At 69.9% G+C, this 113,816-nt stretch carries 108 protein-coding genes (2 of these 108 cut by a window edge); 73 read left to right on the forward strand and 35 right to left on the reverse strand.

The genetic code is table 11. From position 1 onward, the window contains the following. Positions 1-388: the 5' portion of a lysophospholipid acyltransferase family protein gene (locus EHF32_RS01555; RefSeq protein ID WP_238343862.1), read on the reverse strand. It extends 338 nt beyond the left edge of the window; only the first 388 of its 726 coding nucleotides appear in the window; its start codon is at positions 386-388; its stop codon lies beyond the left edge, outside the window. A gap of 187 nt (positions 389-575) precedes the next feature. On the opposite strand from EHF32_RS01555, the gene EHF32_RS01560 reads away from it, so the two are divergent. Both EHF32_RS01560 and dxr read left to right on the forward strand, forming a co-directional pair. Next, on the forward strand, positions 576-1,520 hold the full coding sequence (locus EHF32_RS01560) for an FKBP-type peptidyl-prolyl cis-trans isomerase (protein WP_137416490.1): 945 nt from the start codon (positions 576-578) through the stop codon (positions 1,518-1,520). Positions 1,521-1,524: 4 nt separating this feature from the next. Beyond that, positions 1,525-2,613, forward strand: a complete 1,089-nt coding sequence (gene dxr, locus EHF32_RS01565) for a 1-deoxy-D-xylulose-5-phosphate reductoisomerase (RefSeq protein WP_137416491.1) — start codon at positions 1,525-1,527, stop codon at positions 2,611-2,613. Here the strand turns inward: dxr and pflA are convergent. The 3 genes from pflA to EHF32_RS01580 form a co-directional block, all read right to left on the reverse strand. After that, positions 2,607-3,509, reverse strand: coding sequence for a pyruvate formate-lyase-activating protein (gene pflA, locus EHF32_RS01570; RefSeq protein ID WP_137416492.1), 903 nt, complete (start codon positions 3,507-3,509; stop codon positions 2,607-2,609). The genes dxr and pflA overlap by 7 nt on opposite strands. 7 nt (positions 3,510-3,516) lie before the next feature. Further along, entirely contained in the window at positions 3,517-5,793 is a 2,277-nt protein-coding gene (gene pflB / locus EHF32_RS01575) for a formate C-acetyltransferase (RefSeq protein WP_137416493.1), read from the reverse strand. 245 nt (positions 5,794-6,038) lie between these two features. Next, positions 6,039-7,649 carry a Mur ligase family protein gene (locus EHF32_RS01580; RefSeq protein WP_137416494.1) on the reverse strand — a complete coding sequence of 537 codons (1,611 nt, stop codon included), beginning with the start codon at positions 7,647-7,649 and terminating at the stop codon, positions 6,039-6,041. Between the two features lie 90 nt (positions 7,650-7,739). Here EHF32_RS01580 and EHF32_RS01585 point away from each other — a divergent pair, with 90 nt between their 5' ends. Further along, complete coding sequence (locus EHF32_RS01585) at positions 7,740-9,035, forward strand: M50 family metallopeptidase (protein WP_137416495.1); 1,296 nt, start codon at positions 7,740-7,742, stop codon at positions 9,033-9,035. 3 nt (positions 9,036-9,038) lie between these two features. Here EHF32_RS01585 and EHF32_RS01590 read toward each other — a convergent pair whose 3' ends face one another. After that, positions 9,039-10,934: a chorismate-binding protein gene (locus EHF32_RS01590; RefSeq protein ID WP_137416496.1), complete on the reverse strand. Its 1,896-nt coding sequence runs from the start codon at positions 10,932-10,934 to the stop codon at positions 9,039-9,041. Between the two features lie 242 nt (positions 10,935-11,176). On the opposite strand from EHF32_RS01590, the gene ispG reads away from it, so the two are divergent. Further along, positions 11,177-12,307 (forward strand): flavodoxin-dependent (E)-4-hydroxy-3-methylbut-2-enyl-diphosphate synthase, encoded by a 1,131-nt coding sequence (gene ispG / locus EHF32_RS01595; RefSeq protein ID WP_137419071.1) that lies wholly within the window; start codon positions 11,177-11,179, stop codon positions 12,305-12,307. A 208-nt stretch (positions 12,308-12,515) separates the two neighbouring features. On the opposite strand, the gene EHF32_RS01600 is transcribed toward ispG, so the two are convergent. Both EHF32_RS01600 and EHF32_RS01605 read right to left on the reverse strand, forming a co-directional pair. After that, complete coding sequence (locus tag EHF32_RS01600; RefSeq protein ID WP_137416497.1) at positions 12,516-13,535, reverse strand: 1-aminocyclopropane-1-carboxylate deaminase; 1,020 nt, start codon at positions 13,533-13,535, stop codon at positions 12,516-12,518. Continuing rightward, complete coding sequence (locus tag EHF32_RS01605; RefSeq protein WP_137416498.1) at positions 13,532-14,221, reverse strand: GntR family transcriptional regulator; 690 nt, start codon at positions 14,219-14,221, stop codon at positions 13,532-13,534. The genes EHF32_RS01600 and EHF32_RS01605 overlap by 4 nt, the downstream gene beginning before the upstream one ends. A 198-nt stretch (positions 14,222-14,419) precedes the next feature. Here EHF32_RS01605 and EHF32_RS01610 point away from each other — a divergent pair, with 198 nt between their 5' ends. From EHF32_RS01610 to EHF32_RS01630, 5 genes are all read left to right on the forward strand, one after another. After that, on the forward strand, positions 14,420-14,956 hold the full coding sequence (locus tag EHF32_RS01610) for an RNA polymerase sigma factor (protein ID WP_137416499.1): 537 nt from the start codon (positions 14,420-14,422) through the stop codon (positions 14,954-14,956). Beyond that, a complete protein-coding gene (locus EHF32_RS01615) occupies positions 14,947-16,107 on the forward strand; it encodes a hypothetical protein (RefSeq protein ID WP_137416500.1) in 1,161 nt (386 codons plus the stop codon). The genes EHF32_RS01610 and EHF32_RS01615 overlap by 10 nt, the downstream gene beginning before the upstream one ends. 5 nt (positions 16,108-16,112) lie before the next feature. Beyond that, positions 16,113-16,676, forward strand: coding sequence for an RNA polymerase sigma factor (locus tag EHF32_RS01620; RefSeq protein WP_238343763.1), 564 nt, complete (start codon positions 16,113-16,115; stop codon positions 16,674-16,676). Beyond that, positions 16,667-17,815 carry a hypothetical protein gene (locus EHF32_RS01625; RefSeq protein ID WP_137416501.1) on the forward strand — a complete coding sequence of 383 codons (1,149 nt, stop codon included), beginning with the start codon at positions 16,667-16,669 and terminating at the stop codon, positions 17,813-17,815. The genes EHF32_RS01620 and EHF32_RS01625 overlap by 10 nt, the downstream gene beginning before the upstream one ends. A 61-nt stretch (positions 17,816-17,876) precedes the next feature. Beyond that, positions 17,877-19,634, forward strand: coding sequence for a proline--tRNA ligase (locus tag EHF32_RS01630; RefSeq protein WP_137416502.1), 1,758 nt, complete (start codon positions 17,877-17,879; stop codon positions 19,632-19,634). 3 nt (positions 19,635-19,637) lie between these two features. On the opposite strand, the gene EHF32_RS01635 is transcribed toward EHF32_RS01630, so the two are convergent. Both EHF32_RS01635 and EHF32_RS01640 read right to left on the reverse strand, forming a co-directional pair. Then, on the reverse strand, positions 19,638-20,249 hold the full coding sequence (locus EHF32_RS01635; protein ID WP_137416503.1) for an acetate uptake transporter family protein: 612 nt from the start codon (positions 20,247-20,249) through the stop codon (positions 19,638-19,640). An 83-nt stretch (positions 20,250-20,332) separates the two neighbouring features. Next, complete coding sequence (locus EHF32_RS01640; protein WP_137416504.1) at positions 20,333-21,127, reverse strand: DUF1206 domain-containing protein; 795 nt, start codon at positions 21,125-21,127, stop codon at positions 20,333-20,335. An 86-nt stretch (positions 21,128-21,213) separates the two neighbouring features. Here EHF32_RS01640 and EHF32_RS01645 point away from each other — a divergent pair, with 86 nt between their 5' ends. The 5 genes from EHF32_RS01645 (at position 21,214) to rbfA (ending at position 27,808) form a co-directional block, all read left to right on the forward strand. Next, entirely contained in the window at positions 21,214-23,049 is a 1,836-nt protein-coding gene (locus EHF32_RS01645) for a lipase family protein (RefSeq protein ID WP_137416505.1), read from the forward strand. A 72-nt stretch (positions 23,050-23,121) separates the two neighbouring features. Then, positions 23,122-24,108 (forward strand): transcription termination factor NusA, encoded by a 987-nt coding sequence (nusA, locus tag EHF32_RS01650; RefSeq protein ID WP_137416506.1) that lies wholly within the window; start codon positions 23,122-23,124, stop codon positions 24,106-24,108. Between the two features lie 106 nt (positions 24,109-24,214). After that, the gene (locus EHF32_RS01655) at positions 24,215-24,415 is read left to right on the forward strand and encodes a YlxR family protein (protein ID WP_234073280.1); all 201 of its coding nucleotides are present in this window, start codon (positions 24,215-24,217) and stop codon (positions 24,413-24,415) included. Positions 24,416-24,474: 59 nt separating this feature from the next. Next, entirely contained in the window at positions 24,475-27,243 is a 2,769-nt protein-coding gene (infB, locus tag EHF32_RS01660; protein WP_192900674.1) for a translation initiation factor IF-2, read from the forward strand. A 136-nt stretch (positions 27,244-27,379) separates the two neighbouring features. Then, on the forward strand, positions 27,380-27,808 hold the full coding sequence (gene rbfA / locus EHF32_RS01665; RefSeq protein WP_137416508.1) for a 30S ribosome-binding factor RbfA: 429 nt from the start codon (positions 27,380-27,382) through the stop codon (positions 27,806-27,808). Between the two features lie 4 nt (positions 27,809-27,812). Here the strand turns inward: rbfA and EHF32_RS01670 are convergent, their stop codons facing one another. Further along, complete coding sequence (locus EHF32_RS01670) at positions 27,813-28,310, reverse strand: flavodoxin family protein (RefSeq protein ID WP_137416509.1); 498 nt, start codon at positions 28,308-28,310, stop codon at positions 27,813-27,815. An 86-nt stretch (positions 28,311-28,396) separates the two neighbouring features. Here EHF32_RS01670 and EHF32_RS01675 point away from each other — a divergent pair, with 86 nt between their 5' ends. Then, complete coding sequence (locus EHF32_RS01675) at positions 28,397-29,017, forward strand: CPBP family glutamic-type intramembrane protease (protein WP_137416510.1); 621 nt, start codon at positions 28,397-28,399, stop codon at positions 29,015-29,017. A gap of 13 nt (positions 29,018-29,030) precedes the next feature. On the opposite strand, the gene EHF32_RS01680 is transcribed toward EHF32_RS01675, so the two are convergent. Continuing rightward, positions 29,031-29,897, reverse strand: a complete 867-nt coding sequence (locus EHF32_RS01680) for an A/G-specific adenine glycosylase (protein ID WP_137416511.1) — start codon at positions 29,895-29,897, stop codon at positions 29,031-29,033. A 22-nt stretch (positions 29,898-29,919) separates the two neighbouring features. Here EHF32_RS01680 and EHF32_RS01685 point away from each other — a divergent pair, with 22 nt between their 5' ends. Genes EHF32_RS01685 through EHF32_RS01705 form a run of 5 tightly spaced genes read left to right on the forward strand, consistent with a single transcriptional unit; the run spans position 29,920 to position 33,308 of the window. Beyond that, entirely contained in the window at positions 29,920-30,591 is a 672-nt protein-coding gene (locus EHF32_RS01685; RefSeq protein ID WP_137416512.1) for a uridine kinase, read from the forward strand. Further along, a complete protein-coding gene (gene truB / locus EHF32_RS01690) occupies positions 30,591-31,499 on the forward strand; it encodes a tRNA pseudouridine(55) synthase TruB (RefSeq protein WP_137416513.1) in 909 nt (302 codons plus the stop codon). The genes EHF32_RS01685 and truB overlap by 1 nt, the downstream gene beginning before the upstream one ends. Beyond that, a complete protein-coding gene (locus tag EHF32_RS01695) occupies positions 31,496-31,864 on the forward strand; it encodes a hypothetical protein (protein WP_137416514.1) in 369 nt (122 codons plus the stop codon). The genes truB and EHF32_RS01695 overlap by 4 nt, the downstream gene beginning before the upstream one ends. A gap of 38 nt (positions 31,865-31,902) precedes the next feature. Beyond that, on the forward strand, positions 31,903-32,355 hold the full coding sequence (locus EHF32_RS01700) for a hypothetical protein (protein WP_137416515.1): 453 nt from the start codon (positions 31,903-31,905) through the stop codon (positions 32,353-32,355). Further along, positions 32,352-33,308 (forward strand): bifunctional riboflavin kinase/FAD synthetase, encoded by a 957-nt coding sequence (locus EHF32_RS01705; RefSeq protein ID WP_137416516.1) that lies wholly within the window; start codon positions 32,352-32,354, stop codon positions 33,306-33,308. Before EHF32_RS01700 ends, EHF32_RS01705 begins: the two co-directional genes overlap by 4 nt. Here EHF32_RS01705 and EHF32_RS01710 read toward each other — a convergent pair. Continuing rightward, the gene (locus EHF32_RS01710) at positions 33,277-34,668 is read right to left on the reverse strand and encodes an MFS transporter (protein WP_137416517.1); all 1,392 of its coding nucleotides are present in this window, start codon (positions 34,666-34,668) and stop codon (positions 33,277-33,279) included. The genes EHF32_RS01705 and EHF32_RS01710 overlap by 32 nt on opposite strands. Before the next feature lie 94 nt (positions 34,669-34,762). Here EHF32_RS01710 and EHF32_RS01715 point away from each other — a divergent pair, with 94 nt between their 5' ends. From EHF32_RS01715 to EHF32_RS01735, 5 genes are all read left to right on the forward strand, one after another. Beyond that, positions 34,763-36,991 carry a heavy metal translocating P-type ATPase gene (locus EHF32_RS01715; protein WP_137416518.1) on the forward strand — a complete coding sequence of 743 codons (2,229 nt, stop codon included), beginning with the start codon at positions 34,763-34,765 and terminating at the stop codon, positions 36,989-36,991. Positions 36,992-37,063: 72 nt separating this feature from the next. Beyond that, positions 37,064-37,681, forward strand: coding sequence for a hypothetical protein (locus EHF32_RS01720; protein WP_137416519.1), 618 nt, complete (start codon positions 37,064-37,066; stop codon positions 37,679-37,681). A 165-nt stretch (positions 37,682-37,846) separates the two neighbouring features. After that, complete coding sequence (locus EHF32_RS01725; RefSeq protein ID WP_137416520.1) at positions 37,847-39,994, forward strand: DEAD/DEAH box helicase; 2,148 nt, start codon at positions 37,847-37,849, stop codon at positions 39,992-39,994. 118 nt (positions 39,995-40,112) lie between these two features. Continuing rightward, positions 40,113-41,141, forward strand: coding sequence for a 6-phosphofructokinase (locus tag EHF32_RS01730; protein ID WP_137416521.1), 1,029 nt, complete (start codon positions 40,113-40,115; stop codon positions 41,139-41,141). A 184-nt stretch (positions 41,142-41,325) separates the two neighbouring features. Continuing rightward, positions 41,326-42,162 (forward strand): endonuclease domain-containing protein, encoded by an 837-nt coding sequence (locus tag EHF32_RS01735; protein WP_137416522.1) that lies wholly within the window; start codon positions 41,326-41,328, stop codon positions 42,160-42,162. A 117-nt stretch (positions 42,163-42,279) separates the two neighbouring features. On the opposite strand, the gene EHF32_RS01740 is transcribed toward EHF32_RS01735, so the two are convergent. Next, positions 42,280-44,382: a S9 family peptidase gene (locus EHF32_RS01740; protein WP_238343764.1), complete on the reverse strand. Its 2,103-nt coding sequence runs from the start codon at positions 44,380-44,382 to the stop codon at positions 42,280-42,282. Positions 44,383-44,429: 47 nt separating this feature from the next. Next, entirely contained in the window at positions 44,430-45,920 is a 1,491-nt protein-coding gene (locus EHF32_RS01745; RefSeq protein WP_137416523.1) for a GMC oxidoreductase, read from the reverse strand. A gap of 246 nt (positions 45,921-46,166) precedes the next feature. Here EHF32_RS01745 and EHF32_RS01750 point away from each other — a divergent pair, with 246 nt between their 5' ends. From EHF32_RS01750 to EHF32_RS01795, 10 genes are all read left to right on the forward strand, one after another. Next, a complete protein-coding gene (locus EHF32_RS01750; RefSeq protein ID WP_161594047.1) occupies positions 46,167-47,471 on the forward strand; it encodes an extracellular solute-binding protein in 1,305 nt (434 codons plus the stop codon). 13 nt (positions 47,472-47,484) lie between these two features. Then, positions 47,485-48,441 carry a carbohydrate ABC transporter permease gene (locus tag EHF32_RS01755; RefSeq protein WP_137416525.1) on the forward strand — a complete coding sequence of 319 codons (957 nt, stop codon included), beginning with the start codon at positions 47,485-47,487 and terminating at the stop codon, positions 48,439-48,441. Further along, positions 48,441-49,265, forward strand: a complete 825-nt coding sequence (locus EHF32_RS01760; RefSeq protein WP_137416526.1) for a carbohydrate ABC transporter permease — start codon at positions 48,441-48,443, stop codon at positions 49,263-49,265. The genes EHF32_RS01755 and EHF32_RS01760 overlap by 1 nt, the downstream gene beginning before the upstream one ends. Before the next feature lie 31 nt (positions 49,266-49,296). Next, positions 49,297-50,247 (forward strand): sugar phosphate isomerase/epimerase family protein, encoded by a 951-nt coding sequence (locus EHF32_RS01765; protein ID WP_137416527.1) that lies wholly within the window; start codon positions 49,297-49,299, stop codon positions 50,245-50,247. Then, positions 50,244-51,371, forward strand: a complete 1,128-nt coding sequence (locus tag EHF32_RS01770; RefSeq protein ID WP_137416528.1) for a Gfo/Idh/MocA family protein — start codon at positions 50,244-50,246, stop codon at positions 51,369-51,371. Before EHF32_RS01765 ends, EHF32_RS01770 begins: the two co-directional genes overlap by 4 nt. Positions 51,372-51,570: 199 nt before the next feature. Further along, entirely contained in the window at positions 51,571-52,797 is a 1,227-nt protein-coding gene (locus tag EHF32_RS01775; RefSeq protein ID WP_137416529.1) for an inorganic phosphate transporter, read from the forward strand. Beyond that, positions 52,797-53,132, forward strand: a complete 336-nt coding sequence (locus EHF32_RS01780) for a peptidase (protein ID WP_137416530.1) — start codon at positions 52,797-52,799, stop codon at positions 53,130-53,132. Before EHF32_RS01775 ends, EHF32_RS01780 begins: the two co-directional genes overlap by 1 nt. Positions 53,133-53,166: 34 nt before the next feature. Further along, positions 53,167-54,084 (forward strand): phosphodiesterase, encoded by a 918-nt coding sequence (locus EHF32_RS01785; protein WP_137416531.1) that lies wholly within the window; start codon positions 53,167-53,169, stop codon positions 54,082-54,084. Between the two features lie 115 nt (positions 54,085-54,199). Further along, positions 54,200-55,663 carry an aspartate ammonia-lyase gene (locus EHF32_RS01790; protein WP_137416532.1) on the forward strand — a complete coding sequence of 488 codons (1,464 nt, stop codon included), beginning with the start codon at positions 54,200-54,202 and terminating at the stop codon, positions 55,661-55,663. 77 nt (positions 55,664-55,740) lie between these two features. Continuing rightward, positions 55,741-56,193 (forward strand): DUF4190 domain-containing protein, encoded by a 453-nt coding sequence (locus tag EHF32_RS01795; RefSeq protein WP_137416533.1) that lies wholly within the window; start codon positions 55,741-55,743, stop codon positions 56,191-56,193. 49 nt (positions 56,194-56,242) lie between these two features. Here EHF32_RS01795 and EHF32_RS01800 read toward each other — a convergent pair whose 3' ends face one another. Beyond that, entirely contained in the window at positions 56,243-57,112 is an 870-nt protein-coding gene (locus EHF32_RS01800; RefSeq protein ID WP_137416534.1) for a fumarylacetoacetate hydrolase family protein, read from the reverse strand. A 38-nt stretch (positions 57,113-57,150) separates the two neighbouring features. Here EHF32_RS01800 and EHF32_RS01805 point away from each other — a divergent pair, with 38 nt between their 5' ends. The 5 genes from EHF32_RS01805 (at position 57,151) to EHF32_RS01825 (ending at position 62,024) form a co-directional block, all read left to right on the forward strand. Continuing rightward, positions 57,151-58,356 (forward strand): PrsW family intramembrane metalloprotease, encoded by a 1,206-nt coding sequence (locus EHF32_RS01805; RefSeq protein ID WP_137416535.1) that lies wholly within the window; start codon positions 57,151-57,153, stop codon positions 58,354-58,356. A gap of 74 nt (positions 58,357-58,430) precedes the next feature. Continuing rightward, positions 58,431-59,429 (forward strand): adenosine deaminase, encoded by a 999-nt coding sequence (gene add / locus EHF32_RS01810; protein WP_137416536.1) that lies wholly within the window; start codon positions 58,431-58,433, stop codon positions 59,427-59,429. Next, complete coding sequence (locus EHF32_RS01815; protein WP_161594048.1) at positions 59,426-60,778, forward strand: NtaA/DmoA family FMN-dependent monooxygenase; 1,353 nt, start codon at positions 59,426-59,428, stop codon at positions 60,776-60,778. The genes add and EHF32_RS01815 overlap by 4 nt, the downstream gene beginning before the upstream one ends. A gap of 150 nt (positions 60,779-60,928) precedes the next feature. Beyond that, complete coding sequence (locus EHF32_RS01820; RefSeq protein ID WP_137416538.1) at positions 60,929-61,297, forward strand: FKBP-type peptidyl-prolyl cis-trans isomerase; 369 nt, start codon at positions 60,929-60,931, stop codon at positions 61,295-61,297. 166 nt (positions 61,298-61,463) lie between these two features. Continuing rightward, complete coding sequence (locus tag EHF32_RS01825; RefSeq protein ID WP_137416539.1) at positions 61,464-62,024, forward strand: YceI family protein; 561 nt, start codon at positions 61,464-61,466, stop codon at positions 62,022-62,024. Between the two features lie 43 nt (positions 62,025-62,067). Here EHF32_RS01825 and EHF32_RS01830 read toward each other — a convergent pair whose 3' ends face one another. The 3 genes from EHF32_RS01830 to EHF32_RS15960 all read right to left on the reverse strand — a co-directional run bounded on the left by EHF32_RS01830 (position 62,068) and on the right by EHF32_RS15960 (position 64,597). After that, positions 62,068-62,991, reverse strand: a complete 924-nt coding sequence (locus EHF32_RS01830; RefSeq protein WP_272949057.1) for a DMT family transporter — start codon at positions 62,989-62,991, stop codon at positions 62,068-62,070. Between the two features lie 89 nt (positions 62,992-63,080). Beyond that, positions 63,081-64,367 (reverse strand): MFS transporter, encoded by a 1,287-nt coding sequence (locus tag EHF32_RS01835; protein ID WP_137416540.1) that lies wholly within the window; start codon positions 64,365-64,367, stop codon positions 63,081-63,083. 5 nt (positions 64,368-64,372) lie between these two features. Next, complete coding sequence (locus EHF32_RS15960) at positions 64,373-64,597, reverse strand: DUF167 domain-containing protein (protein ID WP_137416541.1); 225 nt, start codon at positions 64,595-64,597, stop codon at positions 64,373-64,375. Between the two features lie 148 nt (positions 64,598-64,745). Here EHF32_RS15960 and rpsO point away from each other — a divergent pair, with 148 nt between their 5' ends. After that, a complete protein-coding gene (rpsO, locus tag EHF32_RS01845; protein WP_137416542.1) occupies positions 64,746-65,015 on the forward strand; it encodes a 30S ribosomal protein S15 in 270 nt (89 codons plus the stop codon). A gap of 137 nt (positions 65,016-65,152) precedes the next feature. Here rpsO and EHF32_RS01850 read toward each other — a convergent pair whose 3' ends face one another. After that, complete coding sequence (locus tag EHF32_RS01850; RefSeq protein WP_137416543.1) at positions 65,153-66,160, reverse strand: isopenicillin N synthase family dioxygenase; 1,008 nt, start codon at positions 66,158-66,160, stop codon at positions 65,153-65,155. A gap of 141 nt (positions 66,161-66,301) precedes the next feature. On the opposite strand from EHF32_RS01850, the gene efeU reads away from it, so the two are divergent. From efeU to efeB, 3 genes are read left to right on the forward strand one after another with little or no spacing between them, the layout of a single operon-like run. Then, on the forward strand, positions 66,302-67,228 hold the full coding sequence (gene efeU / locus EHF32_RS01855; protein ID WP_137416544.1) for an iron uptake transporter permease EfeU: 927 nt from the start codon (positions 66,302-66,304) through the stop codon (positions 67,226-67,228). Further along, positions 67,225-68,454 (forward strand): iron uptake system protein EfeO, encoded by a 1,230-nt coding sequence (gene efeO / locus EHF32_RS01860; protein ID WP_137416545.1) that lies wholly within the window; start codon positions 67,225-67,227, stop codon positions 68,452-68,454. The genes efeU and efeO overlap by 4 nt, the downstream gene beginning before the upstream one ends. Further along, positions 68,451-69,755 (forward strand): iron uptake transporter deferrochelatase/peroxidase subunit, encoded by a 1,305-nt coding sequence (efeB, locus tag EHF32_RS01865; RefSeq protein WP_137416546.1) that lies wholly within the window; start codon positions 68,451-68,453, stop codon positions 69,753-69,755. The genes efeO and efeB overlap by 4 nt, the downstream gene beginning before the upstream one ends. Positions 69,756-69,762: 7 nt before the next feature. Here efeB and EHF32_RS01870 read toward each other — a convergent pair whose 3' ends face one another. Further along, positions 69,763-70,881, reverse strand: a complete 1,119-nt coding sequence (locus EHF32_RS01870) for an acyltransferase family protein (protein WP_137416547.1) — start codon at positions 70,879-70,881, stop codon at positions 69,763-69,765. An 85-nt stretch (positions 70,882-70,966) separates the two neighbouring features. Here EHF32_RS01870 and EHF32_RS01875 point away from each other — a divergent pair, with 85 nt between their 5' ends. The 3 genes from EHF32_RS01875 (at position 70,967) to EHF32_RS01885 (ending at position 73,824) form a co-directional block, all read left to right on the forward strand. Continuing rightward, positions 70,967-71,866 carry an alpha/beta fold hydrolase gene (locus tag EHF32_RS01875; protein ID WP_137419076.1) on the forward strand — a complete coding sequence of 300 codons (900 nt, stop codon included), beginning with the start codon at positions 70,967-70,969 and terminating at the stop codon, positions 71,864-71,866. 111 nt (positions 71,867-71,977) lie between these two features. Next, positions 71,978-73,180 (forward strand): LLM class flavin-dependent oxidoreductase, encoded by a 1,203-nt coding sequence (locus tag EHF32_RS01880; protein ID WP_137419077.1) that lies wholly within the window; start codon positions 71,978-71,980, stop codon positions 73,178-73,180. Further along, the gene (locus tag EHF32_RS01885) at positions 73,180-73,824 is read left to right on the forward strand and encodes an FMN reductase (RefSeq protein ID WP_137416548.1); all 645 of its coding nucleotides are present in this window, start codon (positions 73,180-73,182) and stop codon (positions 73,822-73,824) included. The genes EHF32_RS01880 and EHF32_RS01885 overlap by 1 nt, the downstream gene beginning before the upstream one ends. A 28-nt stretch (positions 73,825-73,852) precedes the next feature. Here the strand turns inward: EHF32_RS01885 and EHF32_RS01890 are convergent, their stop codons facing one another. Further along, a complete protein-coding gene (locus EHF32_RS01890) occupies positions 73,853-74,446 on the reverse strand; it encodes a DedA family protein (protein WP_238343765.1) in 594 nt (197 codons plus the stop codon). A 139-nt stretch (positions 74,447-74,585) separates the two neighbouring features. Here EHF32_RS01890 and EHF32_RS01895 point away from each other — a divergent pair, with 139 nt between their 5' ends. Further along, positions 74,586-76,550 (forward strand): GDSL-type esterase/lipase family protein, encoded by a 1,965-nt coding sequence (locus tag EHF32_RS01895; protein WP_137416549.1) that lies wholly within the window; start codon positions 74,586-74,588, stop codon positions 76,548-76,550. A gap of 19 nt (positions 76,551-76,569) precedes the next feature. Here EHF32_RS01895 and EHF32_RS15865 read toward each other — a convergent pair whose 3' ends face one another. The 3 genes from EHF32_RS15865 to EHF32_RS01910 are packed head-to-tail and all read right to left on the reverse strand — an operon-like array spanning position 76,570 to position 79,715. Further along, the gene (locus EHF32_RS15865) at positions 76,570-77,736 is read right to left on the reverse strand and encodes a hypothetical protein (RefSeq protein WP_192900676.1); all 1,167 of its coding nucleotides are present in this window, start codon (positions 77,734-77,736) and stop codon (positions 76,570-76,572) included. A 45-nt stretch (positions 77,737-77,781) separates the two neighbouring features. Beyond that, the gene (locus EHF32_RS01905; RefSeq protein WP_137416550.1) at positions 77,782-78,462 is read right to left on the reverse strand and encodes a response regulator; all 681 of its coding nucleotides are present in this window, start codon (positions 78,460-78,462) and stop codon (positions 77,782-77,784) included. Beyond that, entirely contained in the window at positions 78,459-79,715 is a 1,257-nt protein-coding gene (locus EHF32_RS01910) for a sensor histidine kinase (protein WP_238343766.1), read from the reverse strand. The genes EHF32_RS01905 and EHF32_RS01910 overlap by 4 nt, the downstream gene beginning before the upstream one ends. A 106-nt stretch (positions 79,716-79,821) precedes the next feature. Between EHF32_RS01910 and EHF32_RS01915 the strand changes: the two genes are divergently transcribed. Further along, positions 79,822-81,234 (forward strand): cation:dicarboxylate symporter family transporter, encoded by a 1,413-nt coding sequence (locus EHF32_RS01915; protein ID WP_137416552.1) that lies wholly within the window; start codon positions 79,822-79,824, stop codon positions 81,232-81,234. A 56-nt stretch (positions 81,235-81,290) separates the two neighbouring features. On the opposite strand, the gene EHF32_RS01920 is transcribed toward EHF32_RS01915, so the two are convergent. Beyond that, positions 81,291-81,494, reverse strand: a complete 204-nt coding sequence (locus EHF32_RS01920; protein ID WP_137416553.1) for a hypothetical protein — start codon at positions 81,492-81,494, stop codon at positions 81,291-81,293. A gap of 331 nt (positions 81,495-81,825) precedes the next feature. Between EHF32_RS01920 and EHF32_RS01925 the strand changes: the two genes are divergently transcribed. The 3 genes from EHF32_RS01925 (at position 81,826) to EHF32_RS01935 (ending at position 86,010) form a co-directional block, all read left to right on the forward strand. After that, positions 81,826-84,105, forward strand: a complete 2,280-nt coding sequence (locus EHF32_RS01925; protein ID WP_137416554.1) for a polyribonucleotide nucleotidyltransferase — start codon at positions 81,826-81,828, stop codon at positions 84,103-84,105. A gap of 217 nt (positions 84,106-84,322) precedes the next feature. Continuing rightward, complete coding sequence (locus tag EHF32_RS01930) at positions 84,323-85,348, forward strand: aldo/keto reductase (protein ID WP_137416555.1); 1,026 nt, start codon at positions 84,323-84,325, stop codon at positions 85,346-85,348. 59 nt (positions 85,349-85,407) lie between these two features. Then, positions 85,408-86,010, forward strand: coding sequence for a histidine phosphatase family protein (locus EHF32_RS01935; protein WP_137416556.1), 603 nt, complete (start codon positions 85,408-85,410; stop codon positions 86,008-86,010). 88 nt (positions 86,011-86,098) lie between these two features. On the opposite strand, the gene EHF32_RS01940 is transcribed toward EHF32_RS01935, so the two are convergent. The 3 genes from EHF32_RS01940 to EHF32_RS01950 are packed head-to-tail and all read right to left on the reverse strand — an operon-like array spanning position 86,099 to position 87,417. After that, complete coding sequence (locus EHF32_RS01940; RefSeq protein WP_137416557.1) at positions 86,099-86,491, reverse strand: hypothetical protein; 393 nt, start codon at positions 86,489-86,491, stop codon at positions 86,099-86,101. A 10-nt stretch (positions 86,492-86,501) separates the two neighbouring features. Beyond that, complete coding sequence (locus tag EHF32_RS01945) at positions 86,502-86,948, reverse strand: hypothetical protein (protein ID WP_137416558.1); 447 nt, start codon at positions 86,946-86,948, stop codon at positions 86,502-86,504. Position 86,949: 1 nt separating this feature from the next. Continuing rightward, entirely contained in the window at positions 86,950-87,417 is a 468-nt protein-coding gene (locus EHF32_RS01950; RefSeq protein ID WP_137416559.1) for a GNAT family N-acetyltransferase, read from the reverse strand. A 37-nt stretch (positions 87,418-87,454) separates the two neighbouring features. On the opposite strand from EHF32_RS01950, the gene dapB reads away from it, so the two are divergent. Next, a complete protein-coding gene (gene dapB / locus EHF32_RS01955; protein ID WP_137416560.1) occupies positions 87,455-88,267 on the forward strand; it encodes a 4-hydroxy-tetrahydrodipicolinate reductase in 813 nt (270 codons plus the stop codon). Next, positions 88,264-88,710 (forward strand): hypothetical protein, encoded by a 447-nt coding sequence (locus tag EHF32_RS01960; RefSeq protein ID WP_137416561.1) that lies wholly within the window; start codon positions 88,264-88,266, stop codon positions 88,708-88,710. The genes dapB and EHF32_RS01960 overlap by 4 nt, the downstream gene beginning before the upstream one ends. Positions 88,711-88,713: 3 nt before the next feature. Here the strand turns inward: EHF32_RS01960 and EHF32_RS01965 are convergent, their stop codons facing one another. From EHF32_RS01965 to EHF32_RS01980, 4 genes are all read right to left on the reverse strand, one after another. Further along, positions 88,714-89,619 (reverse strand): TIGR01777 family oxidoreductase, encoded by a 906-nt coding sequence (locus EHF32_RS01965; protein ID WP_137416562.1) that lies wholly within the window; start codon positions 89,617-89,619, stop codon positions 88,714-88,716. Next, entirely contained in the window at positions 89,612-90,037 is a 426-nt protein-coding gene (locus EHF32_RS01970) for an OsmC family peroxiredoxin (RefSeq protein ID WP_137416563.1), read from the reverse strand. The genes EHF32_RS01965 and EHF32_RS01970 overlap by 8 nt, the downstream gene beginning before the upstream one ends. A 91-nt stretch (positions 90,038-90,128) precedes the next feature. Continuing rightward, positions 90,129-90,698 carry a DUF4395 domain-containing protein gene (locus EHF32_RS01975; protein WP_137416564.1) on the reverse strand — a complete coding sequence of 190 codons (570 nt, stop codon included), beginning with the start codon at positions 90,696-90,698 and terminating at the stop codon, positions 90,129-90,131. Continuing rightward, a complete protein-coding gene (locus EHF32_RS01980; protein ID WP_137416565.1) occupies positions 90,691-91,128 on the reverse strand; it encodes a TlpA family protein disulfide reductase in 438 nt (145 codons plus the stop codon). The genes EHF32_RS01975 and EHF32_RS01980 overlap by 8 nt, the downstream gene beginning before the upstream one ends. 93 nt (positions 91,129-91,221) lie before the next feature. Between EHF32_RS01980 and thyX the strand changes: the two genes are divergently transcribed. Then, positions 91,222-91,962 carry an FAD-dependent thymidylate synthase gene (thyX, locus tag EHF32_RS01985; protein WP_137416566.1) on the forward strand — a complete coding sequence of 247 codons (741 nt, stop codon included), beginning with the start codon at positions 91,222-91,224 and terminating at the stop codon, positions 91,960-91,962. Here the strand turns inward: thyX and EHF32_RS01990 are convergent, their stop codons facing one another. Beyond that, entirely contained in the window at positions 91,963-92,460 is a 498-nt protein-coding gene (locus EHF32_RS01990) for a DUF6578 domain-containing protein (protein ID WP_137416567.1), read from the reverse strand. Positions 92,461-92,496: 36 nt separating this feature from the next. On the opposite strand from EHF32_RS01990, the gene EHF32_RS01995 reads away from it, so the two are divergent. Continuing rightward, entirely contained in the window at positions 92,497-93,261 is a 765-nt protein-coding gene (locus EHF32_RS01995; RefSeq protein ID WP_137416568.1) for an SDR family NAD(P)-dependent oxidoreductase, read from the forward strand. A gap of 1 nt (position 93,262) precedes the next feature. Here the strand turns inward: EHF32_RS01995 and EHF32_RS02000 are convergent, their stop codons facing one another. Next, entirely contained in the window at positions 93,263-93,802 is a 540-nt protein-coding gene (locus tag EHF32_RS02000; RefSeq protein ID WP_137416569.1) for an NUDIX domain-containing protein, read from the reverse strand. Between the two features lie 197 nt (positions 93,803-93,999). Between EHF32_RS02000 and dapA the strand changes: the two genes are divergently transcribed. The 10 genes from dapA to EHF32_RS02050 all read left to right on the forward strand — a co-directional run bounded on the left by dapA (position 94,000) and on the right by EHF32_RS02050 (position 103,800). Continuing rightward, positions 94,000-94,977 carry a 4-hydroxy-tetrahydrodipicolinate synthase gene (gene dapA / locus EHF32_RS02005; RefSeq protein ID WP_137416570.1) on the forward strand — a complete coding sequence of 326 codons (978 nt, stop codon included), beginning with the start codon at positions 94,000-94,002 and terminating at the stop codon, positions 94,975-94,977. 94 nt (positions 94,978-95,071) lie between these two features. Continuing rightward, positions 95,072-96,748, forward strand: coding sequence for a ribonuclease J (locus tag EHF32_RS02010; RefSeq protein ID WP_137419079.1), 1,677 nt, complete (start codon positions 95,072-95,074; stop codon positions 96,746-96,748). 24 nt (positions 96,749-96,772) lie between these two features. Beyond that, entirely contained in the window at positions 96,773-97,267 is a 495-nt protein-coding gene (locus EHF32_RS02015) for a GNAT family N-acetyltransferase (protein WP_137416571.1), read from the forward strand. Positions 97,268-97,323: 56 nt separating this feature from the next. After that, a complete protein-coding gene (locus EHF32_RS02020; protein WP_137416572.1) occupies positions 97,324-100,023 on the forward strand; it encodes an FtsK/SpoIIIE family DNA translocase in 2,700 nt (899 codons plus the stop codon). Between the two features lie 27 nt (positions 100,024-100,050). Beyond that, positions 100,051-100,635: a CDP-diacylglycerol--glycerol-3-phosphate 3-phosphatidyltransferase gene (pgsA, locus tag EHF32_RS02025; protein ID WP_137416573.1), complete on the forward strand. Its 585-nt coding sequence runs from the start codon at positions 100,051-100,053 to the stop codon at positions 100,633-100,635. A gap of 7 nt (positions 100,636-100,642) precedes the next feature. After that, entirely contained in the window at positions 100,643-101,167 is a 525-nt protein-coding gene (locus EHF32_RS02030; protein ID WP_238343767.1) for a CinA family protein, read from the forward strand. Positions 101,168-101,307: 140 nt separating this feature from the next. After that, complete coding sequence (locus EHF32_RS02035) at positions 101,308-101,616, forward strand: helix-turn-helix domain-containing protein (protein WP_137416575.1); 309 nt, start codon at positions 101,308-101,310, stop codon at positions 101,614-101,616. Beyond that, entirely contained in the window at positions 101,617-101,838 is a 222-nt protein-coding gene (locus EHF32_RS02040; protein WP_137416576.1) for a DUF3046 domain-containing protein, read from the forward strand. A gap of 226 nt (positions 101,839-102,064) precedes the next feature. Further along, a complete protein-coding gene (gene recA / locus EHF32_RS02045; RefSeq protein ID WP_137416577.1) occupies positions 102,065-103,111 on the forward strand; it encodes a recombinase RecA in 1,047 nt (348 codons plus the stop codon). Then, positions 103,108-103,800 carry a regulatory protein RecX gene (locus EHF32_RS02050; RefSeq protein ID WP_137416578.1) on the forward strand — a complete coding sequence of 231 codons (693 nt, stop codon included), beginning with the start codon at positions 103,108-103,110 and terminating at the stop codon, positions 103,798-103,800. The genes recA and EHF32_RS02050 overlap by 4 nt, the downstream gene beginning before the upstream one ends. Positions 103,801-103,808: 8 nt before the next feature. Here the strand turns inward: EHF32_RS02050 and EHF32_RS02055 are convergent, their stop codons facing one another. Beyond that, positions 103,809-106,400, reverse strand: a complete 2,592-nt coding sequence (locus EHF32_RS02055) for a helix-turn-helix transcriptional regulator (protein ID WP_137416579.1) — start codon at positions 106,398-106,400, stop codon at positions 103,809-103,811. Positions 106,401-106,726: 326 nt separating this feature from the next. Between EHF32_RS02055 and EHF32_RS02060 the strand changes: the two genes are divergently transcribed. The 7 genes from EHF32_RS02060 to dapF form a co-directional block, all read left to right on the forward strand. Beyond that, positions 106,727-107,425 (forward strand): SipW-dependent-type signal peptide-containing protein, encoded by a 699-nt coding sequence (locus tag EHF32_RS02060; protein ID WP_238343768.1) that lies wholly within the window; start codon positions 106,727-106,729, stop codon positions 107,423-107,425. A 20-nt stretch (positions 107,426-107,445) separates the two neighbouring features. Further along, positions 107,446-108,066: a signal peptidase I gene (locus EHF32_RS02065; protein WP_137416581.1), complete on the forward strand. Its 621-nt coding sequence runs from the start codon at positions 107,446-107,448 to the stop codon at positions 108,064-108,066. A gap of 10 nt (positions 108,067-108,076) precedes the next feature. Beyond that, positions 108,077-108,808: a hypothetical protein gene (locus tag EHF32_RS02070; RefSeq protein WP_137416582.1), complete on the forward strand. Its 732-nt coding sequence runs from the start codon at positions 108,077-108,079 to the stop codon at positions 108,806-108,808. Next, the gene (locus EHF32_RS02075; RefSeq protein ID WP_137416583.1) at positions 108,805-110,583 is read left to right on the forward strand and encodes a choice-of-anchor G family protein; all 1,779 of its coding nucleotides are present in this window, start codon (positions 108,805-108,807) and stop codon (positions 110,581-110,583) included. The genes EHF32_RS02070 and EHF32_RS02075 overlap by 4 nt, the downstream gene beginning before the upstream one ends. Positions 110,584-110,660: 77 nt before the next feature. Then, entirely contained in the window at positions 110,661-112,205 is a 1,545-nt protein-coding gene (miaB, locus tag EHF32_RS02080) for a tRNA (N6-isopentenyl adenosine(37)-C2)-methylthiotransferase MiaB (protein ID WP_137416584.1), read from the forward strand. Next, complete coding sequence (gene miaA / locus EHF32_RS02085; RefSeq protein ID WP_137416585.1) at positions 112,205-113,116, forward strand: tRNA (adenosine(37)-N6)-dimethylallyltransferase MiaA; 912 nt, start codon at positions 112,205-112,207, stop codon at positions 113,114-113,116. Before miaB ends, miaA begins: the two co-directional genes overlap by 1 nt. 53 nt (positions 113,117-113,169) lie before the next feature. Then, a protein-coding gene (gene dapF / locus EHF32_RS02090; RefSeq protein ID WP_137416586.1) for a diaminopimelate epimerase crosses the window boundary here: on the forward strand, positions 113,170-113,816 show its 5' portion. The gene runs 211 nt beyond the window's last position; only the first 647 of its 858 coding nucleotides appear in the window; its start codon is at positions 113,170-113,172; its stop codon lies off the right edge, out of view.

Raw genomic sequence — 113,816 nt, forward strand, 5'->3', positions numbered from 1 at the left:
CGTCGAGTGAGCGCGTGCCCTCGGGATACAGCGCGATGGCCTTTCCGGCCTCCAGCATCCGCTTCTGCTGGTCGAGCGCGTCGAGCGCCGCCTGGCCGGCGCCGCGCTCGACCGGGTTCGCCCCGAGTCCGAGGAAGATCTGCCGCGAGAGCCAGCCCTTGAGTCCCGGTCCGTCGAAGTAGCTCGACTTCGCGAGGAACTGGACCGGGCGAGGAGCCGCCATGGGAATGGCGAAGGAGTCGATGAACGAGAGATGGTTCGCGGCGAAGATCACCGGTCCCGTGCGCGGGACATTCTGGCGCCCCTCGATGCGCGGGCGGTAGGCCACGCGTGCCAGAGGGGCCAGCACGCGGCGCCCGAGGAAGTACGCGAAGCCGACATCCGTCACCGGCTTGGATTCGGATGCGCGCGGATCGGGAACGTTCTCCGCGTCGCGGCTCTGCGCATCTGTCACCGTAAGAGGCTACTGCGGATTCCATTCCGTCCGGCGCATGAGGCCTCGCCGGGCCCTCTCAGCGAGGGCATGGGCGGATGCGGGATGATGGGTCAGCCCCGCACCGATTCTGGAGGTTCCCGTGCGCCGTCCGCTCCTCATCCTGTCCGCACTCGCGGTCAGCGCCCTCGCGCTCGCCGGATGCTCCGCCGCATCCTCGCCCGACGCGACCTCCGCCCCGACGGCGAGCGCCGCAGCGGACCTCTGCGCCGACGTCGCCTCCTCGGGCGCCGCCTCCGATGCGGTCAGCGTGTCGGGCGAGGCCGGCCAGCAGCCGACCGCGACCTTCACCGCTCCGTTGGACATCTCCGACGTCGAGCGGACCGTGGTCACCGAGGGCACCGGCACCCCCATCGCCGCGGGCGACTACGTCACCTACGCGCTCGCCGCCTTCGACGCGACCACGGGCCAACTTCAGGGATCCGTGGGATACGACGGCACGCCGGTGCAGCCGCAGCCTGTCGCGGCCGAGAGCGTGCTCGGCAAGGTCCTCGGCTGCGCCACCCCGGGGACCCGCGTCGTGGCGACCCTGCCCGCGAGCAGCGACAGCGCCGCACAGGTGTTCGTCGTGGATCTCATCTCCTCCACGCCCGAGGCGCAGTGGTGCCAGGCGGAGCCGTTCGCGGGCGAGGCGCCCGCGGTGACCTTCACCGACGACAAGCCCACGATCACCATTCCCGCATCGGCCCCTGAGGATGGCGTCCGAGTCGAGGTGCTCAAGGAGGGCGACGGCGACACCGTCGGCGCCGGCGATACGGTCGAGGTCAACTACGCGGGTGTGAAGTGGTCGGACGGCTCGACGTTCGATTCGAGCTACGACCGCGGACAGACGGCGAGCTTCTCCACCGACGGCGTCGTGGTGGGCTTCAAGCGAGCGCTGGAAGGGCAGAAGGCCGGCTCGCAGGTGCTGGTGTCGATGTCGCCGTCGTGCGGCTACGGCGAGGCCGGATCGTCACAGCAGCAGCTGGCGGGGGAGACGCTCGTCTTCGTCATCGACATCGTCTCCACGAAGCCGACCGAGGGCTGATCCCGTGCGGCGCGTCGTCGTCCTCGGCTCGACCGGGTCGATCGGCACCCAGGCGCTGGAGGTGATCCGGAACAATCCGGATCGCTTCCGCGTCGTCGGTCTGGCCGCGGGCACCGACCGCGCGGGTCTCGAGGCGCAGGCGGCGGAGTTCGGCGTCGCCGACACGGCGCTCGGGGCCGCCGAGGCGGAGGCGCTCGTTCGGGCCGTCGACGCGGATGTCGTCCTCAACGGCATCACGGGCTCCGTCGGGCTCGGTCCGACGCTGGCCGCGCTCGAGGAGGGGCGCACGCTGGCGCTCGCGAACAAGGAGTCGCTCATCGTCGGCGGCGAGCTGGTGACGGCGCTGGCTGCGCCGGGGCAGATCGTCCCCGTGGACTCCGAGCATTCGGCGATCGCGCAGGCTCTGCGCTCCGGCAGGCCCTCCGAGGTGCGTCGGCTCGTGCTCACCGCGTCCGGCGGACCGTTCCGAGGACGCACCCGTGAGCAACTCGCTGCGGCCACGCCGGCCGAGGCTCTCGCCCACCCGACGTGGGACATGGGGCGCGTGGTGACCACGAACTCTGCGAGCCTCGTGAACAAGGGGCTCGAGGTCATCGAGGCGCATCTGCTGTTCGGGGTGCCCTACGCGCAGATCGACGTCGTGGTGCATCCGCAGTCGATCGTCCACTCCATGGTCGAGTTCGTGGACGGATCGACGATCGCCCAGGCGTCGCCGCCGGACATGCGCCTGCCGATCTCGCTGGGGCTCGACTGGCCGCAGCGGGTGAGCGGCGTCGGAGCGCCCCTCGACTTCACCCGTGCGTCGACCTGGACGTTCGAGCCGCTCGACGAGGAGGCGTTCCCGGCGGTCGCGCTCGCCAAGAGCGTGGGAGAGGCGGGTCGCACGTACCCCGCGGTGTTCAACGCGGCCAACGAGCAGGCGGTCGACGCGTTCCACGAGGGGCGCATCGGTTTCCTCGACATCGTCGACATCGTCCGTCGCGTCGTCGACACGCACGAGGCCCCCGCGACGCTGAGTCGCGAGGGCCTGGCCGACGCCGAGAGCTGGGCGCGCCGTGCGGCGGATGCGGCGGTGGCAGCGTCCGGTCAGTAGACCGTCAGCCCTTCCGCCGCGAATTGTGCGCGCACCCGTTCGATGAGCTCCTTCTCGGGTGCGGGCGTGTCTTCGAGGGGGTAGGCGCGTCCCAGCTCGTGCCACTTGTCACGACCCATCTGATGGAAGGGCAGGACCTCCACACGGGTGACGGTGCCGGGCCGGATCTCGTTCAGGGATGCGGCGTAGCGGGCGACCGCGGCGACGTTGTCGACGTCGTCGGTGAGACCGGGGACGAGGACGAACCGGACCCACACCTCGACGTCGCCGCGACGCGCCAGGCGCTCGCCGAACTCGAGCGTCGGCTCGAGCTCCCGGCCCGTGACACGGCGGTACGTGTCGGGGTCGCCGGACTTCACGTCCAGCAGGACGAGGTCGGTGTCGGCGAGAAGCTCATCGGTGGCGTGAGCTCCCAGGTAACCGGACGTGTCGAGCGCCGCGTGGATTCCCATCGCCTTGGCGCCGCGGACCAGTCGGGCAGCGAACGCGGGCTGCATGAGCACCTCGCCTCCCGAGATGGTGAGACCCCCGCCGGTGGCACGGAAGACGCCGAGATACCGGCGGAGGCGTTCCAGGACCGCATCCGCCGTCACCGGGACGCCGTCCTTCATGGCGAACGTGTCCGGGTTCTGGCAGTACAGGCACCGCAGCGGACAGCCGTTGAGGAACAGGGTCAGGCGCGTTCCGGGGCCGTCGACCGCCGTGACCAGCTCCCATGAGTGCACGGAGCCGAGCTTGCCGGTGCGCATCGCGGCGAGACGCCCGGCGCGGTCGATGTCGGCGACGTCGAGGCCGTGGAGGCCGGCACCACCGCGACGGGTGGTGCCGGCCTCCAGGACCGGAGCGTCGAGCTGCACCGCGTCCCGGGGGAGCGGCGTGCCCAGCAGCACGGTCATGGCGCTCTCACATTCCCCCGTGGAACGTGCGGGACAGCACGTCGAGCTGCTGCTCGCGCGTCAGTCGCACGAAATTCACGGCGTAGCCGGACACCCGGATCGTCAGCTGCGGATAGGCCTCGGGGTTCTCCATGGCGTCGAGCAGCGTCTCGCGGTTCAGGACGTTGACGTTCATGTGGTACCCGTTGGAGCTGAAGTACGCGTCCAGCAGGCCTGCCAGGTTGCGCGAACGCTCGTCCGCCGTGCGGCCGAGGCCCGCCGGTACGATCGTGTTGGTCAGCGAGATCCCGTCCTGGGCCTCCGTGTACGGCACCTTCGCGACCGAGAGGGCCGAGGCCAGCATCCCGTGGGTGTCGCGTCCGTTCATCGGGTTGGCGCCCGGGGCGAACGGTTCGCCGGCCCGGCGCCCGTCGGGGGTGTTGCCCGTGGCCTTGCCGTAGACGACGTTCGAGGTGATCGTCAGCACGGACTGGGTCGGAAGCGCGTTGCGGTACATCGGGTGACGGCGGAGCTTCGCCATGAACCGTTCGACGAGCTCGACGGCGATCGCGTCCGCTCGGTCGTCGTCGTTGCCGTAGGCGGGGAAGACGCCCTCGGTGCGGTAGTCGACGACGATGCCGCGCTCATCGCGGATCGGGGTGACGGTCGCGTACTTGATGGCGGAGAGGGAGTCCGCGGCGACCGAGAGGCCGGCGATGCCGAAGGCCATCGTGCGCAGCACGTCCTTGTCGTGGAGAGCCATCTCGAGACGCTCGTACGCGTACTTGTCGTGTGACCAGTGGATGCAGTTCAGCGCCTCCACGTAGGTCGCGGCGAGCCAGTCCATCATCCGGTCGAAGCGTGCGTCCACGTCGGCGTAGTCGAGGGGGCCGTCTCCGACGGGCGTCTCCTCGGGGGCGATCTGCTCGCCCGTGACCTCGTCGCGTCCGCCGTTGATGGCGTACAGGAGGGTCTTGGCGAGGTTCACGCGGGCGCCGAAGAACTGCATCTGCTTGCCCACCCGCATCGGGGAGACGCAGCAGGCGATGGCCGCGTCGTCGCCCCACTGGGCGCGGATGAGGTCATCCGACTCGTACTGGACGGCAGAGGTGTCGATCGAGACCTGCGCGCAGAAGTTCTTGAAGCCCTCGGGCAGCTGCTCGCTCCAGAACACGGTCATGTTCGGCTCGGGTGCGGGACCCAGGTTGTAGAGCGTCTGCAGGTAGCGGAACGAGGTGCGCGTCACCAGTGGACGACCGTCCTCGCCGACGCCGCCGATGGTCTCGGTCACCCAGGTCGGGTCGCCGGAGAACAGCTGGTCGTACTCGGGAGTGCGCAGGAATCGCACGATCCGCAGCTTGATCACGAAGTCGTCGACGATCTCCTGCGCTTCGCTCTCGGTGAGCAGCCCCCGTTCGAGGTCGCGCTGGACGAACACGTCGAGGAACGTCGAGGTGCGACCGAGCGACATCGCGGCGCCGTTCTGCTCCTTCACCGAACCGAGGTAGGCGAAGTAGAGCCACTGGACCGCCTCGCGAGCGGTCGTGGCGGGCCCGGAGATGTCGTAGCCGTAGGAGGCGGCCATCTGCTTCAACTCGCCGAGGGCGCGGATCTGCTCGGCGTGCTCCTCGCGGGCGCGCACGATGTCCTCCGTGAACGGCGTCGTGTCCAGGCCGAGCTTGTCCATCTTCTTCGCGGCGATGAGCGCGTCGACACCGTAGAGCGCCACGCGGCGGTAGTCGCCGATGATCCGGCCGCGGCCGTAGGCGTCGGGCAGACCCGTGATGATGTGCGACCGGCGAGCGGCGCGCACCGAGGGGGAGTACACGTCGAAGACGCCCTCGTTGTGGGTCTTGCGGTACTGCGTGTAGATCGCCTTGAGCGTCTCGTCGACCTCGTAGCCGTAGGTCTTGAGAGCGCCCTCGACCATCCGCCATCCGCCGTTCGGCATGATCGCGCGCTTGAGCGGCGCATCGGTCTGCAGACCGACGATCAGCTCGTCGTCCTTCGCGATGTAACCGGGCTGGTGAGCGGTGATGGCGGCGGGCGTGTAGGGGTCGATGTCGTAGACGCCGCGCTCGCGCTCCTCGGGGAACATGGCGGCCAGCGTGTCCCACACCCGCGTCGTCCGCTCGGTGGGGCCGGCGAGGAACGAGCCGTCGCCGGTGTACGGGGTGTAGTTGCGCTGGATGAAGTCGCGCACGTCCACGCCGTCCTGCCACGGGCCGGCCGTGAAGCCGTCCCAGGCCTGGGGCTGGGCGTCCTGTGCGTCGCGGGAAACTCCTGCGGGGGTGACGATGCTCATGATGTCGCTTCCTTGTCCTCGTGGGGCCGGTCGCGTCGGGGTGGTGCTCGTCGTCGGGCGCCCGCCCGGCGGGCCTGTTGTCACGCTAGACCCGGGCTGCGGCGGCGTTCGGAGCATGCACGCCGTGAATAATCAGAGAGGTCAGACCACTGACTTCCTTGTGTGGGAACAACAAGGATTCCGGCACGCCAGGGACCAAGGTCCTGCGCACGGCAGGAGCCGCCGCAGAGCGGACGGATGCGGGGTCAGTCCTCGTAGGGAACGGGCCAGCGCGGCTCGGGAACGGGCCACCCGGCATCGCGCAGCGCGCGGCGAGCGAGCTCGCGGGCGGAGTACGGCGTGCGCTGCCCGCGGATGTCGCGGTAGTCCTGGTGACCGGGTCCGGCCCAGAGGATCGCGTCGCCCTCGCCGACCAGCGCGACGGCCTCGACGATCGCCCGCTCGGGCGGCGAGAACTCGTGGATCTCGGCATCCGGACGTGCGCGGCGAGCCCCCTCGATGAGGGTCGCCCGGATGGAGGTCGGTTCCTCGAAGCGCGGATGATGGTCGGTGATGACGAGGATGTCGCTGCCCTCGACGCCGGTGCGCCCCATGTCATGGCGCTTCGTCGCGTCGCGGTCGCCGTCGGCGCCGAACAGCATCAGCACGCGGCCGGGGGTGACGCGACGGACCGCCGCCAGGGTCTTCTCGAAGGCATCGGGCGAATGCCCGAAGTCCACGTAGACCGCGGGTCCCGCATCGCCCGACACCCGCTCGGTGCGACCCGGCAGATAGGCGTCGATGCGTGAGCCGTCCAGCGCGTCCACGAGGCGCTGCCACGGATAGCCGCCTTCGTACATCATGACGATCGCGAGCGCCGCGTTGGCCGCCATGTGGCGACCGATGACGGGCACCACCGTCTCGAGGCGCTCGCCGGCAGGACCGTGCAGCGCGAACCGTGTGCCCTCCTGGCGCTCGTCGATGATCTCGACGCGCCACTGGGCGGTCTCGGCGAGCACGGCGTCGGCCGCGATGTCGGGCGTCGCGATGGTCGTGAAGGGGATCTCGCACCGGGCCACGACCTCGGCCGCCGCGGCGGAGTCGAGCGAGATGACGGCGCGACGGGCGCGGTCGGGGCGGAACAACGGGAGCTTCGCTTCGAGGTACTCCTGCATGTCGGCGTAGTCGTCGAGGTGGTCATGGGTGAGGTTCGTGAAGGCGGCGACGTCGAAGACGATCCCGTCCACGCGGTGGCGGCTGAGCGCCTGCGCGCTCACCTCGACGGCGACGGCCTCGACGCCCCGCTCGCGCATGAGCGCGAGGAGGGCATGGAACTCGGATGCCTCGGGTGTCGTCAGGCGCGAAACGATCACCTGGCCCGCGATGTGGCGCTCAGCGGTGGAGGAGAGCCCGGTGACGACTCCGAGCTGCGACAGCATGCCTTCGAGGAGGTGGGAGACGCTCGTCTTGCCGTTGGTGCCCGTGGTGGCGAACAGGAGCGGGAGGTCGTCGTCGACGCCCGTGCCGTAGACCCATGCGGACAGCTCGCCCATCCGCGCCCGCGGGTTCTCGAGGACGAGCACCGGGACGGCGGGCGTGCCGACGAGATCGGCGCCCGCCGCATCCGTGATGATCGCGACCGCGCCGCGTTCGATCGCCTGGGTGGCGAACTCCGCCCCGTGGCGGTTCACCCCGCGGAGGGCGACGAACGCCTCGCCCGGGCGGAGATCGGCGGTCGCGAGGGTGATCCCGTGCAGCGAGACGCCTCGCGCATCGCCGCGGACCTCTGCTCCGAAGCGGTTCGCGAGGTCGTCCAGCGCCCGCGTCGGAGGGTTCTCTGGGCGCAGGACCGGGGGCAGATTCGCGGGCGATGACATGGCCCTCCATTCAATCAGACGCGGTCCGTGCTCGTGGCTCGCCGTGCCCGTGCACGGCTCGCTCAAAGCCGTCGCCGCTACGGTGGTGCGGTGACGATCCTCGCCTTCGTGATCGGTGTCGTGGTGCTCATCGTCGGCCTCGCCGTCTCGATCGCCCTCCACGAGATCGGTCATCTCGTGCCCGCCAAGGCCTTCGGTGTGCGCGTCGGTCAATACATGATTGGCTTCGGCCCGACGCTCTTCTCGCGCCGCCGTGGTGAGACGGAGTACGGCATCAAGCTGCTGCCGCTGGGCGGTTACATCTCGATGGCCGGCATGTACCCGCCCGCGCCTGCGCTCGAAGAGGACGCGTCGACGCCCGGTCGCGCGGCTCGCAGGCGCGTGTCGTCCCGCTTCTTCGGCACGCTCGTGCAGGATGCACGCGACGCCAACGCCGAGACGCTGATCGGCGCCGAGGATCGCACCTTCTACCGGCTCCCCGTCTACAAGCGGGTCATCATCATGCTGGGCGGCCCCTTCATGAACCTGCTCCTGGCGATCGTGCTCTTCACGATCCTCTTCAGCGGATTCGGCGTGCAGACGGCGACGACGACCGTCTCCTCGCTCAGCGAGTGCGTGCCGACGTCGTCCACATCCCAGGAGTGCGCATCCTCCCCGGCACCTGCCGCGCAGGTCGGCCTCGAGCCGGGTGACACCATCGTCTCGATCGACGGCCAGGCCGTCGCCGACTTCACCGCGGCGACCGCCCTCATCCAGGCCTCGCCGGGCCGGGCGATGAGCTTCGTCATCGACCGCGACGGTACGCAGCGCACCGTGACGATCACGCCGGCAGCCGTCCCCAAGACGGACGACCCGAACACGGAGATCGGCTTCATCGGGGTGCGACCCACCGGCGCGCTGGTCGCTCAGCCGCTGTGGGCGGGTCCCCAGGCGGCGATCGAGAACGTGGGCGCCGTCGCCGGCATCATCGTCAAGCTGCCGGTGATGGTGGCCGAGACGGCATCGACCCTCGTCACGGGCGCCGAGCGCGATCCGAACGGACCGCTGAGCGTCGTGGGCGCGGGCGTGATCGCCGGCGAGATGGCGTCGTCGTCCTCGCCGATCGTCAATCGCGTCGCGGGAATCGTCGGGCTGCTGGGCTCGCTCAACATCGCGCTGTTCGTCTTCAACCTCGTGCCTCTGCTGCCGCTCGACGGCGGTCACGTCGTCGTCGCCCTCTGGGACGGCATCAAGAGGTGGTGGGCGCGCATCGGGCACCGCCCTGCACCCCGCCCGGTCGACGCCACGAAACTCGTCCCGTTGACATTCGTCGTGGTGGCTGCCCTCGCGGTCATGGGCGGCGTGCTGATCCTGGCGGACCTGATCAACCCGCTGTCGCTGATCTGAGCCTCAGACGACCGCCGCGCCCAGCGCGGCGGAGATGAGACGCTCGAGGGTCCGCATCCCATCGCGGGACAGGATGGATTCGAGGTGCCCCTGCACCGAGGCGAATCCCTCTCCGCGGAGCGCATAGACGTCGCCGGACACCGGATCGGCCGACACCTCGACGTCGTCGATGACCGAGGTGCCCGGCGCGACGCGAGCGGTGAAGGTGTTGTAGAAGCCGATGGATGCGGGCTCCCCGAACACGTCCACCTCGAGTTGCAGACCCTGGTGCGGGCGCGCGAGCGGTGCGAGCGCGATGCCGAGGCGATCCGCGAGGATCTGATGGCTCAGGCACACGGCGAGCAGCGGACGGCCGGCATCCAATCGGGAGCCGACGACCTCGCGCATCCGACGGATGCGGTCGCTCTCGTCGTCGCGCGGATCGCCGGGGCCGGGGCCCGCGATCACGAGGTCGGCCGCATCGAGCGCGGCGGCGTCCGCGACGCTCCAGTCGACGATCGTCGTCTCGAGACCGAGGTGTCGCAGCTGGTGCGCGAGCATCGTCGTGAATCGGTCTTCCGCATCCACGACCACCGCCGTGCGGCCCGCGAACGGGCCGTCGGCGGAGCCGCCCTGCGGGTTCAACCAGAACGCCGCGAGGCGGGCGTTCCGCGAGGCGAGAAGGGCGGCGATGTCCGGGTCGTCCGCGAGCGGGCGGGCAGCGGCGGGTGCGTCCGGGTCGGCGACGCGCGTGCGGGGGACGGCACCGATGGCGCCCAGCACGCCCGCGGCCTTGCCGTGCGTCTCGCCGACTTCGCCGTCCGGGTCCGAGTGGCGCACGAGCGTCGCGCCGACCGGCACCCGCAGGCGACCGTCGACGAGGTAAGCGGTGCGGATGAGGATGGGGGCGTCGAGGTCGTGGCCGGTGCCGGCCGCATCCGTCGTCGGGGTGAACAGCGCCGCGACGCCCGAGTAGTAGCCGCGCGGTTCGGTCTCGTGTCGCGCGATCACGGTGCAGGCGTTCTGCATGGGCGAGCCGGTGACCGTCGGCGCGAACATCGTCTCGCGCAGGATCGTGCGAGGGTCGAGCCGCGACGAGCCGCGCAGCATGTACTCCGTGTGCGTGAGGCGCGACATCTCCTTGAGGTGCGGGCCCGTGATGCGTCCGCCGTCGGAGCACACGGCGCTCATCATCTTGAGTTCCTCGTCGACGACCATGAAGAGCTCTTCGGTCTCTTTGGTGGACTCCAGGAACTCGGCCAGCGTCTCGACCGTCGCGCCGGTGTCGGGGTGGCGGAAGGTGCCGGAGATGGGGTTCATCGTGACGATGCCGCCCTGCGCGCTCACGTGGGCCTCGGGGCTCGCGCCGACTGCGACGTGTCCGTCGGTGACCACCGCGAAGGTCCAGTACGCACCGCGCTCGTGCTCGAGCAGGGCTCGGAACCAGGTGAGCGCGGTGACACGCGGATCGGCCGCCACCGACGCGGTGAAGTCCCGACGGATGACGAAGTTGGCGCCCTCGCCGCGACCGATCTCGTCGGCGATGACGGTGCGGACGATGCCCGCGTACGTCTCGTCCGACATGTCGAAGCCCGCATCCTCCAGGGGGATCGGGGCCGTGGGAAGGGCCGCGAGCACCTCGTCGCGAGGGAGCGCGCGGTGGTGCGTGACGACGAGACACCGCAGCGGCGCGCCGTCGTCGTGGCAGACGAAGCCGCGCTCGCGCACCTGCCGGTACGGCACCAGTGCCAGCACCTCGCGAGGGGTGCCGTCGGCGTCGTGCAGCGGGATGTCGGCGAGCAGCTCGACGTCCACCACATCGCCGGTGAGCACCTCGACGGTGTGCGTGTCACGCGCGATGAGCGCGAAGGGCGCTGCGGATGCGGTCAGCTCGCTGAGCAGGGAGGCGGCGTTGTCCATCTTGGTCGTTCCTTCGTCCAGAAAGCGGCCGCCTCATGAAGAAGGACCGCCCGGGGGCGGTCCGTGTCGCACACGCACACCGCCTACGCGGTGTGCCACCAGATGCGGTTCGTGTGCATGGCGAGAAAGTACCACATCCGCCCAAGGGAGCTCCGCGACCTCGGGCTGACGCGGGCGCGAGCCTCGGTCCCTACACAGCAGCGGGCGCGTAGGCTGATCGCGTGCCAGCCGTGAACCTCGGGATGCCGCGCATCCCGGAAATCCTCGCCCCGCGCCGCAAGAGCCGTCAGATCCGGGTCGGCAAGGTGCTCGTCGGCGGAGACGCGCCCATCAGCGTGCAGTCGATGACGACCACCAAGACGACCGACATCAACGCGACGCTGCAGCAGATTGCGGAGCTGACCGCATCCGGGTGCGAGATCGTGCGCGTGGCGGTTCCCAGCCAGGACGACGCCGACGTGCTGCACATCATCGCCAAGAAGAGCCAGATCCCCGTCATCGCCGACATCCACTTCCAGCCGAAGTACGTGTTCCAGGCCATCGACGCCGGGTGCGCTGCGGTCCGGGTGAACCCGGGCAACATCCGCCAGTTCGACGACAAGGTGGGCGAGATCGCCAAGGCCGCATCGGCGGCGGGCGTCTCGCTCCGCATCGGCGTCAACGCGGGTTCGCTCGACAAGCGTCTGTTGGAGAAGTACGGCAAGGCCACTCCCGAGGCGCTCATGGAGAGCGCCGTCTGGGAGGCGTCGCTGTTCGAGGAGCACGACTTCCACGATTTCAAGATCTCGGTCAAGCACAACGACCCCGTCGTGATGGTGAAGGCGTACCGCCTGCTCGCCGAGCGGGGGGACTGGCCGCTGCACCTGGGCGTCACCGAGGCCGGTCCTGCCTTCCAGGGGACGATCAAGTCGGCGACCGCGTTCGGCATCCTGCTCTCGGAGGGCATCGGCGACACCATCCGTGTCTCGCTCTCCGCGCCGCCGGCCGAGGAGGTCAAGGTCGGCCACCAGATCCTGCAATCGCTGAACCTGCGCGAGCGCAAGCTCGAGATCGTGTCGTGCCCCTCGTGCGGCCGCGCCCAGGTCGACGTCTACACCCTCGCCGACGACGTCACCGAGGGTCTGAAGGACATGACCGTGCCGCTGCGCGTGGCGGTCATGGGCTGCGTCGTCAACGGACCCGGTGAGGCGCGAGACGCCGACCTCGGTGTCGCCAGCGGCAACGGCAAGGGCCAGATCTTCGTCAAGGGCGAGGTCGTGAAGACCGTGCCCGAGAGCGAGATCGTCGCGACCTTGATCGCGGAGGCCAATCGCATCGCCGCCGAGATGGGCCCCGATGCCCCGCTGGGCACCGCGCAGGTCGTCACCGCCTGACCCTCCCGCATCCGCTCGGGTTGTCTCTTGCCGGCTGCCGAGTTGCGTCGCATGTGCGCAGATGCCACAGGTTTGCGCACATGCACCTGTCAATGACTGGCGCGTTTGCGCAACGGCGACGCAACTCGGGTATGGAGGGCGGTGGCCGGTCCTCGGGAGAGAGCGCCCCGCGTCCCGGTGACGGATGCGGGGCGCTCGCCGTCGTGGGTCAGCTCCAGAGGGAGTGGTAGGCGTTGATCGCCGGCTGGCCGCCGAGGTGCGCGTAGAGCACCGTGGAGTCCTTGGGGATGTCACCGGATCCGACGAGGTCGATGAGGCCCGCAAGCGACTTGCCCTCGTAGACGGGGTCGGTGATCATCGCCTCGAGCTGGGCGCCGAGGGCGATCGCCTCCATGGTCGAGTCGACGGGGATGCCGTAGAGCTCACCCGCCCAGCCCTCGAGCACCTGGATCTCGTCGTCGCGTAGGTCGCGCCCGAGTTCGATGAGCTCGGCCGTCGCACGTGCGATGCGGCCGACCTGGTCGCGCGTCTTGGTGAGCGTGGCGGATGCGTCGATGCCGAGCACCCGGCGCTTGACACCCGTGAGGTCCTCGAGCGCCGCGAAGCCCGCGATCATCCCCGCGTGCGTGGAGCCGGTCACCGCGCACACGACGATCGTGTCGAAGAACACGCCGAGCTGCTTCTCCTGCTCTGCGACCTCGAACGCCCAGTTGGCGAAGCCGAGACCGCCCAACGGGTGCTCAGATGCGCCCGCGGGGATCGGATACGGCGTGCCGCCGGCATCCTCCACCTCCGAGAGAGCCTGCCGCCACGAGTCGCGGATGCCGATGTCGAAGCCCGCGTCGTCGAGCCGCGAGTCGGCTCCCATCATGCGCGAGAGCAGGATGTTGCCCACCTTGTCGTTGGTGGGGTCGTCCCAGGGGACCCACTTCTCCTGCACCAAGCGCGCCTTCAGCCCGAGGTGGGCGGCGACGGCGGCGACCGCGCGGGTGTGGTTCGACTGGTACCCGCCGATCGACACGAGGGTGTCCGCTCCCGAAGCGAGCACGTCGGGAACGATGTACTCGAGCTTGCGGACCTTGTTGCCGCCGAAGGCGAGCCCGCTGGAGACGTCTTCGCGCTTCGCCCACACCTGGGCACCGCCGAGGTGCTGGGTGAGACGCTTCAGGTGCTGCAACGGGCTGGGTCCGAAGGTGAGCGGGTGTCGGGGGAACTGGTCGAGCTTCATGCGGAGTGCTCCTCGGAGGTCGGGGTGGCGGGGGTCGGGTGCGGTTCCTCGACGGTGAGGCTCTGCCAGGTCTGCTCGGCGAGGGCCGCGGCGCCGGCGACGTCGCCGGCCGCGCACAGCTCGATGAGTCTCGCGTGGCGTGCTGCGGAGGCGTGCCCCTCGGTCGAGCCGAAGCGCAGGCGCTCTGCCCGCTGGAGGACCGGCTCGTACTGCGCCAGAACGGTCCGCACCGCGGCGTTTCCGGATGCGGTGAGCGCGACGTCGTGGAATGCGTGGTCGGCGGCGAGGGCCGCCTCGACGTCGCCGGCCGCGTGCGCGGCGGCGAAGGCGGCGTTCGCTGCGCGCATCCGCTCGATGTCGTCCGCCGTCAGGCGGGGGATCGCCGTCTCGATCGCCAGCCGGTGCATGGCCGCGACGACCGCTTGCGCGTCACGGACACTCTGCGGGTCGATCGGCGCGACGACGGTGGAGCGACCCGGGAGCGCACGAACGAGCCCGGATCGGCCGAGCTCCAGCAGGGCTTCGCGGACCGGCGTGCGGCTCACGCCGAGCCAGGCGGCGATCTCCGTGTCGCGCAGCTGTTCGTCGGGCGCGAGGGTGCCGTCGACGATCGCGTCACGCAGACGGAGGTAGACCTCGTCGCGCAGCAAGGACCGGGGCGGGAGCGTCTGCGAGGGAATCGGCATGCAATATATTGCGCACGGTAGGCGCCGTTCGGTCAAATCGGCGCGCCGTCCCGCGACACCCGCACGACGCGTGGTGCAGATGTGAACACAACTGGTCTCCGAGGCCTGGAACATGCGCCCCGCCGTGCACGGGCCATCGGGTTCGGATGAATCTTCGCAGTTCGGGAACCAGCTTCGTGATGCCGGACACTTCAGAGTGTGAGAGATGCTGAAGCCGCGTTGTGGCAACGGGTGCGTGCCGGTGATGAATCGGCTCTGGGGGATGTGTTCGATCTGCATCAGGAACGTGTGTTCCGACATGCGTTCCGGCTGCTCCGCGATCATGCGGATGCGAAGGATGCGGTGGCGGTGGGCTTCTTCGAGCTGTGGCGCAGACGCGCCGCCGTGCGGGTCGTGGACGGATCGGTGCTGCCCTGGCTGCTGGTGGCGGTGGCGAATGCGGCGCGGAACCTCGAACGTTCGACGCGCCGATACCGCCCGTTGTTGGCGCCCGTGCCGGCGAGCCACGGCGACGCCGAGCCGTCAGGTTCGAATGCCGGTGCGGCCCTGGAGGCTCTGGGGAAGCTGCCGGCGAGCGAGAGGGCTGTCGTGGTTCTGGCGGTACTCGAGGGGTTCTCGGAGCGCGATGTCGCTTACGCGCTCGACGTGCCGCCGGGAACGGTGAGGTCGAGGTTGGCGCGGGCGAGAGCAAGGCTGCGCGACGAGATGGTCGAGATGGAGGCGTCATGGGCGTGAACGACGACCGGCTCTCCGCCGGTGAACAGAACGAGCTGCGCGCGTTGGTGACCGCAGGAGCGGGCCGGATGCGTGCCGCGAAGCGGCGTCGGATGCAGGCGATCACCGGCGGTGCCGCGGTGCTGCTGGTCGCAGCGGTGGTGGGCGCGGTCGCACTGACGGCGCTCGGCAGCCCGGACCGCGTTGCGACACCGGTCGAGACCACCGTGATGACAAACACCCCCACGCCGCAACCCACCGAACAGACCGAGGATCCGGCTGCGGCCGTGCGAGGTGTCGCCCCCTTCGGCGGAGAATGCGCGAATGCGCTCACTGCTGGAGTGGTCGGCGACTTCTACGGCGTCCAGATGACGCTGATGGCGGATGCCTGGTCAGACGGCTCCGTCGCCTTGCAGGGGGGATTGAGCTGCACGTGGAGCAATGTCCCCGGATACGGTGAGCAGAAGCTCACCCTGTGGGCATACCCCCTGAGTGTCGTCGAGCCCTACCTCGCCGGGCTCGAGGAAGCGCCGGGCTGCGGTGCGGAGGCCTCCTACTGCGCTCGGAGCGAAGCCCGCGACGGGCTGTGGGTGTACGTCCGCGCGTCGGCGGTGGGGAGCTCGCCGGACCCGACTGAGGTGATGAACGCGGCTTTCGAGAACGCGGCGCAGTGGCCGAGTGCTGCACCCGCCGCCCCCACGGCTCAGTGGTGGCCGCCGGTCACCTGTGATGAGCTCACCGCGTCAGTCGATATCGCGGGTGCTCTCGGGATGCCGGTGAGTGTGGCTGAGGCGTCGCCGCCTCAGGGGCAGTCGTCGACGGAGATCTCTCCCGGCCAGATCCCGGGCAAGCGTGGAGCTGCGGGTGGTTGTGCCTTCGTCGCGAGTCCGATCCACGACGTGTCTGTGAAGACGGTCTCCGGCGGGGCGGCCTACGCGACGGGGTTTGCTGCCGTCGACGGCGCATCGCCGTTCACCGTGCGCGGCGGCTACGCGGCGTGGACGCTGCCCGACTACGACCCATGGGAAGGACACAACAGGTACGTCGTCGTGTCCGACGGAGTCAATCTCGTTCGCGTGGGTACGAGCCTCGTCGACGGCTCGCCGAGCGATGATGCGCTGGGGGAGCTGGGTGTGCGGGTCATCGAGGCGCTGAACGGAACGGTGGGTTGAGAGAGATGGGTGAGGCCGACGTGACGGACGCGATGCGGGGTAGAGAGAGCGCTGCCTGGCAGCGGGTGCGTGCCGGCGACGAGTCGGCGTTGGGGGAGATGTTCGACCTGCACCAGGGACGGGTGTTCCGGCACGCGTTCCGACTGTTGGGGGATCACGAGGACGCGAAGGACGCCGTGGCGGTGGCGTTCTTCGAGTTGTGGCGCAAGCGGAGCTCGGTCCACGTGGTGGACGGGTCCGCGTTGCCGTGGCTGCTGGTGACGGTGGCGAATGCGGCGCGGAATCTGGAGCGGTCGGCCAGGCGCTATCGGGCGTTGCTGGCGAAGACTCCCGCGGAGCGCCATGTCGATGCGCCGTCGGCGTCGGATGAGAGCGGGGTGCTCGCCGCGCTGAGGAAGCTGCCGGAGCGCGAGCGCGCCGTCGTGGTGCTGGCGGTGCTCGAGGGGTTCTCCGAGCGGGAGGTCGCCGAGGCGCTCGGCGTCGCACCGGGCACGGTGAAGTCGAGGTTGTCGCGGGCGAAGGCGAAGCTGCGCGACGAGATGGTCGAGGTGGAGGCGTCATGGGCGTGAACGACGACCGGCTCTCGGCCGGTGAACAGAACGAACTCCGCGCTCTGGTGACGGCGGGTGCGGGGCGGATGCGTGCCGCGAGGCGGCGTCGGATGCAGGCCATCACGGGTGGGGCGGCCGTGCTGCTGGTCGCGGCGGTCGTCGGAGCGGTCGCGCTGACCGCGATGGGGAGCCCAGACCGGGTCGCCACCCCCATCGAGACCGACACGACCGCGACGCCGACACCGGAACCCACACCGGACCCGACACAGGTCGCGCCGACCGCCCCGGTAGCCGCGTTCGGCGGAGATTGCGCCAACCTGGTCGACACCGATTGGCTGACGCAGCGCGTAGGGCTCAGCATGAGAGAGGAGCCGCTAGCGTGGCCGTACCCCGCCCTCGAACTCAACGGAGCGTTGAGCTGCTGGTGGATTGCGCCCGAGTCGTATGCGAGTCCGCGGCTCGAGATCACCGTTCTGCCCTCCACCGCACAGGACGGTGAAGCTCTGGCGACAAGTGAGCTCTCCTGTGCGGACGAGGCGGGCACCTGTGTCGCTGCCGTCGCCGCGAACGGAACGTGGATGTTCATCCGTGCGTATGCCGCGCGACCGGCGGACTGGGTACCTCAGCTCATTGAGGACCTCGTGGCGCGAGCCGAGCAGCATCCGACGCCGCAGCGAGCGGAGCGCGCCGCCGGATGGTGGTCTCTTCCGGACTGTGAGTGGATAGCCTCGGTGGCCACGCCGAAGGATGCGAAGGAAATGGCGGCCGGTGAGAGCGACTCGCTTCTCGACAGCCTCTCCCGGGAGTCAGCGAGCGGGCTTGCGGGCTACGAGACCTCGTGCAACTGGCTCGTCCCCATCCCGGAGGAGTTCGGAGGCAACGGCGACGCGTCCGCGGGGGTGACGGTCGTACCCGGGGGCGCGCAGTTCTTCGACGCGATCGCCGCGAGCGAGCGCGCGGAACCTGTCACGGTGGCCGGCGCGGACCGCGCCACGACCGCGAGCGGGCTGGATCGGCTGGAGGCGTACGACGCTCGGCTGGTCGTGACGTCGGGCGAGAACATGCTCATCATCACCGGCGACAACGGTCTTCCACCCGAATCCCTGGCGTACCTCGTGGAGCCATACCTCACGGCCCTCAACGCCACGCTGGGCTGAGCCCGGGCCGCCGTGGGTGATCGCGCTCACGGCGGCCCGCCGCATCCGTAGACTGGGAATCGTGGTCACACGTCTGTCAACGTTCTTTCTCCGCACGCTCCGCGAGGACCCCTCCGACGCCGAGGTCGCCAGCCACAAGCTGCTGATCCGCGCCGGCTACATCCGACCGCAGGCGGCCGGCATCTTCGCGTGGCTCCCGCTGGGGCTGCGGGTGAAGGCGAAGATCGAGACGGTCGTGCGTGAGGAGATGGCCGCCGCGGGTGCGCAGGAGGTGCACTTCCCGGCGCTCATGCCCCGGGGTGCGTACGAGGCCACGGGCCGCTGGGACGAGTACGGCGACCTCCTGTTCCGTCTCCAGGACCGCAAGGGCGGCGACTACCTGCTCGCCCCGACGCACGAAGAGGCCTTCACGCTGCTCGTGAAGGACCTCTACTCGTCCTACAAAGACCTCCCGCTGACGATCTACCAGATCCAGGACAAGTACCGCGACGAGGCTCGCCCCCGCGCCGGTCTCCTGCGCGGGCGCGAGTTCACGATGAAGGACGCCTACTCCTTCGACGCGACGGATGCCGGACTCGACGCCTCCTACCAGGCTCAGCGCGACGCCTACGAGCGCATCTTCCAGCGCCTCGGTCTCGAGTACGTCATCGTGCAGGCGGATGCGGGGGCCATGGGCGGATCGCGCTCTGAGGAGTTCCTGCACCCGACCCCGGTCGGCGAGGACACCTTCGTGCGCTCAGCGGGAGGGTACGCGGCCAACGTCGAGGCCTACACGACAGCGGTGCCCGAGGCGCGTCCGATCGACGGTCTGCCGGAGCCGGTCGTCTTCGACTCGCCGAACACTCCGACGATCGCGACCCTCGTCGACCACATGAATGCGGTGCTCGAGGGCGGGTACACCGCCGCCGACACCCTCAAGAACGTCGTGCTCGCGCTCACGCACCTCGACGGCTCGCGCGAGCTCGTCGTGATCGGACTGCCCGGCGATCGCGAGGTCGACGACAAGCGCGTGGAGGTCGCCTTCGCGCCGGCCGAGGTCGCGCCCGCCACCGAGGCGGACTTCGCCGCCCACCCGCTGCTGGTCAAGGGCTACATCGGCCCCTGGTCGCCCGAGGGCGCCGTGCTGGGCGAAGAGTCCGCCACCGGCATCCGTTACCTGCTCGATCCCCGTGTCGTCGACGGCACGAGCTGGGTCACCGGTGCCAACGTCGACCAGAAGCACGTGCACTCGCTCGTCGCGGGACGCGACTTCTTCGCCGACGGTACGGTCGATGTCGCGAATGTGCGCGAGGGCGACCCCGCTCCCGACGGGTCCGGTCCCGTCTCGCTCGCGCGCGGCATGGAGATCGGGCATGTCTTCCAGCTCGGCCGCAAGTACGCCGAGGCGCTCGGCCTCAAAGTGCTCGACGAGAACGGCAAGCTCGTCACCGTCACGATGGGCTCCTACGGGATCGGCGTCACCCGCATCCTCGCGATCATCGCCGAGCTGAACAACGACGAGAAGGGTCTCATCTGGCCCGCCTCGGTCGCGCCCTTCGACGTGCACGTCGTGGCCGCGGGTCGCGATGCCGCGGTCTTCGAGCTCGCGGAACAGGTCAGTGCAGAGCTCGAGTCCCGCGGTTTCGACGTGCTGTACGACGACCGACCCAAGGTCTCGCCCGGAGTGAAGTTCGGCGACGCCGAGCTGGTCGGCATCCCGCGGGTCGTCGTCGTCGGCCGTGATGCGGCCGAGGGTGTCGTCGAGGTGTGGGACCGTCGCACGGGCTCACGCGAGAAGGTCACGCTCGAGACGGCCTACCGGCTGTTGCAGGAGGGCTGAGCCTCAGCTCTCGGATACCGGCGCGCTCCGAAGCCAGGGGCGGCCGAGGGGCAGCAGGCGGCGGTGCATCGTGCGCCACAGGAACTTCTCGACGAGCATGTAGAGCGCCAGGGCGGATGCGGCCAGCAGCAGCACCGAGCCGGCGGAGCCCAGAGTAGGCTCGCCGATGAAGGCTCCGGCGGACTGCAGCCCGAGTCCGCCGGCGACACAGATCAGGGTGGTCGGCAGGACCCGGTTGTGCAGTGCCCCCGGCACGGCGAACAGGAGCGCCAGCACGGCGAAGATCAGCGAGAAGAGTCCGCGCGCCTGCGCGGTCACCTCGAAGAAGCCCAGCTCCTCACCCAGGAGGAAGCCGGGCACGACGATCCAGTACCAGCCGAAGGCGTTGTAGACGATGAAGTGGAAGTCGTCGCCGATGAAGTAGGACAGCATTCCCGCCGTCACCTGCACGACGCCGCCGAACGCGGCACCGACCCAGAACACCGGGTTCTCGTCCTGGAGCCCGAGATGCGCGAGCTGCGCGGTCAGTGTCGCGATCACGAAACCGAGCAGCCCGATGAGACCGGGATCTGCCGGTTGGAACGGGTAGCCGCGGAGGGCGGGGGAGGACGTCATCTCGCTCCTTGGTCGACGGGTATCGTGCCAGCTTGCCGTCCCCGCGCGGGCGTCGGCAACACGGCGGTCGGACCGGGCACGCCTCAGAGGCGGGCGTATCGCGCGCGGAACAGGCAGAACAGCCCGTACGCGATCAGTCCGCCACCGACCGCGATCGCGATGAGCGGGCCCGCGGGCAGCTCGAGGAGGGATCGCACCGCGCCGTCCAGGCCACCCGCCTCCTGCGGATCCACGCGGATCGCCGCCACCCCGAGCAGCACGCCGACCGTTGCGAGCGAGATGCCCTTCGCCACATAGCCGACGACGCCCAGCGTCACCACCAGCGCGCCCGTCGCCCCCGCCGGTACCGACAGCTTCTTGCGGAAGCTTCGCCTGGCACCGATCACGCCGAACGCGATGCCGGCCACGAGGACCCCGACCCCCACGGCACCGAGGATGAACGGTCCGCCCGGGATCGAGAGGACCCCGCTGCTGGTCTCCTTGACGCTCTCGTCTCCGTCCGATCGGCCGCCGACGGCCACGACGATCGCGATGACGCCGAGCGCGGCGAATGCGAGGGCCTGACCTGCCTCCGACAGCGTCCGTGACCACGCGCGCTTCCCGCCCGCCCCGGCCATCGCCGCGACGGCGTGCCACAGGGCCAACGCCAGCAGCGCGAGTGCCACCACCCAGAGCGCGACGAGGCCGGCGGGCGTCGTCGCCAGGGCCCGGAACGCCCCGGACTGGTCGGCGTCGCCGTCCCCTCCGAAAGCGACGGTGAGCACGAGAGAACCCAGCATGACGTGGACGATCCCGGTCGCCGCATAACCCGCCTTCGCGAGTGTGCGCAGACGCGGGTCGCTCTCGAGACGACGGGCGGTCTTCTTCGGAGTGCTCATCGACGCAGGTTACGACCTCGCGCGCCCGGAGCCGAGGGGTTGCGGGGCGTGCGGGGCCGGGGGATCTGCGCGCCTACAATGTCCCGATGCCCGAACACGTTCCGCTGCGCCGTCGACTGCGGGTCAGCGCCCTGCCGGGTCTGCTGGATGCGGCCCCGGCTCGTGTCGTGCTGCTCATCGGTGTCGTCGTCGTCGTGCTCGGCCTGCTCATCGTCATCCGCCCGCTCGCCTCGCTCGTGCTGCTCGGACTGTACGTCGGGCTGAGCGTCATCGTCTCCGGCGTGCTCGAGCTGGTGTCGCGCCGCGCGGGACCCGCCTGGTGGACGCGTCTGATCGCGCTGCTGTGGATCGCGGGCGGGGTCGTCATCCTCGTCTGGCTCGGACGCAGCATCGAGCTGCTGCCTCCGACTCTCGCCGTGCTGCTCGTCGTCGGCGGTCTGGCATCCATCGGCGACGCGCTCGCCCGGGGCGTGGCCAGCGTCCGCGTACTCTCGGCCGTCTGGGGTGGCGCACAGGTCTCGTTCGGCGTCCTGTCGCTGACCTGGCCCGATGTCACGCTGCTCGTCGTCGCGGTCGTCTTCGGTGTGCGCACCATCGTCTTCGGTATCGGACTCATCGCCCGCGGCGTACGCGCCCGGAATGGACGCGCGGAGACCGAAGACCGAGTGCGAGCGGCTCCCTCTCGCCGCCGTAGGGTCCTCCGCGCGGCGGGACGCTACGCGTTGTCATTCGTGCTCGTGGTCAGCACGGTGGGTGGCTTCGGTCTGAACGACTGGCTCCGCGAGGGCGCGCCCGTCGTCGACGCCTTCTACGATCCTCCCGCGCACGTTCCCGAGGGACACGGACAGCTGATCCGCGTGGGTGAGTACGGCGGGCGTGAGCCCGATCGCGGCGAGGTGCAGCGCATCCTCTACACGACGCGCTCATCGACCGGCGCCCCCGCCGTCGGCAGCGGGATGGTGATCATCCCCGACGACCCGCCGCCCGGTCCCCGGCCGGTGCTGCTGTGGAACCACGGCACGACGGGCGTGGCACGCGGCTGCGCCCCGAGCCTCGCCGACGGCACGGCGACGAAGTGGGCGATCCCCGCCCTCGAGCGCATGCTGGCACGCGGCTGGGTCGTCGTCGCCCCCGACTACAGCGGTCAGGGCGCGCCCGGAGACTTCCCCTACCTGATCGGCACGGGCGAGGCGCGCTCGGCGCTGGACGCGGTGCTGGCGGCGGGCGAGATCGAGGACCTCGTGCTGTCGCCCGAGACCGTCGTGTGGGGGCACTCGCAAGGCGGACATGCTGCGCTGTGGACGACCATGCTCGCACCGGAATACACGCCGGGCATCGACGTCCTCGGCACGGCCGCGTTCGCTCCCGCCGCTGATCCCGTCGCCCTCGCGAGCGAGCTGACCGGAGGCGACGCGGGCGCGATGCTGACGGTGCTCGTGTCCTGGGTGATTGTGCCGTACGCCGACACGTACTCGGATGTGCGGCTCGAGGACTACGTGACGACGGGGGCGCGCTCCTTCATCAGGGAGATGACGCAGCGGTGCCTGAGCGAGCCGGGCGTGATGGTCTCGGCATTGACGGCGCTGGGGCTCAGCGAAGACACCCCGTTCGACACCGCCGAGCTCACGCGCGGCGCGCTCGGCCGACGTCTCGCGGAGAACGTTCCGACGGGACCCTGGGACACTCCGCTGTTCATCGCGTGGGGCACGAACGACGAAGTCCTGCCCACGAAGACGCAACGCGACCTGGTGTCGAGGTTGTGCGACGCGGGGGAGCGCGTGCGGGCCGTGCCGGTGGCGGGGCGCGGGCATCAGGACATCCTGCAGCCGCGTTCGGGAATGCTCACCTCGCTCGTGCGCTGGACGAACTCGCTGCGCGCCGACGTGGTGCCCGAGACCGTCTTCGACGACTGCGGCGGATGAGGCCGGATCGGGTAACGTAGGGGGGATGCGGCGGCGTCGCCCGCCGCGAAGAGCTGAATATAGGAGGTCACCGTGGATATCGATCTCGGACTGCTGCGTACCGTCGAGCGCGAGAGGGAGATCCCCTTCGACGAACTCGTCGCCATCATCGAGCAGGCGATCCTGACCGCCTACGCGAAGCACACCTCGCCGACCGGCGAGCTGCCCGAGGGCGCACGCTCTCACCTCGACCGCAAGACCGGGCACGTCGGAGTGTTCATCCCCGTGCGCGACGAAGAGGGCGTCATCGTCGGCGAGGAGGAGAGCACGCCGGAGGACTTCGGTCGCATCGCCGCGTTCGCCGCCAAGCAGGTCATCAACCAGCGGCTGCGCGACATCGCAGACGACGCCGTGCTGGGAGAGTTCCGCGGCAAGGAGGGCGACATCGTCGCCGGCGTGATCCAGCAGGGTCCGAACCCGCGCATGGTCCACGTCGACCTCGGCACCGTCGAGGCGATCCTGCCGCCCGAGGAGCAGGTGCCCGGCGAGGACTACCGCCACGGCTCCCGCATCCGCGTCTACGTGACCTCCGTCGCCAAGGGCACGAAGGGGCCGGCGATCACGGTGTCGCGCACGCACCCCGGGCTCGTCCGCAAGCTCTTCGCGCTCGAGGTACCCGAGATCGCCTCCGGCGTGGTCGAGATCGTCGCGCTCGCGCGCGAGGCGGGCCACCGCACCAAGATGGCCGTGCGCACCGACGATCCGTCGATCAACGCAAAGGGTGCCTGCATCGGCGAGCTCGGCCGTCGTGTGCGCGCCGTCACAGAGGAGCTGAACGGCGAGAAGATCGACATCGTCGACTACCACGCCGACCTCGCGACCTTCGTGGCCAACGCCCTCTCGCCCGCCAAGGTGACGTCTGCATTCGTGCTGGACCAGAGCACCAAGGCCGTTCGTGCGCTGGTTCCGGACTATCAACTCTCCCTGGCGATCGGCAAAGAGGGACAGAACGCCCGGCTTGCCGCGAAGCTCACCGGGGCGAAGATCGACATCCAGCCCGACAGCATCCTGGAGAGCTGACGCGTCCCTGACCCCCTCGGTCGACAGGTGTAAGATGGAACCCGTACGAACGTGCGTCGGATGTCGCACGCGTGCTCCCCGGAAAGACCTCCTGCGGGTTGTCTGCGTGGATTCCGCGCTCGTCATCGACGAGCGCGGGGCGCTGCCGGGCAGAGGCGCGTGGGTCCACGAGACGCCCGAATGCATGGATGCCGCCCTGAGGCGCCGTGCGTTCGTGCGGGCATTGCGTGTGTCAGGCCCGCTTGACACGCAGACCATCGAGAAACGGCTGAACGGCTATGGACACAAAGTGAACGGCTCGAAATGAGACCCGTCCGCGACTAACGGTCTGCCCTGTCCTGGGTAGGCCCCCAAGACAGGAGAATTGTGGCAAAACCACGCGTGCACGAGATCGCTTCCGAGCTCGGCGTCGACAGCAAGGTCGCGCTTGCGAAGCTGAAGGAGCTCGGCGAGTTCGTCAAGAGCCCCTCATCCACCATCGAGCCCCCGGTGGCTCGTAAGCTCCGTGCTGCCCTCGAGGCAGACGGGGTCGCGGCGCCCGCCGCCGCGCCCAAGCCCACGAGCGGCGCCCGTCCGGGCCCGGCTCGTCCCGCGGCACCGCGCCCGCAGGCTCCGATCCCGGCGGCTCCGGCTGCCCCGGCCGCCGAGACGCCTGCCCCGACGCCGGTCGAGTCTGCGGCACCCGCCGCATCCGCACCCGCTGCTCCGGCGGCTCCCGCCGCGCCCGCTTCGGGTTCGACCTCCGCCGCCGCGACCCCGGGCGCCCCCAAGCCCGGTGGCGCTCCCAAGCCCGGCGGTGCAACCCCGCCGCGTCCGGGCGGCGCACCGCGCCCCGGCAACAACCCGTTCGCGAGCGCGCAGGGCATGGGCCAGCGCCCCGCAGGCCCCCGTCCCGGCAACAACCCGTTCGCGAGCGCGCAGGGCATGGGCCAGCGCCCCTCGCCCGGCAACATCCCGCGTCCGCAGGCACCGCGCCCCGGTGCCCCTCGTCCCGGCGCTCCGCGACCGGGCGGTGCCGGTCGCCCCGGCGGCGGCGGTCGTCCCGGCGCTCCGTTCCAGCAGCGTCCCGGCGGTCCCGGTCGTCCCGGCGGTGCCGGTGGCTTCCAGCGGCCCGGTGCTCCCGCGGGCGGCGGCTTCGCCGGTCGTCCCGGTGGCGGCGGTGGCCGCGGCCGTGGTCCCGGCGGTGGCACCGCGGGTGCCTTCGGTAAGGGCGGCGGCAAGTCGCGTCAGCGCAAGTCGCGTCGGGCGAAGCGGCAAGAATTCGAGATGCGGTCGGCGCCGGTCGTCGGCGGCGTCAACGTCCAGAAGGGCAACGGCGAGATCATCCGCCTGCGTCGCGGTGCCTCCATCGCCGACTTCGCGGACAAGCTCGAGGCGCTGCGCGGGTACACCGTGCAGCCCGGAACGCTGGTGACCATCCTGTTCAACCTGGGTGAGATGGCGACGGCGACCGAGTCGCTCGACGAGGCCACCTTCGAGGTGCTCGGCGAGGAGCTCGGCTACAAGATCCAGATGGTCTCGCCCGAGGACGAGGACAAGGAGCTCCTCGAGGGCTTCGGTCTCGACCTCGAGGCCGAGTTGGAGGCGGAGAGCGAGGACGACCTCGAGATCCGTCCTCCGGTGGTGACCGTCATGGGTCACGTCGATCACGGTAAGACCCGACTGCTCGACGCGATCCGCCAGACCAACGTCGTGGCGGGCGAGGCCGGTGGCATCACCCAGCACATCGGTGCGTACCAGGTGTGGACCGAGCACGAGGGCATCGAGCGCGCGATCACCTTCATCGACACCCCGGGTCACGAGGCGTTCACCGCCATGCGTGCCCGTGGTGCGCAGGTGACCGACATCGCGATCCTCGTGGTCGCCGCCGACGACGGCATCATGCCGCAGACGGTGGAGGCCCTCAACCACGCGCAGGCCGCTCAGGTGCCGATCGTCGTGGCCGTCAACAAGGTCGACAAGCCCGATGCCAACCCGGCCAAGGTGCGTCAGCAGCTCACCGAGTACGGCCTCGTCGCCGAGGAGTACGGCGGCGACGTCATGTTCGTCGACGTCTCGGCCCGTCAGGGGACGAACATCCAGGAGCTGCTGGACGCCGTCCTGCTGACCGCGGATGCCGGCCTCGACCTCACGGCGAACCCGAACAAGGCTGCGCGCGGTGTCGCAATCGAAGCGAAGCTCGACAAGGGCCGTGGATCGGTGGCCACCGTGCTCATCCAGTCCGGAACGCTGCGCGTCGGTGACGCGATCGTCGCGGGAACGGCCTACGGGCGCGTGCGCGCCATGATCGACGAGAACGGCGACCCGGTGGAGGAGGCCTGGCCTTCTCGTCCGGTGCAGGTGCAGGGTCTGAACTCCGTGCCGCGCGCAGGCGACGTCTTCATCGTCACCGAGGAAGACCGCCTGGCCCGTCAGATCGCCGAGAAGCGCGAGGCCGCCGAGCGCAACGCGCAGCTGGCCAAGGCCCGCAAGCGCATCTCGCTCGAGGACTTCACCCGCGCGCTCGAAGAGGGCAAGGTCGAGTCGCTCAACCTCATCATCAAGGGCGACGTGTCCGGTGCCGTCGAGGCGCTGGAGGAGTCGCTGCTCAAGATCGAGGTCGACGACTCCGTGCAGCTGCGCATCATCCACCGCGGTGTGGGTGCGATCACCGAGTCCGACATCAACCTGGCGACGATCGACAACGCGATCGTCATCGGCTTCAACGTCCGTCCCGACACGAAGGCCCGCGAGCGCGCCGCTCGCGAGGGCGTCGACGTCCGCTTCTACTCCGTCATCTACAACGCGATCGATGACGTCGAACAGTCCCTCAAGGGTCTGCTCAAGCCGGAGTACGAAGAGGTCCAGTCGGGTGTCGCCGAGATCCGCGAGGTGTTCCGCTCCTCGAAGTTCGGCAACATCGCCGGTGTCATCGTGCGCTCGGGAACCATCACCCGCAACGCGAAGGCCCGCGTCATCCGCGACGGCGTCGTCATCGCCGACGGGCTGGCGATCGAGTCGCTGCGCCGCTTCAAGGACGACGTCACCGAGGTGCGTACGGACTACGAAGCCGGTATCGGCCTCGGCAAGTACAACGACATCCAGATCGGCGACGAGATCGAGACGACCGAAATGGTGGAGAAGCCGCGCGGCTGATCCTCCGGTTGCCACGGACTCGGATGTCCGTCCTCGGCAAGAACGGGGCCCCTGCCCCGATCGCCTCGGACGGACATCCGAGTCCTCCGCAGTTCCCGAGTCCACGCCGGTGTTTTGAGAGAGGGAGAAGAAGGACATGGCCAGTGAACGGCAGGCGAGGCTCGCCGACCGCATCCGCGTGCTCATCGCCGAGCGGCTCGAGAAGGGGCTGCGCGATCCGCGTCTCGGCTTCGTGACCATCACAGACGTGCGCGTGACAGGAGACCTGCAGCACGCGTCGGTGTTCTACACGGTGCTGGGTACCGAGCAGGAGCGTCTCGACTCCGCGGCGGCTCTGACCGCGGCGACGGGCATGCTGCGCAGCGAGGTGGGGCGCAAGCTCGGCGTGCGTCTGACGCCCACGCTCGAGTTCATCCCCGACGGCGTTCCCGAGAACGCCGGTCACATCGAAGACCTGCTGCGCGAGGCGCGCGAGCGTGACAGCGCCGTGGCGGGACTTGCCGCATCGGCCCAGTACGCCGGTGACGCCGACCCCTATGTCTCCCGCGAGGACGACGAGGACTGATTGCTCATCGGGGCGCGGTCAACGCGCGTCCCCAGGCGTAGGCCCGTTCGAGCTCTCCCTGCTCGAGCGGGCCTTCGCGCGATGTCACCACGAAATCGGCGGTGTCGGACACGAAGAGCGCACGGTGCTTGGCCGCGCGCGCGATCGACTTCGCGGCCGAGCCGACGATGAATGATCGACCCTGACGGGTGTCGAAGGCCGCGACCCGAGCCGGCGGGCTCTCCACGACGAGCGTGGCGAGCCACTCGCGGACTCCCGGCGCGTGAGGGACAGCTGCACCGTGGGTGCGCGCTTCGGCACGGCTCGACGGTGTCGGCAGTGTGAAAGCGTGGGTCGGGGCGCCGACGATGAGCAGGTCGAGCGACGGGGCGAGGGAGGACGGTGCGTCCGCCACCGCACACAGTGTGAGCACGTCGGAAAGCTCTCCGGCGCCGCGGGCGATCTCCTCGGCCACCTGGCGGGTGTTGCCCCAGAGCGATTCGTAGACGATCAGCGTCTCCACGCCCCGCACCGTACGCCCGCGAGAAGCGAAGCGCCGGCTCGCCGGGCCGGGATTAACAGAGCGGGAGGCGCCGCTAACGTGGCGATATGTCGTCTGCTCCTCAACCGCGCCCACGTACGGCGCCGTCCCCCGTCGACGTCGGGAGCGCAGCGGCGGCCGTTCCGATGTGGTTCGCGCTCTTCGCGCTGACACCGGGGTTGTTCGCGGACGGGCCCGGCGCTCTCCTGTCGCAGGATGTCGATCTGCGGCTGGCTGCGGAGACGATGCTCGTGGTCGTCCTGGCGGTCGCCCTGATGCTCGCGCTTCGTCGGGAGAGTCGGATCCTGTTCGCCCGAGGCCGCACGATGTGGGCTCTCGTGTTGCCGGCAGTAGCGCTGGTGGCACTGCCCTTCCATTACGCACTTCCGCGCCCGCTTCTGCTCTACGTCGTATGGATGGCGGCATCCGTGCTCTGGCAGGACTACCTGACCTTCGGACTCCTGCAGTCGTTCGTCCGGCGGATCCTGCCGGCCTGGGGGAGCGTGCTCGCGGTGGGTGTGCTCTTCATGTGCGCGCATCTGGTCTACCTGCCCGATCGCTTCTTCTCGCCGCTGCCGGCGCTGGCGATGCTCGCGCTCGGAACCGTGCTCGCACTGCTGCGGTCCTGGACGGGGACCCTGCACGTGGTGCTCGCACTGCACCTGAGCTTCTATTACCTCTTCGCCTGAACCGTGCCGAGTCTCAGCGCGGCAGGCGGAGCTCACCGTCGACGGCCTCTGCGAGCCCGTCCGCAATCAGGGAATCGATGGCGCGATCGCGTTGGAGGGCGTCGGGCCAGTCCGCTGCCACGTGATCGATTGCGACCGCATGATCGGATGCGTCGCGCAGCTGCTTCAGGACCGCACCGCGCGCCTGACGGTCGCTGCCCTCATATCGCGCCTGACGACGGCGGGTGTCACCCGTGTCGGGGTAGCCCGCCGCGCGCCACGCGCACATCGTGCGGAGCGGACATTCGGCGCACCGAGGGCTGCGCGCCGTGCACACGAGTGCGCCGAGCTCCATGGCGGCGGCGTTCACAGCGGCGGCCGTGGCCGCATCCGCGGGGAGGAGCGCGTCCATCGCCGCGAGGTCGCGTCGGGAGGGAGGGCCGGGCTGCGCCTGGCCGTCGATCGCTCGGGCGATGACGCGCCGCGTGTTGGTGTCGACGACAGGGTGGTGGTCGCCGTACGCGAAGACGGCGACCGCACGGGCCGTGTAGTCGCCGATCCCGGTGAGAGCGAGGAGCTGATCGACCTCGCGCGGCACGACCCCGTCATGCCGATCGCGGATCTCGACAGCCGCACGGTGCAGCCACAGCGCGCGACGGGGGTAGCCCAGATTCGCCCACTGGCGAACGGCGTCGGCCGGTGCCGCCTTCGCGAGTGCCGTGGGAGTGGGCCACAGAGCGAGCCAGGCCTCGAGGTGGGGGATCACGCGGTTCACGGGGGTCTGCTGGAGCATGAACTCGCTCACGAGGACACCCCACGCGCCGAATGCGGGCGCGCGCCACGGAAGATCGCGCGCGTTGTCGCGGTACCAGGCGACGAGCGCTGGGGCGAGATCCGGCATCCCTCCAGCCTAGGCTGGAGACATGCGCCCACCGATCTCGCAAGAACAGGAATCGCTGCTCGGGGAGCTGCGCGCGGAGCTGCGTCAGCACCACCGTCGGGGTCGGCTGCTGGTCGCGGTGGACGGTCGGGACGGCGCGGGCAAGACCCTCTTCGCCGACGCTCTCGCGGATGCCCTGCGCGACGACGGCTCGACGGTGTTCCGTGCATCCGCGGACGACTTCCACCGCCCGCGCGCCGAGCGCTACGCGCGGGGCCGTACGTCCGCGGAAGGTCACTACCGCGACTCCTACGACACCGAGGCGCTGCTCGAGCGGCTGCTGCGGCCGTTCCGCGCGGGCGCACCCTTCGTGAGGGCCACGCACGACCTCGGGGAGGATCGCGCCGTCGCCCCCGAGGCCGAGACGGCGCCCGCCGATGCGATCCTCGTCGTCGACGGCCTCTTCCTTCTGCGCCCGGAGCTCCGCGACGTCTGGAACTGGTCGGTGTGGCTCGATGCGCCCCTCGATGTGGCGTTCGGGCGCATGGCGGAACGCGACGGCAGCGACTCCGACCCGCTTGCCGCCTCGAATGCGCGCTATCGCGCAGGCTTCGACCTATACCTCCAGGACGGCGACCCGCGTGGCCGCGCGAGCGTGATCCTCGACAATACCGACCCGCGGCATCCGGTACGCGTCTTCCGGGACTTCTGCTGATGGCCGGTGAGGCGGCGGCGCCCACCGGCGTGCTCCTGGTCGACAAGCCCGGTGGGCTGACGAGCCATGACGTGGTCTCTCGCACCCGTCGTGCGCTGAACACGCGCAAGGTGGGCCACGCGGGCACCCTCGATCCGATGGCCACCGGGCTTCTCGTCTTGGGCATCGGTGCCGCGACGCGACTGCTCACCTACGTCGTCGGGCTGGATAAGACGTACGAGACCACCATCCTGCTCGGATCGAGCACGGATACCGATGACGCCGATGGCACGGTGACGAGTCGTGCTGACGAGTCGACGCTCGCGGCCGTGACGGACGAGGAGATCCGTGCGGGCATCGCCGATCTCACGGGAGACATCGAGCAGGTGCCGAGCACGGTGTCGGCCATCAAAGTCGCGGGGAGACGCGCCTACGACCTCGCGCGGGCGGGCGAGGAGGTCGTGCTCGCCTCACGTGCGGTGACCGTCTCGCGTTTCGAGGTGCTCGCCATCCGTCGTACCGGAGCGGCGATCGAGCTGGATGCGGTGGTCGACTGCTCCAGCGGCACCTACATCCGCGCGCTGGCGCGTGATCTGGGAACCGCCCTCACCGTCGGCGGGCACCTGACGGCACTGCGGCGGACCCGCATCGGCTCGTTCGATGTCGCAGCCGCCGTCGACCTCGAGCACATCGATGCCGACGCCCTGCTGCAGCCCGCAGCCGCAGCGGCGCTGGCGCTGCCCACGCTCGCCGTCAGCGACGACGAGGCGCGCGATCTGCGCCACGGCAAGCGCCTCACCGGGGCCGCCTCGAGAGTCGCCGCCACTCCGGCGGCGGCGATCGGTCCCGATGGCGCCTTGATCGGTGTGCTGCAGCGTCGAGGAGCCGATCTCAAGAGCACGATGAACATGCCGGAGGCGCACGCATGATCCTCTGGTTCACGCTGGCGCAGGTCGCCGTCGCCGGCCTCGCCGCGCTCGTGTGCGTCATCCTGGGGCTGGCGGGTCGGCGCCCGAGCGATGTCAGCGTCGGAGCGCTCGCTCTGGTGGAGCTCCTGTTGATCGCGCAGGTCGTTGTGGCGATCGTGGCGCCGTTCGCGGGTAACCCCATCTCCGGCAGCACGCTGGAGTTCTGGGTGTACCTCGTCTCGGCGGCGCTGCTTCCACCGGCGGGGGTCTTCTGGGCGCTGCTCGAACGCAGCCGGTGGAGCACCGTCGTGATGGGCGTGGCCGCGGCGTCCGTGGCGGTGATGGTCTGGCGGATGCAGGTGATCTGGAGCGGGATCGGCGCCTGAGCCGGGCGCCCCGCGCCTCGATCTAGGATTGTCAGGTCATGGCACCCGCGAACCGCCCCCGCATCACCGGCCTCGGCCGCGTGCTGGTCGCGGTGTACGCCGTGCTAGCCCTCGCCGCGACGGGCCGATCGCTCGTGCAGATCGTGGAGCGCTTCGATGCGGCGCCGCTGGCGTTCACGCTGTCGGCGATCTCCGCGGCGGTCTACATCCTCGCGACGGCGGCCCTCATCTTCTCGCACTCACGCATCTGGTACGCGGTCGCGTGGGTCGCGATCGTCTTCGAGATGATCGGGGTGCTGGTCGTCGGATCCGTCAGCCTGTTCCGGCACGATCTGTTCCCGGAGGAGACGGTCTGGAGCTGGTTCGGCTCGGGCTACGTCTTCGTGCCGCTGATCCTTCCCTTCGTCGGTGTCTGGTGGCTGTTCACCCACCGGCCCGGTCACGCGGTGGATGCGCCCGCTCCTGCTCGCGTCGAGAGGTCTGTCTGGTGATCGTCTTCCACGGACCCCATGAGGTCCCCGCGGGCTTCGGCCCGTCCGTCGTCGCGATCGGCAAGTTCGACGGCGTCCACGCGGGGCATCGCGTCCTCCTCGAGCGGGCGAAGGTCGAGGCGGCGGCGCGCGGTGCGAAGGTCGTCGCCGTGACCTTCGACCGCAACCCGCTCGCCCTGCTGCGGCCGGATCGCTGTCCGGAGAACCTCGTCGGCGTCACGCAGAAGCTCCGGCTCCTCGCCGAGACCGGCATCGACGCGGCGATGGTGCTCACCTTCGACGTCGCGCTGGCGGAGCTGGAGCCGCGGGAGTTCGTCCGAGGCGTCCTCGTGGAGCCGCTCGACACCTGCGCGGTCCTCGTCGGCAACGACTTCCGGTTCGGCCGTGGGGGAGCGGGAGACCCCGGGATGCTGGAACGGCTCGGCGAGGAGTTCGGTTTCAGCGTGGGGGTCGTCGACGACGTCAGCGCGATCGACGGCGGTCGCCGCGTGTCGTCCACGTGGGTCCGGGAGCTGCTGGCCTCCGGTGATGTCGAGGGGGCCGCGAAGCTGCTGGGTCGTCCCGCATCCGTGCGCGGCGAGGTCGTGCACGGCCTCAAGAGGGGACGGGAGATGGGGTTCCCGACCGCGAACCTCAGCCCGTCGCTGGAAGGATTCGTGCCCGCCGACGGCGTCTACGCCGGATGGCTCGTCGATGAGGCGACGGGACTGCGCTCGGGGACGCGTTATCCCGCAGCGATCTCCGTGGGGACGAACCCCACGTTCGACGACGTGCCGACGCGCCAGGTGGAAGCGCACGTGCTCGACGAGCAGGGGATCGATCTCTACGGTCACGAGGTCGACGTGCAGTTCGTGCAGCGCGTGCGAGGGATGGTGGCGTTCGAGGGGATCGAGGCGCTGATCGACCAGATGAACGACGACGTCACGCAGGTGCGTCGGATGCTCGGCGCGTAGCCGAGTCCGTCCCGCCTCGGATCCCGAGCGCGGACGCGACGGCGCCGACGAGCATGAGCGCGGCGACGAAGAGCATCGCCGTGTGGAGACCCGTCAGATCCAGCGCGTCGCCGACGAGCACCCCGATGGCCGCGACGGCGAGGAGCCCCGCCACTCGTGCGACGGCGTTGTTGACTGCGGAAGCGATGCCGGAGCGCTCGGAGGTCACAGAGCCCAGCACGGCGGCGGTGAGCGGCGCGACGGTGAGCGTCAGACCGATCCCGAAGAGCACCATGCCCGGCAGCACCTGCGTGACGTAGTCGAAGGGCTGGCCGACGCTCAGCAGCAGCAGGGAGCCCGCCGCCATCACCGCGGGGCCGATCGTCATGAACCACCGGGGGCCGAGCTTGCCTGCCCAGGCTCCGGCACGTGAGCTGAATGCGATCATCAGGAGCGTCGGAGGCAGGGACGCGAGCCCCGCGACGGTCGCGGAGAGGCCGGCCGTCTGCTGGAGGTAGATGGTGAGCACGAGTCCGTTGAGTGAAAGACCTGCGTAGACGAAGAACGTCGTGAGGTTGCCGGCCCAGAAGTTGCGTGCCCGGAACAACGACAGCGGCATGACGGGGGACGGCGCGACGCGCTGCCGCCAGATGAATCCGGCAAGCAGGAGGAGCCCGCCGATCGCGCCCGCCCACACCCAGGGCGAGTCCGCCCCCAGCCGCGGCTGCTCGATGAGGGCGAATACCAGTGCCCCCAGACCCGCCGTGCTGAGCACGGCGCCCAGCGCATCGATCCGCGCACCGGGCGTGCGCAGCTCCGGGATGCGGGTGAGCAGCACGAGTGTGGGCAGGACGGGCAGAACGGTCACCGCGAAGACCCAGCGCCAGGAGAGGAGATCGACGAGCAGGCCGCCGGCGAGAGGGCCGATGAGGGTGGCGACCGTGGTCGCCCCCGTCCAGATGCCGATCGCGCGGGAGCGCTCCGCACCGTCGAAGCGCGCGGTCAGCAACGCGAGCGAACTGGGAACGAGGAGCGCGCCGCCGACACCCTGCACCGCTCTGAGAGCGATGAGCCAACCGGCGCTGGGGACGAAGGCGAGAGCAAGCGACGCCGAGCCGAAGATCACGAGTCCGATGCGCAGGATCCGCACCCGGCCGAAGGCGTCGCTCAAGGAGCCGGCGACGAGGATGAAGGCCCCGAGCGTCACGAGGTACGCATCCACCACCCACTGCTGCGTGGCCAGGCCGCCGCCGAGCTCGTGTGCGATGGCGGGCAGGGCCACATTGACGATCGTGCCGTCGAGGAAGGACACGAACGAGGCGAGGACCGCGACGCCGATGACGACGGCGGCGCTCGCCGGGCTGCTCGGACGGGTCGCCATGCTGCACACGCTACGCCCTTCGTCGGACACGGTGCACCGACCACGGAATACCCTAGGGGGGTATATCGTTGCGCAGGACGAGGAGGATGTCATCATGCAGGAGCACGACGGAACCACCCGCGAGGCGGTCCTGGACATCGACGGCATGACCTGCGCCAGTTGCGTCGCGCGCGTCGAGAAGCGGCTGGGGGCGGTCGACGGCGTTGCTGCCTCGGTCAACCTCGCCACCGAAACCGCGCACGTGAGCTATCCCGCCGACCTGCCGGAGGAGAAGCTCGTGCAGGCGGTCGCTCAGGCCGGCTACACCGCCCGCATCCGACCGGTGCACACGCACGGCGACCATGAAGGGGGGCACGTGCACGAGGTGGAGGATGCACCCGGTGCCGCCACGCTGCGCACGCGCCTGATCGTCAGCGTCGCCCTCGCGATCCCCGTCGTCGCGCTCGGGATGGTTCCGGCGTGGCAGTTCCCCGGATGGCAGTGGCTGTCGCTCGTGCTCACGACTCCCGTGGTGCTGTGGGGAGGGTGGCCATTCCACCGCGCGACGTTCGTGAACCTCCGCCACGGCGCGCTGACGATGGACACGCTCATCACGATGGGCACCTTCGCCGCCTTCGGATGGAGCCTGTGGGCACTCCTGTTCGGATCCGCCGGACGCTGGGGCATCCGCCACGAGGTGGTCCTGATCGGTCCGGTGCACGACGCCACGTCGCTCGTCTACTTCGAGGTGGCCGCCGCCGTGACGGTCTTCCTGCTGATCGGCCGCTACATCGAGCAGCGGTCACGCCGCGCGGCCGGTGCGGCGCTTCGCGCACTCGGAGAGCTGACCGTGCCCGAGGTCGAGCTCGCCGACGGGCGCACCGTGCCGCTGGAGGCACTGCGTCCGGGAGACGTCTTCCTGACGCGCCCCGGTGGAACGCTGGCCACAGACGGCACCGTCGTCGACGGGCGGGCGGATGTGGACGAGAGCATGCTCACCGGCGAGGCGGCGCCGGTGTCCGTCGTGCCCGGATCCTCCGTCACGGGCGGCACGATCGTGCACGGCGGCGCGCTGAGCGTGCGCGCGGATGCGATCGGTGCTGACACACGCCTGGCCCGCATCGCTCAGCTCGTCGAGAACGCGCAGATGGGCAAGAGTCGCGTCCAGCGGCTGGCGGACCGGATCTCGGCCGTCTTCGTGCCGATCGTCATCGGGCTCGCGGTGCTGACCCTCATCGGCTGGATGCTGGCGGGCGGATCGGTCGCCGAGGGATTCGTCGCGGCAGTGGCCGTGCTCATCATCGCGTGCCCCTGCGCCCTCGGCCTCGCCACGCCCGTGGCGATCCTCGTCGGTACCGGCCGCGGTGCGCAGCTCGGCATCCTCGTGACCGGTCCCGATGCCCTCGAGAACGCGCAGCGTGTCGACACGGTCGTGCTCGACAAGACAGGAACGGTCACCACGGGGCAGATGCGCGTGCGCCGTGCGTTCGTCGCGTCCGGTGTCGACGAGGCGCGGGCGCGTCGCGTCGCCGGCGCCCTCGAAGCCGGCTCGGAGCACCCTGTCGCCCGCGCGCTCGCGGTCGCGGACGCCCCCGCCGTCGTCGACTTCGCGGCCGTCCCCGGACGCGGCGTGGTCGGCGACGTCGAGGGTGTCCGTGCGTTCGCGGGGAACGCCGCACTCGCCGCGGATGAGGGAGCCCGTCTCCCGGCCGAGCTCTCCGTCGCGCTCGAGGACGGCACCGGAACCCATGTCGTCGTGGGCTGGGCCGACGGTGACGGGCACATGCACGCCGCTGCCGTCTTCGAGCTCGAGGATGCCGTCCGCGAGGATGCGGCCGAGGCGGTCGCCGAGCTCTCCGAGCGGGGCGTGCGTGTGCTCCTGCTCACCGGCGACGCCGAGCCCGTGGCACGTCGGGTCGCTGCGGAGGTCGGAATCGGTGAGGTGCGTGCGCAGGCCACTCCCGAAGACAAGCTCGCGGTCGTCACGCAGCTGCGTGCGGAGGGGCGCCGGGTCGCCATGGTCGGTGACGGTGTGAATGACGCAGCTGCGCTCGCCGCATCCGATCTCGGGATCGCGATGGGGGCGGGGACGGACGCCGCCCGGCATGCCGGCGACATCACGCTGACAGGGTCACGGCTCACTCAGGTGGTGACGGCTCTGTCGCTCAGCCGTCGGGTGATGTCGGTCATCCGCGGCAACCTGTTCTGGGCCTTCGCGTACAACGTCGCCGCCCTGCCGCTGGCCGCCTCAGGCCTGCTGAACCCGATGATCGCCGGCGCCGCGATGGCCTTCTCGAGCCTGTTCGTCGTGCTCAACAGTCTCCGTCTGCGCCGGGCCGGCTGACGACGGCGCGGCTGCGGGGCAGGCCGGGATGCTCCGTCTAGTGTCGAAGCTGTCCCACTCCCGGAGGTTGTCGTGATCCGCAAGTCCCGTCCTCTCGGCGCCGCCCTCGGTCTGTGCGCCGTCGTCCTGGCGCTGACCGCGTGTGTGCCCGAACCGTCGGAGACGACGTCTCCGTCCGGCTCCCCGGTGCCCTCCGAATCGTCCACCCCGAGCCCGTCGTCGCCGTCATCCTCTCCGTCGTCGTCGCCTTCGTCGACCCCCCGCCCCCAGACGCAGGAGATCCAGCTGCCGGCCTCGTGCGATGCGCTCTACTCGTCCGCGATGCGCAGCCGTCTCGACGCTGAGCTCGCGCCGCTCAACGGCGGCGGCGTCTCCCTCGCCGCCACCCAGGTGGAATCCCTGCGGGGCCTGATCGACTCGGGTGTGCCGACCCTGCGTTGCACGTGGGGCACGGGAGCGGGCTCCGCCCTCGCGACGAGCGTGACGATCGTGGATCCGGCCGATGCGCCGCGCATCCAAGACATGCTGGCAGGGGCCGGCTTCGTGTGCGCCGACAATTCCGGCGGCATCCTGTGCTCGAACGGCAATGAAGCGGACTTCCTCCGCGGCAACGGCTGGGTCGCCACGTCCTGGAGCGGGAACGCGCCGGACGGGTACACGGAAGACGTCGTCGCCACACTCTGGGGCTGACACTGCGCCGCACCGCGGGATGCTCTAAACTGTCACCGTCGGCCCGGATCCCTGCATCCACGTCAGGCCCAGTCGACTCTCTCGCGTACGAGCCGGCACCGAGCCGCCCGCGAGACTCGAAACACCGGTCGACGGTCCTTTGCGGACCCGACGCTCAGGAGGAGCATGCCGACCACGGCACCGGCGGCGCAACGCCGTAGAAAGTCCTCGTCCGCCAAGCGCGACGACGAGGCCCCCGTCATCCCGATCCTCGCGCGCAAGGTGCGCGAGGTCGAGGCGAAGGCCCAGCGTGGCAAGCTGGGCCCCACCAATCGCGTCAAGTTCCAGGTGATCGCCTTCCTGGTGCGCGAGGAACGTGCGCGTGTGAAGTCCGACACGACGCTCACCGATGCGTCGCGCGCCGAGCTGCTCAAGCGTCTCGACGGCGTGGCGACCATCCTCGCCAAGACCGCGGCGCGCGACACGTCCCTCATCCAGCTGCTCGAAGTCGACCAGGCGACCTCGCCGGTCGCGAAGCGGATGCGGCGCGACTGGCTGCTGGAATCCGGTGCCGAGCTCGCTCCCGACGAGCTGATCATCACGGATGCCGCACCGGCGGCGCCCGTTGCGGTGATTCCGGCCGCCGCAGCATCCCGGCAGGTCGTGCCGCCGCAGGTCGAGGCGCGTCAGATGGCGAACCCGTTCCTGGCCCCCGATCTCACCCCGCGCTCCACCGGCAGCACGCCGCGTCGTCGGCTGGACGACTGGGAGCTCATGGGCCCGCTCTACAAGGCGTTCGAGACCGGTGCCGGCGGGGGAGCGGCGTCCATGGACCTGCCGCCCGTCCCGGAGTTCGACCGCCTGTCGCCCAAGGGCCTCGAGGTCATGGCGCACCAGTCGCGCTTCCTCGAGGCGGTTCGCGAGGGGCACCGGAGCTTCCTGCTCGCCGACGAGCCCGGCCTCGGCAAGACGGCCCAGTCGGTGCTGGCCGCATCCGTCGCGAACGCATATCCGTTGCTGGTCGTCGTGCCCAACGTCGTCAAGATGAACTGGGCCCGCGAGGTGCACCGGTGGACGCCGCAGCGGCGCGCCACCGTCATCCAGGGCGACGGCGAGAACATCGACGCGTTCGCCGATGTCTTCATCGTCAACTACGAGGTCCTCGACCGTCATCTGTCCTGGCTCAGCACGATCGGTCTGGGCGGCATGGTCGTCGATGAGGCGCACTTCATCAAGAACCTCACCTCGCAGCGATCCCGGAACGTGCTGGCGCTGGCCGGCCGCATCCGTGAGGCGCGACGCGACCCGCTCATGCTGGCGCTGACCGGCACGCCGCTGATCAACGACGTCGAGGACTTCGACGCGATCTGGCGCTTCCTGGGCTGGACGAACGGCGAGAAGCCCGGTCCCGAGCTCATGGCGAAGCTCGATGAGACCGGACTGACGCCCGCCGACAAAGCCTTCTACCCGCAGGCGCGCAGCGCGGTCATCTCCATGGGCATCGTCCGTCGGCGCAAGACCGACGTGGCCGCGGATCTTCCCGACAAGCTCGTCGCCGACCTGCCCGTCGAACTGGACGACGAGTACGGCCGCTCTATCCGCCACGCCGAGCGTGAGCTGGGTGAGCGTCTGGCAGCGCGGTACCGCCGGATCATCGAAGCCCGTGGCGAGCGCGGCCTGGCGATCGGCGAGATCGACGAAGACATCGTCCGCCTGGTCGCGCAGCACGAGCTCGACGAGTCCAAGGCCGCCGCATCCGGCAGCGAGAACGTGTTCACGATGGTGCGCCGCATCGGCCAGGCCAAGGCACTGCTCGCTGCCGACTACACCGTGCAGCTGCAGCGCTCCGTCGGCAAGGTCGTCTTCTTCGCGAAGCACATCGACGTCATGGATGCGGCCGAGGCCCACTTCGCCGCGGCCGGCCTCAAGTCGGTCTCGCTGCGCGGTGACCAGACGGCGATCGCGCGTCAGGCGGCCATCGATGCGTTCAACTCCGACCCGGAGGTCGCTGTCGCGGTGTGCTCCCTGACCGCCGCCGGGGTCGGCGTCAACCTGCAGGCAGCCTCCAACGTCGTGCTGGCCGAGCTGAGCTGGACTGCGGCCGAGCAGACGCAGGCGATCGACCGCGTGCACCGCATCGGCCAGGACGAGCCGGTCACGGCGTGGCGCATCATCGCCGCGCACACGATCGACACCAAGATCGCGGAGCTCATCGACGCCAAGCAGGGCCTTTCCCTTCGCGCGCTCGACGGCCACGCGGTCGAGCCCGGTTCGAGCGACTCGGTGCAGCTGTCGGCGCTCATGCATCTGACGAGGTCCGCGCTCGGCGGCTGACCCGCATCCATATGCACGGCCCCGGGTGTGCGCCCGGGGGCTCCGGGGCGATAGTGTCGGTGAGGCAGCGTCGCCCCATTCCCCGGAGCACCATCACCCGGAAAGCAGGGACTCCAGCATGAAGATCGGTATTCTCACCAGCGGCGGCGATTGCCCCGGACTGAACGCGGTCATCCGCGGTGTCGTGCTCAAGGGCACCACGACCTACGACCTCGAGTTCGTCGGCATCCGTGACGGATGGCGCGGCGTGGTCGACGGCGACTTCTTCCCGTTGACGCGGCACGAGGTCAAGGGCCTGTCGAAGGTGGGAGGCACGATCCTCGGCACCAGCCGCACCAACCCCTACGAGGGTCCCCGCGGCGGCGCCGAGAACATCGCGAAGACGCTGTACGGGCACCGGATCGACGGCATCATCGCGATCGGCGGCGAAGGCACACTGGCAGCCGCCAACCGTCTCGCGAACGACGGCATCAACGTGCTCGGCGTCCCGAAGACGATCGACAACGACCTGCGGGCGACCGACTACTCGTTCGGCTTCGACACGGCTGTCAACATCGCCACCGACGCCATGGACCGCCTGCGCACCACCGGCGACTCGCACCAGCGCTGCATGGTCGCCGAGGTCATGGGGCGCCACGTGGGCTGGATCGCCCTGCACGCGGGTATCGCCGCGGGCGCGCACGTGATCTGCATCCCCGAGGTCCCGATGTCGATCGATGAGATCGTCGACCAGGTCAGCCGCGCACACGACCGTGGCCGCGCGCCGCTGGTCGTCGTCTCCGAGGGCTTCAAGCTCACGGGTATGGACGAGGCCTTCAGTGACAAGGGCCTCGACGCCTTCAACCGCCCGCGTCTCGGCGGCATCAGCGAGGTCCTCGCCCCCGAGATCGAGCGCATCACCGGTATCGAGACCCGTGCGACGGTGCTCGGCCACATCCAGCGCGGTGGGTCGCCCTCCGCCTTCGACCGCGTGCTCGCGACCCGCCTGGGCCTGCACGCCGCCGACGCGATCGTCGACGGCGCATGGGGTCAGATGGTCGCCATGCGCGGAACCGACATCGTGCGTGTGCCGTTCGCGGAAGCGCTCGGCGAGCTGAACACGGTTCCTCAGTACCGCTACGAAGAGGCCGCCGCGCTCTTCGGCTGAGTCGCCGCTCGCCCCTTCACCAGGAGATCTCCGTCCCGCAGGACGATCCGCTCCGGATCATCCTGTCGGGCGGAGATCTCCTGCGTGAGGGGCGTCGCCTCCTCACGGTTCAGGCCCCGGCGTGTCGCCCCCGGTGCGGGGTGGATGAGCTGCCGGGATGCGGCGGAGACCGCATCCTCGGGCTATGCCGAACACGACCGAGCTCATCGCCCACGTCGATCGCTGCGGCGGTGCCGCGGTGGTGACATCGCTCTTCGCCGAGGGCTTCACCCGGCACGAGGTGCGCGCCGCGCTGGCGACAGGAGCATTGGAGCGACCGCGACGCGGGTGGGTGGTGACGGGCGGTGCCGACCCGGCGCTCCGCAGGGCTGTCGCCGTCGGCGGGCGGATCACCTGCGTCTCGGCGGCCGAGCGGCTCGGACTGTGGGTGCGCGAGCACGACGAGCTCCACCTCTCCGTCGCGGCGAACGCGTCCCGCTTCGATCGTGACGGACTCCGTGTCCACTGGGGTGCGGCGCCGATGCCCACCGCCGCGGACGCCGTGCTGGATCCGATCGTGAACGTTCTCTTCCACGTCGCGGCATGCCTGGTCCGGTGGGAGGCGCTGGCGATCTGGGAATCAGCGCTGCGTCGAGGCCTCGTCGATGATGCGGTTCTCGCGCGCATCGAATGGGGTGCGGTCGCGGCGCGCGAGATGGCTGCGCTGGCAGGATATCTCTCCGACTCCGGCATCGAGACCCGCTTCATCGAACTCATGCGTCGGTTGGCCGTCGATGTCCAGCAGCAGGTGTGGTTGGACGGCCATCCCGTCGACGGACTCATCGGGCGACGACTCGTCGTGCAGATCGACGGGTTCGCCCACCACCAGGCGAGTGACCGGCGTCGGGACCTCGCTGCGGATGCCCGTCTCGCGCTCCGCGGCTACACCGTGCTGCGCTTCGACTACTACCAGCTCTTGTTCCAGGCGGACCAGGTGATCGACACGGTCGCGATGGCGATAGCGCAGGGACTGCACCGCTGAAGAGGTCGCCCCAACAGGAGATATCCCTCCATCAGGATGATCGGCGCGGGATCTTCCTGACGGAGGGATACCTCCTGACGGGCGGCGCTGGGCGGTGATGGGTGGGGCTGGGCGGGGTCAGGCGAGGCCGAGGACGTCCAGCATCCAGGCCTGTTCGTACGCGCGCTCGCGCCACGCGTTGTAGCGTCCGCTCACACCGCCGTGGCCGGCCACCATCTCGCACTTGAGCAGCGCATCGGCGCCGACCTCGCGCAGCCGCGCCACCCACTTCGCGGGCTCCACGTACAGCACGCGGGTGTCGTTGAACGAGGTGACGGCAAGGATGCGGGGATACGCCACGCCCTCGCGCACGTTCTCGTACGGCGAGTACGTCTTCATGTAGGCGTACACCTCGGGGTCGTGCAGGGGGTCGCCCCACTCGTCCCACTCGATGACCGTGAGCGGAAGCGAGGGGTCGAGGATCGTCGTCAGGGCGTCCACGAACGGCACGTCGGCGAGGATACCGGCGAACAGCTCGGGTGCGAGGTTCGCGACGGCGCCCATCAGCAGCCCGCCGGCCGAACCGCCCTCGGCGACGAGGAGATCGGGCGAGGTGTAGCCGTGATCGATCAGGTGCAGGGCGCAGTCGACGAAGTCGGTGAACGTGTTGCGCTTGGCCAGCAGCTTGCCGTTCTCGTACCACTCCCGGCCCATCTCGCCACCGCCGCGCACGTGGGCGACCGCGAAGATCACCCCGCGATCGAGCTCCGACAGGCGCGCGACCGAGAACGCCGGCTCGATGGAGTGCTCGTAGGAGCCGTAGCCGTAGAGGTGCACCGGGCGAGGCGCCGCTCCCGCATCCCCGAACGACCGCTTCCACACCAGCGAGACCGGGACCTCGGCGCCGTCCTGGGCGGTGGCCCACACGCGAGCCTGGGCGTAGTCGGCGCTGTCGTAGCCGCCGAGTACCGGCTGCTGCTTGCGCACGATGCGCTCGCCGCTGGCGGGGTCGTAGTCGAAGACCGTCGACGGCGTCACGAACGAGCCGTAGCCCAGACGGATGAGGGGAGGGGCCCACTCGGGGTTGCCGGCTGTCCCGACGGAGTAGAGCGGCTCCTCGAACTCGAGCTCGGCCACCGCGCCGTCGGCGTAGTCCAGCATGCCGAGTCGCGCGAGTCCCTCGCGCCGGTACGCGAGCACGGCCCAGTCGCGGAAGGTGGACAGGCCCAGAAGTCGGCGGCCGCCCTGGTGCTCTACGACGACGTCGCGCGCGCCCTGCGGATCGGATGCGGACACCCGCACGAGCTCGAAGTCCACCGCCTGGTCGTTGTGCAGGATGTACAGCACATCCTCGCCGTCGACCACGACGTGGTCGCTGTCGTACTCCACGCCTTCCCGGCGCGGCCAGACCACGCGGGGCTCGCCGCGGAGATCGTCCGCCGGAAGCAGCCATTCCTCGGAGGTGATGGAGGAGCCGACGCCGATGACCAGGAAGCGGTCGCTGCGGGTGAAGCCGGCGCCGACCCAGAAACGGTCGTCGTTCTCGTGGAAGAGAAGGGCGTCGTCGGTGACCGGGGTCCCCAGCTCGTGGAGCCAGACCTTGTCGGGCCGCCACGCGTCGTCGACCGTCGAGTAGACGATGAAGCGACCGTCGGGGGACAGCGAGGCGCCCGCGAACGTGCCCTCGATGACGTCGGGCAGCGTCGCGCCCGTCTCCAGGTCGCGCACGCGCAACGTGTATCGCTCGTCTCCTGACGTGTCGACGCCGTACAGCAGCAGCCGGCCGTCCGTGGAGACCTCGAAGGTGCCGAGGGAGAAGAACTCCTCCCCGTCCGCCTCCGCGTTGCCGTCGAGCAGCACCTGTTCGCCGTCGAGGGAGCCTTCGGGGACCGGCGGCGTCCAGTCGTCGGGAGAGGCGAGCGGTGCGCGACAGTGGATGCCGTACTGCTTGCCCTCCTCGGTGCGGGAGAAGTACCACCACCGGCCGCGACGGGTGGGCACGGACAGGTCGGTCTCGAGCGTGCGTCCCTTGATCTCCTGGAAGATCTGCTCGCGCAGGCCCGCGAGGTGCGCGGTACGTGCGTCGGTGTAGGCATTCTCGGCCTCGATGTGCGCCACGACATTCGCGTCGTCCTTGTCGCGGAGCCACTCGTACGGGTCGTCGAACACGTCACCGTGGTGCGAGCGGGAACGGACCTTTCGGGCGGCGTGCGGGGGAGCGGGGATGGCGGAGTCGGTCACTGTTCCACGCTAGTCGGATGCGGGACGCTCGTGCCCCGACGAAGGGCTCAGCCTTCGAGTCGGCGCACGATCGCGCGCGCCGCGCGGACGGCCGTGACGGTACCGGCCGCCGTGATGTTGGCTGCGACCGACCCCGGCAGGACACCGTTACCGGCGACGAAGAGGCCCTCGGTGCCCCAGACGGCGCCGTCGCGGTCCACGACACCCGTGCCGTCATCCGTCTCGCTCATGCGCACCGTCCCCGAGTAGTGCAGGGAGGAGCCGGGTGGCAGTAGGAGCGTGTTGCCGACGGCGTCCGCTCCCGCGACCGCCTCGAACGCCACCCGCTGCTCCCGGGTCGCGCGTTCGATGAGTGCCAGATCGGTGTCGCTGTAGTCGTAATGGATGCGGGCGCGCGGCATGCCGAGTGCGTCCGTCTCCGTTTCGGAGAACTCGATGCGTGATGTCTCCCTGACCTCGGTGGGGACGTAGACGCTGATGCCGACGGCCATGGCCACGGCTTCCTGGAGGTCCTCGGAGAACAGCGGTCCCACGCTGATCTGCCAGTGGAACGGCTGCGCGTCGTCGCTGTGCGGAAGCCAGAGCGAGTCCGTCATCCACTCGCCCTCGCCGAGCGGCGGCACCTCGTCTACGCCGAGGTGGTGCGGCTCGGCGAAGACCCTCCCGGTGATGAACGCGTGTTCGTTGAGATACCGACCGAGAGCCTGGGGGCGCACCCCCGAGGCGAACAGGAGCTGCGGACTGCGCAGGGCGTCCGCGGCGACGACGACGTGGTCCGCGCGGAGCTTGCGGCGCTCGCCCGTGCGCAGATCCTCGACCTCGAGTCCCAGGGCGCGCTGTCCGTCGAGGAGGATGCGCCGCGCGAGGGTGCCCGAGAGCAGAGTGACGGTCTCCGACGACCCGTCGAGCTCCGGGAGGATGACCCCGGGGTCGGTCCGCCGACGCTCGACCCCGTCGGCCCGGAAGACGCCCATGGGCATGATCTGCGGCCCGCGTCCGGAGGCGCTGACGTCGCCGAACGCCCGCGTGAGCGCTTCCAGGACGGCGGCACCGGCGGGCGTGGGCCCGAAGCGGTCGGAACGGATCCGAAGAATGCTGCGCACGCGTTCGTAGTCGGCCTCCCACTCGGATGCGATCGCCGCCGGGATCTCGTGACCCCACGGCGTGGGGCACGCGGCGGTCCAGTGGGATCCCATCCCGCCGACGTTCCACGCGCTTGCGGCTGCGGGCATCTCGGTCGCGTCGTGTCCGAGCGCGGCGAAGTCGTACAGTCCGAACGCGGATGCGCTGCGGGCATCGAAGGCGCCTGCCGTCGCGGCGCCGACGTACATGGACTGCACGCCGGCCGCGACGTGGGCGTGGTAGGCGTCTCGTGTTCCCGCATCCGTCGAATCGTGGAGGTGGCGTGCGGGGGCGCCCTCCCCGGCGGGCCCGGCCTCCACGATCGTGATCCGCGTCCCGGGGCGCAGGCGGCCCACTTCGGCGGCAACCGCGGCACCCATGATGCCGCTGCCCACGATGAGTACGTCCGCGTCCACGGGTCCTCCAGATATGTCGATGATCGATATAAGACGACTATTGCGAACCAAAAGACGTCCGATGCGTGGAGAAAGTTTCGCGCTCGTAACGAATTCTTGTCGGCTGTGACGCCGATGTTAATTCTGTCAACATCGGTCGGATCGGCTTCCGAGGTGCCCATAGCCTGGCCGCGGCTCGGCATCTGCCGCCGGCGCCCCACCCGCTCCACGGGCGCACCCACCCGCATCCCGAAAGGCCGTACCACCATGTCTGCACTGCCTTCACGTCCACTCCGGCGCACGCTCCTCGTCTCAGGTGTCGCCCTCACCGCCGCCGTCGTCCTCGCCGGGTGCGGTCGGGCGTCCGGCGATTCCGAGGCGGCCGCCGACACGGTCGTCGGGGACGACGCCGCGACCGGCACCGTCGAGTTCTGGGCGGCCGGCGCGGAGGGGGAGGCGCTGCCCGCCTTCTTCGAGGAGTTCGAGAAGGAGAATCCCGACGTCACCGTCAACGTGACCTCGATCCCCGAGTCGGAGTTCGCCACGAAGGTGTCCGCGGCCGTCGCGGCGGGCAACGTCCCCGACGCGACGTTCCTGCTGTCGCAGTCGCAGGCGAGCATGCTCGCCACCGACGCGTTCGCCACGGTCCCCGACGGCCTCGTCGACGGCGGCGCCTTCTTCGACAACATGTGGGATGCCGCCCAGTACGACGGCGCCGCACACGCCGTGCCCTGGTACACCTACGCCCAGGCGTTCTATTACCGCAAGGACCTTGCGGATGCCGCCGGCGTCGAGGCGCCCGCGACGTGGGACGACTACCCGGCGTTCGCCGAGGCGATGCAGGCGCAGGGAGTGAAGTTCCCGATCGGCCTCTCGGTGGAGTGGAACGAGTACACCGCGCAGCAGTTCAACGACTTCAGCATCCAGGCCGGCGGATCGCTGATCTCCGACGACCACACCGAATGGACCATCGACACGCCGGAGAACCTCGCGGCGCTGGAGACCTTCACGAACCTGATCCTCGACGGGTACGCATCGCCGGACGGCCCGACGTTCCTCGACACCGTGCCGTGGTTCACGTCGGGGCAGATCGGGGCCTACGTCAACGGACCGTGGTTCCCGTCCTGGCTCGACGAGGCGAACGGGGAGGGCTGGTCGAGCGAGAACCTGGGCGTCGCGCTGAACGCCGCCGGCCCCGGCGGCAGCACCTCGGCGATCGGAGGCGGAAGCCTCGCCGTCTTCGAGGACGCCAAGAACGCGGATGCGGCGTGGAAGCTCGTGCGCTGGATGTCGCAGCCCGAGACCCAGGTCGCCTGGTACGAGCGCTTCGGCAACCTGCCCGCCGTCGAGGCGGCATGGGACGAGCCGGTGATCGCCGACGACCCGTTCCTGACCGTCATCAAGGAGGCCATCCCGATGGCGAGCGCGGTTCCTGCCGTCCCGGGCTGGCTCGAGGTCTCCGCGATGCTGGGGTCCGAGATGGAGCGCGCCGCGCGGGGGCAGGCCACGCCCGCCGACGTGCTCGCCGCCGCGCAGGCCAAGGCCGACGCGATCGGCACCGGGGTCGAGTGAGCGCCGGACGACCATGACGAGTTCCACACTCACCCGCGGGGAGACGCGCACGAGCCGTCTCCCCGCGGGGGGCGCCCGGCCGCGCGGCCGTCGCGGCGCGCGGCCGCGGCAGAGCCTCGTCGCCTGGATCTTCCTGCTGCCGACGCTCATCGTCGTCGGTCTGTTCACGGTGGTCCCGGGGCTGTTCGCGCTGGCGTTCAGCTTCACCGACATCGGACTGCGCGACATCCGAGACCCCCTCCAGGTCGAGGTCGTCGGCGCCGAGAACTTCACGGCGCTGCTCGCCAACCCGGACTTCCTGCGCTCGATCGGCAACACGGTCCTCTTCGTCGTGATCGGCGTCCCGCTCACGATCGGCATCGGGCTCGCCCTCGCGATCCTGCTGGGCAGCGGCATCCGGCGTCTGCGCCCGGTGTTCCGGGCAGCCATCTACCTCCCGGTCATCGCCAACATCGTCGCCGCATCCGTGATCTGGAAGTACGCCCTCACCTACGAGGGCCCGGTCAACGAGGCGCTGGCCGCGATCGGCATCGCGGGGCCCAACTGGCTCGGGGACCCGGCGTGGGGTGTCACCTCGGTGATCCTGCTCACCGTCTGGCGCAACGTGGGGACGGCGATGGTGCTGTTCCTCGCGGGACTCCAGGCTGTGCCGGAAGAGGTCTACGAGGCCGCCGCGATCGACGGCGCGGGTCCCTGGCGACGGATCGTGCACATGACGCTGCCGCTGCTGCGTCCGACGACGCTACTGGTGACGGTGCTCATCACCGTCATGTACATGAACATCTTCGAGGAGCCCTACCTGCTCACCGGCGGCGGCCCCTTGGACTCGACGAGATCGATCTCCCTCTGGGTATATCAGCAGTTCGGCTACGGGAACATCGCCGCCTCCATGGCGGGCTCCTTCGTGCTGATCCTGCTGGTGGCCGTGGTGAGTGTCGTGCAGTTCCGGATGCTGAGGCCCAAACACTGATGCGTACCTCCCGACTGGGCAGCGCGCTGCTCTACCTGTTCATCACCGTCGTGTGCGTGGCGATGCTGATCCCGTTCGTCCTGGTGTTCTTCGGCGCATTCAAGACGCAGGGCGAGTTCACCGCCAACCCGGGCGCGTGGCTCCCGGAGTCCTTCGGCAACCTCGCCAACTTCACGACCCTCTTCGAGCGTGGCTTCGGCCGGTACTTCCTCAATGGCGTCATCGTGTCCGCGCTCGTCGTCGCCGGCAATCTCGTGTTCAGCTCGCTGGCCGGATACACGCTCGCCAAGCTGCATTTCCGCGGTCGCGGGTTCGTCTTCGCGCTGGTCCTGGCCACCATGATGGTTCCGATCGTCGCGATCTTCGTGCCGCAGTTCATGGTGGCCGTCCAGCTCGGGCTCGTCGACACGCTGTTCGGAATCGCGCTTCCCATGCTCGTCCTGCCGATCGCCGTGTTCGTGGTCCGCCAGTTCGCGCACTCCATCCCGGAGGATCTCATGGAGGCCGCGAGGCTCGACGGAGCGGGCGAGCTGCGCATCTTCGGGCAGATCTTCCTCCCGCTGCTCGCACCGGCGCTCGCGACGGTGAGCGTGCTCACCTTCCTCGCATCGTGGAACGCCTTCATCTGGCCCCTGGTCATGGCGCAGTCGCAGAGCACCTACACCCTTCCCGTCGGCCTCGCCGTCGCCGCGCAGGCCAACCGGACGACCGAGTTCGGCGTGCTCCTGGCGGGCGCGGTGGTGGTGCTGCTCCCCGTCCTCATCCTGTTCCTGTTCCTGCAGAAGTACTTCGTGCAGGGCATCGCCGCCACCGGTCTCAAATGAGCTCGCGCTCCCTGCTTCGAAAGGTTCCCGCATGACGATCCGTCGCTCACAGGTCGCCCTCAACCCCATTCAGTGGACCAACCTCCCGCCCGACCCCGCCGTGCCCGGAAGCACGGGGCGCTGGCGTTACGGCGAGCCGTCGTTCGTGGCGGACTACCCGGAGGTGCTCGCCGCCGTGGCGGCATCCGGGTTCGACGCCACGATGATGGAGGTCCTGGACACGCAGACCCTCCAGAGCTACGCGGCGATGATCGAACGCGCGGGCCTGCGCGTCGCGCCGGGCTACGCCTCCATCGGGCTGCCCGAGGACGAGGGGTTGGAGATCGCACCCGGCAGCGCCGAGTGGGCGCGCTGGTTCAACCCCGTGCGCCGCAAGGCCGAGGAGTCGCTCTACTTCGGCCTGGACACGGTCTTCCTCGCGCCGATGGTCGATTACCGGCTGCCGCGCTGGTCGGAGCGCGCGGCCGTCGGGTACCTCGCCGATCGCGACCGACTGCTGCGCCAGGTCGACATGCTCGCGGAGGCGGGCCGCATCCTGCGTGCGGAGGGTGTCCGCGCCGGGCTGCACAACCACGTCGGTACCTGGGTCGAGACCGAGGAGGAGATCGAGACGGTGCTCGCCGAGGTCGACCCGGAGGTGCTCGGCGCGTCGTTCGACCTGGGCCACCTGGCGTGGGCGGGCATCGACCCGGTGGCGATGGTCGCGCGTCACCGCGACCGCGTGATCGATCTGCACATCAAGGACCACTCCGCAGCCCTCGTGGCCGAGAACAGGGCGAACCCGGGTCCCTACGAGCGCGTCGCCTCGCAGCCGTTCTTCCTCGAGCCCGGCAGCGGCGACATCGACATCCCCGGAGTGCTGGCGCAGCTCGGCGACGACTTCGACGGGTGGCTGGTCATCGAGGTCGACCAGTTGCACGGCGACCCGGATGCGAGCGCGCGTCGCAGTCGCGGGTGGGTCGAGCAGACGTTCGCCGCGTGAACGCACTGCGCGTCGCGATCATCGGGACCGGGATGATCGCGGAGGTCCATGCGCGCGCCGTCCGCATGGTCGGGGGTCGGCTGACTGGTGTTCTCGGCTCCCGCCCGGAGCGCGGCGCGCAGGCGGCCCAGCGATGGGGAGGTCGAGGCTATCTCGATCTCGAGGAGCTGCTGGCCGATGTCCCGGACGTCGTGCACGTGTGCACCCCCAACGCCACCCATGCGCCCTACGTGCGGGCGCTTCTGGCGGCCGGTGTCGCGGTGGTGTGCGAGAAGCCGTTGGGGCTCGACGGGGCCGAAGCGCACGAGTTGGCCGACCTCGCCCGCCGAGCGGGGGTCGTCGCGACCGTCCCGTTCGTGTACCGCTACCACCCTCTCGTGCGCGAGATCCGCTCCCGCGTGGCGCGGGGCGGGTTGGGTCGGGTCCTGCTCATGCACGGCACCTATCTGCAGGACTGGATGCTGGACGCCCACACCGCGAACTGGCGCGTCGACCCCGCGCTCGGCGGCGGATCGCGCGCCTTCGCGGACATCGGTTCGCACTGGTGCGATCTGGTCGAGTTCGTCAGCGGGGAACGGTTCGAGGCCGCATCCGCGCAGTTCTCGCTCGCCCACCCCGAGCGTCCCATCGGCAGCGATCACGCCTTCGGCGGCGGCGTCGCGACGGCCGAGCGGCCGATCGCGCCGGTCGAGACCGAGGATGCGGCGATCGTCGCGTTGCGCACGCGGTCGGGTGTTCCCGCGAGCGTCGTCGTGTCGCAAGTGTCCGCGGGGCGCAAGAACCGGCTGTGGTTCGAGATCGACGGCACCTCGGCCAGCGCCGTCTTCGACCAGGAGGCGCCCGAGACGGTGTGGTTCGGCACGACGAACGGGGCGAGCGTCCTGCGGCGCGCCGAGGCGGAACCCTCGCCGGAACAGGCCCGCCTGAACGCGTTCCCCGCCGGACACGCGCAGGGATGGGGCGATGCGTTCGCGGCGTTCGTCGCAGACACCTACGCCGCTGTGCGCGGTGAGGCGCCGGACGGTCTTCCCACGTTCGATGACGGCGCACGCGCCGCCGACATCGTCGACGCGGTGCGGGCGTCGGCGCTCTCCGCCTCGTGGGAGGCCGTCGCCGCATCCTGACGGCGTACGCGCGACGATCGGACGGAACGTATCGGAGCGCGTGGCCGGTTACGCCCGGCGCACTGAGTTGACCGGGAGGGCGGGCGATGTAAGGATTCCGTGTGGTCGGGTTAACGAATGCCGACTTCACGGTGAACTGTTCGTTCGCGCCGCCGTTCGCTCGGCTCTCCCTCCTTCTCCCTCTCCCCGAAAGCGAACGGTGGAAACCGCAGCACTGATCGTCGTCCTGATCATCGGACTCGCGCTCTTCTTCGACTTCACCAACGGCTTCCACGACACCGCGAACGCGATGGCCACGCCCATCGCGACGGGTGCCCTGAAGCCGAAGGTCGCCGTACTGCTGGCGGCGGGACTCAACCTCGTCGGAGCGTTCCTGTCGACCGAGGTGTCCAAGACGATCTCGCACGGCATCGTGCGAGAGGACCAGATCTCACCCGGAGCCTTCCTCCCGCTGATCTTCGCCGGGCTCATCGGTGCCATCACCTGGAACATGCTGACCTGGTTGCTGGGGCTTCCCTCGAGCTCGTCGCACGCGCTGTTCGGCGGGCTCATCGGCGCGACCCTCGTGGGCATCGGCGCCTATGCGATCGACTTCGGCGTCGTGCTCAGCAAGGTCATCCTCCCGGCGCTGATCGCCCCGGTGACCGCGGGGGTGATCGCCTTCGCCGCGACCAAGCTCGCCTACGCCATGACCCGGCGCTACGACGGCAAGCCGGACGGCCGCGACGGCTTCCGCTGGGGGCAGATCTTCTCCTCCTCCCTCGTCGCCCTCGCCCACGGCACGAACGACGCACAGAAGACGATGGGTGTCATCACCCTCGCGCTGATCATGGCCGGCTGGCAGGACTCGGCCCACGCCGATCCCCAGCTCTGGGTCATCTTCGCCTGCGCCTTCACGATCGCCCTCGGCACGTACATGGGCGGCTGGCGCATCATCCGCACGCTCGGCAAGGGCCTCACCGACGTGAAACCGGCCCAGGGATTCTCGGCGGAGAGCTCCACCGCCGCCACGATCCTCGCCTCCAGCGCCCTCGGCTTCGCTCTGTCGACCACGCAGGTGGCATCCGGCTCGGTCATCGGGTCCGGGCTCGGTCGCCGCGGCGCGAAGGTGCGCTGGCGGACGGTCGGTCGGATCACGATCGGATGGCTGCTCACGCTGCCCGCCGCGGGCATCGTCGGTGCGGCGGCGGCCCTCATCGTGGCCTGGCTCGGCCCGTGGGGCATCGCGATCGACGCGGTCCTGGCCGTGATCATCGTGCTTCTGCTCTTCCTGCGTTCGCGCCGCGACGAGGTCACCGCCGCCAACGCCATGAGCGAGGTCGCCGACTCCGGTCGCGCCGTCAAGGTCAAGCGCAACCCGCCGCCCACGCGTCGCCAGCGTCGCCTGGAGCGCGAGCGGGCCCGTCAGGAGAAGGGACAGCGCTGATGGACATCCAGATCGATTGGCTCGCGTTCGTTCAGGTCTTCTTCGCCGCCCTCATCGCCGCCGTCGCCGTGGTGGGAAGCTACGCGCTCGGACTCCGGATGCTGGTGCGCGCCGGACGGGCGCCGGTGGTGGCGCCGGCGGAGTTCACCGACGCGATCACCGTCATGACCGACAAGCAGCGTGCCAAGGCGGAGAAGGCCGCGGCGAAGGCTGCCAAGCGCTCGCCGCTGACCGACGCGCAGAAGCGGGTGGCTTTCATCGTCGCGTGCGCGGCCTTCGGTTTCTGCGCGCTCGCGGTGCTGTCGGGACTCCTGCTCATCGTCATCGGCCACTGATCACCGCGTCGGCGGCGGGCCGTAGGGTGGCGGTATGAGTGCCGCATCCGCCGCCGTGCAGTTCGGGCAGCATCCGCCTGCGCTGCGCACGATCGTCCACCTGAGCGACACGCACTTCCTCGCCGGCAACGCGGCGCTGGGCGGGCGCTACGACACACTGGCGAATCTGCGGCGCACCGTCGCCGCGATCGATCGCACCCGCATCCGCCCCGACGCGGTGGTGTGCACGGGTGACCTCACCGACCTGGGCGAGCCCGAGGCCTACCGGGCGCTGCGCGAGGTGCTCGAGCCTGCGGCCGAGCGGTGGGGTGCGCCGCTGGTCTGGGTCGCGGGCAACCACGACGAACGTGCGCCGCTGCGCGCCGAGCTCCTGGGCGCTGCGGCGAGCGACGAGCCCGTCACCGCCGTTCACGACCTCGACGGCCTGCGTCTGATCGTGCTCGATTCCACGGTGCCGGGCTGGCACCACGGCGAGATCGACGACGCGCAGCTGGCCTGGCTCGCCGATGTGCTGGCCACGCCCGCGCCGCTGGGGACGCTCCTGGCACTGCATCACCCGCCGTTGCCCAGCCACATCCCGTTCTTCGACATCCTCGAGCTGCGTGGGCAGCACCGACTGGCCGACGTCGTCCGCGACAGCGATGTGCGCGGCATCCTCGCCGGGCACCTCCACCACTCGACCTCGGGCACCTTCGCCGGTGTGCCCGTGAGTGTCGCCGCTGCGACGTGCTACACGATGGATCTCGCGCGCCCCGCGGACGAGGTCAACGGGATGGATGCGGGGCAGTCGTTCCACCTCGTGCACATCTACGACGACACCGTCACGCATGCTGTCGTGCCCGTCGTCGATGCCGAGACGGCGGACTTCTTCACGCCGGAATGGGTCGCGGAGATGGCAGCTCTCACGCCTGCGGAGCGGCTCGACGCCTTCTCGCGCAAGCGTCCCCGCTGACGCTCGCCGCCCGGGAGAGTAGCGGGTTCGGGGTGTACGCCGTGTCCGGTGTCACGCGCGAGCGCGGCGATTAGGCTCGGTCAGGCAACCGGCCGACGACCCACAAGGACAACGCATGCCAGAGCACGCAACGACGCGTACCCGCACCGAGACCGACTCCCTCGGGAGCCTCGAGATCCCCGTGGATGCCTACTGGGGCATCCACACGGCCCGGGCCCTCGAGAACTTCGACATCTCCAAGCGCCCGATCTCCGTCTACCCCGACCTCGTGGTGGCGCTCGCGATGGTCAAGCAGGCCTCCGCGCGGGCGAACCGGGAGATCGGCGTGCTCGATGCGGAGCGCGCGTCGCTCATCGACCGCGCCGCGCAGGAGGTCATCTCGGGGCGGCACCACGACCAGTTCGTGGTCGGCGTCATCCAGGGCGGGGCCGGAACCTCGACCAACATGAACGCCAACGAGGTCATCACCAACGTGGCGCTCGAGCTCGCCGGTCGCGAGAAGGGCGACTACGCGTTCCTCTCGCCGATCGATCACACCAACCGCAGCCAGTCGACGAACGACGTGTACCCGACCGCGATCAAGGTCGGCCTCTCGCTCACCCTGCAGAGCCTCCTGGTCGAGCTCGACCTGCTGCGCCAGGCGTTTCTCGACAAGGCACGAGAGTTCCACGACGTGCTCAAGGTCGGCAGGACGCAGCTGCAGGATGCGGTGCCGATGACGCTCGGGCAGGAGTTCCACGGCTTCGCCACGACGCTGGGGGAGGACCTGCATCGGCTGCGGGAGAACGCCTGGCTGCTGCACGAGGTCAACATGGGTGCGACGGCCATCGGCACGGGGATCACGACGCATCCGGACTACGCGCCCGCCGTGCTCCGTCATCTGCGCGAGATCACCGGGCTCGACCTCGCGACGGCCGACGACCTGGTCGAGTCCACGAGCGACACGGGCTCGTTCATGTCGTTCTCGTCCTCGCTCAAGCGCAACGCGATCAAGCTCTCGAAGATCTGCAACGATCTGCGGCTGCTCTCCAGCGGTCCGCAGGCGGGTCTCGGCGAGATCAACCTGCCCGCGCGTCAGGCGGGCTCCAGCATCATGCCCGGCAAGGTCAATCCCGTCATCCCCGAGGTCGTCAACCAGGTGGCGTTCGCCGTCGTCGGCGCGGACATGACGGTCACGATGGCGGTCGAGGGCGGCCAGCTGCAGCTGAACGCCTTCGAACCCGTGATCGCGCACTCGATCTTCCAGTCGATCACCTGGATGCGGCAGGCCATGTGGACGCTGCGGGTGAACTGCGTCGAGGGCATCACCGCCAATCACGACCGCCTGGGCGCGATGGTCGGCTCCTCGGTGGGGGCGATCACCGCGCTCACGCCCTTCATCGGTTACGCGGCTGCGGCGGCGCTCGCGAAGACGGCGCTGCTCACCGGCCGCAACGTCGCCGATCTCGTGGTCGAGGCCGGACTCATGCCGCGCGACGAGGTGCTCAAGCAGCTCTCGCCCGCGCGACTGTCGGGGCTTGAGGCCATCACGGCCGCCATCCCGATCATCGATACGAGCCTCACTCCGACGCAGGACTGAGTGTCGTCCGTGCGACCACGCGGCGCAGCCGATAACGTCGGAGCGCGCACCGTGCCCGCGCCGAATCAGGAGGAATCATGACCGACCCGACCGGATCGCCCGAGAACACCCCGCCGGTCCCGCCGGCATACCCCGCCGCCCCTCCGGCGTATCCGACGGCGCCCCCGGCCTACGAGACGGCGTCGCCGGCTGCCGGCCAGGTTCCCGGTCCGCCGACTCCGGGCGCACCGGTGCCGGGCAGGACGCTCGGCATCGTGGCGCTCATCCTGGCGTTCTTCGCGCAGCTGATCGGTCTGATCCTCGGCATCGTCGCGCTGGTGCAGAGCCGTAAGGCCGGCGTGCGCAACCTCCCCGCCGTGTGGGCCATCATCCTGAGCGCGGTGTTCATGGTGATCGGGATCATCGTGGGGATCATCTTCATCGTGAGCTTCGCAGGTGCCCTGCAGCAGGCGATCGAGTACTGCTCGTCGAACCCGGATGGCGTCTACCAGATCAGCGGGGTGACGCAGTACTGCGACGACATGCGATGACGCGCGGACGGATCGATGGCCCCCACCCGCCGGTGGGGGCCATCGTCGTTCAGTCCAGGATGCGGCAGTGCGTCGTGAGCGCGCCGATGCCGTCGATACCGACCGTCACCGTCGAGCGGTCGCGCAGGAAGATCTGCGGATCGCGGGAGTAGCCGGCGCCGCCCGGACTGCCTGTCGAGATGAGTGTGCCCGGCAGCAGCGTCACGGACTGGGAGAGGTGCGACACCAGAGTCGACACGGGCCGGATCATCTGCCCGGTCGACGCATCCTGCACGGTGTGGCCGTCGACGATCGTCCAGATGTGGAGGTCCTGAGGGTCGGGCACCTCGTCGGCCGTGACCACGAACGGACCGGTGGGGGTGAAACCGTCGAACGACTTGCAGCGCGACCACTGCGCCTCGGAGAACTGGATGTCGCGCGCCGTGACGTCGTTGACGACCGTGTAGCCCCACACGTGCTCCAGTGCGGTCTCCGGCGGGACGTTCTTCGCGGGTCGGCCGATGATCACACCCAGCTCCGCCTCATAGTCGACGGACTCGCTGAGGCTGCGCGGCCAGCTCGTGGTCTGCTCGTGTCCCGCGAGCGAGTTCGGCCACAGCACGAAGACCGTCGGGGTCTGGTCGGTCTTCAGGCCCAGCTCGCCGGAGTGTGCGGCGTAGTTGAGTCCGACCGCGAGGATGACGGGCGGGGCCAGGACCGCCGACGCGAACTCCGCTCCCGCGAACCCGAAGCGCTCCACCGCGGGGGATGCCGCGGCATCCCGCACACGGGTCAGCAGGTCGTCGCCGCCGAGGATGAGCTGCTCGAGCGTTCTCGGGGCGTCGGGGAAGAAGGCGTCGACGAAGGCGGCGGAGTCCTCGTCGACGACGACGAGTCTCGGCTCCGGATTCGCAGCGGTGCGGAGGTGGGCGAAGCGCATGCCCTCCACGCTACCGGCGGCGACCCTAGGCTGAGGGAATGACGACCCCCGACGGCCGCCCGACTCTCACCCCGCCGGCCTTCGATTCCGCGCTGGCGCAGCCGGTGCACGCCGCTCCGGCGCCGATCGCGGCACCCGCGACGTCACAGCCGCCGGTCGGCGCAGCGGTCCGCCGTGCGTGGGGGCTCTACATCTGGGTCGGTGCGCTGCTCGTCGTCCTGCTGGTGGTGCTGGTCGGCTACTTCCTGGAGGCGATCGGTCCGGTCGCCTCGCTTCTGGGGGCGATCCTCGCGCTGCTGCCGCTCGCGGGTGTGCTGTGGGCCCTGCGCATCGTGGATCGCTGGGAGCCGGAGCCGAAGGGGCTCGTCATCCTCGCGCTCGGCTGGGGTGCCATCGCCGCCGTGGCGCTGGCCCTCGGTGTGGATCTCGTGCTGCTGCTGACGCTCGGCCGCGGCGATTCGCAACTCGCGCTCCTGCTGCAGTCGGTCGTGCAGGCGCCGATCGTCGAAGAGATCGGCAAGGGCCTCGGTGTGCTCCTGATCTTCGCGGCGGCGCGAAGGTTCTTCGACGGACCGGTGGACGGAATCGTGTACGGCGGGCTGATCGGTGCGGGATTCGCCTTCACCGAGAACATCCAGTACTTCGCGAGCGCCTTCATCGAGGGCGGGTTCACGCAGGCCTCCGCCACGTTCTTCGTGCGGGGCATCCTCTCGCCCTTCGCCCACGTCATGTTCACCGCGGTCACCGGTTTCGCGCTGGGCCTCGCCGCTCGCCGTGGCGTCCGACTCGGCGGCGCGCTCGGGCCCTGGCTCCTGGGGCTCGTCGGCGCCATCGCCCTGCACGCGCTGTGGAACGGCTCCGCCCTCCTGGGTGATTTCTTCGCCCTGTACGCCGTGCTCCAGGTTCCCCTCTTCGTGATCTTCGTCGTCGCCATCGTGCTCCTACGGCGTGAGGAGGCGCGCCTGACGCGGGCACGACTGGGGGAGTACGCGGCCGTCGGCTGGTTCACTCCGCAGGAGGTCGACATGCTCGCGACCGCCGCCGGGCGCCGTACCGCTCTCGCCTGGGCGCGGACGCTCACCGGCAACCGCGTGCCGATCATGCGCACCTTCATCGCGGATGCGACCGCATTGGCGGCGGCACGACAGCGCGCGATCAGCGGACGAGACCCGCGCGCGAGCGCGGAAGAGAGCGCGCTGCTGCAGCGGACGGTCGCCGCCCGTGCCGCCCTGTTCGCGCTCTGACCCGGGGCGTCATCTGAGCGAAACACCGCGTCGCTATCGTGAACCGAACAGTTCACTCGACGTCAGGAGCGTCCATGGCCGACTCGGCCCTTCGCGATCTCGCCGCCCTCCCCAAGGGGCATCTCCACGTCCATCTCGAGGCGGCCATGAGGCCCGCGACGCTCGCCGAGCTCGCCGAGGAGATGTCGGTCGAGATCCCGCCGGTGTCCGGCTTCTCCGGCTTCACGGCGTTCGCCGACATGTACCAGGGGCTGCTCGCGGTCCTTGCGCGCCCGGAGAATCTCGTGCGGTTGATCGACGAGGCCGTGGCGGATGCGGCATCCGACGGCGCGGTCTACGTCGAGTTCGGCGTGAGTCCCCAGTTCTATCTCGAGACCTTCGGGACTGTGGGAGCGGCGCTGGACGCGCATCTCGACGCCGTTCGCATCGCGGGCGAGCGCCACGGCGTCGAGGTGGGGCTCATGGTCACGGTCGATCGCACCGAGCCCCTCGACGAGGCGATCGCGCTCGCGAACGCGGCAGCGGCACGCGCCGATCGTGGTGTCGTGTCCCTCGGGCTCGCGAACGAGGAGCGGGGCTATTCCGCCGCCGACTTCGCCCCCGCGTTCGACATCGCCCGTGCCGCAGGTCTCCAGTCCGCCCCCCACGCGGGCGAGCTGGTGGGTCCGGAGTCGGTCTGGCAGGCCATCGACGACCTGGGCGCCTCGCGGGTGCTGCACGGAGTGCGGGCGATCGAGGATCCGGCGCTCGTGGCCGAGCTGGCACGGCGCGGGATCTGCCTCGACACCTGCCCCACCTCCAATCTGCTGCTGGATGTCGTCGATGACCTCGCCCGCCATCCGCTGCCGCAGCTGCTGGATGCCGGAGTGCGGTGCTCCATCAACGCGGATGATCCGATCCTGTTCGGTCCCGGGATCCTCGATGAGTACGTCGTCGCACGCGAGCAGATCGGCCTGACGGACCGGCAGCTCGCCGCGTGCGCGTGGAGTTCGATCGAGACCACGCTGGCGGGCGACGCTCTCAAGGCGCGCGCGAAGGCCGACATCGAAGCATGGCTGGGGGAGGCGCTGTGACCGATCTCCACTTCGGCGTCTTCGAGGTCTACGCCCCGCAGGTCGGCGGTACCTACAGCTGGGCGCACCCGCTGTGCGACGCCGCGGACTACCTCGACCCCGACCGCTGGGTGCGCATGGCGAAGATCATGGACCGCACCGGGTACGACTTCCTCTTCTTCGCCGACGGCTTCGGCTATCCGATGCAGAACGGCGACATCAGTGCGGCCTGTCTGTCCGCGGCCATCAACTTCTCAGGTCTCGATCCGTCGACCATCATCCCGATCCTCGCCCGAGAGACGGAGAAGCTGGGATTCGTCGTGACGGCCACGACGGGAATGGACCATCCCCTGCCGTTGGCGCGCCGTTTCAGCACCCTCGATCATCTCACGCGGGGGCGCATCGGCTGGAACGTGGTCACGGGTGCCTCGCAGAACGCCGTCGCCGAGCTCTTCGGACACCCGGAGATGGTGGCGCACGACACGCGATACGAGATGGCGGAGGAGTACGTGTCCCTCGCCCGCAGCTACTGGGAGCAGTCCTGGGACGACGATGCGCTCGTGGCGGATGCGGCCTCCGGCGTCTACATCGACCCGTCCCGCATCCATCGCACCCAGTTCGAGGGCGCCCACTACCGTTCGCGCGGCTACTTCGGTGCCCCGCCGTCGCCGCAGCGCACCCCCGTGATCTTCCAGGCCGGGACCTCTCCGAAGGGTCGCGCGCTCGCGGCCTCGCACGCCGAGGGCGTGTTCGTGCAGGCCACGACGCCCGAGCACACGGCGGCGGCCGTCGCCGACATCCGCCGCCGCGCCGCCGAGGCGGGACGCGATCCCGACGACATCCGCATCATGGCCGGGCTCACCGCGATCGTGGACGAGACGCAGGCCGGTGCCGAGCAGCTCTGGCGCGAGTTCCACGGCATGCAGTCGGACGAGGTCGTGGCGGCGCTGTACGCCGGCAACACCGGCATCGATCTGCTCACGCTCGATCCTGACAAGACCCTCGCGGAGGTCGTGGCCGCCGGTGGCATCGTCGGTCAGATGGGCACGAGCAACATCGAGCGCTTCCTCGGTCGCGACGGTTCGCCGGCGCCGACCGTTCGACAGATCCTCGACGACCTCCGCGGCAAGGGCACACGTGGGTTCCGGATCGTGGGGGATGCCGATCACGTCACCGACCGCGTCGCGGAGCTCGCCGATCAGACGGGGCTCGACGGGTTCCTCTTCGAGCCGGTCTTCGGAACGCGCGACGTCGAGGCGTTCGGGGAACTGGTGCTTCCACGCCTTCGCGAGAGAGGCCGACTGGCCGCGCCTGCCGGCCCGACGCTGCGCGAGCGGATGCGGGAGCGCCCGGGAGCCCGTTTGGGGTGAGTGGGAAAGACTCAGCGCCCGGTGCCGCGGCGATGCCTGCGTGACTCCCGAGCGCTGAGTTGTTCTGATGTCAGGATCCACCCCTCGCCGGGTGCTGTCAAGAGGCTCGGCCGCGCCTCGCGGGCGGCGTCGACGTGCTTGGATGGAGACATGACTGACAACCGCACGAAGCCCGAGTTCGACGCTCCCGCAGGACCCGCTCCGACCGAGCTCGTCATCCGCGACATCATCGTCGGAGACGGCGAAGAGGCGAAGCCGGGCGACAACGTCACGGTGCACTACGCCGGCGTCGAGTACGAGTCCGGCGAAGAGTTCGACTCCTCCTGGGGGCGTGGCGAGAGCATCCAGTTCCCGTTGCGCGGCCTCATCCAGGGCTGGCAGGACGGCATCCCGGGCATGAAGGTCGGCGGTCGCCGCGAGCTCGTGATCCCGCCGCACCTGGCGTACGGCCCCGCCGGCGGGCACTTCCTCGGGGGCAAGACGCTCATCTTCATCATCGACCTGCTGAAGGTCGGCTGACACGACCTCTGGAAGGGCCCCGGGAACCCGGGGCCCTTCCTCGTTGGGCCACCGGAAGTTCTTAAGACTCTCGTCAGAATTTTGCATTCAAGGGAATACGTTCCCGGGGGATGCGGTTGACTGGACTCGACGCCGCGAAACGCGCGGCCCTGGTTTTGGAGCGAACATGACCGACACGAACGTAATCGAGATCCCCGGATACAAGGCCGGCACCTGGACGCTGGATGCCTCGCACAGCGAGGTCACCTTCGCGGTGCGCCACATGATGATCTCGAAGGTGCGCGGCACCTTCGGTGTGAAGAGCGCCACGATCATCGCTCCGGAGAACCCGCTCGAGGCGAAGGTCGAGGCCACGGTGGACGTCGCCTCCATCGACACCAAGGACGAGGGCCGCGACGGCCACCTGCGTTCGGCCGACTTCTTCGACGTCGAGAACTACCCCACGATGACCTTCGTCTCGACGGGCGTGCGGTACGAGAAGGGCGACTTCCTGGTGGACGGCGACCTGACCATCAAGGACGTCACCAAGCCCGTCACGTTCGAGCTCGAGTTCGGCGGCTTCGGCACCGACCCGTGGGGCAACTACAAGGCCGGCGCCACGGCCAAGACCGTCATCAACCGCGAGGAGTTCGGCCTCACCTGGAACGCCGCGCTCGAGACCGGCGGCGTGCTCGTCGGCAAGGACGTCACGATCGAGCTCGACCTGCAGGGCACGGTCGCGGCCTGATCGCACACGAAGGGGACGGATGCAGCCGCATCCGTCCCCTTCGTCATGTCCGGGCTCGGCGCCGCAGTCGGTCCTGCGCGAGGAGGATGCCCAGGAAGACGACGAGGGCGCCGGCGGGCTCGTTCCACGACACCGTCTCGCCGAGCACGATGGCGCCGAGGACGACGCCCACGACGGGCGTGATGTAGGTGACGGTCGAGGCGCGTGTCGGGCCCCAGGCGCGGAGGACGTTCTGGTTCCAGATGTAGGCGACACCGGTGCCGAGGCAGCCGAGGAGCACGAGGCAGATGACGATCGCCGCATCCAGTCGTACCGGCGTCAGCGCGATCAGCGGCGTCAGAGCGAGCATGATCACGGCCGCGATCCCGATGTTCAGGAACGAGAAGACCAGGGGGCTCATGCCGCTGTCGGACGTGAAGCGCCGCATGTAGGCGAGGCTGAAGCCGTAGCAGGCCGTGGCGCCGAGGATGGCGAACTGGGCGACGAGGCTCTGATCCGGGGCGAGGCCCTGCCAGGGCGCGATGATGACCATCACACCGAGGATGCCGATGAGGATGCCCGCGATCTGGACGATGCGCAGCTTCTCGACGCGGAACACGGCCCACGCCATCACCGCGGTCATGATCGGGGTCGTGGCGTTGTAGATGCTCGCCAGCCCCGAGGTGACGTGCTGCTGCGCCCAGGAGAACAGCAGGAACGGAACGACGCAGAACGAGAGCGCCAGCACGAACATGTGCGCCCACACCACGAGCCGTCTCGGAAGACTCTCCCGGCGGATGGCCACGAAGATCCCCAGCGTCACCGCCCCGAGCACGAGCCGCGACCACGCGACCTGGGCGGGGGAGAGCCCGCCGAGCGCGACCTTCATGAACAGGAAACTGGAGCCCCAGATGATGCCGGTGAGCACGAACTGCACGGCGATGACCGCCTGGCGGGGCGGGGCGGCGGAGCGCGCGACGGGGAGCACGCACCGACTCTAGTGAGGGCCGCGGACCTTCCGGACTCCTGGCGGATGCGATGTCCGAAAGGCGCCGCACAACGGCAGCGTGCCGCCGCTCAGGGCACCGGGTGGAGGGCGTCGTACGCGCGGAAGCCGGGGCTGAGACGCACCAGCACCCCGACCAGCGCGATGATGACGATGCCGCCCAGCAGAGGCGGGAACCACAGCGTCGTGAGGGTCGCGAGGCTACCGGCGTAGAGCGCTCCGACGCGGGGGCCGCCCGCCACGACCACCACGAAGATCCCCTGCAGGCGCCCGCGCATCGCGTCGGGCACAGCGGACTGCATCATGGTCGACCGGAAGATCGCGCTGATGTTGTCGGCCGCGCCGGAGACGGCGAGCACCACGCAGGCGGCGGCGATCAGGACGACGTTGACGTCCCCGCCCGCGAACCACCCGAGGCTCGCAGCGACCAGCACGAGTCCGAATGCGGCGATCGCGCCCCCGTAGACCTGGATGGAGCGCTCGATGCCCACTCCATGGCGGCGCACGCGGCCGATCGGGCCCGAGAACAGACTCGACAGGAACGCGCCCGCCGCGACCGCCGCGGTGAGGATGCCGGTCGTGACCGGTCCGCCTCCGAGCAGCACGGCGCCGATGCCGGGGAAGAGGGCGAGAGGCTGCCCGAACGTCATCGCGATGATGTCCAGGAGGTACTGCATCCGGATGTTGCGTGCGCGGCGCAGGAATGCCCAGCCGTCGCGGAGCGAGTCGAGACCGGGCCTGACGATCGCGCCTTCCGGGCGGAGCCGCGGCAGGGTCCACAGGCCCAGGAACAGCGAGGTCATGAGCACGACGTCGATCGAGTAGGTCCATGCGTAGCCGGCGGTGGCGACCAGCACGCCCGCGAGAGCAGGGCCGGCCATCACCATGATGCCGACGGTGACGCCGTTGAGGGCGGCCGCCGCAGGCAGCAGCTCGCGCGGTAGCAGCCGCGGCGTGATCGCGGACTTGGTCGCCATCACGACCGAGTTCGCGGCGGAGTTGACGATGCTCAGCGCGTAGAGCCACCAGACGGTCTCGTCGCCGGACCAGGCCAGAGCCGCGAGCAGCGCCGTGGACGCGAAGGTGATGCAGGCCGCGACCAGGGCGACCATGCGCCGATCGAACGCGTCGGCGAGCATCCCTCCGTACAGCCCGGCGAGGACCATCGGAACCAGACCCGCCACCGCGACCATCGCCACGGCGAAGTCGGAGCCGGTGAGGGCGTAGACGTGCAGCATGACCGCGACGATCGTCAGTTGCCCGCCGAGGCCGGCGAGCGTGGAGCCGATCCACATCCGCGCGTACGGCGCGCTGATGGTGAGGGGGCGCACGTCGATCAGGTGACGCGCGATCCGCATCCGGCTCACTCCGCGACCTCGATGCGCTTGATGCGGGCGGCGTGACCGGTGCGGATCGTGATGTCCGCGCGGCGGACGCCGAGGTGCGCGGCCAGCGCTGCGATGACCCCCGCGTTGGCTGCGCCGTCGACCGCGCGCTCGCGCACGTGCACGGTCAGCGCGCCGTCCGCATCCGACTCGACGAGGGGGCCGCGACGGCTGCCGGGCTTGACGCGGACGGTGAACTGCACGCGTGCGAGCGTATCGCGGCGGGAGCGGTTGGGGTCGGTGTCGAACGCTGGTAGACTTTCGAGGTTGCCGTTCGATCGGCCGCGGATAAAGAGAGCCCCCGGATCAGCCGGAGGGCGCCGCGCAACGAGGAGAAAGGGGATCCCATCTATGGCACTCGAGAACGACGTCAAGAAGGCGATCATCGAAGAGTACGCGACGCACCCCGGTGACACCGGATCCCCCGAGGTGCAGGTCGCGATGCTGACGCAGCGCATCAAGGACCTCACCGAGCACCTCAAGGAGCACAAGCACGACCACCACTCGCGTCGTGGTCTGTTCCTCATGGTCGGTCAGCGCCGTCGCCTGCTGGGCTACCTGCAGGACATCGACATCAACCGCTACCGTTCGCTCATCGAGCGTCTCGGTCTGCGCCGCTGATCGCAGCGCGATCGCGTATATCGCTTTCTTCGAAGGCCGCCCCACGGTGTGGGGCGGCCTTCGCTTTTGTGCGCCCGCCGCATCCTCAACCACCTCCCTTCCCAAAGACCGCGAGTCTCGCGGCTGGGAGGGGCGGGTCAGGCGCGAGCGGCCAGGAGGTCCGCGTGGTGGATCGCCGCCACATCCGGGTGTGCGCGCAGCCGCGACTTCAGTGCGTTCTCGCCGTAGCGGGCGTAGATGGGGTTCGTGGGATCCTCGGTCACGCCCCGCGAACGTGCCGCGAGCTCGGGCGGGAGCTGGATGAGGGGCAGCTGCGCATCGAGCGCCGGGTTGAAGAAGAACGGCACCGAGATGCGGTCCTCGGGGTAGCGGGGCGAGACGACGCGGTGGTTGGTGGCGATGAGATACCCCTGGGTCGCGTACTCGAGGAGCTCGCCGATGTTGACGACGAACGCACCGTCGACCGGGGGTGCGTCGACCCATCCGCCGTCGCGCTCGACCTGCAGCCCGCCCTTGCCCGGCTCGACCCAGAGCAGGGTCAGGACGCCGGAGTCCTTGTGGGCGCCGACGCCCTGCTGCGGCTCGGGCTCGCGGCTGCCGGGGTAGCGGACGATCTTGATGAGCGTGCCGGGGTCCGCGAAGTACGGGTCGAAGAAGTCCTCCGCGGCGCCCAGCGCCAGCGCCCACTGGCGCAGCAGCGTGATCGCGACTTCGCTCAGCCGGTCGTGCCACTCCTGCACGACCTCGCGCAGCTCCGGAAGAGCCTCGGGCCAGAGGTTGGGGCCGGTGAGGCGTTCGAAGTCGGGAGCGGCGGGATCGGTCACGGCCTCGCGCTCGGGTCCGATGTCGATCTGCTCGCGCCAGTCGACCTGGCCCTGGGTGCGCTCGCCGCCGATGCGCGTGTATCCACGGAAGTGCGGGCTGTTGACGTTCTCGATCGCCAGCTTGTCGGCCTCTGGCAGCGCGAAGAAGGCGCGCGCGACCTTCTCGAGGCGCAGCGCCAGGTCGTCGACGCCGGTGCCGGTGAGGTAGAAGAATCCCACCTCGTGGGTCGCGCGGCGCAGGTCGTCGCGGAAGGCGGCGGCCGCATCCGGGCCGCCGGACAGGCGGGAGAAGTCGAGGACGGGAAGGGATGGCGTGCTCATGCACCGAAGGTACGTCCCGGCGTCGCGCCGCGGAGAAATGTTGCTGAGCGTTACCGCACGGCGTGGAATTTGCCTCCGGTCGTAACAGGAGTAATCTCGCTCCGGGCTTAGGTAAGCCTTACCAGAAAGAAGGATGCCGCGGTGCTGTCGAGTCTGCTGATCGGTCTGCGCGAGGGCCTCGAGGCCGCCATCGTCGTCGGCATCCTCGCCGCCTATCTCTCCCGGCTCGGTCGGCGCGACGTCCTCCCACGGCTGTGGATCGGCGTCGGACTCGCCGTCCTGCTCTCGCTCGTCGTCGGCGCCATCCTCACGTTCGGCGCCTACGCGCTGACCTTCGAGGCGCAGGAGATCCTCGGCGGAGGTCTCTCACTGGTCGCCGTGGCGATGGTCACCTGGATGATCTTCTGGATGCAGCGGGCCGGCCGGGGTCTCAAGCGGGCCCTCGAAGGCGACGTCGACCGGGCGCTCGCGGCGGGGGCGCTCTGGGGGATCGTCGTCATCGGCTTCATCTCCGTCGCCCGCGAGGGGCTGGAGACCACTCTGCTGCTGTGGTCGATGGTGCAGTCCTTCGGCGACGCGCCCGCCGCCCTCGGAGGCGCGGTCCTCGGCCTCGCCCTGGCCGTCGTTCTCGGTGCGCTCATCTCGCGCGGCATGATCCGTCTCGACCTGCGGGTGTTCTTCACCTGGACCGGCGCCCTGCTCATCATCGTCGCCGCCGGCGTCCTCGCCTACGGCGTGCACGACCTGCAGGAGGCGGGCGTGCTTCCGGGGCCGTTCTCCGATGCCGCGACGATCGATGCGGTGACCGGCGTCGTCGGCGTGGGCCTCGCCGGCTTCCCCTTCGGGTGGGCCTTCGATCTGTCGGCGATCATCGCCCCCGGCGGCCCCGTCGCGGTGCTGCTGCAGGCCACCGTCGGGTTCATGCCGCAGATGACGTGGCTGCAGGTCATCGCGTGGGGTGTCTACATCGTCGTGGTCGGCATCCTCTTCTTCCGCGGTGCGCGTCCGCACCCGCGGTCCCACCGAGCGCAAGAAGCCGTCGCTCCCGCACATCAAGGAACCCCATGACAGCTCCTCGTCTGATCGGCGGCGCCGCAGCGCTCGTCATCACCTCGCTCGCACTCGCCGGATGCGTGGCCAAGGCCGACGTGGCCGCATCCGACGCCCTCGCCGTCACGGCGAGCGACGCCGCGTGCGATCTGCCCACGGCGACCGCCACCAGCGGCACCCTGGCCTTCGACGTCACCAACACGGGTTCGCAGGTCAGCGAGTTCTATCTGCTCGCCGAAGACGGCCTGCGTATCGTCGGCGAGGTCGAGAACATCGCCCCCGGCGCCTCGCGGACCCTCACGGTCGTCGCGCAGCCCGGCAACTACTTCACGCTGTGCAAGCCCGGCATGGTCGGTGACGGCGTCGGGCGAGCGGGCTTCACCGTCACCGGTGACGCCGTGGCCGTCTCCGGCGACGACGCCGAGCAGAAGCAGCAGGCGGTCTCCCTGTACGCCGCCTTCGTGAAGGACCAGGTCGAGCAGCTCGTCCCCGCCGTCGCGGCCTTCACCGCCGCCTACACCGCCGGTGACGACGAGACCGCCCGCACGTCCTTCCCGCAGGTGCGCTCGTTCTACGAGCGCATCGAGCCGGTCGCCGAGTCCCTGGGCGATCTCGACCCCAAGATCGACTACCGCGAGGTGGATGCGGTCGCCGAGGGCCTGGACTGGACCGGATTCCACCGCATCGAGAAGGACCTCTGGGTCCCCGCGCAGGACGCGCTCAACGCCGACGGCGCCACGCCCGCCTGGCAGGACTGGACGCCCTCCACGCCCGAGCAGCGCACGGAGCACGCCGACCAGCTCGTGGCGGATGTGGCCGAGCTCAACGACTACGTCCACTCCGACGATTTCGTCAGCGCACTCGACGCGCAGGGCATCGCGGGCATCTCGAACGGCGCCATCGCGCTGCTCGACGAGGTCGCCAACGGCAAGATCTCCGGCGAGGAGGACTGGTGGAGCGGCACCGACCTCTACGACTTCGCCGCCAACGTCGAGGGCTCCAAGATGGCCTACTCGCTCGTGCGCGACTTCGCCGAGAGCAAGGGGGCGGACGGGCAGAAGCTCGTGACGGCCATCGACAAGGGTTACGCCGATCTCGAGGCGCAGCTGGCGACCTACGGCAGCGCGGACACCTCCTTCGCCGCCTACTCGACGCTGACCGAGGCCGACAAGCGCACCCTCACCGATCTGATCAACGCGCTCGCCGAGCCGCTGTCGCGTCTGACGGTGACCGTCCTCTCGTGAACGAACCGCAGTCCGACGCCCCACAGATCGAGCCCGCCGACCCGCCGTCCGGGCTCAGCCGACGCGGCCTGCTCGGTCTGCTGGGCGCCGGCGCCGCCGGCCTCGCCATCGGCGGGGCCGGCGGGGCTGCGGTCGCCACGGCGGTCGCCGGCCCCGCATCCGCCGCCGACGCGGACGGCGTCCACGCGTTCTTCGGCGAGCACCAGGCGGGGATCACGACCCAGGTGCAGGATCACCTGCACTTCGCCGCCTTCGACCTCGACGACGATCTGACGCGCGACGACCTGGTCTCCCTGCTGCAGGACTGGTCGTACGCGGCATCGCGCATGACGCAGGGGCTCGACGTCAGCGCCTCCGGCGCGGTGGGCGGTTCGCCCCAGGCCCCGCCGGACGACACGGGCGAGGCGCTCGGGCTTCCCGCGAGCTCGCTGACCATCACCTTCGGATTCGGGCCGGGGCTGTTCGAGCGCAACGGCGTCGACCGCTTCGGGATCGCCGATCGTCGCCCCGACCTGCTGGCGCCGCTGCCGCGCTTCGTCGGCGATGATCTGGACCCGCTGAACTCCGACGGCGACCTGTGCATCCAAGCCTGCGCCGACGACCCGCAGGTCGCCGTCCACGCCATCCGCAACCTCAGTCGCATCGCGTTCGGCCGCGCCCGCATCCGCTGGGCGCAGCTCGGCTTCGGCCGCACGTCGAAGACGACGGCCGCGCAGTCCACACCCCGCAACCTGTTCGGCTTCAAGGACGGCACGGCCAACATCCTCGCCACCGACACCGCGGCGCTCGACGAGCACGTGTGGGTCGGGGATGAAGGGCCCGCCTGGCTCGCCGGCGGCAGCTACCTCGTCGCCCGCCGCATCCGTCAGACGATCGAGACCTGGGATCGTCTGCGGCTCATGGAGCAGGAACGCACGATCGGGCGCGACAAGCGCGAGGGGGCGCCGCTGTCGGGCGGAGAAGAGTTCACCGCACCGGACTTCTCCGCGAAGGATGCGTCCGGCGCCGCCCGCATCGACCGCGCCTCCCATGTCAGCCTCGCCCACCCCGACAACAACGGCGGGATCCGCATCCTGCGTCGCGGCTACAACTTCGTGGACGGCAACGACGGGCGGGGCGCGCTGGAGGCGGGGCTGTTCTTCTTGTCCTACCAGCGCTCGCCCGAGCAGTTCATCACGCTGCAGAAGGCGCTCGCGCGCGACCTTCTGACCGAGTACCTGCGCCACGTCGGCTCGGGGATCTGGGCCGTGCCGAGCGGTGTCCGAGAGGGCTCGTTCGTCGGAGCCGACCTCTTCGCCTGAGCGCGCTTCAGCGGCGCTCGGGGGCGCGGCGCGAACCGGTCGGGTCGCTGCGGTGACCTTCGCGACGTGCCAGGGTGCGGTCGGCGAACAGCCATGACCAGCGCGGCTCGACGAGGGGGCGGAACACCCGGCGCACCGGCGCCGTCGCGAGTGCCAACGCGATGAGCACGGATGCGGCGCAGACCACCGGCAGCCAGAACCAGGTCGGGTCGAGCCCGCGCAGGACGCCCGACTCCCGGAACGGGTAGAGCACGAAGGAGTGCAGCAGGTACACGTACATCGTGTACTGCCCGAACGAGGTCCACCAGGCCGCCCGTCGCGGCACGAGCGCGAGGAAGGCGGCGGTCAGCAACAGTGCGATCGCCATGAGCGCGAGTCGGATGCCGCCGGCCCACCACTGCTCGCCGCCGAGGTCCGAGTAGGCATCCTCGTAGAAGAGCCACGTGCGCAGATCGATCGCCCGCCAGACGTCGATGAAGATCCACGCGAACGCGCCGGCGATCACCAGCACCGCCGCAGCCGCGACGCGGCTCCACCACGGCCGGGCCAGAAGTGAGAAGCGCTCGACGACGTCGTGCTCGCGCAGCCACCACCCGAGGGTGAAGAAGAACAGGAGTCCCATCGTGCGCGACAGCGACAGTGTGGAGTCGATGTTCGGCAGGTAGCCGACGCCGATCGAGACGACGAGCGTCCACAGCAGCGGCCAGCGCAGGAGGGCGAGGTAGGGCAGGACGACGCGGAAGATCCCGAGTGCGAGCAGGAACCACAGCGTCCAGGAGGGCTGCGTCGGGTTCGGGTTCGCGGCGCCCTCGACGAGGAACTTGGTGATCGTCCACAGCGTCTCGAAGATGAGGTACGGCAGCAGGATGTCGGTGACGACGCGGGCCATCTGACGCTTGCCGGGAACGCCCGCCTTCGAGAAGTAGCCCGAGATGACGGCGAAGGCGGGCATGTGGAAGGCGTAGACGAGGAGGTAGAGCGCGAGGGCCGCATCCGAGTCGTAGATGAGTCGCTGCGTGGCGTGCCCGAGCACGACCAGGACGATCGACGCGAAGCGCGCGTTGTCCCAGAACGGCACCCGGCGCTTCGGGCGCGCCGCGGGCGCGGGGGTCGGCGGAAGGCTCATCGCGTGCGACCCTACCGGTGCGCGTGGTGCGCGTGTCGCCTGTTCGCGGAGGCAGTAGGGTGTGGCCACCGGTGAGGGGGTGTCGATGGTCGTGCGCGAGGATGCTGCCTGGCAGGACCGATCTCTCGGCGATGTGGACTGGCATCTGTTCCCGCCGGACGCCGTGCGTGACGTCGTCGCCGCGCCGTCGGGGTCGTTGGCCCGCGTCTCGCTCGGCCCCGCGGGCGGCCCGAGGGTTGTGCTCGTTCCCGGGGTGACCGGGTCGAAGGAGGACTTCGTGCTGGTCATGCCGCTGCTCGCCGCGGCCGGCTACCGCGTCGAGTCCTACGACCTGGCGGGGCAGTACGAATCGGCGGCGGCGGGACCGGAGAACCTGGTGCCGCCCCGACGGCACTACGACTACCCGCTGTTCGTGGATGACATGATCGCGGTGCTCGAGACCGGATCCGCCCCCGTGCACGTGCTGGGGTACAGCTTCGCGGGCCTCGTCGCCCAGCTTGCGCTCGTCGCACGCCCCGACCTCTTCGCGACCCTCGCGCTCGTGACCTGCCCGCCGGCCACGGGGCAGGTCTTCCGCGGCGTGAAGCACATCGGACGGCTCTCGGACGCGGCTGGGCCGCGCGCGGGTGCCGGGCTGATGCTGTGGGGGATCCGCAACAACCTCAACCGCGTGCCGCCGGGACGACTGCGCTTCGTGCGCGAGCGGTTCGCGCTGACCCGTCGCTCGAGCGTGACCGACATCGTGGGCCTCATGATGACGATGCCGGATGTCACGGCCGCCGTCGCGGGTCTCGACCTGCCCAAGCTGGTCGCCACCGGCACGCACGATCTGTGGCCCGAGTCGGAGTACCGCGCGTACGCGTCGCGGATCGGGGCGCAGGCCGTGGTCTACGACACCGGCCATTCGCCGAGCGAGACGGTGCCCCACCAACTGAGCAGGGATCTGCGTCATCTGTACGAATCGGCATCCGATCGCCGGGAATAACCTCGACCCCGACGCGTTATAGGGGATATATTCAATCGCATAGAAACGGATGCGGGCACGCACCCGGGAAGCGGAAGAGGAATCGTGAGCGAGAACACCACCTGGCCGGGAATGCAGTTCGGCATCTTCACGGTCTCGGACATCACCCAGGACCCGGTGTCGGGTCACACCCCGAGCGAAGCGGAGCGCATCCGCAACACCATCACGATCGCCAAGCACGCCGAGGAGGTGGGGCTGGACGTCTTCGCCCTCGGCGAGCACCACAACCCGCCTTTCTGGTCGTCGTCGCCCACCACGACGCTCGCCGCGATCGCCGCGCAGACCGAGCGACTGCTCGTGTCGACCGCCACGACGCTCATCACCACGAACGACCCGGTGAAGATCGCCGAGGACTTCGCGATGCTGCAGCACGTCTCGAACGGCCGCACCGACATCATGCTCGGCCGTGGCAACACGGGCCCCGTCTACCCCTGGTTCGGCAAGGACATCCGCCAGGGTCTGCCGATCGCGCTGGAGAACTACGCGCTGCTGCACAAGCTGTGGCGCGAGGACGTCGTGGACTGGGAAGGCAAGTTCCGCACCCCGCTGCAGGGCTTCACCGCCACGCCGCGCCCCCTCGACGGCGTACCCCCCTTCGTCTGGCACGGCTCGATCCGCACGCCGGAGGTCGCGGAGCAGGCCGCCTACTACGGTGACGGCTTCTTCGCGAACAACATCTTCTGGCCGGCCGAGCACTACCAGCGCCTGATCGCGCTGTACCGCCAGCGTTACGCGCACTACGGACACGGCACGCCCGAGCAGGCGATCGTGGGCCTCGGCGGACAGGTGTTCATGCGCGCGAACTCGCAGGACGCCGTCAACGAGTTCCGTCCCTACTTCGACAACGCCCCGGTCTACGGACACGGCCCGTCGATGGAGGACTTCACGCAGATGACGCCGCTCACCGTCGGCTCGCCCCAGCAGGTCATCGACCGCTACGCCGGCATGCGCGAGCTGTTCGGCGACTACCAGCGCCAGCTGTTCCTCATGGACCACGCAGGGCTCCCCCTGAAGATCGTGCTCGAGCAGCTCGACATCCTGGGTGGCGAGGTCGTGCCGGTGCTGCGCAAGGAGCTCGCGAAGAACCGTCCCGCCGAGGTGCCGGACGCGCCCACCCACGAGAACCTCGTGCGCAAGATGTACGGTGACGCCGAGCCCCGTCAGGCGACCCCGCGCGCCAACCGCGGTGACAACCTGACCTCGGGTTCGCCCTACCAGGACACCCCGCAGCCCGTCGGCGCCGCCTTCGGCGCTGCTGCCACTCGGAGCGCCTGATGAGCACCCGTCGAATCGCCGTGGTCTCTGCGGGTCTGTCGAACCCGTCGTCGACCCGGATGCTGGCCGACCGCCTGCTCGCCGCCACGGCGCGCGAGCTCGCAGAGCGCGACATCGAGATCACCGCCGACGTGTTCGAGCTGCGCGACTACGCGCACGACATCACGAACAACCTGCTGACCGGGTTCGCGCCCACGGCTCTGGAGACGATGATCAACACGGTCGTGTCGGCCGATGCGCTCATCGTCGTCACGCCGATCTTCTCCACGAGCTACTCGGGTCTCTTCAAGTCGTTCATCGACGTGCTCGACCCCGACGCGCTGCGCGGCAAGCCGGTGCTCATCGGCGCGAACGCGGGGACCGCCCGCCACTCGCTGGCGATCGACTACGCGATCCGCCCGCTGTTCGCCTACCTCCACGCGGATGCGGTCTCCACCGGTGTGTTCGCGGCCTCCGCCGACTGGGGTGGCAGCGGAGACCAGGTCGCGACGCTCTCGAGCCGGGTGGACAAGGGGGCGCGCGAGCTGGCCGAGGCCATCGCCCGCCGCAGCCCCGTCGTCGACGCCGACCCGTTCGACCCGGCGAACTACCTCGGGGAGGGCCGTTCGTTCGGCCACCTGCTCGGAGGTCTCTCGGGGGAGTGACATCTCCTCATCGAGTGAGGGCGCCGCGTCACCGCGGCGCCCTCACTCGTCTCGCGGCGACCGCATCCACGGCGAAGCCCAGGCCCAGCGCGAGAACGATGGACACGATCACCGCGACGACGGGGCCGCCCGGCACGATGGCGCCGACCGCCGCGCCGATCAGGCTCTGATAGACAGCCCAGCCCAGCGCCGCGAGTCCGCACGCGCCCAGGAACCTCGCCGGGCGCACGCGCGTGGCTCCCGCCGTGAGGGTGACGGCGACGCGCGCGAAGGGGATGAATCGGGCGGTGAACACGACCGTCGCGGCGCTGCGGTGCAGACGCCCTCGCGCCCAGGCGAACGCCGCCGCGACGCGGGGATGCCGCATCCAGCGCCAGCGTTCGATTCCGACCGTGCGTCCCAGCAGGTATCCGACGGCGTCGCCCGCGAACGCCGCGGCGGCCGCGACGGCGACGACGGCGACGATCGGGGGCTGGCCGGTCGACACCGCCAGCGCGCCCATGGCGGTCACCGCGACCTCGCCCGGGATCACCACCAGGAGGGCGTCGGCGAACACGAGCAGGGCCATGAGCGGCAGCGCCCACGGACTCGACGCGAGATCGGTCAGGAAGGGATCCGCCACGGGTGAAGCATCCCAGCGGTGGGTGAACGGCGACCCAACGGGGCACGTCCGGTGACGAGCCGTGGTGCATCGGGTGAACTCTCGACGATCCACCCCGGTTCATGCCGTGCGGGCGAAGCTCCGGGAGCACCCTGGTCTCGTGAGAGTCGCGCTGATCGCCGAGTCCTACCTTCCGCACATGAACGGGGTGACCGGCTCCGTCCTGCAGGTGCTCCGGCACCTCGCCGCCGACGGTCACGAGACGCTCGTGATCGCCCCTCGCTCGACCGAGTCCGTCGACGCGGTCGCAGCCTCCCGCACCGAGCTGCTCGCCTCGCTCCCGCTGCCGTCGTATCCGCAGGTGCGCGTCGTCTTCGCGCGCGTCGCACGCATCGCGGCCATCCTTCGCGAGTTCCGCCCCGACGTCGTCCACCTCGCATCTCCCTTCGTGCTGGGCTGGCAAGGCGTGAACGCCGCCGAGTCGCTGCACACCGCATCCGTCGCGATCTACCAGACCGATGTCGTCGCGTACGCCGAGCGCTATCGGATGCCGCAGGCCGCGGCTCTCGCGGCGGGCCACGTCGCACGGCTCCACCGCCGGGCGACCCTCACCCTCGCGCCCTCGACCCCGTCGGTGGCGCAGCTGGAGCGGATGGGGGTGGACCGCTTGCGGATGTGGGCGCGGGGCGTGGACGGCGAGCGGTTCCGACCGGAGCGCCGGAGCGAGCAGTTCCGCCGCCGCGTCGCACCGGGCGAGCGCATCATCGGCTACGTCGGGCGCCTCGCCCCGGAGAAGCAGGTGGAGGATCTCGCGGTGCTCGCGGGCGTCGAGGGTGCGCGGCTGGTGATCGTCGGAGACGGTCCGTCCCGGGCACAGCTCGAGAGGCAGCTTCCCGACGCGGTGTTCCTCGGGCACCTGGGGGGTAGCGAGCTCGCGGAGGCGATGGCGTCGTTCGACGTGTTCGTCCACCCCGGCGAGAGCGAGACCTTCGGCCAGACGATCCAGGAGGCGCACGCGAGCGGCGTCCCGGTCGTCGCCACAGGGACGGGCGGACCCGTGGACCTCGTACGTTCGAGCATCGACGGATGGCTCTATCGCCCCGGCGACCTCGCGGATCTCCGTGCTCGCGTCGGTGACCTCCTGGGTGACGACGCGAAGCGGCAGGCCTTCTCGGTCGCCGCGCGCGACGCCGTCGCCGAGCGCACCTGGGCATCGCTGTACGGTCAGCTCCTCGGGCACTACGACGAAGCACGGGAGCTGCGTCGGATCGACGATCGCCTCCTGGCCCGCGGCGAGACGCGTCCCGCCATTCCGGCGCTGCTTCCCGCGCCGCGCCGGTGGGCGAGGTTCGTCGCCCTCGGCGACTCGCTCACCGAGGGCCTGTGCGACACCTCCCGCGCCCCGCACGGGCAGTACCGCGGCTGGGCCGATCGCCTCGCGCCGCTGCTCGCGCAGCAGCACCGCGGCCGCGAGCCCTTCCGTTACGCCAATCTCGCGGTCCGCTCGCGTCGCGTGCGCGATCTCACGACGACGCAGATCCCGCGGGCGCTCGAGCTGCACCCCGACCTCGTCTCGATCCTGATGGGCGCGAACGACCTCGTCGGTCACGGCGCGGCCCCGCGCCAGCTCGCCGCCGAGCTGGAGCGGGGTGTCCTCGCGCTGCGGGCGGCGGGCTGCGATGTCCTCCTGGTCACGCCCTTCCTGCCGCACCGTCGGGCCGCGGGGCTGTTCGCGCGCCGCTTCGCCCAGTACGCCTCCGAGCTGCGCCGCATCGCCCGAGTCCACGGCTGCATGCTCCTCGACCTGGACGCGCTGCCCGAGATCGGCGCGCTGGAGATGTGGGCCGACGACAAGGTGCACCTTCGCTCGCGGGGCCATCGTTTCCTCGCCTACCGCGCCGCCGAGGTGTTGGGAATCCCGGATGCGGAGGCTCTGGGTGATCTGGACGCCGCACTGCACGACGACGAGCCCTCGGCAGGCAGCTGGTTGCGTCGTGATGCGCTGCCCTGGCTGTGGCGTCGGATGCGGGGGCGCACCGCCGGTGACGGACTGGACGCCAAGCACGCCGACTACGTCGAGATGCCCGGAGCCGGCCGCTCTCGCCGCGCCTCCTCGTCCGCTTGAGCGCCTGCGAGCGGGGCGCTCAGTACCAGCCGGTGGCCTGGGAGTGGCCCCACGCGCCGCAGGGGGAGCCGTAGCGGCCCGAGATGTACGACAGGCCCCAGTTGATCTGGGTGGCGGCGTTCGTTCGCCAATCGGCGCCGGCGCTGGCCATCTTGTCGCCCGGCAGCGACTGCGGGATCCCGTAGGCGCCGCTGGAGGGGTTGAGTGCGTCGGCGCGCCACCCGGACTCCCGGTTCCACAGCGACACGAGGCACTCGAACTGATCCTGTCCCCAGCCGTAGGCCCCGATCGCGCCGCGCGCATACTCTCTGGCGCCTGCGGGGTCGACGACGACGGCACCGCCGGACGGAGGGACGGGCACGGGGGGCGCCGGGGGAGCGGGAGTGCCGGGGGACGGGGATGTGGGTGCCGGATTCGCCGGTTGCGCCGCGACCTGACTCGCCAACCGGTACCGGCGCTCCAGGTCGGCCGTCGTTCCCTTGAGGGTCGCCAACTGCGCGTAGAGCGTGTCGGCCTGTGTGGTGAGCTCCGCCACCGCTGCCGCCTCCGCGTCCGCGGCGGACTGCGCGTCGGCGGCGGCACGCTCGGCCGCCGTGGCGGCGTCCTCGCGCGCGGTGCGTGCCGCGGCGGCCTGATCGTCGAGCGCGGCCAAGAGCTGCGCCGCGCCCTGCGCCTGCGCCGCTCGGCCGGCCCAGGCCGTTCCCATCGTCTCGAGAAGTCCGAGACGGTCGAGCAGATCGTCCGGATCGGCTGCGGTCAGCAGGCGGGCGACGAGGGGACCGTCGGACTGCAGGCGGTACATGGAGGAGGCGAGTGCGCCGGTGCGAGCCCGCTGCGCCTCGGCCTCCGTCCGCGCTGCGGTGACCTGGGCATCGAGTGCGGCGGATCGCTGCGCGGTGTCGTCCGCGCGTCGGCGGGCGTCCTCTGCGACGCGCGCCGCATCCAGCGCCGCGGTGGCGGAGGCTGCGCTGCGCTCCTGCGCGGCGTCGAGCTCGGCCTCGATGCGGGCGACGAGCGCGGCCGCGGCCGCCTGGTTGTCGCGCGCGTTCTGCACGTCGTTCCAGGAGGGGGTGTCGGCAGCCTGAGCGGGCGCGGCGGATCCGGCGAGCAGGACGACCATCGTGACGGCGACAGCGAGCGCGACAGGGCGCAGCGCCCGTCGGCGTGGCGTGCGCTCGACGATCATGCGGAACACGCTATTGCGTCACAGGCGTCACACCAACCCCACGAGTCACACCGACCAGCGGTACTCGCTCTCCGGGCGGCCCGGGCGACCGTGGCGCGCACGCCGTTCGGCGGCACCGATCTCCACGAGGTGCTCCAGGTAGCGGCGGGCCGAGACACGCGACAGGCCCAGCAGGCGCGCCGTCTCGACGGCCGAGAGAGCGTCGCCCTCGCGGAGTGCCCGGCCCACCGCATCCAGCGTGTCCGGCGAGATGCCCTTCGGCGTGACCGGGATGGGAGCCGTGCGACCCGCCCCCAGCAGCGCATCGATCTCGGCCTGCGTCGCGGGGCCGCGCGGAGTGCGCCGTTCGCGTGCCTGCGCGTACTGATCCAGCCGTTCCCGGAACACGCCGAAGGTGAAGGGCTTCACGAGGTACTGCACGACCCCGAGGCTCGCGGTCGCTCGCACGGTGTCGGCGTCACGCACGCTGGTCACCGCGATCACGTCGACCGTGCTCCCGGCGGCGCGGATGCGGCGCAGGACATCCAAGCCGCTCGCGTCGGGCATCGTCATGTCGAGCAGGACGAGGTCCACCTCCGGCCGGGGTGCAGGGCCGATGAGCGCGCGCAGCGCGGCCGTGGCTCCCGCGCACAGTCCACTCACCTCGAACCCGTCCAGTCGGCCGACGTACTGCCCGTGCAGCTCCAGGGTCAATGCGTCGTCGTCGACGACGAGGACCTGGATCATGCCCGCCCCTTCAACACGAGGACGAAGCGGCTCGGATGGGCGTCGTCGATGCGGATGCTGCCGCCCGACGCCGTCACGATGTCGCGCACGAGCGCCAGGCCCACACCGCGACCCTCGGCCCCGGCGGGTTTCGTGCTGAATCCCATCTCGAACACCCTCTCGCGCATCTCCACGGGCACACCGGCACCCGAGTCGGCCACCGTGAGGATCAGGTCCTGCCCGGAACGCGTCATCGTGAAATCGACGGTGCGCGGCGTGGGGCCGGTGGCCGCCGCATCCACGGCGTTGTCGAGCAGATTACCCACGACCGTGACGGCGTCGACGGCGGAGAGAACCGAGCGGGGCGCGTCGGGAGCGATCTGCGTGCGCAGGAGCACCCCGCGCTCGGCCGCTTGCGACACCTTTCCGAGCACCAGGGCGCCCACGGTGGCGTCCCCGTCGGCGCGCGCCGTGACCTGATCTACCAGCTCCTGCGAGGCCTGGGCGGAGTCGGTGAGCAGAGCGATCGCCTCCTCGCGCCGGTCCATCTCGAGCAGGGCGACGGCGGTGTGGATGCGGTTGCCGTGCTCGTGCGTCTGGGCCCGCAGCGCCTCGCCGAGGGTGCGCATCGACTCGGCGCTCGAGAGCGTGTCGCGGATCTCGGATGCGGCCAGGTCGCCCGTCACGCGTCGCGCCTGCCCGCGCGCCAGCACCGCACCCACCAGGCCCGCGGCCAGCACGATGAGCGCGACCGCCAGGGCGAACGGCAGCCGGGCGGCGATGCCGTCGCCGATGCTGCCCAACGTCACCCCCGCGGACACCCACCCCACGACCTCGTCGCCCTCGGTGACGGGGGCGATCGTGCGCACCGAGGGTCCGAGCGTCCCCGCGCGCTCCTCGGTGAGCGATTCGGGGGATGTGGGGATCGTGCCGATGTAGCGCTCGCCGATCCGGGCGGGATCGCGGTGGGTGAAGCGCACGCCGTCGGGCGACATGATCGTCACGAAGTCCAGGTCGCTGGCCGCCATGACCGACTCCGCGAACGGCTGGAGGACGGCGGAGGGGGCCGTGGAGGTGACGCCGCTTCGAACGAAGGGGTCCTCGGCGAGGGTGCGCGCGACGATCTGTGTCACGCGCTCCGCCTCCGCACGTTCCGCGCGCTGTGCGTCCAGCACGAGCACCGCGCTGAGCACTGCCGCCGCCGCGACGGCAGCGGCGGCGATCAGCAGGAACAGGCGCGTGGCCGCGCTCGTCGGGAACTTCGTCGGTCTCACCGCATCCTCCGTGATCAATACGACCACAACTCGACCCCGTTCGGCAGCGGGCGCGAAGGTACGAGCGTGGCCACGATGAGGCGGCCCGATCACGAAGGAGACGATGATGGCTCTGCGACTTCCCCGCACGACGACGGTGACCCTGCCGCGGCTGACAGGCCGCCCCGGTCGCAAGAGATGGGACAAGCACACCTGGCTGTACGTCTCGGTGATCATCGCCGTGGTCGCCGGAGCCGTCGTGGGGCTGGCCTTCCCCGAGTTCGCCGTGGGCCTGAAGCCGCTGGGAACGGCGTTCGTGTCGCTCATCACGATGATGATCGCCCCCATCATCTTCTGCACCATCGTGGTGGGCGTGGGTTCCATCGCCAAGGCGGCGACCGTGGGCAAGATCGGCGGGCTGGCCCTGGTCTACTTCCTCGGCATGTCGACCTTCGCGCTCGCGATCGGTCTCGTGGTGGGCAACATCATCCACCCGGGCGAGGGGCTGGACATGTCCGGCTCGACCTACCAGGCGACGGGCGAGGCGACCTCCACCGTCGACTTCCTGCTGCACATCGTGCCCGAATCCTTCTTCGCTGCGTTCACCGGCGGCAGCGTTCTGCAGGTGCTCTTCATCGCGCTCCTGGTCGGCTTCGCGCTGCAGGGGCTGGGGGAGAAGGGCAAGCCGATCATGACGGCGGTCACCCACCTGCAGACGCTCGTCTTCCGCATCCTGGGCATGATCCTCTGGCTCGCGCCCGTCGGCGCGTTCGGCGCCATCGCCGCCGTCGTCGGCTCGACCGGTGTCGCCGCGATCCTCGGGCTCGGGCTTCTGATGGTCGCGTTCTACATCACGTGCTTCGTGTTCATCGCCGGCGTGCTGGGCTCGCTGCTGTACGCGGTCGCACGGGTCAACATCTTCTCGCTCATGAAGTACCTGGGCCGCGAGTACCTGCTCATCGTCGGTACGTCGTCGTCGGAGTCCGCCCTTCCCCGCCTCATCGCGAAGATGGAGCACCTGGGTGTGTCGAAGCCGGTCGTGGGCATCACGGTGCCCACCGGGTACTCGTTCAACCTGGACGGCACGGCGATCTACCTCACGATGGCATCGCTGTTCATCGCGACCGGAATGGGTGCGCCGATGTCGATCCCCGAGCAGATCGGCCTGCTCGTGTTCATGATCATCGCCTCGAAGGGTGCCGCGGGCGTCACCGGTGCGGGACTCGCGACCCTCGCGGCAGGTCTGCAGACCTACCGACCCGACCTGGTCGGCGGTGTGGGCGTCATCGTCGGCATCGACCGTTTCATGTCGGAAGGCCGCGCGGTCACCAACTTCACCGGCAACGCGGTGGCGACCGTGCTGATCGGCACCTGGACCCGGCAGATCGACAAGGCGCGGGTGCGCGAGGTGCTCTCCGGGGCCCGCCCGTTCGACGAGTCCACCCTGACCGGCGGACACGGTGCGGATGCGGGGGAGAAGACGCCCGTCGCAGCGCAGGGGGATGCCGCCGCGAAGCCGATGGCGACCACGGCACGCTGATCGACGAAGAGGGGCCCCGGCACGCGATGCGTGCCGGGGCCCCTCTTGGTCGCGTGTCAGCCCTCGATGCCCTGCTCGAAGCCGTCGAAGCGCATCTCGCGCTCGAGCTGCGCCTGCAATTGCGCCTCCTCGCGCGGGTCCGGGGTCTCCGGAGTGCCGTCGAGCAGACCGTCCTCGACCAGCTGCTCCTCGCCGGAGGCTGCGGGCTCGGTGCCCGGTTCGGCGTCGCGGTCGGAGCCGGGGGTGGTGTCGTCGGTCATGACCTGTCCTCTCGTCGGTTCCGCTGTCGCGGGTGTGCGTTCCACGATAGGCGGCGCCGACCGGCGTGAGAACAGGTTGCCCTGGTAGGCTGAGGCGGATCGCTCTCTGCGATCGCCCAACTCCATACGAGTTCACGGAGCAGGCCGGCGGGAAGCTGGTCCCCTGTGGTGGGTTCCTCGTCGTGCGTCGCACGCCGGGTGGTCTTCTACTGGTGGCCAGCGCAGGCTCTCTGCAGTCATGCCGCGCGCCCATAACCGCAGCCCTGCTCCTTCGCATGTCCGCTCGTCGCCCACACGGGGTGGCGAGCCTAAACAAAGAAGGAGGGACCTCTTGGAAGGTCCGGAAATCACCGCCGCCGAAGCCGTTCTCGACAACGGCCGATTCGGCACCCGCACTGTCCGGTTCGAGACCGGGCGACTGGCGCAGCAGGCACAGGGTGCCGTTGCCGCCTACCTCGACGAGGAGACGATGCTCCTCTCGGCGACGAGCGCCGGGAAGCACCCTCGTGAGGGCTTCGACTTCTTCCCGCTGACCGTCGACGTCGAGGAGCGCTCGTACGCCGCCGGCAAGATCCCCGGTTCGTTCTTCCGTCGTGAAGGCCGCCCCTCGACCGAGGCGATCCTGGTCTGCCGTCTGATCGACCGCCCGCTGCGCCCGTCGTTCGTCGATGGCCTCCGCAACGAGGTCCAGATCGTCGTCACGGTGCTCTCGATCGCGCCGGGCGAGTTCTACGACGCGCTGGCCATCAACGCCGCATCCCTGTCGACGCAGATCTCCGGTCTGCCGTTCTCCGGTCCCATCGCCGGTGTGCGTCTCGCGCTCATCCCGGGCCACGGCGAGCACGCCGACCAGTGGATCGCGTTCCCGAAGGCCGAGCAGCTGCAGGAGGCCGTCTTCGACCTGATCGTCGCCGGTCGCGTCCTGGAGGACGGCGAAGTCGCGATCATGATGGTCGAGGCCGAGGCCACCGAGCACAGCTGGGACCTCATCAAGGCCGGCGCCACCAAGCCCAGCGAGGAGATCGTCGCGCAGGGTCTCGAGGCCGCCAAGCCCTTCATCAAGGAGCTCGTCGCGGCGCAGAACGTCGTGGCGAACACCGCGGCGAAGGAGATCCAGCCCTACCCGGTCTTCCCGCCCTACAGCCAGGAGACGTACGACTTCGTCGCCGAGCGCGCCTACGACAAGCTCGTCCCGATCTACCAGATCGCCGACAAGCAGGAGCGTCAGAACGCAGACGACGCGGTGAAGGATGCCGTCAAGGCGGAGCTCGTCGCCGCCGTCGAGGCCGAGCAGCTGCCCGCCGCGGCGACGCTCGAGTTCTCCGCCGCGTACAAGTCGGTCACCAAGAAGATCGTGCGCGGCCGCATCCTCTCCGAGGGTGTTCGCATCGACGGCCGTGGTCTCGCGGACATCCGTGCGCTCGACGCCGAGGTGCAGGTCATCCCGCGCGTGCACGGGTCGGCGATCTTCCAGCGCGGCGAGACCCAGATCCTGGGCGTCACCACGCTGAACATGCTCAAGATGGAGCAGCAGATCGACTCGCTGTCGCCCACGACGAGCAAGCGCTACATGCACCACTACAACTTCCCGCCCTACTCGACCGGTGAGACCGGTCGTGTGGGCAGCCCGAAGCGTCGCGAGATCGGTCACGGCTTCCTGGCCGAGCGCGCCCTCGTTCCCGTGCTGCCCAGCCGCGAGGAGTTCCCCTACGCGATCCGCCAGGTCTCCGAGGCTCTCGGCTCCAACGGCTCGACGTCCATGGGCTCCGTGTGCGCCTCGACCCTCTCGCTGCTCAATGCCGGTGTGCCGCTGCGCGCGCCGGTCGCGGGTATCGCCATGGGTCTCGTGTCCGACGAGGTCGACGGCCAGACGCGGTACGCCGCGCTGACCGACATCCTCGGTGCGGAAGACGCGCTGGGCGACATGGACTTCAAGGTCGCCGGTACCAGCGAGTTCGTCACGGCCATCCAGCTCGACACGAAGCTCGACGGCATCCCGTCGTCGGTCCTCGCCGCCGCGCTGACCCAGGCCAAGGACGCGCGTCTCACGATCCTGAACGTGCTGAACGCGGCGATCGACGCGCCCGACGAGATGGCGCCCACCGCGCCCCGCGTCATCAGCGTCCAGATCCCCGTCGACAAGATCGGTGAGCTGATCGGCCCGAAGGGCAAGACGATCAACGCGATCCAGGACGAGACCGGTGCGCAGATCTCCATCGAGGAGGACGGCACCGTCTACATCGGCGCGACCGACGGCCCCTCGGCCGAGGCCGCCCGCGCCCAGGTGAACGCGATCGCCAACCCGACCAACCCCGAGGTCGGCGAGCAGTTCCTCGGCACCGTCGTGAAGATCGCCACGTTCGGCGCCTTCATCTCGCTGCTGCCCGGCAAGGACGGCCTGCTGCACGTCAGCGAGGTCCGCAAGCTCGCCGGCGGCAAGCGCGTCGAGAACGTCGACGACGTGCTCAACGTGGGTCAGAAGCTGCTGGTCAAGATCACGAAGATCGACGACCGCGGCAAGCTGTCGCTCGAGCCGGTGCTCGAAGAGGCTGCCGACCAGGAGGGTCGCGACGCGGCCAACCCCGGTCCGGAGGCTCCCGCGGAGGGCTGATCCCGAACGCCGCTGAGGCCCCCGTCGCGATATCGCGGCGGGGGCCTCAGCCGTTCGCGGGGAGGCCGTGACAAAAGAGTTATGCAATGTTTATCGATCTGTCGCCGTGGCGGGATCCGGTGAGCGTGCGCTCACTTACTGTCTAAGTACGCGTCGAGACACGCGGGAGTTCCACGGATTCCGCGTTCCGCGACACGAGAATGCGGAAGGGGTGCGCGTGAGAATCTTCGGAATCGGCACGGCGACGCATCCGATCGCGCCGACGGGTGTGGCCGAGACGCATCCCTCGGCCCCCATCCCCGTACAGGGCCCCGGTGTCGGCGCCGGCATCCGCATCGATCTGGGCGAGAGCGGACAGCGCATCTTCCCCCTCATCCTGGGTGGCGCGGAGTTCGGTTGGAATGTCGACATCGACACCAGCCACACGATCCTCGACGCGTACGTCGAGCGCGGCGGCAACGCCGTGCACACCGCGGACAGCTTCGCGGGCGGGCGCAGCGAGCACATCATCGGCGAGTGGCTGCGCAAGCGCCGCGTGCGCGACGACCTCGTGCTCATGACCCGCGTCGGCGCGCATCCCGACCACCCGGGCCTCGGCCCCGTCAACCTCATCCGATCGGTCGAGGCCTCGCTGGTGCGGCTCGGCACCGACCGCATCGACGTGCTTTACATCGACGGCACGGCAGGAGTGGGTTCGCTCGAGAACACGCTCGCCACGCTGGAGTGGCTGATCGAGGCCGGCAAGGTGCGGGCGATCGGCGCGTACGGTCTCCGAGCGGAGCAACTGGTGGAGGCTCGCATCCTCTCGTCGGCGGGACTTCCGCGGTTCACGGTGCTCGACGTGCCCTACAACGTGTTGCGCCGCAAGGACTTCGATGGCGACCTGAGACTCGTCGCCGGGGCGCAGGGTGTCGCGGTGACGCCGTCGCATCCGCTGGAGCACGGGTTCCTCGCCGGCGCCCGGCGCACACGCGACAAGGCGGTCACCTCCGTTCGTGCGGCCCAGCTCGCAGGCAGCCTCACCAAGCGCGGCAGTCGCACGCTGAAGGCCATGGATGCAGTGGCGGCGGAGTTCGGTGTGCCGGTGTCAGCGGTCGCGGTGGCGTGGCTGCTCGCCCAGCGGATCGTCGCCGCCCCCATCGCGAACGCCTACGCGCCCGGCCACGTCGAAGAGGTGCTGCAGGGCGTGGGGCTTCGTCTCACCCGCGGTCAGCTGTCGGAGATCGCGCGCGCGTCGGAGTAGCGGGTTAGGGTGGATGAGACGCCGATGAGGCGTTCGACCTACTCGACGGAGCGACAGGCGTGACTCACTACATCTATCTCGTCCGCCACGGCGAGCATCAGGATGCGGAGCACGGCATCGACGACGGACCGTTGTCGCCGCGCGGCCGCCGCCAGGCTGAACTGCTGGCCGACCGACTCTCGGGCGTTCCGTTCGATGCCGTCTGGCACTCGCCGCTCGTGCGCGCAGCCGAGACGGCTCGCGCGGTCGCCGAGCGTATGCCGTCGATCACGCCGGAAGCCTCGTCACTGCTGTTCGATTGCGTTCCGACAGGGATGACGGAGGAGACCCCCGCGGTCTTCGAGCCGTTCTTCGGCGGTATCACGGAGGCCGCGGTGGATGCGGGGCGCGCGCAGATGGCCGACGCCCTGGCCGCCTTCCTCGTTCGCAAGCAGGGCGATGTGCACGAGCTGATCATCACGCACAACGCGGTGATCGGATGGTTCGTGCGCGAGGTGCTGGGCGCGCCGGACTGGCGCTGGATGACGCTCAATCAGGCCAACGCGGGACTCACGGTCATCGCGCAGCGCCACGGGCGGCCGTGGACGCTCGTCTCGCACAACGACCTCGCCCACCTGCCGTTCGAACTGCGCACGGGCCTCCCCGAAGTCCCACCCGTCTGAGGCCTGAGTCGACAGTCCCGGCCGGTCCGGGGGTTCGGCCGCTGGCGCGAAAAGGCAGCAGCCGTTGTGTTCGATCGGCGCGTCCGCGCTATCGGCGCGTAGGGCTCGTCGTTTCGCCTGTGGGTGGGCAAGCGCCGGTCTCGATGATGTCGGGGTCATCCTCGTAGGAAAGGGTCACGCGGACGCCGCAGAGGGACCAGTCGTTCAACGTCTTTTCGGACTCCCGCATGACGGCCACCCGCACGCTGCCGCCGCGCGCGAGGCTTGCGGCGGTCTTGACCTCGATGTCGCACCAGTACTCTGCATCTGGCGTAGCAGTGCTGACAGCCGAAGGGCTGCCGCCGGCGTTTTCTCGCACAGCATCGACGAGATCTGTCGCGACCCTCTCGCACGCGCTCTCGCTGCTCTCTACGCCGCAGCCGACGAGGAGGGCAGCGAGGCCGGCGCAGGTCGCCAGCAATGCCACGATCCGGGTACGCACAGAACCGACCCTATCCAGGCGTCTCGTTGCGACAATGTCGCCCACGGGCGGGTTCCTCGGGTCGCCAGGCGTCGACACGGCCCACGGTCGCTCGCCATCCCCAGACCTGAACACGTGAACCGATCCCTGTGTCTCGGAAGTTGTTGGGCAGGGACGTGGCCGTGACCGGCACATTGGTGGTGACCTGAAACCCGCCGTGGCGGAAGAGGTCGGTGCCCACCAGTGCCTGCTCCACGACGGCCATGCCCGCAACGTCCGGGGCCGTCGGCGTGTGGGCGCCGCGCCACGGCAGCACGCCCGCGACGAACGACACGCGGCTCGTCACGCCCGACCGGCGCAGGTCCACCACGTGCAGCGCGCCCCAGAGGCCGTCTGCCCGCGGGATCGCGATGACGTCGCCGATCTCGAGGGACACGGTCGTCTTCGGAATGAACGGGAACTCCGCGGGGCGCGCCACGTCACAGCGCTTTGCCGTACCAGCGCGTGGCGTTCTGGTTGTCGTTGTAGGGCTCGATCGCGGTGAAGCCGCTGCGTGTGTAGAGCGAGCCGGCGGCCTCGAGCGAGTGGTGCGTGTCGAGCACGAGCTCTGCGGCTCCGAACGCCCGGGCGCGCTCCTCGAGCTCGGTCACGAGCAGCCGGCCGCCGCCGCTGCCGCGGGCCTCGGGACGGACGAAGAGGTGCTTGAGCTCGTAGCGCACGCCCGTGGGCCCGTCGGGGATGCGACGGATGCCGCCGCATCCGATCGCCTCGCCGGTGTCGTCGAAGAGGACGAGGAACACGCCGTTCGGCTCTTCGAAGGCCGCAGGGTCGGGGAAGACCGTGCGGTATCCGCCGCCGGGGAACCCTTCCGCGCGTCGGGCGAAGTACAGGGTGAGCAGCTCGTGACTGACGGGGTCGTCTGCGGGAAGGGCGCGCAGGGTGGGCATACCGCGAGCGTAGCCGGGGTGCGCCTAGGGTGGAGATATGACGACGCGTGTGGCCATCGTGGGAGCAACCGGCAAGCTGGGAAGCATCATCCGCGGCGTGGTCGAGGGTGAAGAGGGCTTCGAGCTCGTCGCCGCCCTGTCGTCGCGCGACGACATCCAGACCATCGACGATGCCGACCTGGTGGTCGACGCCTCGATCCCCGCCATCTCCATCGATGTCGTCCGCGCCGCCATCGAACGCGGCAAGAACGTGCTCGTGGGCACGAGCGGGTGGTCTGCCGAGCGCATCGCGCTCGTGCGTCCGCTGGCTGATGCGGCGGACGTCGGCGTCGTGTTCATCCCGAACTTCTCCCTCGGCTCCGTCATGGGCTCGGCTCTTTCGGCCGCCGCGGCTCCCTTCTTCGACTCCATCGAGATCGTCGAAGCCCACCGCGAGACCAAGATCGACTCCCCCAGCGGCACCGCGGTGCGCACGGCCGAGATGATCGCCGCCGCTCGCCAGGGAACCGGTCCGGTCGAGGCCCCGCACGTCGACCAGCGCGCGCGTGGACAGCAGGTCGCCAGCGTCCCGATCCACTCCCTGCGTCGCCCCGGCGTGGTCGCGCGTCAGGAAGTCATCCTCTCGGGCCCAGGGGAGTCGCTCTCGATCGTCCACGACACGGTCGAGCCGGCCTTGGCGTACGCCCCCGGCATCCGCATCGCGCTCGCCGCGGCCCGCGACGCCCGAGGGGTGCACGTGGGACTCGACAGCTTTCTCGACATCGGCATCCGCCTGCCCGGAGCGCGTAGCACGGGGGCCGGGGTGACCGACGGCGCCGCATCCGGCCAGATCGCTGCGATGACCCCGTGAGCGCACGCATCGGCGTCGCCGTCATGGTGGCGGCGTTCGCGCTCTACGCCGTGTTCGTCGGCCAGCGCGCCTGGCTGCTCCTGACCAGCGGGATGCCGCTGGGGGTCGCGGCAGGCGTCGCCCTGTTTGTCCTGCCGGTCATCGCGGTGTGGGCCGTCGGAAGAGAACTGTGGTTCGGCGTGCGTGCGCAGGCGCTCGGCCGCCGACTGGAGGCCGAGGACGCACTGCCCACGGAGTCGCTGGAGACCCGGCCGAGCGGACGCGTCCTGCGCGACGAGGCGGATGCGGTGTTCCCCGCCTACCGGCAGGAGGTCGAGGAGGCGCCCGACGACTGGCGGGCCTGGTATCGCCTCGGACTCGCCTACGACGGATCGGGCGACCGGCGGCGCGCTCGCGCCGCGGTGCGCACCGCGATCCGGTTGGAGCGGCGCGACCGCGGCTGAGCGTCAGGCGGCGGGAACCGCCGCGGCGACCGCATCCTCCACCGTGGGATGCGTGAAGCGGTAGCCGGTGGAGGTCAGCACCGCCGGCACGAGGTCGACGTCGTTGGTCAGCAGCGCCTCGGTCGCGTCCGCTCCGAGTGCCGCGCGCACCGCCCACTCCGGGGCGCGAAGTGCATAAGGTCTGTTCATGCGTCGCGCGAGCGCGAAGCCGAGGTCGTTGGCGGTCGCACGAGTCGGTCCCGTCAGATTGACCGGGCCCGTGATCTGCTCGGCGAGGACGTGGCGGATGGCCCCCACCTCGTCGTCGAGCGAGATCCACGGCCAGGCCTGGGTGCCGCGACCGATCGGGCCGGACAGGCCGAGTTTGGTGAGCAGCAGGAGCGGTTTGAGCACCCCCTGCTCGTGCACCACCGGGGCCGTGCGCAACAGCGTCACGCGTGCATCGTCGCCCGCCTCGCGCGCGGCCTGCTCCCAGTCGACGGTGAGCCTCGACAGGAAGCCGTCGCCCGGACCGGAGGTCTCGTCCTGGCGCACGCCCGGAGCCGATCCGTAGTAGCCCACCGCGGAGGCGGAGACGAACGCGGGGGCATCCGCCCCCAGCGTGCGCAGCGCCCGGGTGAGCGTCCGGGTCGGGGTGAGGCGGGACCACAGCAGCGTGCTCTTGTACGAGCGCGTCCAGGGGAAGCGTCCGACACTCGCGCCGCTCAGGGAGACGACGGCGTCCGCCCCCGCGAGGACGGCCGGATCGAGCGGTCCTGCGTCCTGCAGCCACGGCACCTCGTCCTCGCTCTGCGCCGGACGGCGCACGAGTGTGGTCACCCGCACTCCGTCCGTGCGCAGCGACGTCACGAGAGCGCTGCCGATGAGCCCGGAAGCGCCGCTGACGACGACGTGGCGGGGCTCAGGCAAGCGTCGCCTCGAGCGTGATCTCGATGCCCGCGAGCGCCTGCGAGACCGGGCATCCCGTCTTCGCCTCGGCGGCGATACGGGCGAAGTCCTCGGACGATAGGCCCGGGACGCTCGCGTTGACGTTCAGGTGGCTGCCGCTGATGCCGGTGCCCGGAACGAACGTGACGGATGCGGTCGTCTCGATGCTCTCGGGAGGGGTGCCGTTCTCGGTGAGGGCGTGCGAGAGCGCCATGCTGAAGCAGGACGAGTGCGCCGCGGCCAGCAGTTCCTCGGGCGTCGTCACCGAGGTGGAGCCCTCGCTGCGAGCCTTCCAGTTGACGGCAAGGGGACCCTGGTTGGAGGACTCGAGGGCGACCTCGCCCGATCCCTCTGCGAGGCTTCCCTTCCAGCTGGTGCTGGCTTCGCTGGTGACACTCATGGTCGTCTCCCTCCGGCCGCGTTTCGGCCCTCGGGGCACAGCGTAACCGCCACGCCTTTGCGAAGGCGCCGGTCTTGACAGCGACGTGTGCTCAGACCGGGCTGGCGGTGCGGATGATGCCCGCGCGAGCGAGCAGCAGGTAGAGCTGGCAGCCGAGGCAGAGTCCGAAAACGGCGTTCAAGAACGCGGCGACGAACGCGGCCGCCGCAGCGATCGGGAGCGCCCACGCGACGCCGGCGAGGTACAGCACCAAGCCGATGACGGTGACGAACAGGCCCACACCCTGAGCGAAACGCGGCGGACGCGGGTCCTCGAACTCGGTCGCCGGTCGGAGCCGCGGCTGCACGAGCTTCCGGTAGAGGACGCCCCACGGTGCGGTGCGCGGCGACACTACGCCCCACAGGAAGAGTGCCGCGATCACGGCCAGCAGGATGAAGCCCGGGTCGGCCGCCCGGTAGGCCAGCACCGCTCCGAGGGGCGCCGAAGTGAGCGTTCCTTCGGCCAGGGGCTGGTAGGCGAACCATCCGTACGTTCCCGCGGAGGGATCGACCCCACGTCCCGTGAGGCCGAGGAGTACCGCGATCAGGAGGAGCACGGTGGTGATGGAGGCGGCGAAGCGGGGTCCCCGCACATCGATCCGGGCGGGCGAACGATCAGACACGGGTCGACTCCTCGGTCACGCGGGCCAGTTCCAGCTCCACCACGTCGCGGCGGGGTGTTCCGCCGAACCGCGTGCGCACGGTGCCCCGGTGGTCGAGGATCAGCGTCGTCGGCGTCTGCAGGACGCGGAAATGCTGCGCGATGTCGGTGCGGTGCGTGAGATCGACGTCGAGGTGCACGACACCGGGTCGCTCGGCGGCGATGTCGGAGAGTGTGCGGTGCACGCCCGGGCAGCGCGCGCAGAACTCGGTGCTGAACTGCAGCAGCGTCGCGACCTCGCCGAGGGCGGGGGCGCCGAGACGCGCCGGATCCACCACCTCGTCGGGATCGACCCGTCGCGGCCGATTCTGCCGCCAGCGCAGGGCGAGACCGAGGCCGACAGTCGCTGCGAGGAGCGCGGCCAGTACGGCGACGGCGATGAGGGGGTCCACGACATCCCAGGCTAGACCTGCGTGCATGCGTGGGCATCGATTCCGCCGAAGATGACGCACGTACGTAACACAGCGCCGGGATACGCTGAGGGGGTGAGTGACGCGTCCAGTGCCGAGATCCAGTTCCGCAGCGACGTGACGGTCGAGCTCGTCCGTTCCAGTGCCTCCGACTCCGACGTGCTCTTCGCCGCGCGTGTGTCGACGCAGGGGGAGCAGACGCTCGAGTCCGCCGCATCCGGTGACCAGGCGACCGCGCGCGATCGAGGACTCATCAACTACCTCATGCGCGACCGTCACGGCTCGCCGTTCGAGCACAACTCGATGACGTTCTACGTGCAGGCGCCGATCTTCGTCTTCCGCGAGTTCATGCGCCACCGGATGGCCTCGTACAACGAGGAGTCCGGCCGTTACCGCGAGCTGCGTCCCGTGTTCTATGTGCCGGCCCGTGAGCGCAACCTCATCCAGGTGGGCAAGCCCGGCGCGTACGAGTTCCTGGCCGGCACCGACGAGCAGTTCGAGCTGGTCGACGAGGCCACCCGCGCCGCCAGCATCCAGGCCTTCGAGGCCTACCAGCGGATGCTGGATGCCGGTGTCGCCCGCGAGGTCGCGCGGATCGTGCTGCCTCTGAACATCTACTCCTCGATGTACGTGACCATGAACGCCCGCGCGCTCATGAACTTCCTCTCGCTGCGCACCAAAGTCGAGGGCACCCACTTCCCGTCGTTCCCGCAGCGCGAGATCGAGATGTGCGCCGAGAAGATGGAGGCGTTCTGGACCGAGCTCATGCCGCTCACCCACTCCGCCTTCAATGCGAACGGCCGCGTCGCGCCGTGATCACTCCTCGTCGATCGTGACGAGGTAGCCCACGAGGCTGCGGCGGATGTCGCCGTCGTCGGGATCCTCTTCGCGCGCCGCACGCTCGGTGTCGTCGCCCTCGTCCTCGACGGCGCGGCTGACACCTCCCAGCGGCTCCGCCCGCGCGGTGCCGACGAGCTGCTCCGATGTCAGCACATACGGAGTCGGTCGCACCTCGATCGCCCATTCCGCGCCCGGGGCCGACAGGCGCGTGATCTGCGGCGCCGGTGGCTGCCGGGGTACGCGCCGCATCCGATGTGCAACGGTGAGTGCCGCCACCGAGCGCACGACGCCCCCGATGTGGAGCTCGGGTTCCCTCTCGTGGTGGGTCTCGACGAACTCGGGGTCGGCCGCGGGCGCGCACAGCTCGCGCACCCCTTCCGCCACATCCACGACTCCGAACTCGACGCGGTCGCCCACGGCGAAGGGCTCGCCGCAGCACGCCCATTCCCACTCCCAGAGCAGTACGTCCACCATGGACTCACGATAGGTGTCGGCGCGTAGGCTTTGCGCATGGCGAAGACGGCTCTCATCACCGGTGCCAGTTCCGGACTCGGCGCCGAGTACGCCATGCAGCTCGCCGCGCGCGGTGCCGACGTCGTGCTGGTCGGGCGCGACGCCGAGGCGCTCGAGTCGGTCGCCCGCGCGGTGCGTGCCGCATCCGGTGTCGCGGCGGAGGTCCTCGTCGCGGACCTGCTGGATGCGGGGGAGCGGCAGACGGTCGTCGAGCGGTTGACGGATCCGGAGCGGCCTGTGGAGATCCTCGTCAACAACGCGGGGTTCGGTCTTCCGCTCGACTTCGAGCGCAACGACATCGAGGCAGAGGTGCGGCATCTCGCCGTGCACGTCGAGGTGCCGATGCGGCTCATGCACGCGGCGCTCGGTCCGATGCTCGCGCGCGGCAGCGGCCGCATCCTGAACGTCGCTTCCATCGCCGCGTTCATCCCGCGCTCGACCTACGGAGCATCGAAGCTGTGGCTCGTGTCGTTCAGCCGCTGGGCCGATGCGTCCTATGCGCCGCGCGGCGTCACGGTCACGGCGGTGTGCCCGGGCTACACGCACACGAACTTCCACGAGCGGCTCGGTCTCGCGCCGGGTCAGGAGGGCATCGCCGGCTGGATGTGGCTGAACCCCGCTGACGTGGTCACCCCGTCGCTGCGCGATGCGGCACGCGGCAAGGCCGTCTCGGTGCCGACTCTTCGCTACCGCGCGCTCGCCGCACTGGCGAGCATCGCGCCCGACGGGCTCGCGTCGAGACTCGGTCGGCGAGGCCGCTGAGTCAGGCGAAACGCCCGAGCCGGATGCCGGCGTACGCGAGCGCCGCGACGGTCTCGCCATCGCTGATGCGGCCGTCCCCGACCATCGTGAGCGCCTCGGCGAACGGCACCCGGACGACCTCGTCGATGCCTTCTTCCGTCTGGGCGAGCGCGCTGTCCGGTGCGGGGGAGAGGCCGCGCGCGAGGAACACGTGCTCTGGCGCGACGGCGATCCCGTTCAGCGCATTCATGCTGCCGAGGTGTTCCCACTCCGCCGCCACCAGGCCCGTCTCCTCGGCCAACTCGCGCTGAGCGGCGAGCAGCGGCTCCTCCCCGTCGCTTCCGCCCGCCGGCACCTCCCACGAGGGGCCGGTGGTATAGCGCTGCACGGACACGAGACACACGTTGTCCTCGTCGTCCAGCGCCACGATGAACACCGCCGGATGCTGCATCTCGACGACACCGTAGATCCCCTCGCCGTCGGGGCCGGTGACGTCGTCCTCCCGCACCCGGATCCAGCGGTTCTCGTAGACGACGCGGCTTGCGGACGTGTGCCAGACCATGCCGCCACCTTACGGCGGTGCGCACGGCGAAGCCGCGCCCCGGCGACGTCTGCACGACGCATCGGCGACCCAGAGGCGCATGCGCCCCGTGGGGCGACATCCGCGCCACGGACCGTGCAGCCGTCGCACGGTCGACGCGGAGGGGCGGGCGCCGGATGCGGTGGGGCCGCAGCGGCCGGAACCGATAGCCTGGGAGCATGACGCACACGGGCAACCCCTTCGGACAGGTGCTCGTCGCGCTGGTCACCCCCATGACCGCCGACGGCGAGGTCGATTGGCCCGCTGTCGAGAAGCACATCGACGACGTCATCACCGCGGGCGCCGACGGCATCGTGGTCACCGGTACGACGGGGGAGACCTCGACGCTGACCGACCCGGAGAAGCTCCGCCTCGTCGAGGTCGGGAAGAGCGTCGCGTCCGGCCGGGCGAAGATCATCACCGGCGGCGGCTCGAACGAGACGGCGCACGCGATCGAGCTGTACCGGGCGAGCGAGAAGGCCGGCGCGGACGGCATCATGATCGTCACGCCGTACTACAACAAGCCGACCCAGGCCGGCATCCTCACGCACTTCCGCCTCGTGGCAGACGCGACGGATCTGCCCGTCATCCTCTACGACATCCCGGGTCGCACCGGGGTGCCGATCAAGTACGAGACGATCCTGCGCCTCGCCAAGCATCCCAACATCCTGGCGATCAAGGATGCGAAGGGTGACTTCAGCGAAGTGAGCCGCGTGCTCAACCAGACCGATCTCATGTACTTCTCGGGCGATGACGCGAACGTGCTGCCGCACCTCGCGATCGGAGCGTCGGGACTCATCGGCGTCACCGCCAACATCGCGGCCACTCCTTACCGCGCGATCGTGGATGCGGTGAACCGCGGCGATCTCGCCACGGCGACCGCCGAGCACAAGCGGCTCGAGCCGCTCGTACGCGCGGTCATGACGCACGTGCCGGGCACGGTGAGCGCGAAGTACATCCTGCACGGCCTCGGCCGCATCTCCAGCCCCCGCGTCCGTCTGCCCCTCGTGGGGCCGGAGGAGTGGGAGGCCGCCATCATCGAGGACGAGCTCGCCCTGGTGCGCGACGTCCCCGGTGCCGATTTCTCCAACTTCCGTCCCGATCGCAACGCCGCCGCCGGCGGCGCCCTGCCCAAGGTGCACGGAACCACACGCTGACAACCGCTCGCCAGGAGGCGAGCCCCATAGCCCGCTCTCTCCCATGAGCGGGAAGAACACGGATGTGGCGCAGGCCGCGTCCGGAGAGGTACGTATGGCCAACACTGTCTACGATCCGCCCGCACTCGCTCAGGGGACGCTGCGCGTCACACCCCTGGGAGGGCTGGGCGAGGTCGGTCGCAACATGACGATCTTCGAGTACGACGGGAAGATCCTCGTCGTCGACTGCGGTGTGCTCTTCCCCGAGGAGCACCAGCCGGGGGTGGACCTGATCCTCCCCGACTTCGCGCCCCTGCGCGACCGGCTCGACGACATCGTGGGAATCGTGCTGACGCACGGCCACGAGGACCACATCGGCGCCGTGCCGTACCTGTTGAAGCTCAAGAACGACATCCCCCTCATCGGATCGGGGCTGACGCTCGCCCTCGTGGAGGCCAAGCTCAAGGAGCACCGGGTCAAGTCGTACACGCTGACGGTGGCGGAGGGCCAGCGCGAGCAGGTCGGACCCTTCGATCTCGAGTTCGTCGCGGTGAACCACTCCATCCCCGACGCCCTCGCCGTCGCCATCCGCACCCCCGCCGGCATGGCACTGGCCACGGGTGACTTCAAGATGGACCAGCTGCCGCTCGACGGCCGTCTCACCGACCTCCGCGCCTTCGCCCGCCTGGGCGAGGAGGGGATCGACCTCTTCCTCGTCGACTCCACCAACGCCGACGTCCCCGGGTTCACCCCCCTCGAGCGCTCCATCGGCCCCGTGCTCGACCAGGTCATCGGTCGCGCCCCGCGACGGGTGATCGTGGCGAGCTTCTCGAGCCACGTGCACCGCGTGCAGCAGGTCATCGACGCGGCGGCCGCCCATGGACGCCGGGTCGCCTTCCTCGGCCGCAGCATGGTGCGCAACATGACGATCGCGCAGGACCTCGGCTACCTCAAGGTTCCGGACGGCGTCCTCATCGACTACAAGAAGGCGCGGGATCTGCCCGACGACCGCATCGTCTACATGTCGACCGGTTCGCAGGGCGAGCCGATGGCGGTGCTCTCGCGCATGGCCAATCTCGATCACGAGATCGAGCCCGGCCCCGGCGACACCGTGATCCTCGCCTCCAGTCAGATCCCCGGCAACGAGAACGCGATCTACCGCGTGATCGACGGGCTGACCAAGCTCGGCGCCAACGTGGTCCACAAGGGCAATGCGAAGGTGCACGTCTCCGGTCACGCCGCCGCGGGCGAGCTGCTGTACTGCTACAACATCCTGCAGCCGCGCAACGTGCTGCCCGTGCACGGCGAGTACCGTCACCTGATGGCCAACGCGAAGCTCGCGCAGGACACCGGCATCCCGGCCGAACGGACGATCCTCGCCGAGAACGGCACCGTCATCGACCTCAAGGACGGCGAAGCCCGCGTCGTCGGACAGCGCGACATCGGGTTCGTCTACGTCGACGGCTCCACCGTGGGCGAGATCACGGATGCGGATCTCAAGGACCGCCGCATCCTCGGAGAAGAGGGCTTCATCTCCGTGATCGTCGTGGTCGACGCCTCCACGGGCCGCATCATCACCGGACCGGAGATCCACGCGCGCGGTTTCGCCGAGGACGACTCGGTGTTCGAGGACGTCAAGCCGAAGATCGCCGCGGCGCTCGCGGAGGCGGCCGGATCGGGCGTGCGGGACACCCACGCGCTGTCGCAGGTCGTCCGCCGCACGATCGGCCGCTGGGTGAACCAGCGTCTGCGTCGGCGACCGATGATCGTGCCGCTGGTGATCGAGGCCTGACCGCTTCGTCGCTATGATCCGGGCATGCCCGCGAGCTTCCGGATCCGTCCCGCCGAACAGGCGGACGGCGTGTTCCTCGCGGACATGGTGGTCGAGGCCGCGAACTGGCGGCCCGGTGCGGCACGTCCGCGGCATGAGATCCTCGCGATCCCGGAGCATGCTCGCTACATCTCCGGGTGGAAACGGCCGGGCGACACGGGCTTCGTCGCCGTGAGCCCGGAGGGTGACGCGATCGGCGCGGCGTGGTATCGGATGCTGCCGCGCACGGATCCGGGTTTCGGCTACATCGCCACGGGAGTTCCGGAACTGGTGATCGGGGTGCGCCCCCTGTGGCGCGCCCACGGGGTGGGGCGCACCCTGCTGCAGCAGTTGGTGGCGGCGGCGCGGGCCGAGGGCTACGCGCGACTCAGCCTCAGTGTGGAACGCGATAACTTCGCCGCGACCCTCTACCGATCCGAGGGCTTCGCCGTCACGTCTCCCGCCCAGGGGCGCGACACCATGGTGCGTCGCCTGCGCTGAGGCGCTTCGCCGCGTGGCTACCGGCCGCTGTCGCGGGTCGGATCTACCGTGGGATCATGGCACGCAGTACCGCCTCGACGCGTCGCGCCCCCGCGAAGGGCGGTTCGTCGCGCGCGCGGAAACCCGAACCCGCCCCCAAGCGCTATGTGGGTGAGGACGATCGACCCTCGGTCGTCGTCCGCGCATGGATGGGGCTCGCGCACCTCACGGGCGGTCTGTTCCGCACGTTCGGGCCCGAGACGCTCGAGAAGGACCAGCGGCGCGACGGATTCCCGTTCCTGCTCGTCCTCCTCGCCGTCGCGGGCGCCGTGATCGAGTGGTTCTTTATCGGCACCGAGGTCTCCGCGGCCATCAGCGCCTACTCCATCGGTGGGTTGGTCGGCCGGGTCTCCTTCATCCTCCCCGTCTTCCTCGTCCTGCTGGCCGGCTGGTTGTTCCGGCATCCCGCCTCGGTGCACGACAACGGTCGCATCGGGATCGGCTTTGCGCTCTTCATCCTGACCATCGCGGGTTTCTGCCACGTTCTGGGGGGTCGTCCGCAGCCGTCGGCCGGTCTTCCCGCGCTCAGCACCGCCGGTGGACTGTTCGGCTGGATGGCGGGGGAGCCGCTCGCGCTTCTGCTCACGCCGGTCGGTGCGGGCATCGTGCTGACTCTGCTGGCCGTGCTCAGCGTGCTCATCCTCACCCGCACGCCCCCGAACCGCATCGGTCGCCGCCTCGGCGACCTGTACGCGTGGATGTTCGGAGCCGAGCGCGTCGAGCCGGCGGACAGTGCCGAGCGCTCGAAGGACGCAGCGGGCTCCCTTTCGGGCGACGACGATGCGACGGAGGCGATGCCGTGGTGGCGTCGCAACAAGACCGGACGGGAGCAGGATCCCGATGAAGGTGCCGGCTCGCAGGATCTGACCGAGCTGCTGTTCACCGACACCCCGGTCGCCGGTGGTTTCGACAACGCCCTCGAGCCCGCGCGCCCTGCGCCGCCCCTGCCTCCGGCGCCGGACGCCCTCACCGAGGTCATCGATCCCTCTGTCATCGCCGCGGCCGAGCGTGCGGTCGCGGACAGCCGTGCCGCCGCGGGCCTCCAGGACGACGGAGACTCCGGCCCGCAGCCCACCCTCGACGGCATCGAGGGCTTCGGCGGTAGTGGCGATCGCGTTCCGCCGGCCGCCTCCTACTCTCTGCCTTCCGTCGCGGCCCTCGCTGCAGGATCGGCACCGAAGACGCGCTCCGAGGCCAACGACGCGGTCGTGCGCGCCATCATGGGCGTGTTCGAGCAGTTCAAGGTCGACGCGAAGGTCACGGGATTCTCGCGCGGGCCGACCGTCACGCAGTACGAGGTCGAGGTCGGACCGGGAGTGAAGGTCGAGCGCATCACCGCCCTGACCAACAACATCGCTTACGCCGTCGCTTCCAACGAGGTGCGCATCCTCGCCCCGATCCCCGGCAAGAGCGCCATCGGTGTCGAGATCCCCAACACCGACCGCGAGATCGTGACGCTGGGCGACGTCCTGCGTTCGCAGAACGCGCTGCAGTCCACGCATCCCATGACGATCGGTGTGGGCAAGGACGTGGGCGGGGGCTTCGTCGTCGCCAACCTCGCGAAGATGCCCCACCTCCTGGTGGCCGGCTCCACGGGGTCTGGAAAGTCCAGCTTCGTCAACTCGATGATCACGAGCCTGCTCATGCGCTCGAAGCCGTCCGAGGTACGGATGGTGCTCATCGACCCGAAGCGCGTGGAGCTCACCTCCTACGCCGGCGTGCCGCACCTCATCACGCCGATCATCACGAACCCCAAGAAGGCCGCCGAGGCGCTGCAGTGGGTCGTGAAGGAAATGGACATGCGCTACGACGACCTCGCGTCGTTCGGCTTCCGCCACATCGACGACTTCAACAAGGCGGTCGTGGCGGGTCAGATCCAACTGCCCGCCGGCAGCGAGCGCGTGCTGAAGCCGTATCCCTATCTCCTCGTCGTCGTCGACGAGCTCGCCGACCTCATGATGGTGGCCCCGCGCGACGTCGAGGACTCGATCGTGCGCATCACCCAGCTGGCGCGTGCGAGCGGCATCCACCTGGTGCTGGCGACCCAGCGCCCGAGCGTCGACGTCGTCACGGGACTCATCAAGGCCAACGTGCCGTCGCGCCTCGCCTTCGCCGTCACGAGCGTCACCGATTCCCGCGTCATCCTCGACCAGCCCGGCGCCGACCGGCTCATCGGTCAGGGAGACGGCCTCTTCCTGCCGATGGGTGCGTCCAAGGCCATCCGCGTGCAGGGAGCATGGGTCAGCGAGCCCGAGATCGAGAAGGTCGTGCAGCATGTCACCGGCCAAGCCCGCCCCGAGTACCGGGCGGATGTGGCGGCGGTCACCGAGAAGAAGGAGATCGACGCCGACATCGGCGACGACCTCGAGCTGTTGCTCGCGGCGGCGGAACTCGTCGTCGGCACCCAGTTCGGATCGACCTCGATGCTGCAGCGCAAGCTGCGCGTCGGCTTCGCCAAGGCGGGACGCCTCATGGACCTCATGGAATCGCGCGAGATCGTGGGCCCGTCCGAGGGGTCCAAGGCTCGTGACGTGCTTGTGACGCCGGAGCAGCTGCCCGGTGTCCTCGCCCGCCTCCGCGGCGAGGACCCGCCCGCAGGTGGCGCCGTCGACGACCGCTACGGACCGGATGCGGTGGACGCACAGTTCGACGGACTCGAGGTGGTCGACGGCGACGAAGGCTCCGAGGACGCCTGGAGCCTCACCGGGCGCGACTGAACGCTCCCCGCTCGCTAGGCTCGCATCGTGGCGGTTCCCCGACAGCTTCCCAACGCGATCACGATCGTGCGCATCCTGTGTGCGCCGGTCTTCCTCTGGCTGCTGCTCGCCGACGCAGGCGAGGGCGGTGCGATGCGATGGGCGGCGACCGTGCTGTTCATCGTGGCGATCGCCACGGACGGCATCGACGGCTACCTCGCCCGGCGCTACGAGATCGTCACCGATCTCGGCAAGCTCCTGGATCCGATCGCGGACAAGGCGCTCACCGGGTGCGCCTTCGTCGGCCTCTCGATCCTCGGTGAGCTGCCCTGGTGGGTGACCATCGTGGTGCTGGTTCGCGAGGTCGGCATCACCGTGTACCGGTTCGCCGTCGTCAGCGACCATGTGCTCGCCGCGGCTTGGATGGGAAAGCTCAAGACGGTCGCCCAGGCCGTTGCGCTCTCGCTGGCGCTTGCGCCGTTGGCCCCGCTGGTCGGGGAGTGGATCCACGTCGTGAGCACCGTCACGATGTGGATCGCCGTCATCCTCACGATCGCCAGCGGCATCGACTACGTCATCAGCGAGGTGAGAGGGCGCCGTGCGCGCCGTTCGGGGGGCGCCCATGTCGAATGAGCGTTTCATGGACGACAGCACGCTCGACGAGCAGACCTCGATCGTCGGTGGGCGTCGAACGGACGCTGAGCACATCGTCCAGCGTCTCGGTGAGCTGGGTTGGACCATCGGCATCGCCGAATCGCTGACGGGCGGTGAGGTGTGCAGCCAGCTGGTCGCGGTCGCCGGCGCGTCGAAGGTGGTGCGCGGCGGCATCGTCGCCTACGCCACCGCGCTCAAGCAGAGCCTGCTCGGCGTCGATCCGCTCGTGCTCGAGCTCGGCGGCCCGGTGCAGGCGAAGGTGGCACGCCAGATGGCCGAGGGGGTGCGGGAGGCGGTCGCGGTGGACGGCGCCGGTGCGGATGTCGGAGTCGCGACGACCGGGATCGCCGGGCCCACGTCGTCGGATGGGCAGCCGGTCGGGACCGTGTTCGTGGCGGTGTCGACACCGCTGGGCACGAGGGTCGAGTTGCTGCAGCTCGACGGTGACCGGGAGCAGATCCGCCGACGCACCGCGCGACGCGCGCTGCGGATGGTGCTCGAGGCGCTCTGAGGGAACAGATCGGGTTACCACTGGGTTACGTTGTGTGATTCTCATCCGTCACCCAGCGGCGCGGGATTAGATTGGCCGCACGCACTGTTGTAGCGTTATGCACCCGGTGCACGACGGATTCGGTAAAAGGAGGGCTCGAAATGATCCTGGTACGTCATGAGATCGGCGAAGTCCTTCGTGAGCTCCGTCAGCAGAAGGGTCGCACACTTCGTCAGGTCGCCAGTCGCGCGAGTGTCGCGCTGGGGTATCTGAGCGAGGTCGAGCGTGGGCAGAAGGAAGCCTCGAGCGAGATCCTCGGCGCCGTCGCCGAGGCGCTGGATGTTCCCATCTCCACGATCATGCGAGAGGTCTCGGACCGACTCTCGGTGCTGGAGGGCATCAACTCCTTCCCGGACGTCGTTCCCGACGAGCTGGTCGCGATGGCCTCGCCCGAACTCTCGCTGCGCTGAATGCGCCGTAGCGAATTCGACCGCGCCGTTCGAGACGAGTTCGGCTCACGCGGGGCCTATCTGGTCGATGATCTGGTGCTTGCGGGTGCCGGCGACCGCACGGCCGCCCAGGCGTTGGCGGCGGGTGAGTCGACGCGCGACGTCTGGCTCGCGCTGTGCGCGGAGATGGACGTCCCGCCGAACCGCCGATACGGAGTGGGGCGGCTCGAACCGCGTCGATGACGACGGCGTGTCGTCGAAGATCTGTTCGATTCGCGCGTAGTGTTCTGCACAGACGGCGTCCGAGGGATGTCTGTCCACGGATGCGGAGAATCCCGACGCGATGTCGGAGGCCCTGCCTACCGTGGGAGATGTCGCAACGACACGTACGCCTTGCCACCGAAGCCGGACCCTGTGCCGGGTGGAGCGGCAGCCTACAGGCGACCGACATCGAGCAGAAGGAACCCTCATGCCCTCACCCGCAGACCGCGAGAAAGCCCTCGAATCGGCACTCGCTCTGATCGACCGGCAGTTCGGAAAGGGCTCGGTCATGCGACTGGGCAGCGAAGACCGCGCCCCGGTCGAGATCATCCCGACCGGTTCCATCGCGCTGGATGTGGCACTCGGCGTCGGTGGCCTGCCGCGCGGACGCATCATCGAGATCTACGGTCCGGAATCCTCCGGTAAGACCACGTTGACCCTCCATGCGATCGCCAACGCGCAACGCGCGGGCGGAATCGCCGCCTTCATCGACGCCGAGCACGCGCTCGACCCCGACTACGCCAAGAAGCTCGGTGTCGACATCGACCAGCTCCTGGTTTCGCAGCCCGACACGGGCGAGCAGGCGCTCGAGATCGCCGACATGCTGGTGCGCTCCGGCGCGATCGACCTCGTCGTCATCGACTCGGTCGCCGCCCTCGTGCCCAAGGCGGAGATCGAGGGCGAGATGGGCGACAGTCATGTCGGTCTGCAGGCGCGCCTCATGTCCCAGGCGCTGCGCAAGCTGACGGGTGGTCTGAACCAGACGAAGACCACCGCCATCTTCATCAACCAGCTCCGCGAGAAGATCGGTGTGTTCTTCGGTTCACCCGAGACGACGGCGGGTGGAAAGGCGCTCAAGTTCTATGCGTCTGTCCGCCTCGACATCCGTCGTATCGAGACGTTGAAGGACGGCACGGAGGCGGTGGGCAACCGCACCCGCGTCAAGGTCGTGAAGAACAAGATGGCGCCGCCTTTCAAGCAAGCCGAGTTCGACATCCTCTTCGGCACCGGCATCTCCCGCGAGGGAAGCCTCATCGACTTCGGCGTGGACCAGGGCATCGTGAAGAAGTCCGGTTCCTGGTTCACCTACGACGGCGAGCAGCTGGGGCAGGGCAAGGAGAACGCCCGCAACTTCCTGCGCAACAACGCCGACGTGGCCGCGGAGATCGAGCAGAAGATCAAGACCAAGCTCGGTATCGGCCCCGTCGTCGAGGCGCCGGTCGAAGACGAGCTGGCTCAGCGACGCCCGGCATGACCCACGAGGACGACCGGGGCGAGGCAGACGGCCTCGCCCCGGTGATCCCGCTCTTCGGGGCGCGCTCGGCTGCTCCCGCGGAATCGGTGCAGCGGGGGAGCGGCCCGTTCTTCGCCCCCAGACCGGACCACGCGCGCGACACGTCTCCGTTCGATACCTCGCACGAGGCCGTCACCGATTCCGAGGTGGACGATACGGCGCTCGTGCAGGCGGCGTCCGATGCGCTGTTGCGCAAGCTCCGGTCGCGCTCGCTCTCCGAGCGCGAAGCGCGCACCTTCCTCGCTCAGCGCGATCTGTCGAGCGACGCCGTCGAGGAGATCGTGGCGGACTTCCTCCGTCTCTCGTATCTCGACGACGCGGCGTTGGCTGAGCAGCTGGTGCACGTCGGCGTCTCCCGGAAGGGTGAAGGTCGCATCGCGATCGCGCAGGCGATGGCCCGCCGCGGCGTTCCGCGCGATGTCGCCGATGCCGCGCTCGAGGCGGTAGGCGACGACGACGCCGAGCGCGCCCTCGAGTTCGCACGGCGCAAAGCGACCTCTGTCGGCGGTCGCGACGACGACGCGGCACTGCGCCGACTCGTCGGTCAGCTCGCTCGCCGCGGATACCCCTCGTCCGTCGCGATGAGCGCGGCGCGGCAGGCGCTGACGGAGGTGCGGCGCCCCGCAACCCGCGGCCCGCGCTTCGACTGACGGCTCGCTCAGGCGGTCGGTGCCGCGCGCCACCGATCGTCCTGCGGTGACAGCCCGCGCGTGACGAAACGGCCGAGCTCGCGACGCGTAGGCGCACCCACCTTCCTCCGCGCCTGAAAGATGTGGGACTCGACCGTTCGCACCGACAGGAACAACCGGCTCGCGATGTCCCGATTGCTCATCCCCTCATCGATCAGATGGGCGATCTCGCGCTCACGTCGGGTCAGAACGGTGAGGGTCCTCCTCGTGCTCGATGTGACGGGGGCCGTGGTCGCCCCGGACCCCGGTGTCGTGCCGGCCAGGACGACCGTGCGTCGCAGGAGGTCGAGCGCGTCCGTCGCGGCACCCTCGTCCGCGCTGAGCGCGAGCAGGACGAGACTGTCGACGATGGCGGCATCCGACCCCGCCGCCGCAACGGCGATCTCGCGTCGCATCCGATCGGGGTCGATTCCCAGCACGATCGCGCGATAGAGGTCTCTCACACGCACGGGCGGAGCGTCGAGCCGAGTGGAGAGGTCGAGCGCACGTCGCGCCGCGTCACGTGCGAGATCGGTCTGCCCCGCCGCGAGGGAGACCACACTCTCGGTCGCCGCGACGGACTGCTCGAGAACCGGAGAGGCCGTGCCCCACACCGCGCCTATCCGAGAGAGGATCTCTTCCGCGACGTCGACGCGACCGTGCAACGCCAGGAGATGCGCGATGCACAGCTTCAGGAAGGGAACCAGAGGATCCTGCGGAGCCGGGTGGAGCCGACGCCGCGCCATCCGCAGCTCCGTCACTGCCGCGTCGACGTCGGCATCGAGCGCCAGAGCCAGCGAGGTCGCGAGCCCCGTGAGCGCGGCGAGCCGCCGACATCCGGTGCGCACGGCCAGTCGTCTCAGGTCGGCGATATGCGGGTCCAGGGGTGTCGGGTCCTCGCCCACGATCTGCGCGGCCATGAGAGCGCCGCAGAGAAGCGAGGCGCGGGCGATGCCGTCGACCGGTCCGTCGTGATCCGTGTCCAGGACCAGTCGGACGCGTTCCAGCTCGCGCCGCGTCGCGGCGCCGTCGCCGCTCATGGCGGTGGTCAGGACGAGAGTCATCAGGGCGCGGACACGGACCCCGACCTCTTCCGGAGCACCGATGATGACCGCCTCGGCTGAGCGGGCCCCATCCTCCCACCGCATCTCGGCGGTCGCTCGTTGCGCCTCCAGGAGTCGGCGCTCCAAGTGCTCCGCGGCGGAGCTCTCTGCGCCGGGGACCGTGTCCGCGAGAGCTCGCCGGAGTTCCTCCGCCGCCGTGTGTCGGCTGCGGGCCGCAAGTCGAGTCCGGAGCATCGCCGCGCGGACACGAGCGGGTCCCGAGACGATGCCGACCGAACGCGGCGCGTTCACCGCGTCGGCGAGCATCGTCCGCGCATAGAAGCGCTCGACCCGCAGGCGTTCCGAGTCGCCGCCCTCCAGCCCCAGTGCGGCGTACGCCGCGGCGATTCCGTAGTCCTCGTGATCGTTGGCGCTGCGCGCCGCGCCGACGAGCACCTCTTCCCTGGTCTCGGATGCGAGTGCGGCTGCCGCGTGCGGATGAAGGAACAGCTGCGACGCGACGGCATTGGCGAGTGCTTCGTCCACCGGCTCCCCCGCACGCGGGAGCAGATCCGCGACGCTGCGGTCGGCCAGAGCGATCGCATACTCCCCGCCCAGTCGACGCGCTGCTGCGCGGGCGAGAGGCGTCACGGCGTGCAGACGACGCACGGCCGATCCGTCCTCGGCGAGGAACCCGCTGGCGAGCAGGCCGTCGAGCGACGATCGTCCGACACAGCGTACGGCGTCGCCGTAGGGGAGGCCCGGCGCGCGATCGATGAGGACGAGCGTGCGCATCGCCACGACGTCCAGCTCGCGTATGTGCGCGTCGGTCGCCGCGGAGAGTCCACCCTGTGCGGGGGCCGATCGGATCGCCTCCAGCGGGTCCGCTTCGGATTCGACGGCGGCCACGGCCGTCCGGGTCAGTTCGCGCAGGAGGGTGCGGGAGCCGTTTCCCTGCCAGACGATCGCCTCCGTCGTGATGCGATCCAGCAGCCCACGGGACAGACGGTCCACGATGATGCGCGCCCGTCGCTCGGAGACGGGCTTGAGCTCGATCCGCTGCGCGAAGCCGCGCAGCCAGAGATCGAGGATGGTCGTCGTCGCCACACCTGCACCCGCCGCGTCGGCGACGCGCGGGACCGAGAGCGCGAACAGCACGACCGCCCGCCGTGCGTAGACGGCGCGGGACAGGGCCGTCACCGATGCCTCGTCGAGATCCTGCGCATCATCGACCAGCACGACGGTGCCTGCGGGCGTTGCGCCGCGGCGGACGAGTTCGGCCCGTTCGTCGTTGGCCGCGTCGAGTGCCTCGAAGGGAACATCGTCGGGGAGTGGAGCGGGGTGAAGCAGCAGCGGTTGGCATCCTCGCTCGGTGAGGCGTTCCTCCAGTCGACGCGTCAGCACGGTCTTTCCCGTGCCGAGCGGGCCGGCGACGACGACGCTGACGCCGGCCTCGATCGACTCCGCGGCCTCGTCCAGCTCCCGCCGCTCCCCGCATTCCGGTCTAGATGCGGCCTCATCCGCTGTCTCGTCTCGCACGGCTCTCCCCCCAGGACACCGGATAAGGCGGGCGCCGGGGGTGCATCCACGCCGACGCTCGCCACCCACGATACCGAGGCCGGCGCGCTCGGCAACGGAGGTGCCGCTGAGGCCACTACGCAATTCTCGTGCCGGTACTACGCAGAGCAGACGGTGGGGCGGCAGTCGAGGCCGCTCCGATACCGCCGGACTGCGCAGCCCGGTACCGACATCCACCCGCTCCGGGCGACAGCCCCGCAGGACACGTCCTAGCGTCCGGAGTGGATCTGCGGGTCTCCCGGATGCGACGACGCTTCCGGCGCACACACGAAGAGGTTGGGGTCGAAATGCAGACGCAAGACAAGCGCAGCCACACGCGGCGCAAGGTGTTCGCGATCACGGCGGGAGCGGCAGCCCTCGGGCTCGGCGTCACCGCGACCGTCGCGGCGTGGACGGACACCGAGTGGGTGTTCGGCGGCGATGGTGCGGGCGGTCCGGGGGTCGGGACATCGACCTTCTCCGTCCAGCAGAACACCGTCGCGCCGTTCGGAGCCGGCACCTGGACCGATGAGGCGGACAACCCGGGCGGTGAGATCGTCTTCGAGAACACCGGTATCGACGCGACGGCGCTCACGCCCGGAGACAGCGTGTATGCGCAGGTGGCGTTGCGCACGTCCACGACATCCGTCGCCGGCGACGTCGACCTGCAGCCGGCCGTTCCGGCCGCAGGCATCGCCGCAGACGATCCCGCCGGCCTCCTGTTCGCCGCGCTGGACGTTCGCGTCGTGACCGACGACGCCGCCTTCGCCTGCGATGCCTCGGCCTTCAGCGGCGCCCCCGGCGCACCCGTTCTCATCGCCGACGGTCCGCTCGCCACCACCGGCGGCTCTGCCACGCAGGCTCTGGCGGCGGCCGCGGGCTCTGTCCAGTACTACTGCTTCGAGGTCACCCTGCCCGATCCGGTTCCGCTGGCCGGTGGCACGACGATCGACGACTACATGGGGCTGTCGATCGCGCCCGCCTGGGAGTTCCAGGCCGAGTCCTGAGCGAGCAAGGCGCGATCTTCATGACAACCGCAACCCGTCGCTCACGCGCGACGCTCATCGCCTCCGCCGGCGACGACGGGGCCGGGTCGGAGCCTGCGGGCTCCGACCCGGAGCGGCCGCGCCGCTTCCGTGATGCCCTGCTCGCCGCTCTCGGCGTCCTCGGCGCTCTCACGCTGCTCTGGCTCGCGGTGTCCTCGATCCTGTCGCTGTCGGTCATCGTCTTCGTCACGGGGTCGATGAGTCCCACGATGCCTACGGGGGCTGCGGCGGTGGTGCAGCGCGTCGCCGCCGCAGAGCTGACGGTCGGCGACGTCGTGACGGTACTGAAGGAGGACGGCGTGACGCCGGTCACCCACCGCATCGTCGAGATCGACGACGTCGAGGGACGGCCGTCCGCGCGGGAGCTCACTCTCCGCGGAGACGCGAACTCGTTCGTGGACTCCGCGCGCTACATCGTCGAGGAGGCGCCGCGCGTCCTCGTCTCCACCCCGAATGCGGGATGGGTCATCATTTGGGCGAAATCGCCTCTCGTCAGCATCGCCCTGGCGGTCGGTCTCGCCGCGGCGATCGCGTGGGCGCTGTGGCCCTCCGCATCCCGTCATCCGCGCGGGGACCCGGATGCGGCCGTCGTTCGAGACTGAGGAGTTGTCCGTGTCACAGGTCTTCCCGCCCGCGTGGCGACGGTCGGTCGGCGTGCTCGTCGCCGTTCTGTCCGCTGCGCTCATAGTCGCCGGCGGGGTGCTGCTGGCCGCGAGGGCCAACGCCGCGCTGATCGATGTTCCGCCCACGGGCGCTCCCGGACGTCTCGTCCTCTCGAGCGAGCCCTATCCCGCAGAGTTCCTCGACATCAGCCCCGGGCACGCAGCGTTCTGGCAGGTGGGAGCACGTCTCGAGGATGCGTCGCGCGCGACCCTCGCTCTGGAGCTGCGCAAGGAGGGTGAGCTGGTGCAGCATCCGCGCGGCCTGACGATGGCGGTCGCCGTCTGCGACGTGCCGTGGAGTTCGCTCGACACGGGGCCCGTCTGCGCGGCCGGCGAACGAGAGGTCGCCGTCGCCACGCCCGCCGACGACTTCACCGCTTCCTCTCCTGTCTTCGAGCTGCGCCCGCTCACACCCACCTCTCCGGAGTACCTGCTCGTCACGTTGTCGGTCGACGACGATGCGGCAGCGCGCGCGGACACGACTCTCATGGGTCTCACGGGGCGCATGGGCGTCGGTCTGACCGCCGTGGCGGTGGACCGGCCCGCTGACGCTCCCGGCACAGGAGGTCTGGCCGCCACCGGGGCGGATGCGGGAATGCTGCTGGCGGTCGCCGCCATCGCAGCAGGGCTCCTGGGCTTCGGCGCGGCACTGCGGCTGCGCCGTCAGGAGGTGGGGGCATGAACACGCGGAGACTGGTGCCGTTGTCGATCGCTGCGTCGGCCGCTCTTCTGATCTCGTCGAGCATCACCGCGACGTCGGCGTCGTGGACGGACGCCGAGTGGGTCCACGCGGACGACGTCGGCACGTCGTCGCTGATCTGCGGTCAGGACACCGGGTTCGAATCGACCTCCTACGGACGCTTCCTGTCGGGGAGCCTTCTCGGAACGAGCCTCGATCCGGTGGCCGATCTCGAGCAGATGACACTGGCACTCGACGAGGACGGGGCGGATATCTCGCCCGCGGACGCGGTCGATCTCGGCTCCGTGCCGCCCTCGAGCTACGTCTACGCCAATCCCTTCGACCTGTCGCTGCTGAGCATCGTCGGTGTGAATCTGACGGGATTCTCCGTTCCGCTCCCCGGGGCCGCGCTGGGTGCGGCGAACCAGTACTCCCGCGTCGACACCTTCGGTTCGGCCGCAGGGGCGTCCGGTCTGATCAACAACTCCGGCGCCGTCCAGGTGTCGGGCACGACGCCTCCCGCGGATCTGCCCTCGCCCGCGACAGTGCGCATCGGGCAGCTCCTCCCGTCGATCGCCGGCATCGCCGACGCCCAGCTGCAGGTGGGAGCGGTCGCTGCGAGCTCCGTCCTCGACGGATGCGCGGCGCTGCGCGAGCAGCTGTGGGGCATCACTCCGGCGGCGCCGGTGGCGACGCGTGTGTACGGCATCGCGGGACTGGGGCTGAGGCTGGACTCCCCGGCGGTCTCCGCGCTCGTGACGAACGTCAATTCCGGGGTCAGCTCGATACAGGCGGCGGTGGACTCGCTGACCGGTTCCTCCGGTGTGCTCTCGAATGCTCTCGGGGCAGGACTCGACCTGGCGCTTCCCGGTGTGCTCACGACCTCGGTCGGCGGAACGGTCACCGTCACGGGACTGAATCTCGCGAACTCCGTGAGCGGATTGCTCACGACGCCCCTCACCGACGGTGTCGTGACGGTCGATCTGCAGTCCGGCCGGATCGATGTCGACCTGGATGCGCTGCTGCCCTCGCTGAACAACGCGGCACCCAACACCGAGATCGTGCTGAACAACACGGTCCTCAACCCCATCGTGACCAGAGTTGGCGCTCTCCTGGACAACTGGAGCTCGCAGGTCGTCGGAGCCTTGACCGCCGCCGTGCGTGCCGCCACTCTGACCATCGATCTGGATGCGGTCGTCGCGGCACCGGGCGTCACCGTCCCCTCGGTTCCGCCTCTGCCTCCCGTGGTGCTGCCCGGCCTGAACGTGCTCAACGTGGGCATCGACTTCACAGGCACGATCGGAGCCGTGCTGGACGGCACGGCGGCCTTCACGGTGTCCGCCGCTGCGGCGGGCGTGACGGGGCCGATCAACACCCTTCTCGCCGCATTGGGGCTGCCGACGGTGTCCTCGCTCATCTCCACCGTGACGGCGCTCGGGCCGACATTGGTGACAGCGGCGGCCAATTCGATCACGACCACGGTGCTCGCCGCGATCACGACGCTGGGCACCACGCTCTCCACCGCGGTCAACGCCGTCCTCACCGCGGTGGGGAGCGTGGTCAACGCCCTGCCTTCCGTCCTTTCGATCATGGTCAACGTGCAACCCGACCAGGCGAACGCCCCTCCGGGGGTCGGCCACATCGCCGCGGGGCCCGATTCGACCGCGCAGTACCGCGTCTCGGCCCTGCGCCTCGGACTCGCGCCGTTCGCCACCCCAGCGAGCATCGCGACCGTCACTCTGGGCACGGCATCGGCGGGGCCGGTGGCCGCACCCTGAGCGCGGGGATGCGGGAGACGGCGCCACGTGTCCCGCATCCCTCCGGGCGGGAGTGCGAACGTAGAATGGCTCCCATCATGACGATCCCCTCGAGCGCTCCGACCCTCATCGCCGCCTCGCCCGCCGCGCTCGACGCGGACGGACGCGCGCGGACCTACGAGGTGCGCACCTTCGGTTGCCAGATGAACGTGCACGACTCCGAGCGCCTTTCGGGATCGCTGGAGTCGGCGGGCTACGTTCCCGCGGAGCCGGGCACCGAGGCCGACGTGGTCGTGATCAACACGTGCGCCGTGCGCGACAACGCCGCCGGCAAGCTCTACGGCACCCTCGGGCACCTGAAGTCCCGTAAGAGCACACACGCGGGGATGCAGATCGCCGTCGGGGGCTGCCTGGCGCAGATGGACAAGCAGACGGTCGTCGAGAAGGCGCCGTGGGTCGACGTGGTCTTCGGAACCCACAACATGGGCTCGCTGCCGAAGCTCCTCGAGCGCGCGCGGCACAACGAGGAGGCCGAGCTCGAGATCCTCGAGTCCCTCGATGTCTTCCCGTCGACGCTGCCCACGAAGCGCGACAGCGTCTACAGCGGGTGGGTCTCCATCTCGGTGGGGTGCAACAACACCTGCACGTTCTGCATCGTGCCGAGCCTGCGCGGCAAGGAGAAGGACCGTCGCCCGGGCGACATCCTGAGCGAGATCCGTCTGCTCGTCGACGACGGCGCGATCGAGGTGACGCTGCTCGGACAGAACGTGAACTCGTACGGGGTCGAGTTCGGCGATCGCCAGGCGTTCGGCAAGCTGCTGCGCGCTGCGGGAGAGATCGAGGGACTCGAACGGATCCGCTTCACCAGCCCCCACCCCGCCGCGTTCACCGACGACGTCATCGACGCGATGGCCGAGACGCCCGCCGTCATGCCGCAGCTGCACATGCCGCTGCAGTCCGGTAGCGACCGCATCCTCAAGGCCATGCGCCGTTCCTACCGTTCGGAGCGCTTCCTCGGCATCCTCGACCGGGTGCGCGCGCGGATCCCGCACGCCGCGATCTCCACCGACATCATCGTCGGGTTCCCGGGCGAGACGGAAGAAGACTTCCAGGACACCCTGCGAGTCGTCGAACAGGCGCGGTTCGCGAGCGCCTTCACCTTCCAGTACTCGATCCGCGAGGGCACCCCCGCTGCAACGATGGCGGACCAGGTGCCGAAGGAGATCGTGCAGGAGCGGTACGAGCGCCTCGTCGCCCTTCAGGAGCGCATCAGCCTCGAAGAGAACCAGAAGCAGGTGGGTCGCCGCCTCGACGTGCTCGTCTCAGCCGGCGAGGGCAAGAAGGATGCGGCCACGCGCCGTCTCACCGGACGCGCCGAGGACAACAGACTCGTGCACTTCGAGGTCCCCGACGCCTCGCCGGTGCCTCGCCCGGGTGACGTCGTCTCCGTCGTGGTGACGCACGCGGCTCCGTTCCACCTCCTGGCAGATTCGCCCGACGGCGCTCCGCTCGTGATCCGTCGCACCCGTTCCGGCGACGCGTGGGATCGCGCGGAGGCCGACTCCTGCGGTGTGCCCTCTCCCTCGGGTTCCGGCCCGAAGGCGGTCTCTCTGGGTCTGCCGTCGCTTCGTCGGGAGCAGTGATGTCCGCGCCCCGGCTGTGGATCGTGGCCGGGGCCACCGGTACGGGGAAGACCGGGATCTCGCTCGCGCTGGCCGAGGAGCTTCGCGCACGGGGGCGGGCGGCCGAGATCGTCAACGCGGACGCCATGCAGCTGTACCGGGGGATGGACATCGGCACGGCGAAGCTCCCTGTCGCCGAGCGGCGCCGGATCCCGCATCACCTCTTCGATGTCCTCGAGGTGACCGAGGAAGCCGCTGTGGCGGACTACCAGACGCGGGCGCGGCAGGCGATCGACACGATCAACGCCCGCGGCGCCGACGCGATCCTCGTCGGCGGTTCGGGACTGTACGTCTCGGCGGTCGCGTACGACTTCCGCTTTCCTCCGCGGGACGAGGCGCTGCGCCGGGCGTTGGAGGCGGAGTTGGACGAGCTCGGCCCCGGAGCGCTTTACGAGCGCCTGCGCGGCGTCGATCCGGTCACCGCGGAGCGCGTCGATCCGCACAACGGTCGGCGGATCGTCCGGGCTCTCGAAATCCTGGCCCAGGGTGCCGCGACCCACGGTGCCGCGCTGCCCGAAGACCCACGCCTCTGGCACCCGCGGACCCACCTGCTGGTCGCTCACGAGGAGCGTGACGTGCTCGTCCCGAGGCTGGACGCGCGCGTCGAGCAGATGTGGCGGGACGGCCTGCTCGACGAGGTCGCGGCCCTGCGCGAGAGGGGACTCGACACCGGGGTCACGGCGAGGCGAGCCATCGGGTATGCGCAGGCCATCGGGGAGCTCGACGGCCGGCTGAGCCGCGAGGAGGCGATCGCCCAGACCCAGGCGCTGACCCGCCGTTACGCCCGGCGCCAGGTCTCCTGGTTCCGCCGCTACACCGCCGCCCGCCGCATCACGGCGGGGACGGCGGTCGCGGATGTCGTCGAGGTGTGACGACCCTTCGTCCGGCGGACAGCTCTGCCCCGCCCCGCCCGTAGACTGGCGGAATGTCGCGCACGCTCCCGTTCACCAAGGGCCACGGAACCGGGAACGACTTCGTGATCCTGTCGGATCCGGACGGCGAGCTGGATCTCAGCGATGACCAGATCGCGGTGCTCTGCGATCGCCGGTTCGGCATCGGCGCGGACGGACTTCTACGTGTCGTGCGGTCGGCGCGGATCCCCGAGGGCGCGGCCGCTGCCGCGGCCGGCGCCGAGTGGTTCATGGACTACCGCAACGCCGACGGATCGAAGGCCGAGATGTGCGGCAACGGCACGCGGGTGTTCGCGCGCTTCCTCGAGGATCAGGATCTGGCGTCGCTGGACGCGCCGTTGCGCATCGGCACCCGAGCCGGGGTCAAGACGCTCACGCGCAGTGAGCGCGGCTTCGAAGTGGATCTGGGGGAGTGGGTCGTCGAGGAGAACGACGTTCTCGTGCGGGCCCGCGGTCTGGACGTCGCGCGCCCGGGCCAGCCGGTCGATGTGGGAAATCCCCACGTCGTCGTGGCGCTGTCCTCCGAGGCTGAGCTGGAAGCGCTCGACCTGACGGCGCAGCCCCTGCTCGACCCTCAGCCGCCCGCCGGTGCGAACATCGAGTTCGTCGTTCCGAGCGATCCCCTCGTCGTGGGGGGCGTCGGCGGCATCCGGATGCGGGT

This window comes from Microbacterium sp. RG1, from assembly GCF_005347485.1.
In the GTDB taxonomy this organism is placed as follows: domain Bacteria; phylum Actinomycetota; class Actinomycetes; order Actinomycetales; family Microbacteriaceae; genus Microbacterium; species Microbacterium binotii_A.

What these genes read in the sequence shown, in the direction of transcription:
- EHF32_RS01990 (WP_137416567.1), bottom strand. Translation starts at nt 92,460, where the DNA reads ATGGTGGACGTACTGCTCTGGGAGTGGGAATGGGCGTGCTGCGGCGAG.
- miaA (WP_137416585.1), top strand. Translation starts at nt 112,205, where the DNA reads ATGTCCGCGCCCCGGCTGTGGATCGTGGCCGGGGCCACCGGTACGGGG.
- recA (WP_137416577.1), top strand. Translation starts at nt 102,065, where the DNA reads ATGCCCTCACCCGCAGACCGCGAGAAAGCCCTCGAATCGGCACTCGCT.
- EHF32_RS01800 (WP_137416534.1), bottom strand. Translation starts at nt 57,112, where the DNA reads ATGCGCTTCGCCCACCTCCGCACCGCTGCGAATCCGGAGCCGAGACTC.
- EHF32_RS01785 (WP_137416531.1), top strand. Translation starts at nt 53,167, where the DNA reads ATGAGTGCCGCATCCGCCGCCGTGCAGTTCGGGCAGCATCCGCCTGCG.
- EHF32_RS01625 (WP_137416501.1), top strand. Translation starts at nt 16,667, where the DNA reads ATGGGCGTGAACGACGACCGGCTCTCGGCCGGTGAACAGAACGAACTC.
- EHF32_RS01905 (WP_137416550.1), bottom strand. Translation starts at nt 78,462, where the DNA reads ATGATCCAGGTCCTCGTCGTCGACGACGACGCATTGACCCTGGAGCTG.
- EHF32_RS01635 (WP_137416503.1), bottom strand. Translation starts at nt 20,249, where the DNA reads ATGACGTCCTCCCCCGCCCTCCGCGGCTACCCGTTCCAACCGGCAGAT.
- EHF32_RS01875 (WP_137419076.1), top strand. Translation starts at nt 70,967, where the DNA reads ATGGTCGTGCGCGAGGATGCTGCCTGGCAGGACCGATCTCTCGGCGAT.
- EHF32_RS01685 (WP_137416512.1), top strand. Translation starts at nt 29,920, where the DNA reads ATGCGCCCACCGATCTCGCAAGAACAGGAATCGCTGCTCGGGGAGCTG.
- pflA (WP_137416492.1), bottom strand. Translation starts at nt 3,509, where the DNA reads ATGACCGTGCTGCTGGGCACGCCGCTCCCCCGGGACGCGGTGCAGCTC.
- EHF32_RS02040 (WP_137416576.1), top strand. Translation starts at nt 101,617, where the DNA reads ATGCGCCGTAGCGAATTCGACCGCGCCGTTCGAGACGAGTTCGGCTCA.
- EHF32_RS01795 (WP_137416533.1), top strand. Translation starts at nt 55,741, where the DNA reads ATGACCGACCCGACCGGATCGCCCGAGAACACCCCGCCGGTCCCGCCG.
- EHF32_RS01615 (WP_137416500.1), top strand. Translation starts at nt 14,947, where the DNA reads ATGGGCGTGAACGACGACCGGCTCTCCGCCGGTGAACAGAACGAGCTG.
- EHF32_RS01710 (WP_137416517.1), bottom strand. Translation starts at nt 34,668, where the DNA reads ATGGCGACCCGTCCGAGCAGCCCGGCGAGCGCCGCCGTCGTCATCGGC.
- EHF32_RS02020 (WP_137416572.1), top strand. Translation starts at nt 97,324, where the DNA reads ATGGCACGCAGTACCGCCTCGACGCGTCGCGCCCCCGCGAAGGGCGGT.
- EHF32_RS01605 (WP_137416498.1), bottom strand. Translation starts at nt 14,221, where the DNA reads ATGCCGATTCCCTCGCAGACGCTCCCGCCCCGGTCCTTGCTGCGCGAC.
- EHF32_RS01760 (WP_137416526.1), top strand. Translation starts at nt 48,441, where the DNA reads ATGCGTACCTCCCGACTGGGCAGCGCGCTGCTCTACCTGTTCATCACC.
- EHF32_RS01590 (WP_137416496.1), bottom strand. Translation starts at nt 10,934, where the DNA reads ATGGACAACGCCGCCTCCCTGCTCAGCGAGCTGACCGCATCCGCAGCG.
- EHF32_RS01645 (WP_137416505.1), top strand. Translation starts at nt 21,214, where the DNA reads ATGCCCGAACACGTTCCGCTGCGCCGTCGACTGCGGGTCAGCGCCCTG.
- dapA (WP_137416570.1), top strand. Translation starts at nt 94,000, where the DNA reads ATGACGCACACGGGCAACCCCTTCGGACAGGTGCTCGTCGCGCTGGTC.
- EHF32_RS01675 (WP_137416510.1), top strand. Translation starts at nt 28,397, where the DNA reads ATGTCGTCTGCTCCTCAACCGCGCCCACGTACGGCGCCGTCCCCCGTC.
- truB (WP_137416513.1), top strand. Translation starts at nt 30,591, where the DNA reads ATGGCCGGTGAGGCGGCGGCGCCCACCGGCGTGCTCCTGGTCGACAAG.
- EHF32_RS01750 (WP_161594047.1), top strand. Translation starts at nt 46,167, where the DNA reads ATGTCTGCACTGCCTTCACGTCCACTCCGGCGCACGCTCCTCGTCTCA.
- EHF32_RS02060 (WP_238343768.1), top strand. Translation starts at nt 106,727, where the DNA reads ATGCAGACGCAAGACAAGCGCAGCCACACGCGGCGCAAGGTGTTCGCG.
- EHF32_RS01680 (WP_137416511.1), bottom strand. Translation starts at nt 29,897, where the DNA reads ATGCCGGATCTCGCCCCAGCGCTCGTCGCCTGGTACCGCGACAACGCG.
- EHF32_RS02050 (WP_137416578.1), top strand. Translation starts at nt 103,108, where the DNA reads ATGACCCACGAGGACGACCGGGGCGAGGCAGACGGCCTCGCCCCGGTG.
- EHF32_RS01880 (WP_137419077.1), top strand. Translation starts at nt 71,978, where the DNA reads ATGCAGTTCGGCATCTTCACGGTCTCGGACATCACCCAGGACCCGGTG.
- EHF32_RS01825 (WP_137416539.1), top strand. Translation starts at nt 61,464, where the DNA reads ATGACCGACACGAACGTAATCGAGATCCCCGGATACAAGGCCGGCACC.
- rpsO (WP_137416542.1), top strand. Translation starts at nt 64,746, where the DNA reads ATGGCACTCGAGAACGACGTCAAGAAGGCGATCATCGAAGAGTACGCG.
- EHF32_RS02015 (WP_137416571.1), top strand. Translation starts at nt 96,773, where the DNA reads ATGCCCGCGAGCTTCCGGATCCGTCCCGCCGAACAGGCGGACGGCGTG.
- EHF32_RS02035 (WP_137416575.1), top strand. Translation starts at nt 101,308, where the DNA reads ATGATCCTGGTACGTCATGAGATCGGCGAAGTCCTTCGTGAGCTCCGT.
- ispG (WP_137419071.1), top strand. Translation starts at nt 11,177, where the DNA reads ATGCCGCGCATCCCGGAAATCCTCGCCCCGCGCCGCAAGAGCCGTCAG.
- EHF32_RS01970 (WP_137416563.1), bottom strand. Translation starts at nt 90,037, where the DNA reads ATGAGTGTCACCAGCGAAGCCAGCACCAGCTGGAAGGGAAGCCTCGCA.
- EHF32_RS01850 (WP_137416543.1), bottom strand. Translation starts at nt 66,160, where the DNA reads ATGAGCACGCCATCCCTTCCCGTCCTCGACTTCTCCCGCCTGTCCGGC.
- EHF32_RS01735 (WP_137416522.1), top strand. Translation starts at nt 41,326, where the DNA reads ATGCCGAACACGACCGAGCTCATCGCCCACGTCGATCGCTGCGGCGGT.
- EHF32_RS02030 (WP_238343767.1), top strand. Translation starts at nt 100,643, where the DNA reads ATGGACGACAGCACGCTCGACGAGCAGACCTCGATCGTCGGTGGGCGT.
- EHF32_RS01780 (WP_137416530.1), top strand. Translation starts at nt 52,797, where the DNA reads ATGGACATCCAGATCGATTGGCTCGCGTTCGTTCAGGTCTTCTTCGCC.
- pflB (WP_137416493.1), bottom strand. Translation starts at nt 5,793, where the DNA reads ATGAGCATCGTCACCCCCGCAGGAGTTTCCCGCGACGCACAGGACGCC.
- EHF32_RS01805 (WP_137416535.1), top strand. Translation starts at nt 57,151, where the DNA reads ATGACGACCCCCGACGGCCGCCCGACTCTCACCCCGCCGGCCTTCGAT.
- EHF32_RS01725 (WP_137416520.1), top strand. Translation starts at nt 37,847, where the DNA reads ATGCCGACCACGGCACCGGCGGCGCAACGCCGTAGAAAGTCCTCGTCC.
- EHF32_RS02065 (WP_137416581.1), top strand. Translation starts at nt 107,446, where the DNA reads ATGACAACCGCAACCCGTCGCTCACGCGCGACGCTCATCGCCTCCGCC.
- EHF32_RS01915 (WP_137416552.1), top strand. Translation starts at nt 79,822, where the DNA reads ATGGCTCTGCGACTTCCCCGCACGACGACGGTGACCCTGCCGCGGCTG.
- EHF32_RS01580 (WP_137416494.1), bottom strand. Translation starts at nt 7,649, where the DNA reads ATGTCATCGCCCGCGAATCTGCCCCCGGTCCTGCGCCCAGAGAACCCT.
- EHF32_RS15865 (WP_192900676.1), bottom strand. Translation starts at nt 77,736, where the DNA reads ATGATCGTCGAGCGCACGCCACGCCGACGGGCGCTGCGCCCTGTCGCG.
- EHF32_RS02000 (WP_137416569.1), bottom strand. Translation starts at nt 93,802, where the DNA reads ATGGTCTGGCACACGTCCGCAAGCCGCGTCGTCTACGAGAACCGCTGG.
- EHF32_RS01790 (WP_137416532.1), top strand. Translation starts at nt 54,200, where the DNA reads ATGCCAGAGCACGCAACGACGCGTACCCGCACCGAGACCGACTCCCTC.
- EHF32_RS01820 (WP_137416538.1), top strand. Translation starts at nt 60,929, where the DNA reads ATGACTGACAACCGCACGAAGCCCGAGTTCGACGCTCCCGCAGGACCC.
- EHF32_RS01730 (WP_137416521.1), top strand. Translation starts at nt 40,113, where the DNA reads ATGAAGATCGGTATTCTCACCAGCGGCGGCGATTGCCCCGGACTGAAC.
- EHF32_RS01870 (WP_137416547.1), bottom strand. Translation starts at nt 70,881, where the DNA reads ATGAGCCTTCCGCCGACCCCCGCGCCCGCGGCGCGCCCGAAGCGCCGG.
- EHF32_RS01950 (WP_137416559.1), bottom strand. Translation starts at nt 87,417, where the DNA reads ATGCCCACCCTGCGCGCCCTTCCCGCAGACGACCCCGTCAGTCACGAG.
- EHF32_RS01755 (WP_137416525.1), top strand. Translation starts at nt 47,485, where the DNA reads ATGACGAGTTCCACACTCACCCGCGGGGAGACGCGCACGAGCCGTCTC.
- efeO (WP_137416545.1), top strand. Translation starts at nt 67,225, where the DNA reads ATGACAGCTCCTCGTCTGATCGGCGGCGCCGCAGCGCTCGTCATCACC.
- add (WP_137416536.1), top strand. Translation starts at nt 58,431, where the DNA reads ATGGCCGACTCGGCCCTTCGCGATCTCGCCGCCCTCCCCAAGGGGCAT.
- EHF32_RS02010 (WP_137419079.1), top strand. Translation starts at nt 95,072, where the DNA reads ATGGCCAACACTGTCTACGATCCGCCCGCACTCGCTCAGGGGACGCTG.
- EHF32_RS01695 (WP_137416514.1), top strand. Translation starts at nt 31,496, where the DNA reads ATGATCCTCTGGTTCACGCTGGCGCAGGTCGCCGTCGCCGGCCTCGCC.
- EHF32_RS01700 (WP_137416515.1), top strand. Translation starts at nt 31,903, where the DNA reads ATGGCACCCGCGAACCGCCCCCGCATCACCGGCCTCGGCCGCGTGCTG.
- EHF32_RS01920 (WP_137416553.1), bottom strand. Translation starts at nt 81,494, where the DNA reads ATGACCGACGACACCACCCCCGGCTCCGACCGCGACGCCGAACCGGGC.
- EHF32_RS01885 (WP_137416548.1), top strand. Translation starts at nt 73,180, where the DNA reads ATGAGCACCCGTCGAATCGCCGTGGTCTCTGCGGGTCTGTCGAACCCG.
- miaB (WP_137416584.1), top strand. Translation starts at nt 110,661, where the DNA reads ATGACGATCCCCTCGAGCGCTCCGACCCTCATCGCCGCCTCGCCCGCC.
- dapB (WP_137416560.1), top strand. Translation starts at nt 87,455, where the DNA reads ATGACGACGCGTGTGGCCATCGTGGGAGCAACCGGCAAGCTGGGAAGC.
- EHF32_RS01765 (WP_137416527.1), top strand. Translation starts at nt 49,297, where the DNA reads ATGACGATCCGTCGCTCACAGGTCGCCCTCAACCCCATTCAGTGGACC.
- EHF32_RS02075 (WP_137416583.1), top strand. Translation starts at nt 108,805, where the DNA reads ATGAACACGCGGAGACTGGTGCCGTTGTCGATCGCTGCGTCGGCCGCT.
- rbfA (WP_137416508.1), top strand. Translation starts at nt 27,380, where the DNA reads ATGGCCAGTGAACGGCAGGCGAGGCTCGCCGACCGCATCCGCGTGCTC.
- EHF32_RS01640 (WP_137416504.1), bottom strand. Translation starts at nt 21,127, where the DNA reads ATGAGCACTCCGAAGAAGACCGCCCGTCGTCTCGAGAGCGACCCGCGT.
- EHF32_RS01995 (WP_137416568.1), top strand. Translation starts at nt 92,497, where the DNA reads ATGGCGAAGACGGCTCTCATCACCGGTGCCAGTTCCGGACTCGGCGCC.
- EHF32_RS01715 (WP_137416518.1), top strand. Translation starts at nt 34,763, where the DNA reads ATGCAGGAGCACGACGGAACCACCCGCGAGGCGGTCCTGGACATCGAC.
- EHF32_RS01835 (WP_137416540.1), bottom strand. Translation starts at nt 64,367, where the DNA reads ATGCGGATCGCGCGTCACCTGATCGACGTGCGCCCCCTCACCATCAGC.
- EHF32_RS01600 (WP_137416497.1), bottom strand. Translation starts at nt 13,535, where the DNA reads ATGAAGCTCGACCAGTTCCCCCGACACCCGCTCACCTTCGGACCCAGC.
- EHF32_RS01620 (WP_238343763.1), top strand. Translation starts at nt 16,113, where the DNA reads ATGGGTGAGGCCGACGTGACGGACGCGATGCGGGGTAGAGAGAGCGCT.